Genomic DNA, 106,257 nt, shown 5'->3' with positions numbered 1-106,257 from the left:
GCCAGTCGGTCGCATCGGTAACGTGGGCCACGCGCGACAGGCCGTCGAACTTGATGTTGCCGCGCGCCGTGATCCGCCCCAGCACCTTCTGCGCCTGCTTGCGCAACTGGTCGGTCAGGTCGAACTGGGCCTCGAATTCGGCCACCGCCGCGCGCGCGCGCGCCAGCAGCTCCACCACCTTGGCGTCGCGCTGGGGGTCATGCCCCAGGGCAGCGGCCCCTTCGGGCTCGCGGCGCTTGTCGATCTCGCCGAGACGGTGATGCAGGGCCTCGACCAGCAGCTTGCGGCGCTTGGGGTTGTCCAGCAGGTCATCCTGCAGATAGGGATTGCGGCGCACCACCCAGATATCGCCCAACACCTCGTAGAGCATGCGGGCCGAACGGCCCGTGCGCCGCTCGCCGCGCAGGTCGGACAGCAGTTGCCAGGCATCCTCTCCCAATAGCCGGCCGACGATCTCACGATCGGAGAACGACGTGTAGTTATAGGGAATTTCGCGCAAACGCGCGCCGGGTGCGGGCGGTATCGCCGCAGTCAGGATTTGGCTGGCGAGGGGGGCGTTCATGGAAGCAGCTGGAAGGGGCCCTAAAAAAACATTTTAAGACATTGGCGGGCCCAGGCCGGCGAATACCCCCTGGCGCCCGGGGAATAGCCGTTCAGGAATTCGTCAGTTTGGCTCAAATGACCCAGAGCAGGCCTGCGGTCAGGATGACGTAACGGGCCAGTTTGCCCACCGCCATATAGGCAACACAGGGCCAGAAGGACAGGCGCAGCCAGCCGGCCACGGCGCATAGCGGATCGCCCACGCCCGGCAGCCAGGCCAGCAGCAGCGCGGCCGGGCCGACGCGGTGCAGCCATTGCCGCGCCCGGGCATTCCAGCGCCCGGACATCCGGCGGGCGAAACCGCCCTGCTCTTCCGGGGCGTGCGGATGCTTTTCGCGCCAGCGCTCGAAGGCCCGGTGCGCGCCCAGGCCCATCGCGTAGCTGATCACCCCGCCCAGGGTGTTGCCCAGGGTGGCGACCGCGATCGCCGGCCAGAACATATCAGGCTGCAGCTTGATGAAACCGAAGACCGCCGCCTCCGAGCCCAGCGGCAACAGGGTGGCCGAGAGCACGCAGATCAAGAAGACGGCCGGCAGGCCCACCGCCGGCAATGCCAGGGCGGCCAGCAGCCAATGCACGGAGTCGAGCAGCCATTGTTCCATGCGGCGCAGTGTAGCCCGCCGCGATGGAGGGCCCGGATGGCCGGCCCCCGGATGGCCGGCCCCCCCTGTGGTAATCTGCCCGACGCTACTTTTTATGCACCGGCTGTTCCATGTCCACTGACTATCTGAAACGCATCCTGACCTCCAAGGTCTACGACGTCGCTGTCGAATCCCCGCTCGAACCCGCTCCCCTGGTGTCGCAGCGAATTTCGAACACCGTCCTGCTCAAGCGCGAAGATACCCAGCCGGTGTTCAGCTTCAAGCTGCGCGGCGCCTATAACAAGATGGCCAACCTGCCGCCGGCCGCCCTGGCCCGCGGCGTGATCGCCGCCTCGGCCGGCAACCATGCCCAGGGCGTGGCCCTGGCCGCGCGCCGCCTGGGCTGCCGCGCCGTGATCGTCATGCCGACGACCAGCCCGCAAGTGAAGATCGACGCCGTGCGGCGCCTGGGCGGCGAAGTCGTCCTAGCCGGCGAAAGTTTCACCGATGCCTACCAGCACTCGCAGAAACTCGAGAAAGAACAGAAGCTGACCTTCGTCCATCCGTTTGACGACCCGGATGTCATCGCCGGCCAGGGCACGGTCGGCATGGAGATCCTGCGCCAGCACCCCGGTCCCATCGAAGCCGTGTTCGTGGCCATCGGCGGCGGCGGCCTGGTCGCCGGCGTGGCGGCCTATATCAAACAGCTGCGTCCCGAGATCAAGATCATCGGCGTGCAGACCGAAGACTCCGACGCCATGGTGCGCAGCGTGCGCGCCGGACGCCGCGTCACCCTGAGCGACGTCGGCCTGTTTTCCGACGGCACTGCCGTCAAGCTGGTGGGCGCCGAGACCTTCAAGCTCACCCGCCAGTACGTCGATGATTTCGTGGTGGTCAACACCGACGCCATCAGCGCGGCCATCAAGGACGTCTTCCAGGATACGCGCAGCGTGCTCGAGCCGGCCGGCGCCCTCGCCCTGGCCGGCGCCAAGCAGTATGCGGCCCAGCGCAAGCTCAAGGGCAAGACGCTGATTGCCATCACCAGCGGCGCCAACATGAATTTCGACCGCCTGCGCTTCGTGTCCGAACGCGCCGAGGTGGGCGAAATGCGCGAAGCGGTGTTCGCCGTGAGCATGCCCGAGCAGCGCGGCAGCTTCCGCCGCTTCTGCGAGCTGGTGGGCGACCGCAGCGTCACCGAGTTCAACTACCGGATATCGGATGCCGAGCAAGCCCATGTATTCGTCGGCCTGCAGGTCAGCTCGCCCGCCGAGCCCGACAAGATCGCGGCGCATTTCCGCAAGAGCGGCTTTGCCACCCTGGACCTGACGCACGACGAAATGGCCAAGACCCACCTGCGCCACATGGTGGGCGGGCGTTCTTCGCTGGCCAAGAATGAACTGCTCTACCGCTTTGAGTTTCCCGAGCGCCCGGGCGCGCTCATGCGCTTTCTCAATGCCATGAATCCCGACTGGAACATCAGCCTGTTCCACTACCGCAACCAGGGCGCGGACTATGGCCGCATCCTGATAGGCATCCAGGTGCCGCCCTCGGACAAAAAACAATTCAAGACGTTTATTGCCGAGCTGGGCTACCCGCACTGGAACGAGACCGAAAACCCCGCCTACAAGCTCTTCCTGTAAGCCCCGCGGCCTTGCCGGGATAAAAAAAGGGCCTCCCTGACGGGAGGCCCTGCTTCTTCGCGTCAAAGACGTCCGGCCGCAAACTTGGGGTTCGTGTCACTCACGGTCTACGGAGATAGGCACCGCGAATTCCTTCAACTTGATGCCGGACGCCTGCAACGCTTAGAACCGGTGACGGATACCGACCGCGACCGCCGTATCCTTGGCATCGCGCTGGAAGGCGTAGTTGTCGGCGTACGAAGCGTAGGCGTACAGGTTGGTGCGCTTGCTCAGGTCATAGGTGTAACCCAGGCTGTACACGTTGAACGTGGCGTCGTCGCCCGTCAGGTTGTCGTTGTTCGGGGTGGCGCGCTGCCAGGAACCGAACACGGCATGACGGCCCAGGGGCACGGTCGCACCGATCATGTAGGAATTGGCGCGGAAGCCGTCGGCGCCACGGAAGGAACCGAACTTCTGCATGCCGGTCGGGGTCGTGCCCATATCCTGGCCAACGAACCAGCCGTCGCGGGTCTGGCCGAAAGCGGCAGCCAGCTTGACCACTTCGAAGTCATACGAAGCGCCGATGGCATAAGCCTGGACCGAGTCCGTGTCCTTGCCGCCGGTGATGTTGTTGCTGACGTTCATGCGGTCATAGACCAGCGCCACGTTCAGGGGGCCGTTCAGGTACTGCAGGCCGGTCGTCAGGACGCGGTTGTTGTCGTTGGTCTGGAAGCCCTTGCGACCATCGGTGTCTTGCGTGTCGTCCGCGTTGAAGGCGTAGCCGATGCCAAACTTGAAGCCGCTGAAGCTCGGGGTTTGGTACAGGACCATGTTGTCCAGGCGCATCGTGTTCGCGGAGCTGAACGTCGTACCCAGGTTGGCGGTGTTGTAGCTGATCGAGAAAGGATCGATCGAGCCCAGGAACTTCGACGCCATATTGGTCTGGCGGCCGAATTCCAGACGGCCCCAGCTGTCGCTGTCCAGGCCCACCGTGGCTTGACGGCCGAACAGGCGGCCATTTTGCAGCGAGTTGCCGTTCAGGGGACCGAAACCGGCTTCCAGGTTGAACACGGCGCGCAGGCCGTCACCCAGGTCTTCCACACCGCGCATACCGAAGCGCGAACCGCTGCTCACGCCCTGGACGGCGCCGAAGCGGCTCTGCTTCTCGCCCTTGAATTTCACTTGCTCGTAACCGATACCGGCGTCGATCAAACCATACAGCGTGACCGAGTCAGCCGCTTGCGCCGCGCCAGCGAAACCGGCCAGCAGCGCCACAGCCAATAGCGTCTTTTTCATGATGAGTTCCCATTGCGGAAGGACTTGAAAAGGCTTGCGCGCGCTACGCTCACTGCGTCTACCCCGCTGCTTTCGGCAGCCAGAGGCGGCGCGCACAATGAAAGTTTCAGTCGTGTAACGATCAGGAGTAACCCTTATTTCGGAGAACACCTTTCCATCAATGAAAATATAAAGACCCTAATGTCGTATTTGGACCATATCTGGAATAGCGCTTTCTCGCCCATCTCCCAGGGAAGCCCGGGTGGAAGCGGTCATTTCAGCCCCGGTCCGAGCGCCTCCTTTCCCCCGGCTGGCGGGTAGTCCAATTCGCCGAAAGTTACTTTCCCCTCATCCCTGGCCTGTTGTAATTCCGCCGCAATCTGGGCCCGCGTCTTGCCCGCGGCGGGCGCGGCGGCGGGCGGATAGTCCAATTCACCCTGCGGGATCCGCCCCTGCGCCTGGCGCTCCCGCTCAACGGCGGCCCGCGTCTTGGGGCTGCCCGGGGGCGGGACAGGGGGGTAGTCGAGCTCGCCAAAGCCGATCTGTCCGGCCGCCTTTGCAGCCAGGCGCTCGGCGCGCACCTGCTCGCGCGTTTTGGGCGCGGACGGGCCGGCGCCGGCGGGGGGCGGTGGATTCGTGGCCATAGACATCGTGGCGGGCGCTCGCATGGGAGATGACTGATCGTATTGCCGCCGCCGCCTCCAGGCAACGAAAGCGGAAACGGCGCGCATCCGCAGTATGCTGCGCGGCGTGATCAGTAAAAACCCTTAATTTGAGTATCATCTTTCCACCAATGGGATCAACTCTCCATTCATGGAAAAATCTCTTCCGTTCATAGAACAAAAAAACAGCGGTTCAGCTCGCTGAAAGCACCGCCTGGAAAGCAGATTTCCAATTGCGCAATAATCAGGGCACGTATCATAGGCGCGCCAGCAGACATACCCGGGACGATTGATTTATGGATATCCAGCTCAACGACATCGCCTTGTTCGTCGAAGTCGCCAAGCGCAAGAACTTCAGCCACGCGGCCGAAGCCTTGGGTATCCCCACGTCCACCCTGTCGCGCCGCGTCAGCGAGCTGGAGCGCAGCATCGGCATGAAGCTGCTCAACCGCAGCACGCGCCGCATCGATCTCACCGAGGCCGGCGCGGTGTACTTCGAGCGCTGCCGGCACATCGTGGAGGAGGCCCGCGTAGCCCACGAGCAGCTGCAAGACATGGCCGCCCAGCCCAAGGGCCGGCTGCGCATCTCCATGCCCACCAGCCTGGCGCAGCTCTTCCTGCCCATCGTGATCCGCGATTTCCGCGAACAGTATCCGGACATCGAATGCGATTTCGACCTGAGCATGCGGCCCATCGATCCCATCAGCAACCCTTTCGACCTGGTGCTGCGCTTCGGGCCGCAGCCCGACTCCAGCCTCATCGCCAAGCAGATCGTGCTGATGACGCAGCAGCTCTATGCCTCGCCGCAGTATCTGGAGCAGCACGGCGAGCCGCGCGTGCCTTCAGACCTCGGGCATCACGAATGCCTGCGCCCGGCCATGAACGAAGCTTTCTCCTACTGGGTGCTGCACTCGGGCGAGAAGGTCGAGCGCGTCCAGGTGACCGGCAGGCTGGCCGCCAACAACGTGGGCATGCTGGGCCGCCTGGCCAGCCAAGGCATGGGCATCACTCCGCTGCTGGTGTTCGACGCCATGGAGCGCGCCATTTCGCAAAGCGGGCTGGTGCGGGTGCTGCCGCAATGGAGCCTCACGCCCATGCCCTTGTTCGCCCTGCTGCCCTCGCGGCGCATCCCCGCGAAGACCCGGGCCTTCCTGGATTTCATCCAGCCCCGTCTCACGGACGCCTGAGCGGGGCTAGTCTCCCTGTGAAAACTGGCAGACCGTATAGAGCGGCGTGCCGGTCTCGGCGATATGCTGCGAGCCGCCCAGATAGGGCAGGTCGATGACGGCGGCCGCCTCGACCACGTTGGCGCCCAGGCGCTGCAACAGCTTGATGGCCGCGACCATGGTGCCGCCGGTGGCGATCAAGTCATCGATCAACACCACGCGCTGCCCGGTGCGCACCGCATCGGTGTGCATCTCGACCGTGGCATTGCCATACTCCAGCGAATATTCTTCGGCCACGGTGCGATAAGGCAGCTTGCCTTTTTTGCGCACCGGAACGAAGCCAAGATTCAGCTCATAGGCCAGCACGCTGCCCAGGATGAAGCCGCGCGCGTCCACGCCCGCCACGAGATCCAGGCGCTGGCGCATATAACGGTAGACGAAGAGATCGATGAGGGCGCGAAAGGTGCGCGGATCCTGCAGCACCGGCGTGATGTCGCGAAAGACGACCCCGGGGGCAGGCCAATCGGGGACGCTGCGTATGGTGCGCCGGATGAGTTCGGCGTAATCGGTCTGCATGATGGAAACTCCCCGGTTTGAAGCAAGGCGAACTATAACCGCGCCCGGCCCCCGAAGCCAGGGTGCTCAGCCCAGGCGCCCGCCATCGAGCGCCAGGATGCGGTGCACCGCGCCTTCGGGCAGGCGCGCATGCGTGGCCAGCACCACCGCCCTTTCGCCGCAGGCTTGCGCCAGGTCGGCCAGAAAGGCTTCCTCATTGGGACGATCCAGTCCCGCGGTCGGTTCATCCAGCAGGATGATGCCGGCCTGCGACAGCAGCACCCGGGCCAGGCACAACCGCCTCGCCTGGCCGGCCGACAGGCCGGCGCCGCCCTCGCCCACCCAGGTATCCAGCCCCTGCGGCAAGCCGCGCGCGAACTCCGCCAGGCGGGCCGATTCCAGCGCCCGCCACAGCGCCGCCTCGTCGGCCTCGGGCGCGCCGATCAACAGATTGCTGCGCAGACTGCCCAGGAAGACCGGAGAATCCTGGGACAAGAGCGCGATACGCCGATGGACCTCGGCCTGGGCGGCGTGGCGCAGATCGCAGCCGCCCAGTGTCACGGCGCCGGCCTGCGGGTCCTCCAGCCGCAGCAGCAGATGCAGCAAGGTGGACTTGCCCGCGCCGCTGGACCCGACGATGGCCACGCGCTCGCCCGGCGCCAGGACGAAGTCCACACCGTCGAGCACCGGCAGATCGCGGCCGGGATAGGCAAAGCGCAGGCCCTGCGCCCGCAACTCGCCATCCGCCGGCAGGGGACGGGGCAGTCCGGGATCGCGCAGATCCGGTTCGGCGCGCGTGAGCTCGCCGATGCGCCGCGCCGCGGCGCGCGCCGCCCCCAGCCGCGACACCCCGCGCATGATGGGTCCGGCCACTTCGAATATGCCCAGCGTGGCCAGCAGCAGGCCCGCCAGCAGCGGACCGGAGATCTCCCCCTCGGCCAATGCCGGCAGGCCGAACCAGAGCACAGCCACCACCGCCGCCCCCGCGGCCGCCTGGACCAGCCAGAGGCCGTGGGCGGCCAGCCGCGCCTGGGCACGCCGCGCCTGCTGCATCTGCCGGCAGGCCGCGGCGAAATGCGCGCGCGCCTGGGGTTGCGCATGCAGGGCGGCGATGTCCACGTGGCCCTCGACCGCTTCCAGCACCGCATGCCGCAAGGCGCCCGCGCTGGCCTGGGCCAGGTCTCCGGGCCGGCGCGCCGCCCTGCCCAGCCACCAGGGCACCAGCACACTGGCCACCAGCAAGGCGGCGGCCACGGCCAGCCCCGCGGCGGGCAAGTGGTAGCCCAGCACCAGGCAGAAAATGGCGCCGCCCGCCAGGGCGGTCGCCACCGGCATGATGACAAACAGGAAGACCGTGTCCAGCGCGTCCACATCGCCTGTCAGGCGCGCCACCAGATCGCCGGCGCGATAGCGCGCCAGCTGGCGCGGCGTCAGGCGCACGAGGGCGCGGAACACCGCGGCGCGCAGATCGGACAGCAGGCGCAAGGTGGCGGCATGGCCGACCAGCCGTTCGGCATAGCGCGAGGCGATCCGCACAAAGGACAGCCCCCGCACCAGCGATGAGGGAACGAAAAGGTTGAAGGCCGCCCCCGCGCCCGCCAGCGCCGCGCCGGTCAGGAACCAGCCCGATACGCCCAGCAGGCCCACGCCGGCGGCCACGGTCAGCAAGGCCAGGGCCAGTGCGCCGGCCAGGCCGCCGCGCCGGCGCGCATACAGCGTCTTCAACAAGCCCCACATGGTCAGCAAGACTCCAGATGGCCATGGGCCAGATGCCAGCGGCGCGGCAGGCGCCGCGCGACCTCGGCGGAATGCGTGGCCAGGATCAGGCTGCGCCCTTGCGCGAAGGCCAGGATGTCATCGAGCACCCGGGCCTGCGTACCCTCGTCCAGGTGCGCGGTCGGCTCGTCCAGGAGGATGAGGGCGGGATCGCGCAGGAACAGGCGCGCCAGCGCCAGGCGCTGCGCCTGGCCGCCGGACAGGCCCTGGCCCCGGCCATCCAGCCAGGTGCGCAGGCCTTCGGGCCAGGCCTGGGTGAACGCCAGCACACAGGCGCGGCGCGCCGCTTCGTGGACGGCGGCATCATCGGCATCGGGCCGCGCCAGACGGATGTTGTCGGCCAACGTGCCGGCGTGCAAATAAGGCCGCTGGCCGATGTAGGCCACCCGCTCGCGCAACGCCGCCTCGTCCCAGTCGGCCAGGGGCCGGCCATCCAGCCACAACCCGCCTTCGGCGGCCGGGCCCAGTCGGGCCAGCACCTGCAACAGGCTCGATTTGCCCGCGCCGCTCTCGCCCATCAGCGCGATATGCTCGCCTGGCTTGAGCTCCAGGTCCACGCCGTCGAGCACCGCCCGCGGGCGCCCCGGCAGGACCAGCGTAAGGCGGCGGGCACTCAGGCCGGCCGCCCGGGGCTCGGCCCGCGGGGCCGGCTCCGGCGGCTGGGGCAGCGCCTCCTCGGACAGGTCGCCGAACAGGCTGTGCAGCTGGTGCACGGCCGCGCGCGCGGTGCCCCGGTCGTGATAGTGCGCGGCGAACTGGCGCAGCGGCGCATAGACCTCCGGCGCCATCAGGAGGCAGAAAAAGCCCGCCTGCAGCGTCAGGGGCGTAAAGCGGATGTCGATATAGCCCAGATAGGTCAGGCCGATGTAGACCGCCACGCCGGCCACGCCCAGCGCGGCGAAAAACTCCAGCACGGCGGAAGACAGAAAGGCAATGCGCAGCACTGACAGCGTGCGCCGCCGCAAGGCTTCGCTGGCCTGGACCACGGTCTGGCCCTCGGCTTCGGCGCGGCCGAAAAGCTTGAGGGTGGCCAGCCCGCGCAGGCGGTCGGCAAAAAATCCGGACAAGCGCCCGAAGGCCTGCAAGTGCCGGCGGCTGGCCGCCTCGGCGCCCCAGCCCACCAGGGCCATGAACAGGGGAATCAGCGGCGCGGTCACCAGCAACAGCAGGCCGGACACCACATCGAAGGGCAGCACGATGACCGAAAAGGCGACCGGCAGGATGGCCGCCGCGCCCATGGCCGGCAGATACTTGGCGAAAAAGCCGTCCAGGGCCTCCACCTGTTCGATCATGGCGCTGGCGAGCTCGCCGGAGGCCTGCCCGCGCGACCATTGCGGCCCGCGGGCCAGGAGACGCGCGAACAGGGCTTCGCGCACCTGGCGCTTGATGGATTCGGCCGCGCTGGCGCCGGCGCGCTCGCCCACCCAGCCCAGGCAAGCGCGCAACAGGATCAGCAGCGCAATGAACGCGATGGGCTTGAGCAGCTCGGCGCGCGGCGCCTGGGCCACGATGGCCTCATGCAGCACGTGCGCCAGGAGCCAGGCCTGCGCCACCAGCAGCGCCCCCGAAAGCAGGGGCGCCGCGGCGGCCAGGCCGATGGCCCGGCCCGCGAGCCGGGTTCGTGACATCAGCCAGCGCGATTGCTCGCGCGGCAACTTCAGCAGCACGCCCGAGGGGTCGTGCTCCACACTGGAAGGACCGCTCACTCGTCTGCCGGCTGTCTGAACGGATCGTGGGCATGGCCCTCGCGCAGCTCAAACCACATCGCATTGAGGATGGCGAAGGCGCAGGCCAGGCCCAGGCCGAGAATCCACGAGAAATACCACATGACCGGGCTCCTTGATCAGTAAGAGTTGGGCGTGCCGCCGATCGTTTCGTGCGTGACCTTGCCGCGCATCACGCGATATACCCAGGAGGTGTAGATCGTGACGATAGGCAGGAAGATGATCACGGCGATGACCATGATCCACAGGGTCAGGTGGCTGGACGAGGCGTCCCAGATCGTCAGGCCGGCCTGCGGATTGACCGAAGACGGCATGATGAAGGGAAAGAGCGCAAACCCGACGGTCAGGATGATGCCGGTGATGGCCAGCGAGGACGTGATGAAGGACAGCACGTTGGCGCGCATGGCCAACAGCGCGATGGTCAAGAGCGCGCCGGCCACGCCCAGCACCGGCCCGATCCAGAACAGCGGCCACTTGGCGAAGTTGCCCAGCCAGGCGCCCTGCGCCACCGCCACGGTCTTGAGCATGGGGTTGGACGGGCCGTTGGGATCGACGACGCTGGTGATGACCTGGCCGTCGAGCCTGGCCACCCAGAAGCCGGCCGCCACGAACAGCGCCGCCGTCAGCAGGGCCGTGAGCTGGCCGATGCGGCGGGCGCGCCCGGAAACCGGATCATCGGTGCGCCAGGCCAGCAGCACCGCGCCATGCATGACGAGCATGAGCACGCTGATCACGCCGGCCAGCAAGGCAAAGGGCGTAAAGAGCTGGAAGAAATGCCCTTCCCAGCTGGGACGCAGCGTCACGGCGTCGAAGTTCTGCGGCACGCCGAGGATGACATTGCCCATGGCCACGCCGAACACCAGCGACGCCACCACGCCCGAAAAACACAGCACGTAGTCCCAGTTGTTGCGCCAGCGCGGGCTCTCCATCTTGCTGCGGTACTTGAACGCCACCGGCCGCAGGATGAGCGCCAGCAGCAATAGCAGCATCGCCAGGTAAAAGCCCGAGAACGAGGCCGCATAGAGCACTGGCCAGGCCGCGAAAATGGCGCCGCCCGCGGTAATGAGCCAGACCTGGTTGCCTTCCCAGACCGGCCCCACCACATTGATCGCGATACGGCGCTCGGCGTCCGTCCTGGCCACCACCGGCAGGAGCGCGGCCACGCCCAGATCGAAGCCGTCCATCACGGCAAAGCCGATCAGCAGCGCGCCGAGCAGCACCCACCAGATCACGCGCAGCGTGTCCAGGTCAAAGGGAATCAGGGTTTCCATATGCGTTCTCCGGCTCAGGCGTCGAGGGCGGCGTTGACCGCCCGGCTCGTCGGAATCAGGGGCTTGTCGGACTTGGGACCTGCCTTGATGGCATGCGTCATGACCTTGATGCCAATGATGAGCAGCACCGTATAGAGCACGATGAAGACCGTCAGGCTGATCGCCAGATCCAGCATGGTCAGGCCCGAAGCCGCGTAATAGGTCGGCAGCACGCCTTCGATCACCCAGGGCTGGCGGCCATACTCGGCCACGAACCAGCCGCATTCGATGGCCAGCCAGGGCAGCGGCAGGCTCCAGAAGGCGATCTTGAGCAGGCGCGGATAGGTATCGAGCCGGCCGCGCGTGGACAGCCAGAAGGCCACGGCGAAGAAGATGATGAAGTAAAAGCCCAGCGCCACCATGATGCGGAAGGTCCAGAACAGCGGCGTGACCGAGGGGATGGTGTCCAGCGCCGCCTGGTGGATGTCGGCGTCGGTCACCTTGCTCAGGTCGGGCTGGTAGCGCTTGACCAGCAGGGCATAACCAAGATCCTGCCAAGTGCGGTCGAACGTCATGCGCGCCTCGGTGTCCTTCGGGTTGGCGCGGATGCGCTCCAGCGCCGCGTTGGCCACCATGCCCTCGCGGATGCGCGACTCGGCGCGTCGCACCAGGTCATCGATGCCCAATAGCGGCGTGGTCAGCGAACGGGTGCCGATCAGGCCCATCACATAGGGAATCGAAATCGCGAAATCATTCTTGCGTTCGGCCTGATTCGGCCAGGCGATCAGATTGAAGTCGGCCGGCGCGGGTTCGGTATGCCACATCGCCTCGATGGCCGCGATCTTCATCTTCTGGTGTTCCGTGGTGAGGTAGCCGCTTTCATCGCCCAGCACGACGACCGACAGGGCCGAGGCCAGGCCGAAGCTGGCGGCCACCGCCATGGAACGCTTGGCCAGGTCGATGTGACGGCCGCGCAGCAAATACCAGGCGCTGATGGCCATCACGAACATGGCGCCACAGACGTAGCCGGCGCTGACCGTGTGCACGAACTTGGCCTGCGCCACCGGGTTGAACAGCACCGCGGCGAAGTCGGTCATCTCCATGCGCATGGTGTCGGGATTGAAGATCGCGCCCACGGGGTTCTGCATCCAGCCGTTGGCGATGAGAATCCACAGCGCGGAAAGATTGGTGCCGAAAGCCACCAGCCAGGTGACGATCAGGTGCGACACCTTGGACATGCGGTTCCAGCCGAAGAAGAACAAGCCGACGAAGGTGGCCTCCAGGAAGAAAGCCATCAGGCCTTCCAGGGCCAGCGGCGCCCCGAAGATATCGCCCACGTAGTGGCTGTAGTAGGACCAGTTCATGCCGAACTGGAACTCCATCACCACCCCGGTGGCCACGCCCAGGGCGAAGTTGATGCCGAACAGCGTGCCCCAGAACATGGTCATGCGCTTCCAGATCTGGCGTCCGGTCATCACGTAGACGCTTTCCATGATGGCGATCAGGAAAGACAGCCCGAGCGTGAGCGGGACGAAAAGGAAGTGATAGAGGGCAGTCGCCGCAAATTGAAAACGCGACAAATTGACGACGTCGAGGTCAATCATGAGTACGCTCCCAAACAGGCGAGAGGCCGGTGCAACCGACATGGCCTTCCGGCACGCTCGTGCGCCATGATACGGCCCTTGAATACAACTTCATAGACTTATTCCCGAATGCTCGCGGGCGAGCCCTTGTCCCGGCCGCGCAACTTACCGGCAAAATCCAACACCTTCTGGACCTTGGACCCCAGGCGCATCAGGTTCTGCAGGGTCTCGGCGGGCAGGCGTTGCACCTCATCGAACCAGCCGGTAGACAGCTCGATGAGTTCCAGCATCTCGTGCATGCGCTGTTGCGCGTAGATTTCGCTCTCGTCGGACGGACGCGCCAGCAGCGTGTCCCGCAAGAGCGTCAGGGTGGGGTCGATTTCGCGTTTGCGCTTCTCTTCCATGAGGATGCGGAAGATCTCCCAGACATCCTTGGGCGTCTCGAAGTAGTCGCGCCGGTCGCCGACCTGGTGGATCAGTTTCACCAGGCGCCAGGACTGCAGCTCCTTCAGGCCCATGCTCACGTTGGAGCGCGAGAACCCCAGCGATTCGGCGATGTCGTCGGCGTGCAGGGGCCGCGGCGACAGGAACAACAGGGCGTACATCTGGCCGACGGTGCGATTGACGCCCCAGCGGCTGCCCATTTCGCCGAAATGCAACACGAAACGCTCGATCTGGGGGGAAAGTGCCACGGACAACCTTTGTTACTTCGATTTCAGGAATTTCTGAAATTATCGAAGCGACTGGCACAAAAGGCAAGCCCCGCCGCGCGCCAGTTCACTCGGCCGCCATTGTGGGGCGCGGAGGGGGCAAAAAGACAAACGGCCGGTTTGCTCCTTTGATCTGGAGCAAACCGGCCGTCAATGACGCATGACGCGGGCTACATCAGCCTGCCTTGACCGACACCGCCGCCGATACCCGCCTGGCCTTTTCGCGCGCGGCCTCGGGCGTATCGGCCACCGCCAGGCCCACGCCCATGCGGCGCTTGACGAAGGCCTCGGGCTTGCCGAACAGGCGCACATCGGTGCCCGGCTCGGCCAGCGCCTCGGCCACGCCATGGAACGTAACGCCCCGGCCCTCCAGGCCGCCATAGATGACGCAGCTCGCGCCCGGCTGGCGCAGGGTGGTGTCCACCGGCAGGCCCAGCAGGGCGCGCGCGTGCAGCTCGAATTCGTTCTGGGCCTGGGTGATCATCGTCACCATGCCGGTATCGTGTGGACGCGGGCTGACCTCGGAGAACCAGACTTCGTCGCCCGCGACGAAGAGCTCGACGCCGAAAATCCCCAGGCCGCCCAGGTTGCCGGTCACGCCCAGGGCGATTTCCTGGGCGCGCTCCAGCGCCTTGGCCGACATGGGATGCGGCTGCCAGCTCTCGACATAGTCGCCATCGACCTGCTTGTGGCCGATGGGTTGACAGAAGCGGGTCTCGATCCGGCCGCCGGCCCCGCGCGCGCGCACGGTCAGCAGCGTGATCTCGTAGTCGAAATCGATGAAGCCTTCGACGATGGCCCGTCCGCCGCCCACGCGGCCGCCCTCCTGGGCATAGCGCCAGGCCGCCTCGACGCCGGCCTCGCCGCGGATGACGGACTGGCCCTTGCCGGAAGAGGACATGACGGGCTTGATGACGCAGGGATAGCCGATGGCGCCGATGGCCTCGCGCAGTTCGTCCAGCGTGTCGACGAAACGGTAGGGCGAGGTGGGCAGGCCCAGGGTTTCGGCGGCCAGGCGGCGAATGCCCTCGCGGTTCATGGTCAGGCGGGCGGCGCGGGCGGTGGGCGTGACGCGCGCCACGCCGGCCGCCTCCAGCTCGACCAGCAGATCAGTGGCGATGGCCTCGATCTCGGGCACGATGATGTGCGGGCGCTCCAGGTTGATCACGGCGCGCAGGGCGGCGGGATCCGTCATGGACACCACATGGGCGCGGTGGGCCACCTGGTGGCCGGGCGCATCCGCGTAGCGGTCCACGGCGATGACTTCGGCGCCCAGGCGCTGCAGGGCGATGATGACTTCCTTGCCCAGCTCGCCGGAGCCGAGCAGCATGACACGGGTGGCCGAGGGGGACAGGGGGGTGCCGAGCACCGGGGCGGGAAAGGTGGACATGAAGAGAGCGACCTGGGGCGGGAAAAAGACAGCGGGCGGCCAAGCGCCACCCGGACCGCCAGAATGCCATAGGCCCGCCCCTGGCGGCAAATGCGCCGGCCTCTCGTTTAAAATCCCCCCATGACGAACCATGTCCCCACTTCCGCCGACGCCCTGGCCTCGGCCCGCCGCAGTTTGCAGATCGAAGCCCAGGCCATCCTGGACCTGGCAGCGCGCCTGGACGGCAGTTTCACCCGCGCGGTGGACATGCTGCTGGCCTGCCGGGGCCGCGTGGTCGTCAGCGGCCTGGGCAAGACCGGCCATATCGCGCGCAAGATCGCGGCCACCCTGGCCTCGACCGGCACCCCCGCTTTCTTCATGCATGCCGCCGAGGCGGCCCACGGCGACCTGGGCATGCTGACCGGCCAGGACGTGCTGGTGGCCCTCTCCTATTCCGGCTCGGGCCAGGAACTGCTCACCATCCTGCCGGTGGCGCGCCGCCTGGGCGCCGGCGTCATCGCCATGACCGGCAACCCGGCCTCCGAGTTGGCCCAGCTGGCCGATGTGCACCTGGACGCCAGCGTGGCCCAGGAAGCCTGCCCGCTGAATCTCGCGCCCACCGCCAGCACGACGGCCTCGCTGGCCTTGGGCGATGCCCTGGCCGTGGCCTGTCTGGAGGCCCGGGGTTTCGGGCCGGACGATTTCGCCCGCTCCCATCCGGGCGGCGCGCTGGGCCGCCGCCTGCTCACCCACGTGCGCGACGTGATGCGCCAGGGGCCGGCGCTGCCCACCGTGACCGGCGCCGACCCGCTGTCCCGCGCCCTCGAAGAAATGTCCGCCAAGGGCATGGGCATGACCGTCGTGGTGGACGACAAATTCCATCCGGTCGGCATCTTCACCGACGGCGACCTGCGCCGCCTGATCGAACGCAAAGGCGACTTGCGCGGCCTGACGGTGGCCGAAGGCATGACGCGCAATCCCCGCAACATCGACCCCGATGCGCTGGCCGCCGAAGCCGCGCGCATCATGGACGAAAAACGCCTGAGCCAGATGCTGGTCATCGACGATGACGGCGTGCTGATCGGCGCCCTCCACATGCACGATTTGATGGCTGCGAAAGTAGTATGACGATGCCTTCCCGACTGCCCCATCCCGCCGACGCCCTGGTGCTCGCCCGCATCCCGGCCCCGGTCCGCGAACGTGCCATGGCGGTGCGCCTCATGGTGTTCGACGTCGACGGCGTCCTGACCGACGGCAGCCTCTACTTCGGCGAGCACGGCGAGATGTTCAAGCGCTTCAATGCCCTGGACGGCCATGGCCTGCGCCTGCTCATGGAAGGCGGCTTCAAGGTGGCCCTCATGACCGGCCGCTCCGGCCCCGTGGTCGCCCGCCGGGCGGCCGAACTGGGGATTTCCGAGGTCCTGCAGGGCGTGCGCGACAAAGGCGCCGCCCTGGCTGAACTTGCCCAGCGCCAGGGTGTCCAACTGGACCAGACCGGGTATATGGGTGACGACATCATCGACCTGCCCGCCATGCAGCGCGCCGGTTTCGCGGCCAGCGTGAGCAATGCCCCCGGCTATGTCGCGCAGGCCGCCCACTGGGTCTCCACGCAGCCCGGCGGCAGCGGCGCGGTGCGCGAATGCTGCGACCTGCTCCTGGCCGCCCAGGGCCGCCTGGGCGCCTTCCTGACCTCGCCCACGGTGCTGACGGGCCCCGGCGCCATTCAATAAACCCATGAAAGACCGTTTCCCCGCGCTGATCGCCCTGTTCCTGCTGGCCTGCCTGGTGGTGGGGACCTGGTGGGCGGCCGATTACGCGCAGCGGGCCATTCCGATCGATCCGCCGCGCCGCATCACCCACGAAAAAGACGCCTGGTCGCGCAATTTCGTGATGCTGCGCACCGATCCGCAGGGCAAACCCATCAACCGCATGGAAGGCGTCTATGGCGAGCATTTCCCCGATGACGACTCCTACCATGTGACGTCCCCCCGCGCCATCGGCCAGCGCGCCGACAATCCGATCACCGTCGGCGTGTCCAAGACGGCCATCATGGAACAGGGCGGCAAGCGCGTCGTCATGAACGGCGATGCCCATGTGCACCGCAATCCCGACGCCAACAATGACGCCCTGGACGTGCGCAGCCAGCAGCTCATCCTCCTGCCCGACGAAGACCTGGTCTTCACCGACCTGCCGGCGCAGGTCATCAAGGGTAATTCGCGCATGAACGGCACCGGAATGCGTTACAACAACAAGACGCGGCAGCTGGAGGTGCATTCCTCGACCGACGTCGAGATCGCTGGCGGCGAAGGCCGCAAGCAGCCCCCCGCGCCCGCCAACACCCATCAGAACAAGCCATGACCCACACTTCCTTCGCGCACCGCCTGATCGGCTCTCTGCTGCTGGCCGCGGCCCTGTGTGCCCCCGTGCTGGCCCAGCAGGCCGCGCAAGGCGGCAAGCCCGAAGAGCCCAGCACGCTCATCCTCTCGGACTCGCTGCACTACGACGACATCAAGCGCCAGAGCGTGTTCACCGGCAACGTCGCCCTCACCCGCGGCCTGATGACCCTGAACGCCGACAAGCTCGAAGTCCACGAGGACGCGCAGGGCAACCAGTACGGCACGGCGACGGCCAACAAGGGCAAGCTGGTGCGCATCCGCCAGGAGCGCCCCGAGAACTTCGAGGTGATCGAGGGCGAGGGCCTGCGCGCCGAGTACGACGGCACCAAGAGCCAGTTCGACCTGATCGGCCAGGCCGTGGTCACCCGCTTTATCTGCGGCAAGCCGTTTGACACCATCCGCGGCGACCGCGTGCGCTACAACGAAAAGACCGGCACCTACCAGGCCGAAGGCGGTCCCAACTCCTCCGCGCCGGGCGGGCGCGTGCGCTCCTTCTCGCCGCCGCGCGCCAAGGCCGATGCCGCCATCGCCGAATGCCGCGCGAGCAAGAAGGCCCCTGCTCCCGCGAAGAAGTAAGGCCGCCCTGGCCCTTGTTGCACACAGGACTCCGCTTCCGATCCATGACGCCCTCTATCCCCTCCACCAGCACGCTGTCCTCTCTGCAACAGGGCAATCTGCGCGCCACCGGGCTGCGCAAGACGTATAACGGCCGCGCGGTCGTCCAGGACGTCTCCCTGTCCGTCGAAAGCGGCGAAGTCGTGGGCCTGCTCGGCCCCAACGGCGCGGGCAAGACGACCAGCTTCTACATGATCGTAGGCCTGGTGCCCGCCGACGCCGGCCGCATCGAGATCGACGGCAGCGAAATCACCTCCATGCCCATCCACAAGCGCGCCCGCATGGGGCTGTCCTACCTGCCCCAGGACGCCTCGGTGTTCCGTCGCCTGACCGTCGAGCAGAACATCCGCGCCGTGCTGGAGCTGCAGGTCGACGAACAGGGCAAGACGCTGTCGGCCGCCAAGATCAAGGACAGCCTCGAGTCCCTGCTCGAAGAGCTCCAGATCGGCCATATCCGCAGCAACACCGCCATCTCGCTGTCCGGCGGCGAACGCCGCCGGGTGGAAATCGCGCGCGCCCTGGCCACCAATCCGCGCTTCATCCTGCTGGACGAGCCTTTCGCCGGCGTGGATCCCATCGCCGTGATCGAAATCCAGCGCATCGTGCGCTTCCTGAAAAGCCGCGGCATCGGCGTGCTGATCACCGATCACAATGTGCGCGAAACCCTCGGGATCTGCGACCGCGCCTACATCATCAGCGAAGGCAAGGTGCTCACCGATGGCCATCCCGACGAAATCGTCGGCGATCCGGCCGTGCGCCGCGTCTACCTGGGCGAACACTTCCGCATGTAAGCGCCTTCCGCCCCGCCCGCCCCCCGTTGCCCTGGCGCAACGGGTTTTTTTTGCCCGGCCGGCAACACCGTTTCGGGGTCGTTGTCACCCCCGGGAAGATCCCTAGCCGGGGGTCATGAAACCCCGCGTTTTTATGCGCTAGGTCAACTTGAATTCGGGTGGGGAGTCTATACACTAGTACTCAAGAGCTCGCGTTTTTTCACGACGCTTTTTCGAGAAGGAGGATGCGTAACGTTACACATCGCGCACTAGGCGCACTTGTTTATCCCATCTCTTTTTCTGGAAGGAGAGCGCACTATGAACCTGAGCATTAGCGGTCGTCGCCTCGATGTCACCCCGGCCATCCGGGAATATGTCATGAACAAACTGGCGCGAGTGTTGCGGCACTTCGATCATGTGATCGATACCCAGGTCATGCTCTCAGTGGAGCCCCTGCGGCATAAAGCCGAAATCACGATGCATCTGCGCGGCAAGGATATTCATTGCGAAGCCGTGGATGAAAACCTGTACGCGGCGATCGACCTGCTTGTCGACAAGCTGGATCGCCAGGTCATCAAGCACAAGGATAAGGTCCAAAGCCACGCCAGCGAGTCCGTGAAGCGACAAAGCGCCGCCCTGAATGCGTCGCAACCCTAGTCCCGCGCCTCACAAGCACTCAAGCCATGCTTGATTCCACCCTGACCTGATACAGGTCGCATCGGATCCGGTGTCCCCCAAGAGCTTCTTGACGGGACATCGGTACCAAAAATCCCGTCCCCAATACTTCACCCGGTCTGCGGCAGGCTTCCCAGCCACGTCCACACGGACTATGCTTGCCTGCCACGGTGCAAATTGCCAGGCTTTTTTGCACTGCGTCATAAAACTCTATAATGATCCGCATGAATCACTTGTCGCGCATTCTGCCCGCCGGCAATGTCGTGCTCGATATGCTTGCCACCAGCAAGAAGCGGGCATTCGAACAGGCCGGTCTTCTATTCGAGAATCACAATGGCTTGGCTCGATCCGTCGTGTTCGACAGCCTGTTCGCGCGCGAACGGCTGGGGTCGACGGCGCTGGGGCAAGGCGTGGCCGTGCCGCACGGCCGGGTCAAGGGCCTGGAGCAGGCCGTTGCCGCCTTTGTCCGCCTGGCGCAGCCCATCCCTTTTGACGCTCCCGATGGCCAGCCCGTGTCCATGCTGCTCTGCCTGCTGGTCCCGGAGACCGCCACGCAGCAGCACCTGGACATCCTGGCCGAACTGGCCCAGCTGATGTCCAACAAGGCGCTGCGCGAGGCCCTGGCCACCGAAACAGACCCCGCCATCGTGCATCGCATGCTGACCACGGGCCAACTCTGACGCAGGACCGCCATGCTAACGGTGCAGGAACTGGTCGACGACAACGCCGACAAAATCCCCTTCAACTGGATAGCCGGACATGGCGCGGCCGACCGCGCCATCCCCGATGACGGCATGGCGGCAGCCGACCTGGTCGGCCACCTCAATCTCATCCACCCCTCGCGCATCCAGGTGTTCGGCCAGGAAGAGCTCGCGTACTACACGCGCTTCGACCTGCGCCGCCGCATGCACCACATGGATGAGCTGCTGATCGGCGGCGTGCCCGCCATCCTGCTGGCCGACGGCCTGTCCGCCCCGCAGGATCTCATCGACCAGTGCGACCAGCACCAGGTGCCCCTGCTGTCCACGCCCGTGGCCGCGGCGCAATTGATCGACCTGCTGCGCATCTATCTGGGCAAGAAGCTCGCTCCCACCACCACCGTGCACGGCGTTTTCCTCGACGTGCTCGGGCTGGGCGTGCTGATCACCGGCGAATCGGGCTTGGGCAAGAGCGAACTGGCGCTGGAACTGATCTCGCGCGGCCATGGCCTGGTGGCCGATGACGCGGTGGAGTTCTCGCGCACCGCGCCCAATATGATCGAGGGCCATTGTCCGCAGCTGCTGCAGAACCTGCTGGAAGTCCGCGGCCTGGGCCTGCTGGACATCCGCACCATCTTTGGCGAGACCTCGGTGCGCCGCAAGATGCGCCTGAAGCTGATCGTGCATCTGGTGCGCGCCACCGCCCAGGACAAATTCGAGCGCCTGCCCCTGCAGGACATCACCCAGGACATGCTGGGCCTGCCCGTGCGCAAGGTCATGCTGCAGGTGGCGGCCGGCCGCAACCTGGCCGTGCTGGTCGAGGCCGCCGTGCGCAATACCATTCTCAAGCTGCGCGGCATCGACACCCTGGGCGAATTCATGGAGCGCCAGGCGATGGCGATCCTGCAAAGCAGCAAATAAACGCCGCGCCCCGGTCAGGGGCGCGCGTTCTGGCGGGCGCGCTTGACCTCCAGCGAACTCACCGCGCCCGCGTCATTGCCCCAACTGCTGCGGATATACGTCACGACCGCCGCGATGTCGTTGTCATCCAGGAAAGGACCGAAAGGCGGCATGCCATGCGGCCGGGGATTGGCCGCCGTGGCCGGGGCGAAACCGCCATCGAGCACCATGTGTATCGTGTTCAGCGGCGAGGTCGCGGTGACCGAAGGATTCATGGCCAGCGGCGGCCAGGCCGGGCCGCTGCCCCGGCCGTTGTCCTGGTGGCAGGCCGCGCAATGCTGGCCGTACAGACGTTCGCCGATGCGCATGACGCTGGCGGTCGGCGCGCGTTTGCTGTCAGGCAGGGCCACCGCCGGCGGCAGGGCTTTCAGATAGACGCCGATGGCCTGCGCATCGTCGGCGCTCAGGTGCTGGGTGCTGCCCAGCACCACCTCCGCCATCGGCCCGGTGGCCACCGAAGGGGTGGCCATGCCGTGGCGCAGCAGACTGGCGATGTCTTCGGCGCGCCAGGTGCCCAGCCCGCGCAGGGCGTCACTGTTCAAGGGCGGCGCATACCACTGGATGACGGGAATCACACCGCCGGGAAGGCGCCCGCCATCCTGGGTCGCGCCCAGCGAATTGCGCGGCGCATGGCAGGCCGCGCAATGCCCTGGGCCCTGCACCAGGTAGCGCCCGCGATTCCATTGCGTCGACTGGGTCGGGTCCGGCTGGTAGGCGCCAGCGCGGAAATAGAGCGCGCGCCAGGCGGCCAGCAGCACGCGCTGGTCATAAGGCCAATCCAGCGCGGGCGGACGGCTGGCCTGCCTGACTGGCGGCACGGTGCGCAAATAGGCATAGAGGGCGTCGACATCTTCGCGCGGCATGCGCGTGTACTCGGTGTACGGAAACGCCGGATACAGCAGCCGGCCGCCCGGCGCCTTGCCCTCATGCAGCGCGCGCCAGAAATCCTCCGCACTCCAGCCGCCTATCCCGGTTTCGGCGTCGGGCGTGATGTTGGGACCGTAGATCGTGCCGAAAGGCGTGGGAACCGGCGTGCCGCCGGCATAGCGCTGGCCGCCGCGGGCGGTATGACAGGCCGCGCAATTGCCGACCTGCGCCAGGTAGCGGCCGCGCTCGACCCGCGTCGCGGCATCGAGACGCGAGGCCTCGGGCACGGGCTCCTCGAGCGTGCCCAGCCAATACACCAGGCCGGCCGCGGCCGCCAGCAGTGCGGCGAGCGCCAGGGCGATGAGCGTCATCCACTTTTTCATCGGACCGCCCCTTCCTGGCTGCCGCAGGCCACCGGCAGCGGCTGGCCCGCCCCGGGCGCATAGTCCCCGGGCACCGGCTGCGCCGACAGCCAATACGACAAGGCGCCCACGTCTTGCGGGGTGAGCTTGTGGGCCACCGACGCCATGCAATCGGGCGCCGCGGCCCGGCGCAGCCCGTTCTGCCAGCTGCCGATTTGCGCCACGATGTAATCACGCGGCAGGCCCAGCAAGCCGGGGATCGCCGGCAGCATGCCGCCCAGGCCCTGGCCATGGCAGCTCACGCAGGCGGGCAGGCCACGCGCCGGGTCGCCCTCGAAGACCAGGGCGCGGCCGCGGGCCTGCTGGCCCGCCCCGCCCTCGGCGGGCGGGGCGGCTGGATAAGGCACATGCTGATCCGAGAAATAGGCCGCGATCTCGCGCAGATAACCGTCAGGCAGCCCTGTGAGCAGGTGCGTCATGGGCGGGTATTGCCGCCGCCCATCGCGGAAATGCAGCAATTGCTGGTACAGATAGCTTTCGGGCTTGCCCGCCAGGCGCGGGTAATAGCCATCGGGGCCGGCCCGGCCCTGCTCGCCATGACAGGCCGTACAGGCCGCCACGCGCGCGGCCATGGTACCGGGTTCCAGGCGCGCCTGCTGGGCGGCTGCCGCCAGGGGCCAGGCCAGCAGGCAAAGTGCCAGACATCTTCCTGCAATATCGCTGAGAGAATTGGGAACTAACATCTCGTTATCGTTCTCGGCGCCCGGGGCGCGGTTCAAAGAGATAGACCCAGGTGACGCTCCCACGCAACCGTGCGGCACCATGACACGGGCCTTACCGGCCCATCGCCGGCAAAACCATGCCACAATCATAGCCATGTTAAGAGTCGTCCTCATCACTGGCATTTCCGGCTCCGGAAAGTCAGTCGCGCTACGCATGCTCGAAGACGCGGGTTTTACCTGCGTGGACAACCTCCCCCTGCGTTTCCTGACGGAGTTCGTCGCCGCGTCGCGCGACGACGGCATGGAGCGCGTCGCGGTGGCCATCGACGTGCGCTCGCCCGGCGAGCTGGCCGAACTGCCCAATGTCATCACGGCGCTGCGCGCCATGGGCACGGAGCTGTCGGTCGTCTTCCTGGATGCCAACACGGACACTCTGGCGCAACGCTATTCGGAATCGCGCCGCCGCCATCCGCTGACCGACCGGGTCTCGCGCGGCGGCAAGCCGGCCTCGCTCACCGACTGCATCGCCATGGAGCGCGAGCTGCTCGCGCCGCTGCGCGACCAGGAACACGTGATCGACACCTCGGACCTGACGCCGGGGCAATTGCGCGCCTGGATACGCGATCTCATCAAGGCCGACCGTCCGCCCCTGGTGCTGACCTTCGAATCCTTCGCCTACAAGCGCGGCGTGCCCAGCGACGCCGATCTGGTCTTCGACGTGCGCTGCCTGCCCAATCCCTATTACGACCGCAACCTGCGTCCCCTGACCGGCCGCGACCAGCCCGTGGCCGAATGGCTGGCCGGTTTCGACATCGTGCATCGCATGATCGATGACATCGACGGTTTCATCCGCCGCTGGCTGCCGCAGTACACGCTGGACACGCGCAACTATCTCACCGTCGCCGTGGGCTGCACGGGCGGACAGCACCGTTCGGTCTACGTGGTCGAGGAACTGGCGCGCCGCTTCAGCGATCACGACCCGCTGCTGGTGCGCCACCGCACCCAGCTGCCCGACGAGTCCGCATGAGGTCGCCGCTCGCCCTCCTGGCTATGCTGGTGCTGGCCGTGGCGCTGGCCGGCTGCGGCAGCACGGGCAAACGCGGCGGCGGCTACTACAAGGACGACGGCCCGGGCGCCAACCCGCCGTCCAACCTGGACAGCATCCCGGACGCCGTGCCGCGCCTGGAACCCCTGGCCAGCGGCGCCAACCGGCCCTATGTGGTCTTCGGCAAGCGCTATGTGCCCGACACCAGCGAGCGGCCCTTCCGCCAGGAGGGCATCGCATCCTGGTACGGCAAGAAATTCCACGGCAACTCGACCTCGATCGGCGAACCCTACGACATGTACAGCATGACGGCGGCGCACCCGACCATGCCCGTGCCCAGCTACGCCCGCGTGACCAGCAAACTCAACGGGCGGACGGTCATCGTGCGCGTCAACGACCGCGGCCCCTTCCACAGCGACCGCATCATGGACCTGTCGTATGTGGCGGCCTATAAGCTGGGCATCATCGGCCCGGGCAGCGGCGCGGTGGTGGTCGAACGCATCCTGCCCAGCGAAATCCGCACCATGTTGGCCGGGGCCGCGCCCCCGCCGGCGGGCCCGGAGCCCATCGCCCTGACCGATCTGCCCGCCGCCGCGCCGGTGGCCTTGCCGTTGCCCGAACCGGCGCCCAAGCCCCCGGCCACGGCGCTGCGCGGCACGGGGATCTATCTGCAACTGGGCGCCTTCAGCCAGCCGGGCAACGCGCAAAGCCTGGTGAGCCGGATCAACGGCCTGATGGCGGGCGAACCGGCGGCCATCGTCGAACAAGCCAACAACCTGTATCGCGTGCGCATGGGGCCCTATGCCTCGCGCGAAGCTGCCATGGATGCCGTGCAGCGCGTCTCCGACCGCACCGGCATCCTGCCCAGCCTGGCGTCGCAATAGACCGCCGCCTACCAGGGCAGGTCCATCTGCCCGTCACAGACCCGGCGCGCCCGCGCCGTATGGCCCGGATAGCGGTGGCCTTCGTGCGACAGCAGCGCATGCTTGCGCTGCAGGCCGCCGCCAAAGCCGGTCAGCGCGGTGTCGTAGCCGATGACGCGATGGCAGGGGATGATGATGGAAATCGGATTGCGTCCCACGGCCTGCGCCAGGGCCCGCACGGCGCGCGGCCGGCCGATGCGCTGCGCCAGCTGGCCGTAGCTCACCGTCACCCCGAAAGGCAGGGCCAGCAGGCCGTCCCAGACCGCGCGCTGGAACGCCGTGCCGCGCGGCGCCAGCGGCAGATCGAAGGCGCGGCGCTGGCCGTCGAACCATTGCCGCAGCTGCTCCCGGGCCAGGTGCAGCACGCCGAGTTCGGCCTCGCCGGGCTGCGCGCGCGCAGGCAGCCCCAGGTCCTCCTGGTCCAGGAACCATGCACCGCACAGGAAAGGCCCGCTGGCCAACAGGCGCAGGCCACCCAGCGGGGTCTCGATGTCCAGCGCCGCGCTGTCGTCCATGATGCGGCTCATGCGCCTGCCTTGCGGGCCAGGGCGCGCTGGTAAAGGGCATCGCGCGGCTGGCCGGTGGCTTTGGCGGCGATCCGGGCCGCATCGCGCACCGAGACGCTTTCCAGCAGGGCGTCGAGCAGACGGTCAAGCGCCGGATCGGCCGGGCCGGCATCCGGGCTGGGCGCGGCGGCATGCAGGATCAACACGAATTCGCCCTGCTCGCGGTGGGCATCTCCCGCCAGCCAGGCGGCGGCCTCGGCCAGCGGAAAGGTCACGATTTCCTCGAAGCGCTTGGTGAGCTCGCGCGCCACGGTCAGCCGCCGTCCGGGCCCGCAGACCTGCAGCAGATCGGCCAGCGTGGCCGCCAGGCGGTGGGGCGACTCGAACATCAGGACCGGCGCGGGCAGCGCGCCCCAGTCGGCCAGCCAGCGCTGGCGCGCCGCCGCCTTGGGTGGCGCGAAACCGGCAAAGGCGAAGGCGGGATTCTCGTCCGTGGTCACGCCACTGCCCATCAAGGCAGCGATGACGGCGCTGGGCCCGGGGATGGGCACCACCAGATGGCCGGCCTCGCGCACCGCGCGCACCACCCGCGCGCCCGGATCGCTGACCGCCGGGGCGCCGGCGTCGGAGACCAAGGCCACGCGCTGACCCTGGGCCAGGCGCTGGCAGATGGCCTCGGCCGCCTGCGCCTCATTGTGGCGGTGCGCGGCCATCAAGGGCGTGGCGATCCCCCAGGCATCGAGCAGCGTGCGGCTGGCGCGGGTGTCCTCGGCGGCGATGACGTCGGCGCGCGCCAGGGCCTGCCAGGCGCGCAGCCCCAGGTCGCCCAGGTTGCCGATGGGCGTGGCCACGACATAGAGCGCCCCCTCGGGCCAATGCTGCGCGGCCACCCGCTCGGCGACCCGGCGCCAGGCGTCGCCGGCAACAGAGGATGTGACTTCTTGATTCATAAGGGAAACCGCGGCGGTGAAAACCCTGCCAGTGTAGCCCCATGCGCCTTGCCGACCTGCTGCCGCGCCTGTGCCGGCCCTCCGTCCGTCCCGACCCGCGCCACCTCCGCGGGCGGCGCGCCGAGGGCGCGGCGCTGCGCCTGTTGCGCGGCCATGGGCTGCGCCTGGTGGCGCGCAACGTGCGCAACCGCCATGGCGAACTGGACCTGGTCATGCAGGACGGGCCGCTGCTGGTCGTGGTCGAGGTCCGCTGGCGTGGCAGCATGGCCTGCGGCGGCGCGGCGGCCAGCATCGGCGCGGCCAAGCAGGCGCGGCTGGCCCGCGCGGCCGCCCTGTGGCAGATACAGGCGGGCCTGGCCGGGCGGCCCCTGCGCTTTGACGTGCTGGCCTTCGAAGCCGGCCGGCCCCGGTGGCTGCGCGACGCCTTCCAGCCCGACATTCAGTCACAGCCGTTACGCTGCCGGCGCCGCCGGGGCTGATCGGCTGGCGCGGCCCCGTGAGATAATCCGCGCCATGGATATGACCTCTCGCATGACGTCGCACTTCCGCGATGCGATGGCGCTGTGCGAACAAAGCATGCACGCCCTGTCCGAGCCGCTGTCGGCCGCGGTGGAACTGCTGTTCGCGGCATTGGCCAACAATGGCCGGATTCTGGCATGCGGCAACGGCGGCTCGGCCGCCGATGCCCAGCACTTCATCGCCGAACTGGTGGGGCGCTTCGAGCGCGACCGCCTGCCGCTGGCCGGCATCGCCCTGAATACCGACACCTCCATCCTCACGGCGGTGGGCAATGACTACGGTTTTGACGAGATCTTCGAGCGCCAGGTCAGTGCCCTGGGCCAGCCCGGCGACGTCCTGGTGGCGATCTCCACCAGCGGCAATTCCCCCAATGTCGTGCGCGCCATGCAGGCCGCGCACGACCGCGAGATGCACGTCATCGCCCTGACTGGCAAGGGTGGCGGCGTCATCGGGGAACTCATCACGCCGCATGACGTCCATCTATGTGTTCCGCACGACCGCACCATGCGCATCCAGGAAATACACATCCTGTTGCTGCATGCCCTGTGCGACGGTATCGATGCCCTATTGCTTGGAGACACCGAATGATGATGCCCAAAGCGCGACGCGCGGCCCGTCCCCTGATCCTGGCAACGGCCCTGGCCGCCACCGCCGCCTCGCTGTCGGCCTGCGTGCCGCTGGTGGTCGGCGGGGCCGCCGCCGGCACCGCCGTGGTGGCCACCGACAGGCGCAGCTCGGGCACCCAGCTCGATGACCAGAACATCACCTTCCGGGTGGAAAGCCAGATCAGCCAGAAGCTGGGCAGCAATGCCCGCGTCAATGCCATGGTGTACAACGGCCAGGTGCTGCTCACCGGCGACGTCCCCACCGAAGCCGACCGGGCCCAGGCCACGGCCATCGCCCAGGGCGTGGACAAGGTCAAGAATGTCAGCAACCAGCTGACCGTCGGCCCGGCCGCGGCTTTCTCGACGCGCTCCAACGACACCTGGCTGACCTCCAAGGTCCGCACGGCCCTGGTCAATGCCCAGTATGTGCCCTCGCGCACCATCTCGGTCACGACCGACAAGGGCGTGGTCTACCTCATGGGCATGGTCACGCAATCGGAAGGCGACTACGCCGCCAACGCGGCCTCCGGTGTCGGCGGCATCACAAAAGTGGTAAAACTGTTCGACATCATCAGCCGCGAAGAAGCGGTCCGGCTGTCCGGCAACAACAACGGCAAGGCCGCGCCCATCGAGTCGGGCGCCTCCACCACGACCCAGGGCGCCGCCCCGGGCGGCACCGGCGGCGGCGGCTCGGACGGCGGCATCGAACTCATGCCCATCAAATGAAAAAGCTCGCTCTCGCCCTGGCCGTGGCAATCATCGCCGGCATCGGCGCGTGGTTCGTCTGGCGCCCGGCGCCGGCCGCGCCCCAGGTGGTCTTCACCCTGCTCGACGGCAAGCAGGTCTCCATGCAGGATCTCAAGGGCAAGGTGGTGCTGGTCAAGTTCTGGGCCACCAGCTGCGTGACCTGCATCAAGCAGATGCCGGACACGATCTCGGCCTATAACAGCTATGCGCCCAAGGGCTATGAGGCCATCGGGGTGGCCATGCAGTACGACCCGCCCAACTACGTGCTCAATTACGCCCAGACCCGCAAGCTGCCCTTCCCGGTGGCGCTGGACAGCAAGGGCGACATCGCGCGGGCCTTCGGCGATGTTCGGCTGACGCCCACGGCCTTCCTCATTGACAAAGAGGGACGCATCATCAAGCGTTACCTGGGTGAGTACGACGTGGCGGAGTTCCATGCCACGGTCGAAAAAGCGCTGGCCGCCGGCTGACGCCAGCCTGGGCAGAAACAAAAGAGCCTTCCCGCAGGAAGGCTCTTTGCATTCCGGGGCAGGCCTCAGAAGGCGGGCACGACGGCGCCCTTGTACTTCTCGACAATGAACTTGCGCACGGCGTCGCTGTGCAGGGCCTGCACCAGCTTCTTGACGGCCGGGGCGTCCTTGTTGTCCTCGCGCGTGACCACGATATTGGCGTAAGGGGAGTCGGAGCCTTCGATGAACAGGGCGTCCTTGGTCGGCACCAGGCCGGCTTCCAGGGCGTAATTGGTGTTGATCAGGGCCAGGTCCACGTCGTCCAGCGAGCGCGGCAGCATGGCGGCCTCCAGTTCGCGGAACTTGAGCTTCTTGGGGTTTTCGACCACATCGACCGGAGTGGCCAGGATGTTGGACGGGTCTTTCAGCTTGATCAGGCCTTGTTTTTGCAGCAGCACCAGCGCGCGGCCGCTATTGGACGGATCGTTCGGAATCGCCACCGAGGCGCCGGTCTTCAGCTCGTCGAGCTTTTTGATCTTCTTGGAATACGCGCCGAAGGGCTCGACATGCACCAGGGCCACGGGCACCAGGCTGGTCTTGCGGTCCTTGTTGAAGCTGTCCAGATAGGGCTTGTGCTGGAAGAAATTGGCGTCGAGCTGCTTGTCGGCCACCTGCAGATTGGGCTGGACATAGTCGCTGAACACCTTGATGTCCAGTTCCACGCCTTCTTTGGCCAGCACGGGCTTGACGACCTCCAGGATCTCGGCGTGCGGGACCTGGGTGGCGGCGATCGTCAGTTTCTCGGCCTGGGCCTGGGTCGCGCCCAGGGCCAGGGCGGAGAGCAGCAGCGCCGAGCGCAGGAGCTTGAATGTCATCGAATTGCCTCTGATATCGTTGATTCTAGGGGGCCGGACCGGGCAAAAGCCGCCCGGCCGTTGCAAAAACGCCCCCAATTTACTGCAAACCCGCCCGTTTGTCGGCCATATGGACATGGCGCCGACGCATATGCCAACGGTCTTGACTACAATTCGGACTGTGCTTGCCGCCATGCCGCCACCCGCCATGGGCGCAGGCACTTTTTTCCATCTTTTTTTCTTAGGTTCATAACTGTTGCCATGACCGACGCCCCTGACCCTGCCGCCGTAATGTCTCCCGCTGTCAAAGCCGCCGTTCTCTCCGAAGCCTTGCCCTATATCCGACGATTCCATGGCAAGACCATCGTGGTGAAATACGGCGGCAATGCCATGACGGAAGAACGATTGCAGCGCAGCTTCGCCCACGACGTGGTGCTCCTGAAGCTGGTCGGCCTGAATCCGGTGGTCGTGCATGGCGGCGGTCCGCAGATCGACGACGCGCTGCGCCGCATCGGCAAGCAGGGCACCTTCGTGCAGGGCATGCGCGTGACCGACGCCGAGACCATGGAAGTGGTCGAGTGGGTGCTGGGCGGCCAGGTGCAGCAGGACATCGTCATGATGATCAACGAGGTCGGCGGCAAGGCCGTGGGCCTGACGGGCAAGGATGGCATGCTGATCCAGGCCCGCAAGAAGCTCATGAGCAACAAGGAAAATCCCGCCCAGCCGCTGGACATCGGCTTCGTGGGCGACATCACGCGCGTGGAGCCGGCCGTGGTCAAGGCGCTGCAGGATGACCAGTTCATCCCTGTCATTTCGCCCATCGGCTATGGCGAGGACGGCACGGCCTACAACATCAATGCCGACGTCGTGGCCGGCAAGATGGCCGAGGTGCTGGGCGCCGAAAAGCTGCTGATGATGACCAACACCCCGGGCGTGCTCGACAAGAGCGGCAATCTGCTGCGCAGCCTGTCGGCCCAGACCATCGACGAGCTGTTCGAGGACGGCACCATCTCGGGCGGCATGCTGCCGAAGATCTCCTCGGCCCTGGATGCCGCCAAGAATGGCGTGAATTCGGTCCACATCGTCGACGGGCGCGTCCCCCACTGCCTGCTGCTGGAGATCCTCACCGACCAGGGTGTGGGCACCATGATCAGCTCGCACTGATGCTGGCGCGCCGCCAGTTGTCGCGGCCGGCGGCGCGCGTGCGCCGCTCGCGCCGCGAGCCGTGCGACGACGGCCTGCTGTGGCTGTTCGACCTGGACAACACCCTGCACGACACGTCGCACGCCATCTTTCCGCAGATCGACGCGGGCATGACGCGCGCCGTGTCGGAGCTGCTGGAGGTGGACGCGGACACGGCCAATGGTTTCCGCACCGCCTACTGGAAGCGCTACGGCGCCACGGTGATCGGCATGGTGCGCCACCACGGCGTGGATCCGCATCGTTTTCTGCACCGCAGCCATGACTTCGATGTCCGGCCGCTGGTGCGCGCCGAGAAAGGCCTGGCGCACAAGCTCAAGCGGCTGCCCGGCCGCAAGGTGCTGCTCACCAACGCGCCGCTGCACTATGCGCGCGCGGTGCTGCGCCATTTGGGCATCCTGCGGCAGTTCGACGCGCTCTGGGGCATAGAGCAGATGCGCTTGCACGGCGAGTTCCGGCCCAAGCCCTCCTCGGCGCTGCTGCGCTATGTGCTCGCCCGCGAGGGCGTGCCCGCCCGGCGCGCGGTGCTGGTCGAGGACACGCTGGACAACTTGCGCGGCGCCCGGCGCGCCGGCGTGCGCACGGTGCACGTCTACCACCCCGGCACGCCTTTTGCCCGCGCCCACCGGCACCGTCCTGGTTACGTCGACTTGCGGGTAAACTGCGTCACTGACTTGCTGTTGCGCCGCCGCCCGCTGCGGGGCTGACAGTCAACCTGCCCCGACCACGGCTCCGTCATGGCGACCAAACCCGGCGAACGAAAGACCCAGATTCTGCAAACGCTGGCTGAGATGCTGGAGCAGCCCCACGCTGCCCGCATCACCACGGCCGCGCTGGCCGCGCGCCTGCAGGTCTCCGAGGCGGCGCTCTATCGCCACTTCGCGAGCAAGGCGCAGATGTTCGAAGGGCTGATCGAATTCATCGAGACGACCCTCTTTACGCTCATCAACCAAATCGCGGCCGCCGAGCCCCAGGCGCTGCCGCAAACCCGCAAGACCGTCTCGATGCTGCTGGCCTTCGCCGAGCGCAACCGCGGCATCACCCGCGTGCTGACGGGCGACGCGCTGGTGACCGAAGACAATCGCCTGCAAGAGCGCATCAACCACATCAACGACCGCATCGAGGCAACCCTGAAACAATGCCTGCGCAACGCGGTCAGCGAGGGCAGCCTGCCCGCCCAGGCCAATGTCGCCGCCCATGCCAGCCTGCTGACCCATCTGGTCATGGGGCGCTGGCTGCGCTATGCGCAAAGCGGCTGGCGCGTGGCGCCCACCGTCCATCTCGAAGAACACCTGCGGCTGGCGCTGCCCTGACGCCGGCGCCCGCCGGTTAACCGCGCAGCATAATCGGCCCCCCCTCTGCCCACAAGGCCAAAACCGTGCTAGCTTGATCGCCATCAATGCGGGTTTTCCTCTAGTTGTTACGCTTGTTTCGTCGCAGTTTTGACTCAGAAACGGAGATGGATATGACCGCGCAAGCCGCTGTCCCTGCCCAGCAAGCCCCCAAAAAGAAAATCCCGATAGGCCTGGTCGCCGGTATCATCGCCCTGGTCGCCGTCCTGCTCCTGCCCACGCCCGCCGACCTGCCCATCGCCGGCCATCGCATGCTGGCCATCCTCGCCTTCGCGGTGGTGGTCTGGGTCACCGAAGCGGTGTCCTATGAAGCCAGCGCCATCATGGTCACCACCCTGATGGCCTTCCTGCTGGGCACGGCCCCTTCCGTCAAGAATCCCGACGTGCTCATCGGCACCTCGGCGGCCATCACCATGGCCTTGCAGGGCTTCTCCAACTCCGCTCTGGCGCTGGTGGCCGGCGCCCTGTTCATCGCGGCGGCCATGACCTTCACCGGCCTGGACCGACGCATCGCCCTGGTCACGCTGTCCAAGATCGGCACCAGCACGCGCCGCATCCTGGTGGGCGCCATCGCGGTCACCATCGTGCTCAGCCTGGTGGTGCCCAGCGCCACCGCGCGCAGCGCGGCCGTGGTGCCCATCATGATGGGCGTGATCGCCGCCTTCGGCGTGGACAAGCGCTCCAACATCGCCGCCGGCATCATGATCATCGTGGCCCAGGCCACCAGCATCTGGAACGTCGGCATCCAGACCGCCGCCGCGCAGAACCTGCTGACCGTCGGTTTCATGGAAAAAATGCTGGGCCAGCGCGTGAGCTGGGCCGAATGGCTGATCGCCGGCACACCGTGGTCCATCATCATGTCGGCGGTGCTGATCTTCATCGTGCTGAAGATGCTGCCGCCCGAAAGCGACGAAATCGCCGGCGGCAAGGAAGCCGTGGAGCGCGAGCTGCGCGAGCTCGGCCCCATGAGCGCGCCGCAGAAGCGCCTGCTGGCGGTGTCCATCCTGCTGCTGCTGTTCTGGTCCACCGAAAAACTGCTGCACAACTTCGACACCACCTCGACCACCTACTTCGGCCTGGTGCTGCTCATGCTGCCGCGCTTTGGCGTCATGACCTGGAAAGACGTCCAATCACGCATCCCCTGGGGCACGGTCATCGTCTTCGGCGTGGGCATCAGCCTGGGCTCGGCCCTGCTGTCGACCCAGGCCGGCCAGTGGCTGGGCAACCAGGTGGTCACCCACACCGGCCTGGATCATGTCAGCCCGCTGATGATCTTCGCCATCCTGTCGGCCTTTCTCATACTCATCCACCTGGGTTTCGCCAGCGCCACCGCGCTGACTTCGGCCATGCTGCCCATCCTGATCTCGGTGCTGCAGACATTGCCAGGCGACTTCAACCGCCTGGGCATGACCATGCTGCTGGGTTTCGTGGTCAGCTATGGCTTCATCCTGCCCATCAACGCGCCGCAGAACATGGTCTGCCTGGGTACGGAGACCTTCACCGCCAAACAGTTCGCCAAGGTGGGCATCATCATCACCATCATCGGCTTCGGCCTGATGTTGCTGATGGGCATGACCTATTGGCGCTGGCTGGGCATCCTGTAAGGAGCCAGGGATGAAAATCGCGATTGCCGATGCCATTGCCTACGGCGAAAACCTGCTCAGCGCCCAGGATGTGCCGCGGGACATCGCCCGCGACGTGGCCGAACACCTGGCCGAATCCGACCGGGTAGGCTATACCAGCCACGGCCTGTCCATCCTGCCCAACTATGCCCGCGTGCTGAAAGGCGGCTTTGTGCGCGCCGACGGCCGGCTGCAGCTGCTGACCGACAACGGCAGCTTCCTGGCCTTCGACGGCGACAACGGCTTCGGCCAGCATGTGGGCAAGATGGCGGTGCAAGCCGCCATCGCGCGCGCCCATGAACTGGGCTCCTGCATCCTCACCCTGCGCCGCAGCCATCACCTGGGCCGCATGGGCCACTACGGCGAAATGGCCGCCAACGCCGGCCTGATCCTGCTGGCCTTCACCAATGTGATCAACCGCGCCCCGACGGTGGCGCCCTTCGGCGGCGCGCGCGCCTGCCTGACGACCAATCCGCTGTGCTTTGCCGGCCCCCTGCCCGGCGGCAGGCCGCCCCTGATCGTGGACATGGCCACCAGCGCTATCGCCGTCAACAAGGCGCGGGTGCTGGCGGCCAAGGGCGAACAGGCGCCCGCGGGCTCGCTGATCGACGCCGCGGGCAACCCGACCACCGATCCCAATGCCCTGTTCACCGACCCGCCCGGCGCGCTGCTGCCCTTTGGCGGCCACAAAGGCTACGCCATGGGCCTGGTGGCCGAGCTGCTGGCCGGCGTGCTCTCCGGCGGCGGCACCATACAGCCGGACAACCCGCGCCAGGGCGTGGCCACCAACAATATGTTCGCGGTGCTGCTCGATCCGCAGGTGGACTTCAATGCCAGCTGGCGCACCCATGAAGTCGACGCCTTCATCGAGTACCTGCACGCCTGCCCGCCGCAGCCAGGCGTGGACCGGGTGCAATACCCCGGCGAGTACGAGGCGGCCAACCGCGAACTCAACCGCGATGCCATCAGTTTCGCCCCGGCCATCTGGGCCAGCCTGAAGCAGCTGGGCGACGAATTGGGCGTGCCCGCTCCCGCGCCGCGGGCTTGAGGCGGCACCCCGGGCCGCGGCGAAAGCCCGTAAAGCTCAGGCCTTCAGGGGCTTGGAGCGGCTGATGCTCATCATGATGCCGAAGGCCACGCCCATGGTCAGCAGGGCCGTGCCGCCGTAACTCATGAAGGGCAGGGGCACGCCCACCACGGGCAGGATGCCCGTGACCATGCCGACATTCACGAACACATAGATGAACATCATCATGGTCATGGAACCGGCCAGCAGGCGGCCGAACTGGCTGGCGCAGCGCGTCGCGATCGCCAGCCCCCGCGCGATGAGCAGGCTATAGAGCACCAGCAGCGCCACGCCCCCGTACAGGCCGAATTCCTCGGCGTAGACGGCGAAGATGAAGTCCGTGGTGCGTTCGGGGATGAAGTCCAGGTGGGTCTGCGTCCCCTGCATATAGCCCTTGCCATAGAGTCCGCCGGACCCCACCGCGATCATGGACTGGATGGTATGAAAGCCCTTGCCCAGGGGGTCGGAGCTGGGGTTGAGCAGGGTGCACACCCGGTGCTTCTGGTAGTCATGCAGCACCACCCAGTCGACGTCCGGCTCGCAGAGCTGGTCTTCGTAGTACACCAAGGTGCCGATGCCGATCACGCCGATCAGCACGGCCGGCACCAGCAGCTTGAAGGACAGGCCGGCAAAATAGATCACGAAAAAGCCCGCGCCGAACACCAGCAGGGCCGTGCCCAGGTCGGGCTGCAGCACGATGAGGCCGAAGGGCGCGGCCAGCATGAGCGCGGCCACCAAAAAGTCGCGGATACGGACCTGCCCCTCATGGCGCTGGAAGTACCAGGCCAGCATCATGGGCACGGCGATCTTCATCATCTCGGAGGGCTGGATGCGCGTGAAACCCAGGTTCAGCCAGCGCGTGGCGCCCTTGCTGGTTTCGCCGGCGAACTCCACGCCCAGCAGCAGCACGATGCCCACCGCATAAAAGGGCAAGGCCAGTTTCATGAGGGTCTGTGGCGGCACCAGCGCCATGATCCACATGGCGAAGAAGGCGATGACGAAGTTGCGCGACTGCTCGGCGAAACGCCAGTCGGTGCTGCCGACCGCCGAATGCATGACCGTCAGGCCCAGCGCGGCGAACAGCACCAGCACCAGCAGCAAGGGCCAATCAAAGGCGGTGAACACGCGCAGCAGGATGAGGCCCAGGCGCTTCATTGGGAGGTCTCCTCGGCGGCGAGCCGCTGCGGCCGCACGATCTTGTCCTGGCGCTGGGGGCCCAGCCAGTAATCGAAGACTTCGCGCGCCACCGGCGCGGCCGCGCTGGCGCCCCAGCCGGCGTTCTCGACGATAAGGGCCACGGCGATGCGCGGATGATCCACCGGCGCGAAGCCCATGAACAGCGCGTGGTCGCGCAGGCGCTCATCCAGGGCCGAAGCCCGGTATTGCCCGCCGCGCAGGCTGAAGACCTGGGCCGTGCCGGTCTTGCCCGCGGCCTGGTAGGGCGCGCCGGCAAAGGGACGCCGCGCCGTGCCCGAGCGGATCACATCGGCCATGGCGCCCTTGATCACGTCAAGGTTGGCCTGCTTGAGGGGGATGCGGTAGTCAGGGGTGGAAGGCGTGGCGGCCAGCTCGCCGGAGCGCGAATCGCGCACGGCGTGCACCAGGTGCGGCCGGCGGTACAGGCCGTTGTTGGCCAGCGTCGAGGTGGCCTGCGCCAGCTGCAGCAAGGTAAAGGCGTTATAGCCCTGCCCCACGGCCACGGAGATGGTTTCCCCCGCGTACCAGCGCTGGCGCTCGCGGTCTTTGTAGGCGCGGCGCTTCCACTCGGTGGAAGGCAGCACGCCCGCGCGCTCGCCCTCCAGGTCGATGCCGGTGATCTGGCCGAAGCCGAACTGCTTGGAAAAATCGTGCAGCGCGTTCACGCCGATTTCCGGGCCCAGCGAATAGAAATACGTATCCGAGGACACGACGATGGCCTTGTGCATGTCCGTCATGCCGAAGACCGCGCCGGCGGCGTTGCGGAATTTCTGTCCCCCGAACTCGTAATAGCCGGGGTCGGGCATGCGATCCGTGGCGCGGCGCTTGCCCAGCTCCAGCGCGGCCAGCCCCACGAAAGGCTTGTAGGTCGAGCCGATGGGATAGGTGCCGGAGAGGGGCCGGTTGATCAGCGGATGGTCGGGCGACTCGTTCAGGCGGCGCCAGTTCTCGACATCGATGCCGTCGACGAAGAGATTGGGATCGAACGACGGCTGCGAGACGAAGGCCAGCACTTCGCCGGTGTCCGGGTCCAGTGCCACCAGGGCGCCGCGGCGGCCCGCGAAGGCTTTTTCGGCGATGCGCTGCAAATCCAGGTCGATGGACAGCATGATGTCCGAGCCCGGCACGGGATCGATGCGCCGCAAGGTGCGCACCGGGCGCCCGCCCGCGGTGACTTCGACTTCTTCCAGCCCCGTGCGGCCATGCAGGGCCTGCTCCCAGGTTTTCTCGATGCCCTTCTTGCCGATGACGTCGGTGCCGCGGTAATTGCCCAGCTGGCCGCTTTTTTCGAGTTCGTCCAGGTCGTTCTCGGCGATGCGGCCGATATAGCCCACGACGTGGGCGGCCACTTCGCCCTGGGGATATTCGCGCACCCAGCGCGCGCGCAGCTCCACGCCCGGAAACTCGAAGGCATGGGCCGAAAACCAGGCCGCCTCGGTTTCGTTGAGATTGTTGCGCAGCACCAGATTGGCGTAGCGGCTGGACTCGGCCACCCGGCGCTTGAAGCGCCGCTGGTCGGCCGGGCTAATGTAGACCACCGGGGTCAGGCGCTCGAACAGTTCATCGATGGAGCCGGCGCGGGCCGGCACGACTTCCAGCGTGTACGTGCGGTAGTTGCGCGCCAGCACGACGCCGTTGCGGTCCAGCACCTCGCCGCGCCGCGGCGGGATGGGCTGCACCGCGATGCGGTTGCGGTCGGCGCGCTCGGAAAAGCCTTCGTAGCGGTCGACCTGCAGAAACCAGAAACGCCCGACCAGCACGCCGAAGCACAGCAGCGCAAAAAGACCGCCCACCCAGGCGCGCAGGCGGAAGCGCTGCTTCTGCTGCTGGCTGGTCTTTTTGAACTCGAACATGGGCGCCCCGCTCAGTTGGCGGACGACTCGCCGTCATCGTAGCGGCGTTGCGGCAATTGCAGCACCCAGCCGAAGATGGGCCACAGCGCCGTGGTCAGCAGCACGCCTATGGCCCAGTCCCAGCCGGCCCAGCGGCCGGCCAGCCAGGCCATGATGATCTGGGCCAGCAGCTGCGGCACGAAAAACACCGGCAGCATGTGCATGGCCTGGCTCCAGAGATCGAAGCGTTGCAGGCGGCGATGCAGGGCGAGCGCCCCATAGGCGATAAGCGTGTAGGACAGGGCATGGCCGCCCAGCAGGCCGGCGTCATGGACGTCCAGCAGCAGGCCGAAGGCAAAGGCCGTGAACATGCCCACCCGGCGCGGCTCGTAGGCGCTCCAGAAGGCGATGACCAGGGCCAGGATGTCGGGCGAGGCCGGCCATTGCCGCCAGGGCAGCAGCGACAGCAGCCACACCAGCAGCAAGGTGCCCCACACGAAAGCGCCGTGCGCCGGATGGGCCAGGCGTTCGGGCTGGACATTGCTGGGCGTGCCCAACGTGCGCGGCGCGCGCTGGGCGGCGTTATTCCGGGGCGCCAACATCGGCCTCCTCGCGGTTGGCTTCGGCGCGCGCGACATCGACCTGCAGGACCAGGAAGTGGCGATAGCGTTCAGGATGGGCCAGCGGCTCGCACAGGGCGCGCGCGAAGCCGGAGGCGGTGTCGCGCTCGACCGAGGTCACCTTGGCCACGGGCAGGCCGGCCGGGAACAGGCCGCCCACGCCCGAGGTCACGATGGTGTCGCCCGGCTTGATGTCGGCATTGGCCGCCAGGTAGCGCACCTCGATGACGCCGGGCGAATTGCCGCCGAAGGCGATCAGGCGCAGCCCGTTGCGCAGCACCTGCACCGGAATCGAGATGCGCTCGTCGGTCACCATGGCGGCTTCGGCCGTCATGGGCGTGACGCGCACGATCTGGCCGACCACGCCGCCCTCGTCGATGACCGGCATGCCCGGCGCGATGCCGGCCTTGCTGCCTTTGTTGAAGACCAGCCGCTGGTGAAAGGCATTGGGCGGCTCGTAGAGGACCTCGACCACCGTGGCCGGCTGGCCGACCGTGTCGGTGACGCCCAGCAGGCGGCGCAGCTGGGCGTTTTCGGCCGCCAGCTGCACCGCGTGCGTGGCGACCTGGGACAGTTCGATGCGCTGGCGCTGCAGGGCTTCGTTTTCGCTGCGGATGAGATTGGCGGCGTTGACCCATTCGTCGACCTGCTGCACGAGGTCGCGCGGCGCCATCACGGCCCGCTGGAAAGGATAGAGCGCCACCGACACGGCGCGGCGCACCGGTTCAAGGATGCGCAATTGGGAATCGACGACAATCAGCGCCAGGGCCAGCGCGACCAGTACGGCCAGCCGCACCTCGGCCGGCGGGCCGCGTCTGAACAGCGGTGGAGTGCCTTGTCGTTGCATGAATCTCAGCCCGGGCCGGTCGGCCCGTTGGCATGAGGCCGGCCCGGATCGCGCGAAGGCGACCCGCAGACCGGCCGGTCTCGCTTAGTCGTTGATGAAAATCGCGCCGAGCTTTTCAAGGTGTTCCAGCGCCTCGCCGCAGCCACGCACCACGCAGGTCAGGGGATCGTCGGCGACCACCACCGGCAGGCCGGTTTCTTCTTGCAGCAGGCGGTCCAGGTCGCGCAGCAGGGCGCCGCCGCCGGTCAGGGCGATACCCTTGTCGGTGATGTCCGCGCCGAGCTCGGGCGGGGTCTGTTCGAGGGCGATCTTGACGGCGGAGACGATCTGGTTGAGCGGATCGGTCAGCGACTCCAGGATCTCGTTGGACGAGACCGTGAAGCTGCGCGGCACGCCTTCGGCCAGGTTGCGGCCCTTGACCTCGATCTCGCGGACCTCGGAGCCCGGGAAGGCCGAGCCGATTTCCTTCTTGATGAGCTCGGCGGTGGGCTCGCCGATCAGCATGCCGTAGTTGCGGCGGATGTAATTGACGATGGCTTCGTCGAATTTGTCGCCGCCGACGCGCACCGAACCCTTGTACACCATGCCGCCCAGCGAGATGACGGCCACCTCGGTGGTGCCGCCGCCGATGTCGACCACCATCGAGCCGCTGGCGTCGGAGACGGCCAGGCCGGCGCCGATGGCCGCGGCCATCGGTTCTTCGATCAGGTAGACGTGGGAGGCGCCCGCGCCCAGGGCCGATTCGCGGATCGCCCGGCGCTCGACCTGGGTGGAGCCGCAGGGCACGCAGACGATGATGCGGGGGCTGGGCGCCAGCATGTTGCGCGGGTGCACCATGCGGATGAACTGCTTGAGCATCTGCTCGGTGACGGTGAAGTCGGCGATGACGCCGTCCTTCATGGGGCGGATGGCCTCGATGTTGCCGGGCACGCGGCCCAGCATCTGCTTGGCTTCGTGGCCGACGGCCTGGATGACTTTCTTGCCATTGGGGCCGCCTTCGTGACGAATGGCGACCACCGACGGTTCGTCCAGCACGATGCCCTTGCCCCGGACATAGATCAGCGTGTTGGCGGTACCGAGGTCGATCGCCATATCGCTGGAAAAATAACTGCGGAGGAATCCGAACATGGGAGCTCAGCTAGATTCAGGAATTAGGGTCAAGCCGCGACCTCAGGGGCGACGGGCTACGCCACCGTGGCCCCTGACCGCAGCGATTAAACCGTGAATCATAACTTATAATTTCCTTGGAAATAGCGTACAAATCGCAGCTATTCAAGCTTTGTAACGGGTTCAACCTGTGCATACTGCCAGGTTTCCTTCACCCGCTACGCTCCCCGTTTTTTGACCTTTCCCCCCATGGCGCTGAACGAACAAGACGTGGCCCGGATTGCCCGCCTGGCCCGAATCGAACTGACCCCCGAGCAGCGCGCCCGGGCGCAGGATGAGCTCAACGGCATCCTGCACCTGATCGAGCGCCTGCAATCGGTCGATACCCAGGGCGTGGAACCGCTGGCCCACCCGCTCTCGGCGCACGAGGACGTCGTCCTGCGCCTGCGCCAGGACGCGGTGACCGAAATCGCTTCGGACGAACGGCGCACCGAGCTGCTGGCCAATGCCCCCGAGCAAAGCGCCGGCCTGTTCCTGGTTCCCAAGGTCATCGAGTAAGCCATGAGCCTATCCCACACTGAATTCGGCGATATCGCCGGCCTGCGCGCCGCCCTGGCCGAACGCCGCGTGAGCGCGGTCGAACTGGCCGAAAGCAGCTTGGCGGCGGCGGCCGCCGCCGCCGGGCTGAACGCCTTCCTGCACATCGATCCCGAGCTGACGCTGGCCCAGGCGCGGGCCGCCGATGCCGCCCTGGCCGCCGGCACCGCCGGCCCCCTGGCCGGTATCCCCATCGCCCACAAGGACGCCTTCGTGACCCGCGGCTGGCGCAGCACGGCCGGCAGCAAGATGCTCGACGGCTATGTCAGCCCCTTCGACGCCACCGTGGTCGAGCGCCTGCAGGCCGCCGGCGCCGTCTCGCTGGGCAAGCTGAACTGCGACGAGTTCGCCATGGGTTCGGGCAATGAAAACTCCGCCTATGGCCCGGCCCGCAACCCCTGGGACCCGGCCGCCGTGCCCGGCGGCTCCTCGGGCGGCTCGGCCGTGGCCGTGGCCGCCCGCCTGGTGGCCGCGGCCACCGGCACCGATACCGGCGGCTCGGTGCGCCAGCCCGCCGCCCTGTGCGGCGTGAGCGGCATCAAGCCCACCTACGGCACGGTTTCGCGCTACGGCATCATCGCCTTCGGCTCCAGCCTGGACCAGGCCGGCCCGCTGGCTCCCAGCAGCCGCGACCTGCTCGAACTGCTCGATGTCATGAGCGGCTTCGACCCGCGCGACGCCACCAGCCTGGAGTTCTGCGACGGCGTCCAGAACGCGCCGGGCCGCATCCGCGCCGCCTTCGACGCGGCCCAGCAGGGCTGCCAGGCCGGCGGCAGCCAGCCCCTGAAGGGCTTGCGCATCGGCGTGCCGGCCGAGTTCTTCGGCCCCGGCCTGGCCCCGGACGTGGCCGCCGCCGTCGAAGCCGCGCTCAAGCAGTTCGAGGCGCTGGGCGCCGAGCGCGTGGCGATTTCGCTGCCGCGCACCGAGCTGTCCATCCCCGCCTACTACGTCATCGCCCCGGCCGAGGCCTCCAGCAACCTGGCCCGCTTCGACGGCGTGCGCTACGGCCACCGAGCCGCGCAGTACGGCGACCTGAACGAGATGATCAGCCGCTCGCGCGCCGAGGGCTTCGGCGACGAGGTCAAGCGCCGCATCCTGATCGGCACCTATGTGCTGTCGCACGGCTATTACGACGCCTATTACCTGCAGGCCCAGCGCCTGCGCCGCCTGATCGCCCAGGACTTCCAGCGCGCCTTCGCGGGCCAGTGCGATGTCATCATGGGGCCGGTGACGCCGGGCGTGGCCAAGAACATCGGCGACAACCGCGACGACCCGACCGCCGACTGGCTGGCCGACATCTACACGCTGGGCGTGAGCCTGGCGGGCCTGCCCGCCATGTCGGTGCCCTGCGGTTTCGGCGGCGCCGGCCGCCCGGTGGGCCTGCAGATCATCGGCAACTACTTCGACGAAGGCCGCTTGCTGGCCATCGCCGACCGCTACCAACAAGTGACCGACTGGCATCAACGCACGCCGGCAACGCAGGACGCCTGACCATGGAATGGGAAATCGTCATCGGGCTGGAAACCCACGTCCAGCTTTCCACCGAATCCAAGATCTTCTCGGGCAGCAGCACGCGCTTCGGCGCCGCGCCCAATACCCAGGCGAACGTGGTGGACCTGGCGCTGCCGGGCAGCCTGCCGGTCATGAACCGCGGCGCGGCCGAGCGCGCCATCCTGTTCGGCCTGGCCATCGGCGCCAAGGTGGCCCCGCGTTCGGTCTTTGCCCGCAAGAACTACTTCTATCCCGACCTGCCCAAGGGCTACCAGATCAGCCAGTATGAGCTGCCCGTGGTGCAGGGCGGCACGCTGTCCTTCTTCGTGGGCGAAGAAGAAAAAACCATCAATCTGACCCGCGCCCACCTGGAAGAGGACGCCGGCAAGTCGCTGCACGACGAATTCAGCCTGGCCAACGGCGCGCCGGCCAGCGGCATCGACCTGAACCGCGCCGGCACGCCCCTGCTGGAAATCGTCACCGAGCCCGAGATGCGCTCGGCCGCCGAGGCCGTGGCCTACGCCCGCGCCCTGCACAGCCTGGTGGTCTGGCTGGGCATCTGCGACGGCAACATGCAGGAAGGCTCCTTCCGCTGCGACGCCAACGTGTCGGTGCGCCCGCGCGGCCAGGCCGAATTCGGCACCCGGGCCGAAATCAAGAACGTCAACTCCTTCCGCTTCCTGGAGCGCGCCATCCAGTACGAGGCGCGCCGCCAGATCGAGCTGATCGAGGACGGCGGCACCGTCGTGCAGGAAACCCGCCTGTACGACGCCGAGCGCGACGAAACCCGCAGCATGCGCAGCAAGGAAGACGCGCACGATTACCGCTATTTCCCGGACCCGGACCTGCCCACCCTGGTGATCGGCCAGGACTGGGTGGACGCCGTGCGCGCCAAGATGCCCGAGCTGCCCAGCGCCATGCGCGCCCGCTTCGTGGCCGACTATGGCCTGCCGGCCTATGACGCGGCCCAGCTCACCGTCAGCCGCGGCCTGGCCGCCTACTTCGAAGACGTGGCCCGCGCCCTGCCGTCCGGCCAGGCCAAGCTGGCCGCCAACTGGATCATGGGCGAGCTCGCCGCCACGCTGAACCGCGAAGAGAAAGACATCGCGCAGACGCCGGTGCAGGCCGCCCAGCTCGCTGCCCTGATCAACCGCATCATCGACGGCACGATCTCCAACAAGATCGCCCGCGATGTCTTCGCGGCCATGTGGGCGGGCGAGAACGGCGCGGACCCCGACGCCATCATCGAGGCCCGCGGCCTGAAGCAGATCAGCGACACCGGCGCCATCGGCGCCATGATCGACGAGGTGCTGGCCGCCCATCCGGCCATCGTGGCCGAATACCGCGCGGGCAAGGAGAAAGCCTTCAACTCCCTGGTCGGCCAGATCATGAAAGCCGCCCGCGGCAAGGCCAACCCGCAGCAGGTCAACGAACTGCTCAAGGCCAAACTGTCGGCCTGAGCGGCCCCGCACGAAAAAGCGGCCCTCCGTGGAGGGCCGCTTTTCTTATGCCGCGCCGGGATCAAACGCCGTATTTCTGGCGGTAGGCCAGCACCGATTCGCGATTCGCCGCGAATTGCGCGTCGTCTTCGAGCAATTTGAGGATGTCGGCCAGCGAGGCGATGCTGACCACTGGAATACCATAGGTCCGGGCGACGTCCTGCACGGCGGAATGCGGCGACAGGGCGTCGTCCGGGCCGGCGCGCTCCATGCGGTCCATCGCGATCAGCACGGCGGCCGGCTCGGCGCCGGCCGCGCGGATGATCTCCACCGACTCGCGCACCGACGTGCCCGCCGTGATCACGTCGTCGATGATGACGACCTTGCCGGCCAGCGGCGCGCCGACCAGGGTGCCGCCCTCGCCGTGATCCTTGGCTTCCTTGCGGTTGTAGGCAAAGGGGATGTCGCGCCCGCCCGCCTGGGGATGCGAGGCCAGCGCCACCGCGGTGGCCGTGGACAGCGGGATGCCCTTGTAGGCGGGGCCGAACAGCATGTCGAATTCCACGCCCGAGTCCAGCAGGGCCTGGGCATAGAACGTCGCCAGCTTGCCCACGGAGCGCCCGCTGTTGAACAGGCCGGCGTTAAAGAAATAGGGGCTGATTCTGCCGGACTTGACCTTGAAGCTGCCGAAACGCAGCACACCCTCGTCAAGGGCGAAGCGGACGAAATCAGTGGCGGTGGTGGAGGACATGCGGGGGATTTCCGGATCAGGATTGGCAAACCCCGCCATTATCCGCGATTTACAGCGAGTACTCGTAGTCGATCGTCAGCGGCGCGTGGTCGCTGAAGCGGGCATCCTTGTAGATGGCCGCCCGGCGCGCCGTATCGGCCAAGCCGTTGCTGGCGATGTGGTAATCGATACGCCAGCCCACGTTCTTGGCCCAGGCCTGGCCGCGGTTGCTCCACCAGGTATAGCCCTCGCCGGTGGCGTCCGGCGCCAGGCGGCGGTAGACATCGACCCATTTCAGCTCGTCGAGCACGCGGGTGAGCCAGGCCCGCTCTTCGGGCAGAAAACCGCTGTTCTTGAGATTGCCCTTCCAGTTCTTGAGGTCGGCTTCCTTGTGGGCGATGTTCCAGTCGCCGCAGATGACGACCTCGCGGCCGCAGCCGATCAACGCGGCCAGGTGGCGGTAGAAATGCTCCATGAAGTAATACTTGGCCGTCTGCCGGTGGTCACCGCTGGAGCCCGAGGGCAGATAGACCGACACCACGGACAGCTTGGGATAGACCAGTTCGATATAGCGGCCTTCGGCGTCGATCTCGGGCACGCCCAGGCCGATCACCACCGACTCCGGCTTGTGCGGGGTATAGATGCCCACACCGCTATAGCCTTTTTTCTCGGCGTAATGGAAATAGCCCTGGTAGGCGCCCGGCGCCTTCATGGCCGGGGCGATGTCCGCTTCCTGGGCCTTGAGCTCCTGGACGCAGATGAAATCGGCGTCCTGCTGGCTCATCCAATCGAAAAAACCCTTGGTGTTGGCGGACCGGATGCCATTCAGGTTGGCGGAAATGACTCGCAGCATAGAGATTCCAGAAGCAGGTGGCGGCGCAAAGTAGCCATGGGCCTCAACTATAACGAGATCACCCGGATTCGAGGCCGCGACGCCACAAAATAAAAGGGGACATATATGTGGGCGAAATTTTTTTGACCCGCCCCGGGGGCCCGGCAAAAACGGGGAGCGTTTTCGGGTGCCGCGAGGTCCACACAGATGGAAACCGCCTTATATTATTGGGGACGCATAATAAAAGCCGTTGATTTTATTCAAAATAAGACAGCATCCACGAGAAACGCCCAGCGCTGAAATGCGCGGTTTCAGGCCGCTTCCCCTTTTATCAGTCCCCATTAAATAACGGAAATTGCCGGCAGGTTCATGGCCGCCGGCCCCCCTGCCGCAGTGCGGAAAACCTTCCTACAATCCGCGCACCAAATCAGTGCCTTTTGGCGACAACGCACCGTTTCGGATCAAACGTTGCACCGATTTGATCCATCAGGCACCGCTATGCAGCATTACCGGAGACCTCCTTTCCATGCAGTCATTGACCGATTTCCTGGGCCGCGTCGCGAGCCGCGACCCCCATCAACCCGAATTCATGCAGGCCGTCCAGGAGGTCATGGGCAGCCTGTGGCCTTTCATCGAGAAAAACCCGCACTACGGCCAACAGGCCCTGCTGGAGCGCCTGGTCGAGCCCGAGCGCGTGATCCAGTTCCGCGTGTGCTGGACCGATGACCAAGGCCGCGCCCAGGTCAATCGCGCCTTCCGCATCCAGCACAGCTCGGCCATCGGCCCCTTCAAGGGCGGCATGCGCTTTCATCCCAGCGTGAACCTGTCGGTCCTGAAATTCCTGGCGTTCGAGCAGACGCTGAAGAACGCCCTGACCACGCTGCCTATGGGCGGCGGCAAGGGCGGCTCGGACTTCGATCCCAAGGGCAAGTCCGAGGGCGAGGTGATGCGCTTCTGCCAGGCGCTCATGATCGAGCTCTATCGCCACCTGGGCCCGGACACCGACGTGCCGGCCGGCGATATCGGCGTGGGCGGCCGCGAGGTCGGGTATATGGCCGGCATGATGAAAAAGCTGTCGAACTCGGCCGCCGCCGTGTTCACCGGCAAGGGCCTGACCTTCGGCGGCAGCCTGATCCGCCCCGAGGCCACCGGCTACGGCACGGTCTACTTCGCCGAACAGATGCTGCGCCGCGTGAGCATGTCGTTCGACGGCCTGCGCGTGTCCGTGTCGGGCTCCGGCAATGTCGCCCAGTACGCCGTCGAAAAGGCCATGGCCATGGGCGCGCGCGTGCTGACCGTTTCCGACTCGGGCGGCACGGTGCTGGACGAAGCCGGTTTCACCCCGGAAAAACTGCAAGCCCTCATGCATGTCAAGAATGTGCAGCGCGGCCGTGTCGAAGACTACGCCCAGCAGCTGGGCCTGCGCTTCCTGCCGGGCGCCCGCCCGTGGCAGGTGCCGGTCGACGTGGCCCTGCCCTGCGCCACCCAGAATGAACTGGACGAAAACGACGCCCGCACCCTGATCGCCAACGGCGTGAAATGCGTGGCCGAAGGCGCCAACATGCCCGCCACCCTGGCGGCCGCCCAGGCCTTCATCGACGCCCATGTGCTCTACGCGCCGGGCAAGGCCAGCAATGCCGGCGGCGTGGCCGTCTCGGGCCTGGAGATGAGCCAGAACTCGGCCCGCCTGTCCTGGACGCGCGAAGAGGTGGACCAGCGCCTGCAGGCCATCATGTGCGACATCCACGAGAATTGCGTGCGCCACGGCCACGGCGAGTCGGGCTATGTCAACTACCTGGACGGCGCCAACATCGCCGGCTTCGTCAAGGTTGCCGACGCGATGCTGCAGCAAGGCCTGTATTGATTGCACGCCCGGCATCATGAAAAACGCTCCCGTCGGGAGCGTTTTTCTTTGCGCCGTCCTGGCGCCGCCCGCGGAGGGCCACGCTCAGTGCCAATCGCCCCGATAGACGAACTTGGGCATTTGCCAATTGAAGCGCAGCGCCAGCAGGCGCAAGGCCAGGCCGGCGGCCAGCGCCACGGGCACGGCCAGGCCGCTGGCGCCGGTATAGTGCTCCAGCGCCATATACAGCCCGCCCGTCACCAGCGAGACGCTGGCGTAGAGCTCGCTGCGAAACAGCAAGGGGATGTCGTTGCACAGCACATCGCGCAGCACCCCGCCCGCGCAGCCTGTGATCACGCCGCTGATGATGATCACCGACAAGGACAGGTCCATCTGCTGGGCCACCTTGCAGCCGATGATGGTGAAGGCCACCAGGCCCAGCGCATCCAGCAGCAGGAAGACTTTGCGCAGATGGCGCAGCATGGGCGCGCCCAGCGCCGTCAGCAGGGCCGCGCCGGCGGTCATGCCGAGGTATTCCGGATGGGCCACCCAGGTCAGGGGGTAATGGCCCAGCAGCACATCGCGCATCGAGCCCCCGCCCAGCGCGGTCACGCAGGCGATGACGCATACGCCCACCCAGTCCATATCGCGCCGGCCGGCGGCCAGGGCCGCGGTCATGGCCTCGGCCACGATGGCGATGAGATAGAGCGAATGCAGCAGCAGGGTGGAGGTTTCGGTCGGCATGCCGTAAACGGGGTCGATGCAAACAGGACATTGTAGGACGGCGCCGTTGACGCGGGTCAATGCCCTCGGGCAGGATAGGCGGGACAATCATCGCATCCCTCGCACACCCGTGCGCTCCCCGGCCGCCCAAGGCGGCCGTTTCCAGGAGAAGACGCATGACCGACCCCGCCGGCCCCATCCTGCTCGCCACGGACCTGAGCGCGCGCAGCGACCGCGCGCTGGACCGCGCCATCATGCTGGCCCGCCAGCAGCACTCCCGCCTGGTCGCCCTGCACGTAATGGAGCCGCCCAACGCCACCGCCCTGACCACGCCAGCCTGGCGGCGCCTGACGCCGGACCACAAGGCGCTGGCCGAGCGCCGGCTGGCCGACGACCTGGCCGAGGCGGGCGTGCCGGCCGAAGCCGTCGTCACCCATGGCCATCCGCTGGAGGTCATCCTGGACACGGTCGCCCACTTCGGCTGCTCGCTCATCGTGACCGGCGTGGCGCGCGAGACGACCCTGGGGCGGCTCTTGCTGGGCACCACGGTCGAGCGCCTGGCGCGCCAGGCCGTCGAACCCGTGCTGGTGGTCAAGGCGCGGCCGCGCAAGCCCTACCAGGACGTGGTGATCGCCACCGACTTCTCGGAAGGCTCCCGGCAGGCGCTGACCGCCGCGCTGAAAGTGGCCGGCGACGCCCGCATCACGCTGTTCCATGCCTATTCCGTGCCGCCCCAAAAGGACGGCCTGCCGCAGGACGCCGTGGTGCGCAGCTTCTATAACGATGCCTTGCAGAAAGCCCAGGCCTTCCTGGCCGAGACGCCCGAGTTGGCCGGCAGGACGCCGCCGGACATCGTGCTCGAGCCCGGGCAACCGGAAAACCTGCTGTCGGAGTTCGTCTTCAACCGCCGCTGCGACCTGGTGGTGACGGGCACCCATGGCCTGACTGGCATCCTGCGCACGGCCATCGGCAGCGTAGCCGAAAAACTGCTGGAGGCGCTGCCCTGCGACGTACTCATCGTGCGCCAGGCCAAGGCAGCGGAATAAGGCGGGCGGCGAGCCCGCCTTTTCATCAGAAGATGTGGCGGATGCCCACCGCGGCACCCACCTGGGAGCTGCGGCCGGCGATGTCCACCGACGAGGCGTCGTAGACCTTGTTGTAGTCCACCGTGCCATACACCTGGGTGCGCTTGGACAGCGCATACTCCGCCACGCCCACCAGGGCCATGCGCTTGCCCTTGTCGCCATCGGCCTGGATGTTCTTCGCGACATCGTAGTAGGCCGCGCCGGTCAGGGCCCAGCGGGCCGTGGCCTGCCAGGTGGCGCCCAGGAAGTAACCGTTGTCCTTGCGGTCCAGGCCGGTCGTGGGAACATCATTGCCGACCACGGCATTGACCCAGCCCGTCTCGTCGCGGCCATTGAAATAGCCGGCGAACAGCTTGACGGTCTCGAACTTGTAGCTGGCGTTCAGGTTCCAGACCTGCTGGCGATAGTCGGAATTGCTGTCCGAATAGGTCTTCTGGTAGCCGCCGCCGATCGAGAAGGGGCCGGTGGTATAGGCCAGCGTGGTGCCGATCTGGCGGCCCAGGCGATGGTCCTCGAAGTCGCTGCCGAACGCATAGGAAACGATGAAATCGAAGCCGCCCAGTTTCGCGTTGCGATAGCGCACCGAATCCGAGCTGCGCGCCCGCGACATGGCCACCGGCAGCCAGGAGTTCTCGGCATAGTTGCCCACGGTCAGCGGATCGTAGGAATCGGCCAGGATAGTGAACAGCGGCGTATCCTGGCGGCCCAGCGAGATCGCGCCCCACTGCCCGCCGTCCAGGCCCACATAGGCGTGGCGGTTGAACAGCCTGCCGCTATCGGACTGCTGGCCGTTCTGCATATTGAAGCCGCTTTCCAGGCGGAAGAAAGCGCTCATGCCATTGCCCAGGTCCTCGACGCCGCGCAGCCCCCAGCGGCTGTTCGAGATGGCGCCGTTCTCCATGGAGACGCGGCTGGAATCGACGTTGGTCGCACCGTTGCTGGTGCTCAGGTAGCGCACGCTGACATCGGCAATGCCGTAGAGCGTGACACTGGTTTCGGCATGGATGGCCGGCGCGATGCACAGGCCAGCGAACGCGATGGCGTATCGCTTCATGGAGGTCTCCTCGTGGCGGGCGGGATAGGCCCTGTATTGTTTTCGCCCATCCCCTCGGACGGGCAGCGCGGATAGCGCAGGCCCAACCTTATCACTCCCCCCCGTGGCGTGCAGTCCTCAGACCCTTGAACCTTCCCGCTCCAGGGCCTCGATGTCGCCTTTGCGCAACCACAGCAGCACCAGCCCGGGCAAAGCGATGAAGACCGTCACCATGAAGAAGCCGGGCCAGCCCATATAGGCCACCAGCACCGGCGTGAGCGGTCCGGCCAGATAGGTGCGCCCCACGGCCGACAAGGCCGACAGCAAGGCGAACTGGGTGGCCGAGAAAGCCTGGTTGCACATGGCCATCAGCAAAGCCACGAAGGCCGCCGTGCCCAGGCCGCCGCACAGATTTTCTATGCCCACCGCGACGGCCATGAGGCCGAGGCTCTTGGGCGCGACCGCGATGACCCAATAGCCCAGGTTGGAGACGGCCTGCAGCACGCCAAAGGCCATCAGCGAGCGATACAGGCCCCAGCGGCCCATGATGGCGCCGCCGGCCAGGGCGCCGACGATGGTCGCGGCCAGCCCGAGCACCTTGTTGACGGTGCCCACCTCGGTGGGCGTGAAGCCCGCGCCGCGGATGAGAAAGGTGGTCGACAAGGCGCCCGCGAAGGCATCGCCCAGCTTGTAGAGCACGATGAGGGCCAGCAAGGTCAAGGCGCCGCGGCGGCTGAAGAACTCGCGGAAAGGCTCGACCACGGCGCGCCCCAGGCTGCGCGGCGCGGCGCTGGGCCGCTCGGGCTCGGGGGCCCAGAGCGTGCCCAGCACGCCGGCCAGCATGAGAAAGCCCATGAGGACGTAAGTCGGACCCCAGCCCAGCCAGTGATCGGCCAGCACCAGCGCCAGGCCGCCCGAGACCAGCATGGCCAGGCGATACCCCAGCACTTTCACGGCCGCCCCGGCGCCGCGCTCGTTCTTGTGCAGCACATCGGTGGAATAGGCGTCGAAGGCGATGTCTTGCGAAGCGGACAGAAAGGCCACCAGCACCGCCAGCAGGGCCAGCGGCAGCAGCGATTGCCCAGGCGACAGCAGGCCCATGGCCATGATGGACGCGGCCAGCAGCAGCTGGGTCACCAGCATCCAGCTGCGGCGGCGGCCGAGAAAGGGCGGCGCATAGCGGTCGATGAGCGGCGCCCAGAGGAACTTGAGGGTGTAGGCGCTGCCCACCAGTGTCAGAAAGCCGATTTCCTGCAGGGAAACGCCTTCCACGGTGGCCCAGGCCTGCAGGGTGCCGCTGGTCAGGGCCAGGGGCAGGCCGCTCGCAAACCCCAGCACCAGCAAGGGCGCCACGCGACGGCTCAAGTAAATCCGGTAGCTATCGGAGGCGATGATGAATCTCCAGGGCTGCGGCCCGCGCGGGGACCGGTTTCAAGGCAAGGTGGGATATTAGAGCCTATGCCTCGAATCGGTACACCGCCAGCGTGCTGCGCCAGCCTGGCAGGACCTTGACCTCGCGATCGTCGTTGAAGGTGGCGCGCTCCAGGATGCGCACGCCGACATCGCGCGCCAGATCCTCGAAGTCCCTCAGGGTGCAGAGGTGGATATTGGGCGTGTTGTACCACTGGTAGGGCATCTGTCCGGTGACCGGCATGCGGCCGCGCAGGATGGACCAGCCGTGGGGCCAATATCCGAAGTTCGGAAAGGAAACGATACCGAAGCGCGAGACCCGCGCCATCTCGCGCAGGATGTGTTCGGTGTGATGCATGGACTGCAGCGTCTGCGACAACACCACCGTATCGAACTGCTTGTCGTCGAACAGCGCCAGGCCGTCTTCGAGGTTCTGCTGGATGACCTCGACGCCGCGCCGCACACAGGCGATGACACGCTCGTCGTCGATCTCCACGCCCGCGCCGCGCACCTGGCGGTGATCGCGCAGATAGGCCAGCAAGGCGCCATCGCCGCAACCCAGGTCCAGCACGCGCGAGCCGGGCGCGATCCAGCTGGCGATGCGTTCGAGGTCGGGGCGCAGCGCGGCCGGCGCGGCGGTATTGGTGGCGGGGCTCATGCCAGGCATTCCTCGGCGGGTTGCTGGGACCTCAGCCCCAGGCTGCGTGCGATGCGTTCGTAATAGCCCCGGACCACGGCGTGGTAGCGGGCGTCTTCGAGCAAAAAGGCGTCATGGCCGTGCGGCGCATCGATTTCGGCGTAGGTCACCGGGCTGCCGTTCTTCAGCAGGCCTCGGACCAGCTCGCGCGAACGCTCGGGCGGGAAACGCCAATCGGTGGTGAAGGACACCAGCAGGAAGTCGGCCGTGGCCGGCGACAGGGCGCGCGCCAGGTCTCCCCCGGTATCGCGCGCCGGATCGAAATAATCGAGCGCACGGGTGATCAGCAAATAGGTGTTGGCGTCGAAATAGCGCGAGAACTTCTCGCCCTGGTAGCGCAAATAGGACTCCACCTCGAATTCGACGTCATAGCCATAGCGGTAGGCGCCGTTTTCGGCGGGCTCGCGCTGCGTGCGGCCGAATTTCTCGGCCATGTCGTCATCGGACAGATAGGTGATGTGCCCGATCATGCGCGCGACCGCCAAGCCCCGGCGCGGCACGGTGTTGTGGGCGTAGTAGTTGCCGCCGTGGAAATCCGGATCGGTGATGATGGCGCGGCGCGCCACCTCGTTGAAGCCGATATTCTGCGCCGACAGGCGAGGCGTGCTGGCGATGACCACGCAATGCGCCACCCGCTCGGGCAGGGTCAGGGACCAGCTCAGGGCCTGCATGCCGCCCAGCGAGCCGCCCATGACGGCGGCAAAGCGCTGGATGCCGAAATGATCGGCCACGCGCGCCTGCGCGCGCACCCAGTCTTCGACGGTCAATACCGGAAAGGCCGCCCCCCAGGGCTGGCCCGTGGCCGGGTTGAGGCTGGCCGGGCCGGTCGAGCCGAAGCAGGAGCCCAGGTTGTTGATGCCGATGACAAAGAAAATATTGGTGTCCACGGGCTTGCCCGGGCCCACCATGTTGTCCCACCAGCCGATATCCTTGGGATTATCGGACGCCACCCCGGCGACATGGTGCGAGGCGTTCAGGGCGTGGCAGATGAGCACCGCATTGCTGCGCTCGGCATTCAGGGTGCCGTAGGTTTCCACCGCCAGCTCGTAGGCCTGCAGCGACTGGCCGCTTGCCAGCGGCAAGGGCTCATCGAAGCGCAAGAAGACAGGAGAGACGACCCCGACGGAATTCGGGGTTTCGGGCGACGCGGCATTGGCCGCGGAAATAGCAGGGCTGGTCATGCAGACAGACCTCTTTAGCTGGATTTATAAGAGGCGCCCGCAAGCGGATCAGGCAAATCGGCGCCGACAATGTGCCGCACATTCTAGCACCGCGCGGCCGGCTGCCAAATTTGCCGCCGCGCACCGCCGGACCGTGGCAGGATACCGGGTGTGGCGGCGCCGGGCGTGCCGCCCCCTTTTTTCGGAACGCGCATCATGGCCCATGTCTATCTCGATGAATTGCAGTTGCTGGCGGCCGCCTCGCTGGTGGCCGCCGGCGCCACGCCCGCCATGGCCCAGGCCACGGCGCACGCCCTGGTCTACGCCGACAGCCAGGGGCTGTCCTCGCACGGGGTCTCGCGGGTGCCGGCCTACGCGGGCCATCTGCGCGCCGGACGCGCCATCGGCAGCGCCGTCCCCCGGCTGGCGCGCGACAAGGGCGCCACCGCGCTGATTGACGCCGGCTCCGGCCTGGCCTATCCGGCCTGCGCCATGGCCGTGGCCGAAGGTCTCAAGCGGGCAGGAGAATACGGCGTCGCCTTTGTCGGGGTAGGCAACAGCCACCACTTCGGCGCGGCCGCCTACCACCTGGAGCCCGTGGCCGAGGCCGGCCTGGTCGGCCTGGCGCTGAGCAATTCCCCCGCGGCCATGCCCGCCTGGGGCGGCAAGCGTCCCTTGTTCGGCACCAACCCCATCGCGGCCGTCTTCCCGCGGCGGCGCGGCGGCCCCCTGCTCATGGACCTGTCGCTGTCGGAAGTCGCGCGCGGCAAGCTCATGATCGCCGCGCGCGACGGCCAGCCCATTCCGCAAGGCTGGGCGCTGGATGCCGATGGCCAGCCCACCACCGACCCCAAGGCGGGGCTGGCGGGCAGCATGCTGCCCGCTGGCGGCGTCAAGGGCGCCATGCTGGCCATGATGGTCGAATTGCTGGTGGTGGCGCTGACCGGCTCGCAGTTCGGCTTCGAGACCGAGTCCTTCTTTGGCAACGAGGGCGGCCGCGCCCGGCTGGGCCAAGCCTTTCTGCTCATCGACCCGCAGGCGCTGGCCGGCCGCGACAGCTACCTGGAGCGCGTCGAAACCCTCATCGAAACCATGCTGGCCGATGACGGCGTGCGCCTGCCCGGCCAGCGCCGCCGCGCCCTGCGGGCGGAGGCGCTGCAGCACGGCGTGGACATCCCCGATGCGCTGTTGGCCGAGCTGCGCGGCATGTGCGGGGCGGACGAGCCGCCCGGCGCGCCGCTCAGTGGCGCGTGAACCAGAGCAGGGCCGGCGCGATGAGCAAAAAAAGCACGGTGGACACCAGCACCGCGCCGGCCGCGGTATCGCCCATGTCGGTATAGCGCCGTGCGTACATATAGCTGACCACGGCGCAGGGCATGGCCATCTGCAGCACCAGCGAGCCTGCCAGCGGGCTGCCCAGCCCCAGGACCCAGACCACGGCCAGCCCGGACAGCAGCCCCGCCACCAGGCGCATTGCGCCCAGGCCGGCGCCCACGCGCAAGCCGCCCGACGGAATCAGCGCCAGCGCATGGCCCAGGCTGAGCAGCATGAGCGGCACGGTCACCGCCCCCAGCATGCGCGCCGTCTCGATGATCCAGGCGGGCACGGGCACGCCACTGTAGCGCCAGGCCACGGCGATCAGCGAGGCCAGCAGCACCGGGCTGCGCCAGCCGCCGCGGGTGGCCGCGCCGGGCAGGATGCGCACGCCGATGGTGTGCATCACGAAAGAGTTGATCGCAAAGAAAGCCACCGCGGCCGACAGGCCCACATCGCCGAAAGCCAGCTGCGACACCGGCAGGCCCAGGTTGCCCGCATTGGGCATGAAGGCGGTGGGCAGCAGCTTGCGCACCGGCAGGCCGGCGAGCCTGAGCAGCGCGGCGCAGGCCAAGGCGCAGACCAGCAAGGCCAGCAGCGAGGCCAGGGCGATATCGCCCAGTGCGCGGTCATCGAGCTGCGTGGTCACGAAGGTGTGGAACACCAGGGCCGGCGTGGTGACCGAGGTGACCAGCATGGTGACAAAGGTGCCGCCGAAGGGATAGTCGCGCTTGCCCCAGAACACGCCGATGCCCACGCAGGCCAGAAGCGGCATCAGCATCACGACGGCGGAAAAATAAAACTGCGCGACGGCAAACATGGCGAAGCGATTCTCTCAGGCAATCCGGCGGCGGAGGATTCCGCAGCCGGTCTCAGGGCCGCAAGCGCGCGGAGCGCACGAACTCGCGCGCGTGCTCCGGCGATAGGGAGCGGCGGCTGCCCGTGGCCACGACTTCGATCAGCATGCGGGAAGTCACCCATATCCGCGCCAGCAGCCAGGCATCGCGCTGGCCGGGCGGGGCATGCACTTCGATCTCCGTGCCGTCATCCGGCGCCTGGGCCGGCGGCTCGGCGCCGAAATTGGCATACAGCGAGCGCCGCAGCGCGTCGCCCAGCTCGCGGGCGGCGGGCTTGCCCTGCAGGTCTTCGGGCAAAGGCGCATAGCCCACGGCAAACACCGCCCCCTCGACCTGGGCCGAGGTCAGCGAAAAGCGCAGCTCGCGCCCGGCCAGGACGAGATCGCGGCTGTCGGTCTGCACCCGGGCCGGGAAAGCCGCCCGCACCTGGCCCTCGGCGGCGTCCAGCTCGCGCCAGTCGTAGCGGGGGGAACACGCGGCCAAAAGACCGGCCAGGCCAACCAGGAGGAGTTTCTTGAGCATGCAATGAAAGCGCGCTGAAATGGCGAAACGCGGCTGCCCGCCGGCAGACCGCTCCTGCAAGGAAGTTCGGAATTGTCGCCGATTTTGCTCGACCCTGCCTTGGCCGGCGACGGCACGCCCCTGGCGCGCTACCGCTGGCCCACCCCCTGCCCCCGGCCCGGGGCGGCCGCCTATATCCTGCACGGGCTGGGCGAACATGCCGGGCGCCATGACCGCCTGGCGCGATGGCTGGCCGCCCGCGGCTGGCAGGTCGCCGCCCACGACCACCGGGGCCACGGACGCTCGGGCGGCCCGCCGGCCGCCCTGCGCCAGCGCGACGACCTGGTCCACGATGCCGCCGGCCAGATCCGCGCCTATGCCGCGGAAACCGGCCATGCCCCGCTGATCGTCGGCCACAGCCTGGGCGCGCTCGTGGCGCTGCGGGTCGCGCTGGACGAGGCCGCGCCCCTGGCCGGGCTGGTGCTGTCCAGCCCGCCCCTGATGCTGCGCATGCCGGGCTGGATCCTGCCGCCGCTGCGGCAGCTGGCCCAACGCTGGCCCGACGCCGCCGTGCCCTACCCACTGGCGCCCGCCCGGGTCTCCCATGACAAGGCCGTGGTGCGCGCCTTCCGCCAGGATCCGCTGGCTCGCCGCTGCATTACGGGGCGGCTGGCCAGTTTCATCGACGCCTCGCTGGCCCGGGTCATGGCCGCCGCGCCGCGCCTGGCCCACCCCACGCTGCTGCTGGTGGCCGGCGATGACCGCGTGGTGGCGCCGGCGGGCAGCCGGGTATTCGCCCAGCGCGCGCCGGCCGGACTGCTGACGCTGCGCTGGTACCCGCGCGCCTGGCATGAGGTGTTCAACGAATGTCCCGAATATGCCGATCCGGTCTATGCTGACCTCGGTGATTGGCTCGACGGCCATCCGATTTCCCTAGAGCGCACGGGGCCAAATTCTGCGCCCCGGGCGGTCTGAACGTAAAATCTCCGCTCGATAATCCCAAATTCATCGCCGTGACAGCACATTCCAACCCGCGCCTTGCCCTGGTCCAGGCCCATCTCGATCTGTTGGCGCAAACCTTGCGCGGCGTCGAAAAAGAAGGCTTGCGTGTGGACGCCCAGGGCGCGCTGGCGCTCACGCCCCACCCCAGCGGCCTGGGTTCGGCGCTCACCAACGAACAGGTCACCACCGATTACTCCGAGGCCCTGCTCGAGCTGATCACGGGCACCCACACCAGCGTGGACTCGCTGCTGGCCGAGCTGCGCGACACGCACCGTTTCGTCTACAGCGTGCTGGATGGCGAGTTCATCTGGAACCAGTCCATGCCGGCGCGCCTGCCACCCGAGGCCGAGATTCCCATCGCCTGGTACGGCAAGTCCAACACGGCCATGCTCAAGCATGTCTATCGGCGCGGCCTGGCCGAACGCTACGGCAAGACCATGCAATGCATCGCGGGCGTGCACTACAACTTCTCGCTGCCCGATGCGCTATGGCCGCTGATCGAGCCGGGCGCGGCCTCGCTGCAGGAAAGCCGCTCGCGCGGCTATATCGCCCTGATCCGCAACTTCACGCGCTACTCGTGGCTGCTGATGTATCTGTTCGGCGCCGCACCGGCCCTGTCGCGCGCCTTCATGGGCGAACGCGAGCATCCCCTGCTCTCGCTGGACGCCGATACGCTGTATCTGCCCCACGCCACCAGCCTGCGCATGAGCGACCTGGGCTACCAGAACAAGGCGCAATCCCAGCTCAAGCTCTGCTACAACGACCTGAGCACCTTCCTGGGCCGGCTGTACGAGGCCGTCACCCAGCCCTGGCCTGCCTACCAGGCCCTCGGCACGCACCGCGGCGGCGAGTGGATACAGCTCAACACCAACGTGCTGCAGATCGAAAACGAGTACTACTCCAGCATCCGTCCCAAACGCGCCACCGGCCGGGGCGAGCGCCCCATCACGGCGCTGGCCGAGCGCGGCGTGCAGTACGTCGAAGTCCGCTGCCTGGATATCGACCCGCAGGAGCCCACCGGCCTGTCGGCCGACACGGCGCGCTTTGTCGATGCTTTCCTCTTGTTCTGTGCCGTCTCTGACAGCCCTTTCTTTGCCCAGAACGGCTACTGCCAGCGCAGCGCCGACAACTTCGCCACCGTGGTCAAAGAAGGCCGCAAGCCGGGCCTGGTCCTGGATCGCGACGGCCAGGCCGTCGGCCTGGCGCAGTGGGGCGAGGAATTGCTCGACCAGATCGTGCAATACGCCTCGCTCTATGACCAGGCGCTGGGCGGCCAAGCCTATGCCGCGGCCGTCGAACGCCAGCGCGCCAAGCTGCGCGATGCCGATCTCACGCCCTCGGCGCGCCTGTTGGCCGAGCTGCGCGAAAGCGGGCTGTCGTTCCAGGACTATACGCTGGCCCAGAGCCAGCGCCACGCCCAGGCCCTGCGCGAGACCGCCCTGCCGGCCGAGCAGGCGCGCGCCTATGCCGAGGCGGCCCAAGCCTCCCTGGCGCGGCAGCGGCAGATCGAGCAATCCGATACGATAGACTTCGACACCTATGTGGCGCGCTATCACGCCGCCCTGAAAAATCCGCTGCCTGCCCGCGACGCCACGTGACGCGCCCCCAGGCGGCCGCCATCGCAGGAGACCATGCATGCGCCGCCTGATATTCCTCACCCTGGCCGCCCTGGCCACGGGCCTGGGCGCCGCCCAGGCCCAGCAGCCCGCCGTGCGCGCCGTCGAACACGTCGACCTGGACCGCTACGCCGGCCGCTGGTACGAGATCGCCCACCTGCCGATGTTCTTCCAGCGCAATTGCGTGGGCGACACCACGGCCGAATACACCCGCAACACGGACGGCACGGTGGGCGTGACCAACCGCTGCCGCGACAAGAACGGCGGCATCGACGCGGCCACGGGCACCGCCACGGTGGTCGAAGGCAGCGGCAACGCCAAGCTGGAAGTCTCTTTCTTCAAGCCCTTCAAGGGCGATTACTGGATCATCGGGCTGGACCCGGAATATCGCTGGGCCGTGGTGGGCGCGCCCAGCCGCAAAACGCTGTGGATCCTGGCCCGCGCGCCCAAGCTCGAGCCGCAGGCGCTGGAGCAGGCCCTGGCCATCGCCAGGTCCCAGGGATATGACCTGAGCGAACTGAAATACACCGAACAGCGCTAGGCATGCCGATGCGCGGCCCGCCCGGCCGCCAACGGCGAGGCGGGCGCGATGGGCCCGGCCTGGCGTCGGCGGCAATCGCCGAGGGCATACGCCGCCGGTACGGGACCCTGCGCTATTGCCGCGTGTTTATAATTCCGACGCGGCAAAAAACAATATCAATGCAGAGGCACGGGACACCGTGCCCGTCAGGACGGGGTGCTGATGGCAAATTTGATCTTGATCTTGCTTGGCGTGTCTTACCTGCAACGGCGTGCGCGGACGATACTGATCCTGGGCTGGGCCTTCCTGGTCTGCGGCATCGCGATATTCATCGACGCCCTCGACGACGCGCTCTATTTCCCCATCAATTTCTTCGCACTGCTTTTCGTGGTCGACGGCATCGCCACGCTGGTGATCGCGCAATCCGGCGTCGGCGGCCAGCGGGTTCTCCGTTACGCCAAAGGCTCGTTCACGCTCTTGGCCGGGATATTGATCCTGGCGGGCCATCATCATGGGCATTTCCTGCTCTCCATGATTTTCGGGCTGCTGTTCCTCGTGGACGGCCTGCTGCAATGCATCGCCTCCTACGTCGTGCGCTACCCGCGCTGGCGTTATGTCTTTGCCGCCGGCCTGGCCGAAATCGCCCTGGCGATCTTCTTCTTCCAGCCTTATCCGACGCACTATGTCGGCACCGTGCCGTACTGCCTTGGCCTGTTCTTGATCTTCTCCGGCCTGAAACTCCTGTCCCTGGGACGCCGGGTGAAAAACCTGGACGGCAATCCGGGGCTGGTCACCAACCCGCACCCTGAATTCATGCCCAGCAGCGAGGAAAAGGCCCGGCCAAAGCTGTTCGACGGCCCGCCGGCGGAGTCCGAGCGCGCGCTGACCGTCCACGTCTGGACACCCACGGGTTCAGCCAAGAACGATACGGTCCGCTACCCCGTGATAGACCGCTACATCGCCGCCGTGGACGTCAACGGCGTGGTGTCGACGGGGCACGCGGCCCTGGAGTCGCCGGAGGGCATCTACGTCAGCCTCTATCCCGCCCAGGAGATCGACCACTCGCCGGAACAATTCGGCACGCTGCTGCGCGCCACCGCGGACAACGATGTGGCGGGCGTCTTCCAGCCGGACTACCCGACCGAATCGAAAGCCTGGTGCCCCTCGACGGTGCAAGTGCGCATCCGCAATTACGACGCCGCGAAACTGGCCGCATTCTGGGCCGAGTACAGCAAGACCACCACCTACAACCTCACCCACCGCAACTGCTCCAGCTCCGTCTCGGCGGCCTTGGAAGCCGCCCTGGACGGGGTGGTCGGGCGGCTGCACGGCCCCTCGGCCGGCTGGGGCGTCATGCTGCGCCTCGTGCTGACGCCGGAGCTCTGGGTGGCATCGCAGATCCGCAAGCGCGCCGAGACCATGGCCTGGACGCCGGGCCTCACGCTGGACTATGCGCGCGCCCTCAGCATGCTCGCGGATCCCCGGCCCTTCGCCTGGTGGCGCATGGCGCAGGAAGCCATACGCCAGATCGCCGCCCTGCGGGCCAACTGGCGCAGCCAGGACCGCGCAGCGACCGAACGCGGCGCCTGAGCGCGGGCCGGCCCGCGCCATCCAGCCCAACTGGCATCATGGCCCTCGTCCTCGGTCTTGTGTTTCTGCTGGCGGGCGCCTGGGGCTGCCTGGCGCTCTGGTTCCGCCCGCCCTTCGAAGGCCGCGCCAGGCCGCTGGCACCGGCGGCCTGGGCCGTGTTCGCGCTGCTCGCCGTGGCGTCGATCGGGCGCTTTCCGGCGCTTGCCTGGGCCTTTGGCCTGGCCATCGCGGCCCTGCTGTCATGGTGGCTGTTCTGGGTGCGCCCCTCTCATGCGCGGCAATGGATGCCCGAAGTCGAAAGGCAGACCCATGGCGAGATCCACGGCCCCGTCGTGACCCTGCACAACGTGCGCGATTTCGCCTGGCGGTCGGCCACGGACTTTGAGGCGCGCTGGCTGTCCCGCAGCCACAATCTGGACGAACTGCAATCCGTCGATGTGGCGCTCTCGTACTGGGGCCGCAAGGCCATCGCGCACACCATGGTCTGCTTCGGTTTCCGCAATGGCGATTACACCGTCTTTTCCATCGAGATCCGGCGCAAGGTCGGAGACAGATTCTCGGAACTGGGAGGATTCTTTCGGCACTATGAACTCGCCGTCCTCGCCTCGACCGAGGAAGACAGCCTCAAGGTGCGGACCAATATCCGCGGCGAGGACGCCTATCTTTTCCGCGTGAAGATCCCGCAAAAAGACGCCGCGGCGCTTTTTCTTGCCTATGTCGACACCGCGAACAGCCTGCGCCGCCGGCCGCGTTTCTACAACACGCTCACGGCGAACTGCACGACCCTGGTCTATCAGCTGGTGGACCGCGTGATCCCGGGCATGCCCTTTGACTACCGCATCCTGCTGTCGGGCTATCTGCCGGAGTATCTGCACGCCCTCGGCGCCCTGGAAGGCAGCGCCAGCATCGAAGACCGGCGGCGGGCGGGGCGTTTCACGGATCGGGCGCGCGCCGTGGGCGAGGCCGAGGATTTCTCAAGCAAGATCCGCGAAGGGCTGCCTGGCAGCGCGCCAGGCCTTTGAAGTGATTGTGGCGCGCCCGACAGGAATCGAACCTGTATCAAGAGCTTCGGAAACTCTCATTCTATCCATTGAACTACGGGCACAGCGCGGCACTATTGTACCCATTTTTGCGGTCCCTGTTCGGGGCTTACCCGAATTCGGATTTCGTCCCCGATTGCCGTTATATAATCCAGCGTTTATTGCAGGTCGGGGAGTTTGTTCTTGCCCCGGCCTTCCTCGTAGTTGCGTTGAGTTGTCGTGTCAGTCTGATTCCGCCACCTGGCGTTCCGATTAGCAGGATTAGGATATGAGCAACGAGCAGGATCACATCGAAGAACATTCATCTCCCATCAAGACGCCCCGTCAGTTGATCGTCACGGTCGTGCTGGCCTTCGTCGTCCCCATCCTCATCATCATCCTGCTGGTCAACATGGTCGTCTCGAACACCAAGGTTGGCGCAGGCTCCGATACTCTCTCGGAAGAAGCCATCAACAAGCGCATCGCGCCCGTGGCCGGTTTCCAGCTGGTCGACGCCAATGCGCCGCGCGTCTACAAGACGGGCGACCAGGTCTTTGCCGCGGTCTGTACGGCCTGTCATACCGCCGGCGTGGCCGGCGCGCCCAAGGTGGGCGACAACGCGGCCTGGGCGCCTTTCATACAGGCCGGCTTTGACGCCATGCTCAATGTGGCGCTGCACGGCAAGGGCGGCATGCCGGCCAAGGGCGGCAATCCGGCCCTGAGCGACTTCGAAGTCGCGCGCGCCGTGGTCTACATGGCCAACAAGTCGGGCGGCAACCTGCCCGAGCCGGCCGAACCCAAGGAAGAAAAGAAAGCAGAAGCCGCCGCGCCTGCTGCCGCCGCCCCCGCCGCGGCTCCCGCGGCTCCGGCCACGCCGCCGCCTGCGGCGGCCGCGCCGGCCGCTCCCGCGCCGGCACAAGCAGCCGCGACCAATCCAGCCGGCGAGAAGCTCTACAAGAGCACCTGCTTCGCCTGCCACGGCACGGGTGTGGCCAATGCGCCCAAGTTCGGCGACAAGGCCGCCTGGGCCCCTTATGTGGCCACCGGCATCGACACCATGGTCAAGGTGGCCCTCACCGGCAAGGGCGCGATGCCGCCCAAGGGCGGCGCGGCCAATGCCTCGGAAGAAGATATCCGCGCCGCGGTCGAATACATGGTCAACGCGGCCAAATAGCGCCGTCCGGCTCCACCGGCCGGCGGCGTGAGTGACACCCAAAAAATATCGGCCCCTGGGGGCCGATATTTTTTTGCCTGGTGCTGGCGCCGATCAGGCTTGCGCCAGGGGCAGGCCGAGCTGCACGCGGCGCTGCAGCCACAGGCTGGGACGGTAGCGCGGGTCGCCGGTGACGCGCTCCATATTGCGCAAGATCTCCAGGATGCGCGCCGCGCCCAGCGCGTCGCCCATGGCCAGCGGGCCCTTGGGATAACCCAGGCCGAGGTTCACGGCCTGGTCGATGTCGCCGGGCGTGGCGATATGCTGCTGGGCGATGTCGCAGGCGATGTTGACGATGGTCGCCACCACGCGCTGAGCGATGAAGCCGGGCGAATCCTCGATGACGCTGACGGCCACGCCGTCCTTGGCGAACAAAGCGTGGGCAGCGTCGCGCCAGCGCGCCGTGGTCGCCGGCGACGTCATCACGGTGCGGCGGCGGCTGGCGGCGAAGTCATGCAGCACATCCAGGCCCACCGTGCGCGTGCCGTCCAGGCCCTGGCCAGCCACGCAGCTGGACACATCCTCGCCCAGGGGCGTGACGACCAGCAGCGCGTCGGCCGGCGCGGCGTCGGCCTGCACCACCTCGGCGCCCAGCTGCCGCAGCAAGGCCTGGGCACGCGCCTGGCCGTCGGCGTGCGCCGCGCTGACCCAGACGCGCAGGCCCTGCGGCAGGGCCGGCACGGCGGGTTCGGCCGGCACTTGTTTCTGGCCATCCTGGTAGACGTAGAACCCTTCGCCGGCCTTGCGGCCCAGCAGGCCGCCTGCCAGGCGCACCGTCGTGATGGGCGAGGGGCGGAAGCGCGGCTCGTCGAAGAACTGGCCGTAGATGGACTCCATCACCGGATGCGACACATCCAGGCCGGTCAGGTCCATCAGCTCGAAGGGCCCCATGCGAAAGCCCGCCTGCTCGCGCATGATGGCGTCGATCTGGTCGAACGGCGCCACCGCTTCCTGGGCCGCGCGCAGGCCCTCGGTGTTCATGCCGCGGCCGGCGTGATTGACGATGAAGCCCGGCATATCCTTGGCGCGCACGGGCGTGTGGCCCATGCGGCGCGCCAGGGCGGCCAGGGCATCGCCGACGGCCGGCGCGCTGCGCAGGCCGTCGATAACCTCGACCACCTTCATGAGCGGCACCGGATTGAAAAAGTGGAAACCCGCCACGCGCCCAGGCCGTTGGCAGGCCGCCGCGATCGCGGTGATGGACAGCGAAGACGTGTTGGAGGCCAGGATGCAGTCCGGCCCCACGATGGATTCCAGCTGCGAGAACAGGTCGCGCTTGACGTCCAGGCGCTCGACGATGGCTTCGACCACGAGCTGGCAGTCCGCCAGATCGGCCAGGGCCTGGGCGGGCTGGATATGATCCAGGGCCGCCTTGACGGCTTCGGCGCTCATCTTGCCCTTCTGGGCCAGTTTGTCCCAGGTCTGGGCCAGGGCGTCACGGGCGGCGGCCACGGCGGCGGCATTGTTGTCATACAGGCGGACCTTGATGCCCGCCTGGGCCGCGATCTGCGCGATGCCCCGTCCCATGGCCCCGGCGCCAACCACGCCAAGGATCTGAATATCAGCCATCTGTCTCTCCTGCTTTCTTGATCGTCGTTAGTCCGCCGCGCCTTGGGCCAGCGCCTGGATTTCTTCATCGGACAGGCCCAGGCGTTCGCTCAGGATCTGCCGGGTGTGCTCGCCCAGCATGGGCGCCGGACGGCGGTACTCCACCGGGGTGTCCGAGAGCTTGAGCGGACTGGCGGCGATGGGCACCGAGCCGGCCAGGGCGTGCGGCAGCTCGCGCTTCATGCCGCGCGCCAGCACCTGCGGGTCTTCGTAGACCTGGTCCAGCGTATTGATGGGGCCGGCGGGCACGCCGGCGGCCTCCAGTTCGGCCAGCCAGGTGTCGCGCGCGCCGGTGGCCATGCGCTCGGCCAGCAGCGGCACCAGCGCGTCGCGGTTGCGCACGCGCTGCGGATTGGTGGCGTAGCGCGGATCATCGGCCAGTTCGGGCAGGCCGACCACGCGGCAATAGTTGCGGAACTGCCCGTCGTTGCCCACGGCCACGATGAGATGGCCGTCGGCGGCGGCGAAGACCTGGTAGGGCACCAGGTTCTGGTGGGCATTGCCCGCGCGCTGAGGCGCCTTGCCCGAGGTCATGAAATTGAGGTTCTGGTTGGCCAGCATGGCCACCTGGCAGTCCAGCAGGGCCATGTCGATATGCTGGCCCAGGCCGCTGCGCTCGCGCTCGATGATGGCGGCCAGGATGCCGACGGTGGAGTACATGCCGGTCATCAGGTCGGCCACGGCCACGCCGGCCTTCTGCGGACCGCCGCCGGGCAGGTCGTCGCGCTCGCCGGTGATGCTCATCAGCCCGCCCATGCCCTGGATCATGAAGTCATAGCCCGGACGGCTGGCGTAGGGTCCGGTCTGGCCGAAGCCGGTGATGGAGCAATAGATGATGCGCGGATTGATGGCCTTCAGGCTCTCGTAGTCCAGCCCGTACTTGCGCAGGCCGCCCACCTTGAAGTTCTCCACCACGATGTCGCACTGCTTGGCCAGCTCGCGCACGAGCTCGGCGCCGCGCGGGCTGGCGATGTCCAGCGCCACCGAGAACTTATTGCGGTTGGCCGACAGGTAGTAGGCCGCCTCGCTGGTATTTTCGCCGGCGGCGTTCTTCAGGTAGGGAGGGCCCCAGGCGCGCGTGTCGTCGCCCGCGCCGGGGCGCTCGATCTTGATCACTTCGGCGCCGAGATCGGCCAGGTTCTGGGTGCACCAGGGACCGGCAAGCACGCGGGTGAGATCCAGCACACGGATGCCGGCCAGGGGAGCGGTACGTTGCGACATGGTTTTGCTTGAAGTAAGACGTCGGGAAGCTGGCATATTAGCCCCAGCCGCCCGGGGTTGTTTTCCGTTTTGTGCACGATCTTGTGCGGCGCGCGCACAAGATCGCCGCCTCAGGCATAGGCCTTGAGCGTCTCGCGCGCGATGACCAGCTGCTGGATCTGGGTCGTGCCCTCGAAAATGCGGAACAGGCGCACGTCGCGGTAAAAGCGCTCGACCGCGTACTCGGCCATATAGCCGGCGCCGCCGTGGATCTGCACCGCGCGGTCGGCCACCCGGCCGACCATTTCGGTGGAGAACATCTTGGCGCAAGCCGCCTCCATGGTGGTGTTCTCGCCCCGGTCGCGCTTGGCGGCCGCATCCAGCACCATGCAGCGCGCCGCGTACAGCTCGGCCTGGCTGTCGGCCAGCATGGCCTGCACCAGCTGGAACTCGGCGATGGGCTTGCCGAATTGCTGGCGCTCCAGCGCATAGCGGGCGGCATCGCGCACCAGCCGCTCGGCGATGCCGACGCACAGCGCGGCGATATGCAGCCGGCCCTTGTCCAGCACGCGCATGGCGGTGCGGAAACCCGTGCCCTCCTGCTCGCCCAGCAGGGTGCTGGCCGGCACGCGGCAATTGTCGAAGACCACGTCGCAGGTCAGCGCGCCGGCCTGGCCCATTTTCTTGTCGGGCTTGCCCAGCGTCAGGCCGGGCGTGCCGGCCTCGACCAGGAAGCAGGAGATGGAATCGGCGCGGCGCTCGGGCGCGGTGCGCGCCATGACGGAGAACAAGCCGGCGATGGGCGCGTTGGTGATGAAGCGCTTGGTGCCGTTCAGGATGTAATGATCGCCGTCGCGCGTGGCCGTGGTGCGCAAGGCCATGGCGTCGGAGCCCGCGTCGGGTTCGGTGAGGGCGAAAGCGCCGATCAGTTCGCCGCTGGCCAGGCGGGGCAGGTAGGCGGCGCGCTGCGCCTCCGATCCCGCCAGCACGATGGCTTGCGAACCGATCCCGATATTGGTGCCCGCCAGCGAGCGGAAAGCCGGCGAGGTCTGGCCCAGCTCGAACACCACCTTGACCTCTTCTTCCATGGTCAGGCCCAGGCCGCCATGCTCGGGCGCGATCGACAGCCCGAACAGGCCCAGCTCGCGCATTTCGGTCACGATGTCATCGGGAATCTGGCCGGTGTGCGCAAGCGCTTCCTCGGCCGGCACCAGGCGCTCGGTCACGAAGCGGCGCACGGCGTCCAGCAACAGGGTCAGGGTTTCTTGGTCCAGTGCCATGGGGTTTACCTCGGTTCGTTCTCAGGGCGGCAAAGGCCGCCGGTAATCAAGTCAAAATAATCTTGCGCGATGGCGCGGGCGGTCTGCCCCTGGCCGGGCTTGTACCAGCGCACCATCCAGTTGAGCAGGGACAACACGGCACGCCCGGTGGCGGCGACCTCGCGCGCGCGGAATACGCCCTCATCCACCCCTTCGGACAGGATGGCGCGCAGCAAGGCCTCGTAGCGGTCGCGCAGCCGCGCGGCGTCGGCCTGCTCGGGCAGGGCCATGCCCGAATATCCGATCAGCATGGTGACGAACTGGTCGTGGTGCGCCTCGAAGTAATCCGCATGCGCCAGCATGAAAGCGCGCAGCCGCGCATAGGCGCCGGTCTCGCTATCGCAGGCGCGGGTCACCGCGGCCAGCAGGCCGCCGAGCACCTCCAGAATGATGGCGTCGTAGATGTCCTGCTTGGTGGGGTAATAGTGATAAATGGCCGCCTTGGACACGCCGATGGACGTCGCCAGGTCGGCGATCGAACTGCCTTCATAGCCGCTCTGGGCAAACAGGGCGGCGGCGGCCTCGAGGATGCGCTCGCGCGGGGCGGCCAGGGTCGGCGGACGGCCGGCGCGGCGGGCCGGGGGGGCAGAAACAGGCATGGCGAAAGACAGGCGGGACGTGTTTACTGGAGAACCTGCATTGACAGCGATTTACCGCATGCCGTTAAATGGATTCAATTAATTACCGGACGACCGGTAGGTAATTATAGACACGGCTTTCGCAACGCTCAATATCATCGGAAACCCTCATGAACGCCCGAGACACCGCCGCGCCCCATCCCGTGGTCGCCGATCTGTATGGCCAGATGCATTTGCCCGTCATCTGCTCGCCCATGTTCATCGTGTCCAACCCCGGCCTGGTGCTGGCGCAATGCACCAGCGGCGTGATGGGCGCGTTTCCGGCGCTGAACGCGCGCCCCCAGAGCCTGCTGGCGGACTGGCTGGCCGAAGTCGAGGCCGGCCTGGCCGCCTACCGCCAGGCCCATCCGCAAGCCCGCGTCGCGCCCTATGCGGTCAACCAGATCATCCACCAATCCAACGACCGCTTGGAACAGGACCTGTCTGAGTGCGCTCGGCACCGCGTGCCCTACATCATTACCAGCCTGCGCGCGCCAGGCGACCTGGTGGCCGGCATCCACGCCTGGGGCGGCAAGGTTTTTCATGACGTCACCACCATCCGCCATGCCGAGAAGGCCCTGGAGGCCGGCGTCGACGGCCTCATCCTGGTGGCCGCGGGCGCCGGCGGCCACGCCGGCACGCTCAGCCCCTTCGCACTGCTGGCCGAGGTGCGGCGCTTCTATGACGGCCCCATCGTCCTGTCCGGGGCCATCGCCAGCGGCGCGGGCGTCCTGGCCGCGCTGGCCATGGGCGCGGACTTCGCCTATATGGGCACGCGCTTTATCGCCAGCCGCGAAGCCAATGCCAGCGAAGCCTATAAACAGGCCCTGGTGCAGGCCAGCGCCGGCGACATTCTCTATACGCCCTTCTTCACCGGCATCCCCGGCAACTACCTGAAGGCCAGCATCATCAACGCCGGCCTGGACCCGGCCAATCTGCCCGCGCCGCAGGCCGAGGCCTCCAACTTCGGCACCACGCGCGCCAAGCCCTGGAAGGACATTTGGGGCGCCGGCCAGGGCGTGGGCAGCATCGCGGACGTGCGGCCCGCCGCCGACATCGTGGCCCAGCTGCGCGGCGAGTTCGAGGCGGCGCGGGCGCGCCTGGCCGCCAGGGCCTTCGCATGAGCGGCCCGGTGCTGGCTAGCCGCGACGGCGGCATCCTCACGCTGACCCTGAATCGCCCCGAGCGCCGCAATGCGCTGGACGCGGCCAGCTATTTCGCCTTGGCCGAGGCCTTGCGCGCCGCGCATGACGACCTGGAAGTGGGCGCCGTGGTGCTGACCGGCGCGGGCGGCCATTTCACGGCCGGCAATGATTTGCGCGATTTCCAGGCCGGACGGCCGGCCGGCGACAGCCCCGGCCTGCAGTTCCTGCGCGCCCTGGTGGATTGCGATGCGCCGGTGGTCGCCGCCGTCGAGGGCCATGCCATCGGCATCGGCGTGACGCTGCTACAGCATTGCGACTTCGTCTATGCCGGCCGCGACGCCGCGCTGCGCCTGCCTTTCCTGGCGCTGGGCCTGTGTCCGGAGGGCGGCTCCAGCCAGGTGCTGGCCCGGATGGCCGGCGCCCGGCGCGCCGCCGAGTGGCTGCTGCTGGGCGAGGCCTTCGGCGCCGACGCGGCGCGCGAGGCCGGGCTGGTCAGCCAGGTCACCGAACCCGGACAGGCTTTGGCCCATGCCCAGGCCACGGCCGCCCGCCTGGCGGCCCAGCCGCGGCAAGCCCTGCGGGTATCCAAGGCGCTCATGCGCGGACCGCAGCGTCCCGCGCTGCACGCCACCCTGGACCGGGAAGCCGAGCAGTTCGGCCAGCGGCTGGCCAGCGCTGAAGCCCAGGCCGCCTTCGCCCGTTTCTTCGCGCCCCGGGAGGCCTGAATCAAAAGGGCGAATCGGGCTTGAAATCGGGCGCCCGGCGTTCACGCAGCGACTGTATGCCTTCGCGCACGTCGGGCCCGGCAAAGCCCATGAACTCCAGGGCCAGCGACGTATCGAAACTCGGCCCGGCCTGGCGCAGCCAGTTGTTCAGGGCGTACTTGGTCCAGCGGATGGCGGTCTGCGACCCCCGCGCCAGACGCAGGGCGACCTCGAAGGCGCGCTCGATCAGCTGCGGCTCATCCACGCACAGCGACACCAGGCCGATGCGCTCGGCCTCCTCGCCGCTGACCGTCTCGCAAAGCAACAGGTAGTACTTGGCCTTGGCCATGCCGCACAACAGCGGCCAGACAATGGCGGCGTGGTCGCCCGCGGCCACGCCCAGGCGGGTATGGCCATCGATGATGCGGGCGTCGCGCGCGGCGATGGAGACATCGGCCAGCAGGCCCGCCACCAACCCGGCGCCCACGGCCGCCCCATGCATGGCCGAAACCACGGGCTTGTTGCAATTGATGATGTTGTAGACCAGGTCGCGCGCCTCGCGCCAGACGCGCGCGCGGACCTCGAAGTCATCGGCCATCTGCTGCACCAGGTCCAGATCGCCGCCGCCGGAAAAGCCCTTGCCCTCGCCGCGAATGAGCACCACCCGGGTCTCGGGATCGGTGTCGATGTCGCGCCAGATATCGGCCAGCTCGCGATGCAGCCGGTGGTCGGCGGTCGAAAGCTTGCCGCTGGCGTCCTTGGCGCCCATGATCAGCTCCAGCACGCCCTCGGGGTGGCGGCGCAGCTTGAGGGATTGATAGCCTGCGTAGTGGGCGAGCGTTGCGTCGGTGCTCATCATCGTCTCCGGTTGGCGCGGCGATGCGCGCGGTTTTTGGGCACTATAGTGGAAAGCCGTCTTCCAGGAACCGCCATGCCCGCCTCGCCCCCCGACCTCATCGACCGCAGCCAGTTTCCCGCCTTGTTCTCGCCCCGGCCGGTCGACAGCAACAAGGGCAGCTTCGGCAGCCTGGGCGTGCTGGGCGGCGGCCCGGGCATGACGGGCGCGGCCTTGCTGGCCGCGCGCGCCGCGCTCAAGCTGGGCGCCGGCAAGGTGCTGGTGGGGCTGGCCCAGGATCCCTGTCCGCTGGCCTGCGACCCGCAGCAGCCTGAACTCATGGTGCGCGAGGCGCACGATCTGCTCTCCAGCGGCCCCGCCCTGACGGCCTGGACGGCCGGCTGCGGCATCGGCACCTCGGCGCTGGCGGCCAATGCGCTGTCCGAACTCTTCCAGCGGCGGCGCAACGCGCCGCTGGTGCTGGATGCCGATGGCCTGAACCTGCTGGCCAGCGGCGGCATCCGGCCCAGCTGGGGGCAGGGCAGCGTGGTGCTCACGCCGCACCCGGCCGAAGCCGCCCGCCTGCTGGGCCGTAGCACCGCCCAGGTGCAGGACGACCGCCCCGCCGCCGCGCGCGAGCTGGCGCGGCGCTACGGCGCCTGGGTCGTGCTCAAGGGCGCGGGCAGCCTGGTCTGCGCCCCGGACGGCACTTGCCGGCGCAACCCCACCGGCAACCCCGGCCTGGCCAGCGCCGGCACGGGCGACGTCCTGGCCGGCATGCTGGGCTCGCTGCTGGCCCAGGCGCTGCCGCCCGAGCAGGCGGTCGCCGCCGCCGTCTGGCTGCATGGCGCGGCAGCCGACGCGCTGGTCGCCCAGGGCATCGGCCCCATCGGCCTGACCGCGGGCGAACTGGCCGACGCCGCCCGGGCCGTCCGCAACGGGCGTCTCGCAAGCCCCTGATTCGCAGGGCATTTCGGCCCAGACAGGTTTATTTACAACATACCTAGGGTTTCCCCTAGGTTTTTGTTGCATTGCACCTAGGGTTATCCCTATAATGGTTTTCACCTAGTCAAGAAATGACGATTGGAGCAAACCATGAGCGACCTGACCCTGAATCAAAACGCCCGCATGACCGATTCGCTGGAGCGTGATCTGCTGCGCGGCGCTATGGAAGATCAATCCGCCCTGCACCCCGTTGCCGCCATCAAGCGCGTGGCCGCCGGCCTCGGCCGCGGCGTCGCCGGCTTCTTCGCCTTCGTGGACGAAGTCAACGAATCCATGAACCGCGCCCGCGCCCAAAGCGCCAACTACACCGGTTCGCAGTGGTAAGCGCGTGAAGCGGCACGGCGCCCGAACGGGCCGTGCCGTCCCCTGACGGCGCCGGCCTCCCCCTCCCTCTCCTCCGGCGCTGTCGGCGTCGCGCCCGGCCTGCAAGGCGGGCGCGATGCTTTTCTTCCCATCCCTCCGCTCAACATACCGGGACCCGCCTCGCGGGCCGGGGCGCGGCCGTTCCTGACAGCGACGGCCCCGCCCTCGCCGCAAACCCTCTGACGCAGCGCAATAAATCCCCGCCCGGGCCCGGCGCGGGTAGGACCGAACGTTGACAATGCCGGTAGCGACTATCAATAATCGCGGCCTTATATACCCGGAGTTGTCCAACATGAAGTCTCGCCTCCTCGCGACCGCCCTGACGGCGGGCCTGCTGGCCGCCCCTGGCGGCGCCGCACTGGCCCAGACGCTGAAAATCGCCCTGTCGTCGGAACCGACCTCGGCCGACCCCCACTATCACAAGCAAACGCAGAATGACGCTTTCTCGGCTCATGTCTACGATTCGCTGGTGGGCCGCGATGCGAACATGAAGCTCAAGCCCGCGCTGGCCACGTCCTGGAAGAACCTGGACGACCTGACCTGGGAATTCAAGCTGCGCGACGACGTCAAGTTCTCCAACGGCAAGCCCTTCACCTCCGAGGACGTGCTGTTCACCATCTGCCGTACGCTGAACAACGAGACCAATATCTCGCAGTCGTACATGGACATGACCAAGCGCATCGCCGACGTGCAGACGCCGGATGCGCACACCGTGATCATCAAGACCGCCGAGCCGCTGCCCCTGCTGCCGGCCGAACTGGCGCGCGGCCTGCCCATCATCTGGAACGGCATCGTCGAGCACGGCAAGCTCAGCTTCGATCCCAAGGCGGGCTGCGGCGTGACCGGCAAGTGGCCCACCGTGGCGGATTTCAACAATGGCAAGGACGCCATCGGCACCGGCCCCTATTTGTTGAAGTCCTATGTCAAGGGCACGGGCATCGAGCTGACGCGCAATGACAATTACTGGGGCGAAAAGCCGGCCTGGAAGGAAGTGAAGTTCGTGCCGGTGCCCAATGCCGGCCCGCGCCTGACCGGCCTGCTCTCGGGCGACTTCGATGTCATCGAGAACCCCGCGGCGCGCGACCTGCAGCGCATCAAGAACAACCCGCAGTACGGCTATGTCGCCACCCCGTCCACGCGGCTGGTCTTCTTCCAGCCGGACGTGGGCCGCAGCACCAGCCCCTTCGTCAAGGCGGCAGACGGCAAGAACCCGCTGCAGGACCTGCGCGTGCGCCGCGCCATCTCCATGGCCATCGACCGCAAGACCATCGTGGCCCGCATCATGGACGGCCTGGCCACCCCGGCCTACCAATACATGCCCGACGGCATGTTCGGCGGCCTGCCCAACGCCCCCGAGATCAAGTACGACCCCGAGGGCGCCAAGAAACTGCTCGCCGAAGCCGGCTATCCCAATGGCTTCGAGATGACCATCTCGACCACCAACGACCGCTACGTCAATGACGGCCAGATCGCGCAGGCCGTGGCCCAGTATCTGTCGCGCGTGGGCATCAAGGCCAATGTCGATGCCATGACGGCCTCGATCTACTTCCCCAAGCGCGCCAAGCGCGAGTTCAGCTTCTCGATCGGCGGCTGGCCCTCTGAAGTCGGCGAAGCCTCGGGCCTGTTCCAGCTGTGGGTCGCCTCGCTGGATTCGCCCAAGAGCCTGGGCACCAGCAATTACGGCGGTTTCTCCAACGCCGATTTCGACAAGGTTTATCTGCAGGCCATCGTGACGGTCGATCCGGCCAAGCGCGAGAAGCTGCTGCAGCAATCCACGCAGATCGCCCTGGATAACGTGCCGCTCATCCCGCTGCACTTCGAAAGCAGCATCTGGGCCTTCCGCAAGGGCCTGGTCTACGAAGGCCGCCGGGACCAGTACACGCTGGCCATGTCGGTCAAGCCGGCCGACAAGAAGTAGACTGCCATGACCCGGGTACGGTATCCCCGCCAGGGACCCTGACCCGCCCGAGGGCGTCGCCGCAGGCGGCGCCCTTGTTCCTTTCTGGAAGGACAGATTTGTAACCCCTATACAATCTGCCCCGCGTTCCGGAGTTGCCATGTCCCTGCTTCCTACTAGACCCTTCGATTTAGCTCGTCCTCGGCTGGACGACGAGCGCGTCGGCAACACCGGCACGCCAGGTGTCTGGCACTTTGATTCGGGGCTGCCGGGCAGGCGGGTCCTGCTCACCGCCCTGATCCACGGCAATGAGCTGTGCGGCGCCTGGGCCTTGAAGACGCTGCTGGCCAGCGGCCTGGCGCCGCGGCGCGGCAGCCTCACCCTGGCCTTCTGCAATCTGGCGGCCTTCGACCGTTTCGATCCGGCCGACCATGCCCGCTCGCGTTTCGTGGACGAAGACATGAACCGCGTCTGGAGCGCCGACAAGCTGGCCGAGGGCGACAGCCAGGAGCGCCGCCGCGCGCGCGAGCTGCTGCCCTGGGTGGAGCGGGCCGACTGGCTGCTGGACTTCCATTCCATGAGCAATGCCGACGAGCCGCTGCAACTGAGCGGCCTGGCGCCGCGCAATATCGCGCTGGCCCGCGCGCTGGGCAATCCCGCTTATATCGTGTCCGATGCGGGGCACGCGGCCGGCGTGCGGCTGCGCGACTACGGCCGCTTCGCCCCCGACGGCGATCCGCAGACCCGCTCGCTGCTCATCGAATGCGGTTTCCATGGCGCGACGGCCAGCGCCGCCGTGGCCCTGGACATCATGGCGCGCTTCCTGCTGGCCTCCGAGATCGTGGAGGCGGCGGATGTGCCGGCCAAATGGCTGCGGCCGGCCGCCGGCGCGCCGCAAGCCCTGCGCGTGACCGACGCGGTCGCCGCGCGCAGCACCGACTTCCGTTTCGCGCAGGCCTGGAAAGGCCTGGAGAAACTGCCCCAGGCCGGCACCGTGATCGGCTGGTCCGAAGGCGAACCGGTGACCACGCCCTATGACAACTGCGTGCTCATCATGCCCTCGCTGGCCAATCTGCGGCCCGGGGTGACTGTTGTACGGCTGGCCCGGCCGCTGACCTGAAACCGGGCATGCGATCGCCCCACCCGGGCGCATCTTTTCATTGAGACCACCAAGGAAATCGAAACGTGGCCTTGTTTATCCTTCGCAGGCTGATCCAGAGCCTGTTTGTCCTGCTGGCGGTATCGCTGGTCGTCTTCCTGGCGGTCTACGCCGTGGGCGACCCGATCGAACTGCTGGTCAGCCCCGAAGCCAGCATGGAAGCGCGCCAGGCAATGATCACGCGCCTGGGCCTGGACCTGCCGGTCTGGCAACAGTATGCGCACTTCCTGTGGCGCGCCCTGCACGGCGACCTCGGCAACTCCTTCGTGCACGGCATTCCCGCCATCGAGCTCATCGTCCAGCGCATTCCCGCCACCTTCGAGCTGGTGCTGGTGGCCATCACGCTGACCTGTGTGATCGGCATCCCGCTGGGCCTGGTGGCGGGCCTGTACCGCGACGAGCCGCTGGGCCGCGGCATCATGGCCACCTCGGTGCTGGGCTTTTCCCTGCCCAACTTCTGGCAGGGCATGATGCTCATCCTGCTATTCTCGGTCTGGCTGGGCTGGCTGCCGGCCTCCGGGCGCGGCCCCACGGTCAATGTGCTGGGCGTGCCTTTCTCCATCTTCACGGCCGAAGGCTGGTCGCATGTGATCATGCCCGCCATCAACCTGGGCCTGGCCAATATCGCCCTGGTGCTGCGCCTGACGGCCAGCGGCGTGGTCGAGGCCCGGTCGCAGGAGTATGTGAAATTCGCGCGGGCCAAGGGCATCAAGCCCGGCCGCATCGTGCGCCGCCATATCCTGCGCAACATCCTGATCCCCGTGGTGACGGTGATCGGCATGGAGTTCGGCCACCTGATCGCCTACTCCACCATCACCGAGACCGTGTTCGCCTGGCCGGGCATGGGCAAGCTGCTGATCGACAGCGTCTACCAGCTGGACCGCCCCGTCGTGGTGGCCTATGTGATGCTGGTCACGCTGATCTTCGTCATCATCAACCTCATCGTCGACATCCTGTACGCCGCGCTCGATCCGCGCGTGCAGCTGGTCGCTCCCGCTCAATAGGTCCGCCATGGCAACATCCTCCAGCAATGGCCGCACGCGCACGGTTGCGCCCCTGGCCGACACGCCGCGCCGCGCCCAGATCCTGAAAAAGCTGCGCAGCCGCCCGACCCTGCGCGGCTCGGCGCTCGCACTGTTCATCCTCATCGCCATCGTGCTGCTGGCGCCTTTCTTCGCGCCGCAGAATCCCTACGACCTGGCCAGCCTCAACCTGCTGGACGGCCGCCTGCCGCCGCGCTCGCCCATGATGGACGGGGGTTTTTACTGGCTGGGCACCGATGACCAGGGGCGCGACATGCTCAGCGCCATCCTGTATGGCCTGCGCATCAGCCTCTTCGTGGGCCTGACCGCCGTCGTGCTGGCCACGGCCATCGGCAGCCTGGTGGGCCTGGTGGCCGCCTATGCCGGCGGCATCGTGGACGCCGTCCTGATGCGGGTGGTCGATTTCATCCTGGGCTTTCCGACCATCCTGGTGGCCCTGGTGCTTCTGGCCATGATGGGCCGCGGCGTGGACAAGGTGATCCTGGCGCTGGTGATCGTGCAATGGGCGCACTATGCACGCATCATGCGCGGCCGCGCACTCCAGGAGCGGCGCAAGGAATACGTGGAAGCCGCCGCCAACCTGGGCTTCCCGGCCTGGCGCATCATGCTGTTCCACCTGCTGCCCAACTGCCTGGGGCCGGTGATGGTGTTCGCCACCATCCAGATCGCCAACGCCATCGTGCTGGAAGCCACGCTGTCCTTCCTGGGCGTGGGCGTGCCGGTGACCGAACCTTCGCTGGGCCTGCTGATCGCCAACGGTTTCCAGTACCTGCTCTCGGGCGACTACTGGATCAGCCTCTTCCCGGGCCTGGCCCTGCTGATCCTCATCCTCACCATCAATATCGTGGGCGACCGCCTGCGCGAAAGCCTGGATCCGCGACGAGCATGAACGATACCCTTCTCGAAGTGCGCGGACTGCGCACCGCTTTTCATACCGAGGCCGGCGCCTGGCCGGCCGTCGACGGCGTGGACCTCACCGTCAAGCGCGGCGAGATCGTCGGCCTGGTGGGCGAGTCGGGTTCCGGCAAATCGGTCACCGGCTTCTCCCTGCTGGGGCTGATCGACCCGCCCGGCGAAGTCGTCGAGGGCGAGATCCGCTTCAAGGGCACGGACCTGCGCAAGCTGGGCGAAGAGCAGATGCGCCAGCTGCGCGGCAACCGCATCGCCATGATCTTCCAGGATCCGCTCATGACGCTGAACCCGGTGCTCAAGGTCGGCGAGCAGATGCTGGAGGCCATCCTCACGCACGAGAATGTGCCCCGGCAACAGGCGCTGGAGCGCTGCCGCGAAGCGCTGGCCATGGTGGGCATCCCCTCGCCCGAAAAGCGTCTGAACGCCTATCCGCACGAATTCTCCGGCGGCATGCGCCAGCGCGTGGCCATCGCCATCGCCATGCTCAACCGGCCCGACCTCATCATCTGTGACGAGCCGACCACGGCGCTGGATGTGACCATCCAGGGCCAGATCCTTTACCGCATGCAGGAGATCTGCCGCGAACACCAGACCGCGCTCATCTGGATCACGCACGACCTGGGCGTCGTGGCCGAACTGGCCGACAAGGTGGCCGTCATGTACGCCGGCCGCATCGTCGAGGCCGGCCCGGTCAATGATGTGCTGGACTCGCCGCGCCATCCCTACACGCGCGGCCTGCTGGACTCCATGCCGGCGCAGTCCCAGCCGGGCAGCCGCCTGCACCAGATCAATGGCATGGCGCCCAGCCTGTCGGCACGCCCGTCGGGCTGTGCCTTCCGGCCGCGCTGCCCGAATGTGATCCCCCGCTGCACCGAGCAGCCTCCCGCCGCCACCCATGAAGGGCCGCGCAGCTTCCGCTGCTATGTGCCGATTGCCCGCGAGGCCGCATGACCCAAGCCGACACTCCCGTTATCGAACTGCGCGACGTCCACAAGCGCTTTGAGAGCCGTCCCGATATCGCGCAGCGCATCCTCTCCCTGGCCGGCCGGCCCATGGACCGGCGCACCGTGCACGCCGTCAATGGCGTGTCGCTGTCGGTGGCGCGCGGCGAAGTCGTGGGCCTGGTGGGCGAATCCGGCTGCGGCAAGTCCACGCTGGGCCGCGTGGTGGCCGGCCTGCACCGCCAGAGTTCGGGCGAGCTCTATTACCAAGGACGCGATGTCGGCGGCCTGCAGGGCGCCGACAAGCTGGCGTATACGCTGGGCGTGCAGATGATCTTCCAGGATCCGCAAGCCTCGCTCAACCCGCGCCAGCGCTTGCGCCAGATCCTGGGCGAGGCGCTGAAGGTCCATCGGCTCGCGCCCGCCGCGGAAATCCCCGCGCGCGTGGACCGCGCCCTGGCCGAAGTGGGCCTGGACCGCGAGTATCGCGACCGCTTCCCGCATCAGATTTCCGGCGGGCAACGCCAGCGCATCGGCATCGCGCGAGCCTTGCTGGTCGCGCCCAAGTTCCTGGTCTGCGACGAGCCCGTGGCCGCGCTGGACGTCTCCATCCAGGCGCAGGTCATCAATCTCTTCATGGACCTGCGCGAACAGCATGGCTTCACTTATCTGTTCATCAGCCATGACCTGGGCGTGGTGCGGCATATCTCCGACCGGGTGGCCATCATGTACCTGGGCAAGATCGTCGAACAGGCCAAGGCCTCGGAGATCTTCGCCCGTCCCAACCACCCCTATACCCAGGCCCTCATGGCCGAGGTGCCCGATGTGGAGCGGCGCGGGCGCAAATTCACGCCCATCCGCGGCGAGATTCCCTCGCCGCTGAACCCGCCCTCCGGCTGTACCTTCCATCCGCGCTGCCCGCATGCGATGCCGCGCTGCAAGGAAGAAGCCCCCGTGCTCAAGACCATCGCGCCGGGCCATGTCTCGGCCTGCCATCTCAACGACAACGCCGCCTGATCATGAAACCCTCCGAACTGAGCAACGCCGAACGCATGGCCATCGAACTGGGCCATGCCGGACGCAACTGCTTTCCCTATATCGACGACGACCGCAACGCCGACCGTCCGTTCACGCTGAACACCTACCGGCCCTATGGCTACACGCCTCAAGACCCGGTGGTCATCGTCCAGCATGGCGTGCTGCGCAACGGCGACGACTATCGCGATTTCTGGATCCCCGCGGCCGACAAGCATCGCCTGCTCATCATCGCGCCGACTTTTTCCAACGAGATCTGGCCCGGCGTCGAGAGCTACAACAACGGCCGCGTCTTCACCGCCGCGGGCAACCCGCGCCACATCGACGGCTGGACCTATGCCCTGGTGGGCCGCGTACTCAAGGACCTCGCCGCCTCCGAGATCTCGGCCTGCAAGCCGGTCTACCTGTTCGGCCATTCGGCGGGCGGCCAGTTCGTGCATCGCCTCATGAGCAGCCAGCCCTCGGAAGCCTATGCGGGTGTCATCGCCGGCAACCCCGGCTGGTATACCCTGCCCACGCTGGACCTGCGCTATCCCGAAGGCATGGGCGGCGTCGGCCTGACGGAGCAGCACCTGGCACGCCTCCTGGCCTATCCCATGATCATCCTGGCCGGCGACCAGGACACCGCCACCGACGATCCCAGCCTGCCCAGCCAGCCCGAGGCCTTGCGCCAGGGGCCGCACCGCTATGCGCGCGCCCAGCATTACTTCGAGGCCGGCCGCAAGGAAGCCGAACGCCGGGGCCTGCCTTTCGGCTGGCGCTTGCAGACCGTGCCCGGAATCGGCCATGATGGACGCGCCATGTCCGCCGTGGCCGCGCATCTCTGGTTCGACGGCGGCATGCCCGACGCCGCGACGCTGGCCGCCCTGGCCGGCAACCACACCGCCTGAACGACACCATGACCACGCTTCCCGATACCCAAGCACTCGTCGCCGAAATCCAGACCTGGGTGCAATGCGAATCGCCTTCGCACTATGTCGAAGGCATCACCGCCATGGCCCAGCTGGCCGCCGAACGCGCCCGCGCCCTCGGCATGCGCGTCGAACTCACGCCGCTGGGCGCCGACGTCGGCCCCATGGTCTACGCCACCACCCGCGCGCCGGGCGATACCCGCCCCGGCATCCTCATCATCGGCCACATCGACACCGTGCATCCCGTCGGCACGCTGGGCGAGAATCCCTGCCGCATCGAGGACGACCGGCTCTACGGCCCAGGCAGCTACGATATGAAGGCCGGCATCGTGCTGGCGCTGGCGGGCCTGACCGGCCTGACCGCGCCCGGCGCCACCCGCCTGCCTATCGACTTCCTGATGGTGCCCGACGAAGAAACCGGCAGCCACGCCTCGCGCGAACACATCGAACACCTGGCCAAGCAGGCCAAGTACGGCCTGGTCTGTGAACCGGCACGCCCCAATGGCGGCAAATGCGTGACCGCCCGCAAGGGCACCGGCATGCTGCGCCTGGGCGTCAAGGGCCGCCCGGCCCACGCCGGCATGGCGCACGAGAAAGGCCGCAGCGCCATCCGCGAAATGGCGCACCAGGTCCTGGCGCTCGAAAACATGACCGACTACGCGCGCGGCGTGACCGTCAGCGTCGGCACCATCGCCGGCGGCACCGTCACCAACACGGTGCCGGCGCATTGCCGCTGCGTGGTGGACTTCCGCGTGCCTGACATGGGCGCGGCCGAAGACGTGCTGCGCCGCATGCGGCAGCTGTGCGCGGTCGGCCCGGATGTCGAACTGGACATCGATGTCGAACTGAACCGCCCGCCCATGGTCAAGACGCCCGAATCGGCCGCGCTGCTCGAACTGGCCCAGGGCTACGCCAGCCAGGCCGGCTTCCCGCTCGAAGACGCCCCCATGACCGGCGGCGGCAGCGACGCCAACTTCACCTCCGCGCTGGGCGTGCCCACGCTCGATGGCCTGGGCGCCGACGGCGACGGCGCCCACACCCTGCACGAGTACATCCAGATCTCCACGCTCGACATGCGCGCCAGGTTCTGGCATTTGCTGCTGCGGGACCTGGCGTAGGCGCGCCTTCGACGGGTGTTTGACACCGGGGCTTTCGGCGCCCGCCAGCCGCGGCATCGGAGGAGTTATTTGTTCAACAACGCCTTCAGCATGCCCAGCCGCTGTTTGGGGCTCATGGCGGCGGTGGCGGGGTCTTCGGTGATGCCGGGCTGGGCCAGGCCCATTTCCTCGATGAAGCGCGAGGGTTCGCAGACGCGGTCTTCGCGCGCCCGGCGGCGCTTGCGGCACCAGCTCAGGTGCAGGCTGCGCTGGGCGCGCGTGATCCCCACGTACATCAGGCGGCGCTCTTCCTGGATGCGGGTGGCCAGGTTGTTGGCCGCGTTGTCCGGGTCGGTGTCTTCCTCGTCCCGGCCCACGTGCGGCAGCAGGCCTTCCTCGACCCCGACCAGGTAGACGTGGGGGTATTCCAGTCCCTTGGACGCATGCAGGGTGGATAGCTTGACCGCATCGGGCTCCTCATCCTCGCCGCGCTCCAGCATGGTGACCAGCGCCACATGCTGCACCAGCTCGAACAATGTCATGCCGTCTTCGTCGGCCTTGCGCTTGAGCCAGGAGACCAGCTCCATCACGTTCTGCCAGCGCGTCTGGGCCGGGCGCTCTTCCAGCGTATCGAAGAGATAGCGCTCATACTGGATGGCCGAAAGCAGGTCATCGAGCAAGGGGCCGGCCGCTTCGGCCGCGCGCGTGGTCGCGCCATCGGCGCCGCGCCCGGCGCGCCACTGGATGCGGCGGATGAACTCGCCGAAGGTGCGCAGCGGTTCAAGCTGGCGCGGCTGCAGCAGGGCCTCCAGCCCTTCCTCGGCCGAGGCCTCCAGCAGCGAGATGGCGCGCTGGGCCGCATATTGGCCCAGGGTCTGCAAGGTGGCCTGGCCGATGCCGCGCTTGGGCGTGGTGGCCGCGCGGATAAAGGCCGGATCGTCTTCGTCGTTGGCGATCAGGCGCAGATAGGCCAGGATGTCGCGCACCTCGGCCTTGTCAAAAAAACTCTGCCCGCCCGAGATGGTGTACGGGATCTTCAGATTGCGCAGCGCCTGCTCCAGCACGCGCGACTGATGGTTGCTGCGGTAAAGCACGGCGAAGTCTTTCCATTGCGCCTGGCGCTCGAAGCGCGAGGCCGAGATCTTCATGGCCACCGATTCGGCCTCATGCTCGTCGCCGTCCATGGGACTGACCGTGATGGGCTCGCCCGCCCCCAGGTCCGACCACAGCTTCTTCTCGAACAGCTTGGGATTGCGCTCGATCACGTTGTTGGCCGCGGCCAGGATGCGCTGCACCGAACGGTAATTCTGCTCCAGCTTGATGAGCTTGAGATTGGGATAGTCGGTAGTGAGCTTGGCCAGGTTTTCGATGGTCGCGCCGCGCCAGGCATAGATGGCCTGGTCGTCGTCGCCCACCGCGGTAAACAGCGAACGCATGCCGGTCAGCAGCTGCACCAGACGGTACTGGCAGACATTGGTGTCCTGATACTCGTCGACCAGCAGATAGCGCACGCGGTTCTGCCAGCGGGTGCGCACTTCCTCGTTGTTCTCCAGCAGCTTGGCCGGGATGCGGATCAGGTCGTCGAAATCGACCGCCTGGTAAGCGGCCAGCGTCGCCGCATAACTGCGATACACGGCCACGGCCTCCACCTCGCCCGGGGTGACCGCCACCTTGGCCGCATCGTCCGGCTCCAGGAGACCGTTCTTCCAGAGCGAAATAATGGACTGCACTTCGCGCAGCCGCCCGCGGTCGGTGGTCGCCAGCAGGTCCTGGATGATGGCCATCGCGTCATCGGCGTCCAGGATGGAGAACTGCGGCTTCAGGCCGGCATGCGCGGCCTCCTCGCGCAACAGGCGTACGCCCAGGGCATGGAAGGTGCTGATGGTCAGCCCCTTGGCCAGCTGCCGGTCGACCAGGGTCTTGACCCGTTCGGCCATTTCGCGCGCCGCCTTGTTGGTGAACGTCAGCGCCACGATATTGCGCCCCATATAGCCGCACTCGCGCAGCAGATAAGCGATCTTCTGCGTGATGACGCGCGTCTTGCCGCTGCCGGCGCCGGCCAGCACCAGGCAGGGGCCGTCCAGATAAAGCACCGCCTCTTTCTGGGAGGGGTTCAGGCCGTGGCCTATGGGGGTGTCTGTGGACATGGGTCTAAACGTGAGGGTCGGGGCGGCCGTCAGATCTCCAGCGGATCGACCTCCAGCTGCCAGCGCACCCTGGCCTGGGCGGCCAGGGGCGCGATCGCGTCCATCCAATGCGGCAGGAAAGCCTGCAGCGCCGGCCGGCTGGCGCTTTCGACCAACAGCTGGGCCCGCTCCACATTGGCGACGCGCACGATGCGCAACGGCACGGGATCGTAGAGTGTAATCGCCTCGCTCAGGACCGCGCCGGCCTGCCTGGCGGCTTGCAGGAAATCCAGCGCCTGGGCCACTTCGCGCGCCTCGGCGGTCAGCAGGGCCTGGTAGGCAAAGGGCGGCAGGCCCGTCACTTCGCGCTCTTCGAGCGAATGGCGGGCAAAGCCGGCGTAGTCATGCCGGATCAGCGCCTGGTAGACCGGCTGCTCCGGATAGCCCGTCTGGATCAGCACCTCGCCGCCGCCCACATGGCGGCCGGCGCGGCCGGCCACCTGCATCAGCTGGGCGAACAGGCGCTCCGGCGCGCGGAAATCCTGGGCGAACAACATGGAGTCCGCGTTGAGCACGCCCACCAGCCCCAGCCGTGAAAAATCATGGCCCTTGGCCACCATCTGCGTGCCCACCAGGATATCGACCTCGCCGGCATGGACGGAAGCGAACAAGGCCTGCGCGCTGCCCTTGCGGCGGGTGCTGTCGGCATCGATGCGGGCGATGCGCGCCTGGGGAAACATCTCGGCCAGGTGTTCCTCGATGCGCTGCGTGCCGCGGCCCATGGGCTGTAGATCCTGGTCGCCGCACTCCGGGCAGGCGCGCGGCACCGGCCCCTGGTAGCCGCAATGATGGCAGTGCAGGCGATAGCCGCCCGCCGCGCCCGCGCGGTGCAGCACCGTGAACGCCGAACAACGCGGGCAGTGGGTCACCCAAGCGCAGGAGGCGCAATGCAGCACCGGCGCATAGCCGCGCCGGTTCAGGAAGACCAGCGCCTGCTCGCCACGCGCCAGGCGCTCGGTGATGGCATCGATCAGTTGCGGCGACAGCCCATGCTTGAGCGGCAGGCGACGGGTGTCCACCAGACGCATGCGGGGCAGCTCGGCCGCGCGGGCGCGGTTGGCCAGCGTCAGGCGCAGATAGTGGCCACGCTGGGCATGGTGCCAGCTCTCCAGCGAAGGGGTGGCCGAGCCCAGCACCACCGGGATCCCGCGGTCATGGCCGCGCCATACGGCCAGGTCGCGGGCCGAGTAGCGCAGCCCCTCCTGTTGCTTATAAGAGGCGTCGTGCTCCTCGTCGACCACGATGAGGCCGAGATCGGGCATGGGCGCGAAGATGGCCATGCGCGTGCCCAGCAGCATCCGCGCCTGGCCGCGCTGCACGCGGGCCCAGGCCTGCAGGCGCTCGCCGTCAGACAGCCCGCTGTGCAGCACGGCCACGCCATCCGGCCCGACCAGCCCCTCCAGCCGCGCGCGCAGCGCCGCCTCCAGCTGCGGCGTCAGATTGATTTCAGGCACCAGCAGCAAGACCTGCCGCCCGGCCGCCAAGGCGGCCTGCGCGGCATGCAGATACACCTCGGTCTTGCCGCTGCCGGTCACGCCATGGAGCAATACGGTCTTGAAGCCCGCGATGCCGGCGATCGCCGCCACGGCTGCCGCCTGCTCTTCATTGAGAGCGGGCGCGGTATCGGGCGAGACGGGAGCCGGCACGGCGCGGCGCGGCTTGCGCGCGTCCAGGCGCGCCACCGGGCCCGCGCCCGAGCGCTTGCCCTGGTAGGCCGCAGGCTTGCGCAAAGGCGGCGGCAACACGGGGAGCATCACTTCGCCCAGCGGGCGCTGATAATAATCGGCCGCGAATTGCGCCAAACGCATCCAATCCGCCGGGAAAGGCGGCAGATCTTCGAGCAATTGCTCGACGTCACGCACCTGCGCCGGATCGATGGCGGGCGCCGCGGGCAGGGCCAGCACGACGCCGACCAGCTTACGCCGCCCGAAAGGCACGATGACGCGGCTGCCGGGCACCACCGCCTGCGGCGCCATCTGCGCCGGCAGGCGGTAATCGAACGGCCCGTGCAGCGGCACATCCAGGGCAACCCGGACCCATACCGGCTCATGCATGGCCGAGCGCTTCCGGCAGTGCCCCGGCGCGGGCCGCGGCGGCGCGGCGGTGGCTCGGCGGGGAGGTCAAACGTCGTTCCAACTTAAAGTGGTTTCTGGAAGATGATGCTAAGCGCAATAGACGCCGGGAAGATTGCGGAGAAAATCCCCAGCCTGTGGATAACTTTGGGGAAAAAGGCGAAACAATCTTGCCATGCGGTCCTGCCACACCTCCGGCATACTTGGCAAGCCACCCCAGAACAATAAAATTATTATTTGAATTCATAGGCTTATTTGAATTTTACACTGCCGTGACGAGAAATTTGGGGTTTTCCCCAGCGCTGTCATTGCTGTGCACAACTCAAGCCGGAGGCGGGCCGAATACGCCCTTCGCGACGCTAGCGGTCACTCACTTTGCATGCAGGGCGCGGCTGTATTGATGCACTTCGTCGACCAGTTCGCTGACGGCTTCGGGCGGCGTGAACTGCGAAATCCCGTGCCCCAGATTGAACACATGCCCGCCCCGGCCGACCGGGCCGAAACTGTCCAGCGTGCGCCGCGCCTCGGCGCGGATCGCCTCGGCCGAACCGAATAGCGTCATGGGATCCAGATTGCCCTGCAAGGCCACCCGGTCGCCCACGCGGGCGCGGGCCTGGCCCAGGTTGACCGTCCAGTCCAGGCCCACGGCATCGCAGCCACTGGCGGCGATGTCCTCCAGCCACATGCCCCCGCCCTTAGTGAAGGCGATCACCGGCACCCGGCGCCCATCGCGTTCGCGCTGCAGGCCGGCGATGACCTTGCGCGTGTAGGCCAACGAAAATGCCTGGTAGAGGCCATCGGCCAGCACCCCGCCCCAGCTGTCGAAGAGCATCACGGCCTGCGCGCCCGCATCGATCTGGGCATTGAGATAGCGCGTGGTGGCCTCGGCATTGACGTCCAGGATGCGGTGCAGCAGATCCGGGCGCGAATACATCAGGGTCTTGATCTGGCGGTAATCATCGCTGCCCTTGCCCTCGACCATATAACAGGCGATGGTCCAGGGGCTGCCGGCAAAGCCGATCAGGGGGACGCGGCCGTCAAGCTCGCGGCGGATGCTGCTCACGGCGTCGAACACATAACGCAGCCGCTCCATGTCGGGCACCACCAGGCGGGCGACATCGGCTTCGTCGCGGACGGGCCGGGCAAAACGCGGGCCCTCGCCGGCGGCGAAATCCAATCCCAGGCCCATAGCGTCGGGCACGGTCAGGATGTCCGAAAACAGGATGGCCGCGTCCAGCGGATAGCGGGCCAGCGGCTGCAGGGTCACCTCGGTGGCGTAATCGGTGTTCTGGGCCAGTCCCATGAAAGAGCCGGCCCGGGCCCGCGTGGCGCGGTACTCGGGCAGATAGCGTCCCGCTTGGCGCATCAGCCAGATCGGCGTATAGGGCACAGGTTCGCGCAGCAGCGCGCGCAGGAACACATCGTTCTTCAGGGCAACGGACACGGCTTTCCTCGGATGATGGCCAGCCCATGATTCTACCGCCCCCTGGCGCCGGCGCCCGCTTCGCCTGGGCGCGAAGTGCCGAGACGGTGTATCCGGCGAGGGCGAACGGCCTGCTCATCCGGTGCCGCTGCATTCCGGCCCGAGGTATGGAGGTTGGTCAGCCATGCCCAGGGGCGTGCATCCGGCCGGGCGCTTGGAGCGAACTCGGGCATGGCGGCCGCCCCGGTCCCGGCTCGGATGAATCCTGCACGCCACCTATTGAGGCTTCGCCTAGGCCATGCGCGGCCGCTGCTCCCTGGCTTGCTCGCGATAGGGCGCCGCCTGGATGCGATGCTTGCGCATCAGGGCCCAGAAAGCGCGGCGGTGCTTGGCCGCCGCCCGGGCCGCCTGGGTGACATTGCCCTCGTGGCGCGCCAGGCTGCAATGCAGATAGGTGCGCTCGAAATGCCCGACGACTCGGGCCTTGGCCGCCCCGAAGGGAGCGTCCAGCAGCGCGGCATCCACCATGCCGGGCGAATCGGCCGGCTCATTGAGGGTGGTGGCGTCCTCGTAGTGGCCCTGGCGCACATCGTAGACCCAGGCCTCTTCGGGCGCCGGGACGGGGGGTTGGGCGCGTGCCCGCCTGCGCGCGGCCAGGGCGATGCGCAGCCGCAATTCGTCCACCGAGTCCGGCCGCAGAAAATCATCCAGCCCCAGCGGCAGCAGATCGCGCAGGGCGACGGCGCCGACATCGCGGGCCAGGACCAGCACGGGCGTCTGCAGCTGATGCCGGGCGCCGGCCAGGGCGGTCCTCACCCAGGACAGGGTGGAGGACTCCACGGGCAGCAGGCAGGCATCGAAGCGGCGCAGCGCCAGGCAAGAGGACGCCAGCCAGGACGGGTCGCCCGCGGGCTCCTGGGCAAACAGCCGGGGATGGCCGTTGCGCAGGCCCTGTCGCTCCATGCGGCGCATCCAGTCATGCAACCATGCGCCATGCCCCGGTACCCGCACCAGGGCGCAATCGTAGGTCTCGCGCATTGCAACTCCTCTCTTGTTCAAGGAGGAAAAAGGCTACGCGACTTGACCCGAGCCGGACCAGACGCGGACTCCGCATTGCGGCAACTGCGCGAGACAAGATCGAAGCACCGGGCCGAAAAAAAACAGCGACCCGAAGGTCGCTGTTTTCTTGCAGTCCGCGCGGCGCTCAGTGCGAATTGCGGCCTTGGCGCAGGCGGCGGGCCGCGGCGGCCTGGGCCGCCAACATGGCCAGCTCGGCCTCGACCACGGCGATATCCTCGCGGTCCTTGGCGTTGCGCAGGGCCTCCTCGGCCTTTTCGCGCGCGGCCAGGGCACGGGCCTCGTCCAGGTCGGCGGCACGGATGGCCGTATCGGCCAGCACGGTCACGCTGCCGGGCTGCACTTCCAGAATGCCCCCGGCGACGAAGATGTTTTCCTCGCCTTCGTCGGCACGGACGATCTTGACCGTCCCGGGGCGGATGCGCGAAATGAGCGGGGTGTGGCCGGGCAGAATGCCCAGCTCACCCGACTCGCCAGGCAGGACCACGAACTTCGCCTCGCCGGTGAAGATCGCTTCCTCTGCGCTGACCACATCAACATGCAGGGTTGCCATAATGGATCCTTATTGCAGTTTCTTGGCCTTCTCGAAGGCTTCGTCAATCGTGCCGACCATGTAGAAGGCCTGCTCGGGCAGCGCATCGCACTCACCGCTGACGATCATCTTGAAGCCACGGATGGTTTCGGCCAGCGGCACGTACTTGCCCGGCGAACCCGTGAACACTTCGGCCACGTGGAAAGGCTGCGACAGGAAGCGCTGGATCTTACGCGCGCGGGCCACGGCCTGCTTGTCTTCCGGCGACAGTTCGTCCATGCCCAGAATCGCGATGATGTCGCGCAGTTCCTTGTAGCGCTGCAGGGTCTGCTGCACGCCACGGGCCACCTGGTAGTGTTCTTCGCCCACGACTTGCGGGTCGAGCTGGCGGCTGGACGAATCCAGCGGATCCACGGCCGGGTAGATACCCAGGGCGGCGATGTCACGCGACAGCACCACGGTCGAGTCCAAGTGCTGGAAGGTCGTGGCGGGCGACGGGTCGGTCAAGTCATCGGCAGGCACGTACACGGCCTGGATGGAGGTGATCGAGCCGGTCTTGGTCGAGGTGATGCGCTCTTGCAGGACGCCCATTTCCTCGGCCAGCGTGGGCTGGTAACCCACCGCCGACGGCATACGGCCCAGCAGGGCGGACACTTCGGTACCGGCCAGGGTGTAGCGGTAGATGTTGTCCACGAAGAACAGGATGTCGCGGCCTTCGTCGCGGAACTTCTCGGCCATGGTCAGGCCGGTCAGCGCCACGCGCAGACGGTTGCCCGGGGGCTCGTTCATCTGGCCGAACACCATGGCGACCTTGTCCAGAACGTTCGACTCTTCCATTTCGTGGTAGAAGTCGTTGCCTTCGCGGGTACGCTCGCCCACGCCGGCGAACACCGACAAGCCGCTGTGCTGCTTGGCGATGTTGTTGATCAGTTCCATCATGTTGACGGTCTTGCCCACGCCGGCGCCGCCGAACAGGCCGACCTTGCCGCCCTTGGCGAACGGGCACACCAGGTCAATAACCTTGATGCCGGTCTCGAGCAGCTCGACCGAGGGCGACAGTTCGTCGAACTTCGGGGCATGCTGGTGGATGGCGCGCTTCTCGTCGGCCTGGATGGGGCCGGCTTCGTCGATGGGACGGCCCAGCACGTCCATGATGCGGCCCAGGGTGCCGTGGCCCACGGGCACCGAGATCGGGGCGCCGGTGCGGTTGACGGGCATGCCACGGCGCAGGCCGTCGCTGGAGCCCAGGGCGATCGTGCGGACCACGCCGTCGCCGAGCTGTTGCTGCACTTCGAAGGTCAGGCCCTTCTCGGCGAACGAGGAACCCTCGTCGGCCAGGGTGAGCGCTTCGTAGATCTTGGGCATTTCGTCGCGGGGGAACTGAATGTCCACCACGGCGCCGATGCACTGAACGATGGTTCCGTTGCTCATGTCGATTCCTTGATATTTTGACGGGATACTGCCCGGCTTACACCGCGGCAGCGCCCCCTACGATTTCCGAAATTTCCTTGGTGATCGCGGCTTGGCGGGTCTTGTTGTAGACCAGCTGCAGTTCACCGATGACCTTCTTCGCGTTGTCCGACGCCGCCTTCATGGCGACCATACGAGCGGACTGTTCCGAGGCCATATTCTCGGCCACGGCCTGGTACAGAAGGCCTTCGACGTAGCGTTGCAGCAAATCGTCGATCACGCTCTTGGCGTCCGGTTCGTAGATATAGTCCCAGCTGTAGTCAGATTTGACCTCAGCCGTGCCCTCCAGATGCTCCACGCCCGACTGGAAGGGATCATCCAAACCAGAGGCCAAGGGCAAGAGGCGCAAGAACACCGGCTCCTGCTTCATCGTATTGACGAAGCGGGTGGTCGCCACGTAGAGCGCATCGATGCGGCCTTCGAGGTAGTCGTCCAGCTGCACCTTGATGGCGCCCAGCAGGCGGTCCAGGTCGGGCTTGTCGCCCAGCTGGGTTTCCTGCGACACCAGCTTGGCGCCGATACGGGTCAGCAGGCTCAGGCCCTTGTTCCCGAAAGCGGTCGACTGCACCTTGATGTTCTGCGCTTCGAAGTCCTTCAGGCGCGACAGAGCAAGACGGCTGATATTGGTGTTCAGGCCACCGCACAAACCCTTGTCCGTGGTGACCAGCACCACGCCCACCGCCTTGATCTCGCGTTCCTGGAGATAGGGGTGGTTGTACTCGGGGTTGGCCTGCATCAGATGCGCGGCGATCTCGCGCACCTTGTTGGCATACGGACGGCCGGCGCGCATCCGATCCTGCGCCTTGCGCATCTTGGATGCGGCGACCATTTCCATCGCCTTGGTGATCTTGCGCGTGTTCTGCACGCTCTTGATCTTGGTTCGGATTTCCTTGATTCCGGGCATTGCGCTTTCCTGTTGAGACGGCTGGCGGGTCCGGCCCCTGGCCTCGCCCGCCCTACCGTAGGATGGGCGTCAACCCATCACTACGCCAGAACTTGCCTTAAAAAGCACCGTGCTTCTTGAAATCCTGGAGCGCCGCGGCCAATTCGGCTTCGTCGTCCTTGGACAGTTCCTTGGTGTCCTCGATGCGCTGGATCAGGGCGGCATGCTTGGCCTTGAGGTGGTCCTTGAAGGACTTCTCGAAGGACAGCACCTGGGCCACGTCCACGTCATCCAGGTAACCGTTATTCACGGTGTACAGCGACACGGCCAGCTCCCACACCTGCAGCGGCTGGTATTGCGGCTGCTTGAGCAGTTCGACCACGCGCTTGCCGCGCTCGAGCTGGCGACGGGTGGCGTCGTCCAGGTCGGAGGCGAACTGCGCGAAGGCGGCCAGTTCACGGTACTGCGCCAGGTCGGTACGGATACCGCCCGACAGCTTCTTGATGACCTTGGTCTGGGCAGCGCCACCCACGCGCGACACCGAGATACCGGCGTTGATGGCGGGGCGGACACCGGCGTTGAACAGGTCGGTTTCCAGGAAGATCTGGCCGTCGGTGATCGAGATCACGTTGGTCGGAACGAAGGCGGAAACGTCGCCGGCCTGGGTTTCGATGATCGGCAGCGCGGTCAGCGAGCCGGTCTTGCCCTTGACGGCGCCGTTGGTGAACTTCTCGACGTACTCTTCGTTGACGCGAGCGGCACGCTCCAGCAGGCGCGAGTGCAGGTAGAACACGTCGCCCGGGTAGGCTTCGCGGCCCGGCGGACGGCGCAGCAGCAGCGAGACCTGGCGGTAGGCCCAGGCTTGCTTGGTCAGATCGTCATAGATGATCAGGGCATCTTCGCCGCGATCACGGAAGTATTCGCCCATCGTGCAACCGGCGTAGGCGGCCAGGTATTGCATGGCGGCCGAGTCGGAGGCCGAAGCGGCCACGACGATGGTGTACTCCATCGCGCCATGCTCTTCGAGCTTGCGCACGACGTTGTTGATGGTCGATGCCTTCTGGCCGATGGCGACGTACACGCAGGTGACGCCCTTGCCCTTCTGGCTGATGATGGTATCGACGGCAACGGCGGTCTTGCCGGTCTGGCGGTCGCCGATGATCAGCTCGCGCTGGCCACGGCCGATCGGGACCATCGAGTCGATGGCCTTGATACCGGTTTGCAGCGGCTGCGACACCGAGCGGCGGGCGATAACGCCAGGCGCCACTTTTTCGATGATGTCGGTTTCTTTGGTGTTGATGGGGCCCTTGCCGTCGATGGGCATGCCCAGCGTGTTGACCACGCGGCCCTTGAGCTCGGGGCCGACGGGCACTTCGAGAATGCGGCCGGTGGTCTTGACCTGGTCGCCTTCGGACACGCCGGTGTAGTCGCCCAGAATCACGGCGCCGACCGAGTCGCGCTCGAGGTTCAGCGCCAGACCGAAAACATTGTTGGGAAATTCGAGCATTTCGCCCTGCATCACGTCGGACAGACCGTGGATGCGGGTAATACCGTCGGTCACGGACACGACGGTACCTTGGGTACGAACATCAGTCGAAGCGCCCAGGCCCTCGATGCGGCTCTTGAGCAGTTCGCTGATCTCGGAGGGATTGAGTTGCATATTGACTCCTGGAATCCTGTTAGTCTCGCGTGCCTTGTCAGGCGGCCAGCGTATCGCGCAAGCGGGCCAGTTGGGCTTTCACGGAAGTATCGAGCACCTGGTCTCCGACGGCCACGCGCACGCCGCCGATCAGGGACTGGTCGACGGTGACATGCGGCTTGAGCTTGAGACCGAATTTGACTTCGAGCGCGGCGATGAGCTCGTTGACCTGAGCGTCACTCATTTCAAACGCGCTGGTGATTTCCGCCTGCGCCGTGCCCTCGTGACGATTTTTCAAATCGACAAATTGCGTGGCGATGATGGGCAGCAGCAACAGCCGGTCGTTCTGCACCAGCAGGTCGATGAAATTGCGCGCGGCTTGCGGCAGCGGCGATTTGATCAGGCTGGTGAACACCTGGCCGCGCTGGGCGTCGTCCAGGCGCGGATCGGTCATCGCCTCGCGCACATCGGGGTTGGCGGCAACCTGGGCCAGTTCACCGACGAGGTCGGCCCATGCGGCCAGGCCAGCCTTGTCGTCGCACGCAGCGCCGAACAAGGCTTCGGCGTAGGGGCGGGCAACAGTGGAAAGTTCAGCCATGACGTTCCCGGATTAAAGCTGCGCCTTGAGCTGGTTGAGCAGCTCGGCATGGGCGCGGGCGTCCACCTCGCGCTTGAGGATCTGTTCGGCACCCTTGACGGCCAGCGCGGCGACTTCGTCGCGCAGGGCATCACGGGCACGCTGAACTTCCTGGGCGGCGTCCTGGGCGGCCTGGGCCACGATGCGCGCACGCTCGGCTTCGGCTTCGCGGCGGGCTTGGTCGATCAGGCCGGCAGCTTGCTTCTCAGCGTCGACAATGCGAGCGTGGGTTTCAGATTTGGCAGAAGCCTCGATCAGACTGACGCGCGCTTGGGCCTGGGCCAGGTCGGCTTTCCCTTTCTCGGCGGCGGCAAGGCCGTCGGCGATTTTTTGGCGGCGCTCATCGATCGCCTTCGTCAGGGGCGGCCACACGAATTTCATCGTGAACCAGCCCAGAACGAAGAACACGAGCATCTGGAAGAAGATCGTCGCGTTCAGATTCACGGTCGTTCCTTTAACACCTTGCGGCTCCGGCTACCCGACGCGGGGCGGCACGGAGCTCTCGATACTTGCCGGGCGCACCACGCCCAGCTGCGGGCCCGCCTCGCGCCGGCGGGCATGGCCTTTAGCCGACGAACGGGTTGGCGAAGGCGAACAGCATGGCGATACCCACGCCGATCAGGAAGGCCGCGTCGATCAGACCGGCCAGCAGGAACATCTTGGTTTGCAGCGCGTTCATCAGTTCGGGCTGACGAGCCGAAGCTTCCAGGTACTTGCCGCCCATCAGTGCGATACCGATGCAAGCGCCGATAGCGCCCAGACCGATGATGAGACCGCAAGCGAGAGCAACGAAAGCGACGTTGGTCATGACAACTCCTTGGTTAAAAATCTGAAGTCAGAAATGTTGGAAAACGGGTACTACTTGAATGCAAGAAAATCTTGCCATCGGTGCCCGCCACCATGGCGCACACCGAAAATTGGGATCAATGACCTTCGTGAGCCTGACCGATGTACACCAGGGTCAACATCATGAAGATGAATGCCTGCAGCAGCACGATCAGGATGTGGAAGATTGCCCACACCGAACCGGCCAACACATGCCCAATGCCCAAACCGATGCTGGAGGCGTTGAAGCCCGTCCAGGCGCCACCCAGCAGGGCGATCAGCATAAAGACCAGCTCACCGGCAAACATGTTGCCGAACAACCGCATGCCCAGCGAGACCGACTTGGCGGCGTACTCGATGAGGTTGAGCAGCAGGTTGAAGGGCGCCAGCACGACGGCCGCCAGGCCGTGCGCATGGAAGGGCGCGGTGAACAATTCTTTGACGAAGCCGCCCGGGTGCTTGATCTTGATGCCGTAATAGAACATCAGCAGCAGCACGCCCAGCGACATGCCCATCGGCACGTTCAGGTCGGCGGTGGGGAGAATGCGGTGGTAGTACAGCGGGTCGCCGTGATGGGCGCCCAGGCCGGTGGCGCGCCAGATCGAGGGCAGCAGGTCGACCGGCAGCAGGTCCAGCGCGTTCATCAGGATGATCCAGAGGAACACGGTCAGGGCCAGCGGGGCGACGAAGAGGCGGCTCTTGGCGTTGTGCACGATGCCCTTGGCCTGGTCATCGACCATGTCCACGATCATCTCGACAAAGCCCTGGAAGCGGCCCGGCACGCCCGAGGTGGCACGGCGCGCGGCCAGCCACAGGAAAAAGACGACGATCAGACCCATGAGGATGGACCAGAACAACGAGTCATAGTTGATGACGTTGAACTGGGCGATGACGGATTGCTTCTCGCCCAGGTTGTTCAGGTGCACCAGGTGGTGCTGGATGTACTCGGACTGAGGCGACGCGCCACTGGCTGCAGCCATGTGAAATCCTACCCTGTTTGCTGTGCGCCGCCACTTGCGTGACGGCATGCACGATTGTTAATTGCGCTAAGACAGCTTGCGGAACATCAACAGCAGGAGGTAGCCCTTGAGCGTAAGGATCAAGCCCAGCAGCACCGCCGGCCAGACCAGCCAGGCCTGGGTGTAGTGCCAGATCAGCCACAACAGCAAGGCCGTCATGAGCAGCTTGAACATTTCGCCAAGGAAGAAAGTCAACGGATTGGGCCGGACAGACTTGACGACGTTTATCAGCAAGCGCAATGCAAACAATGCATTGGGCAAGAAATACGCCCCCGCTCCCAACAACGCCGACGTCGCCGCCGCCGTCCCCGCAACAACCCCCGCGATTGCTGCCGCTACGAGTCCCATGAGCCCCTGTGCCAAGACAGCCATGAAGAGCTCCCGGCACGCACGCGCATTGATAGCCGCGCGATCAGCATCGGTAAGAACCAAACTCTTCTGCATCAAGCTTCCCCGCCCATAACCGCCCACGATATCGCCACGACATCGCAGCACGGTTCCAGGCCTGCCTCGAGAACATGGACCCGCAACCCGGCACCCCGCCGCCCGCCACACTCCACCCACCGTCGCCGATCGGAATCGGTGATGGCTGGCAAGTGCCTCAGATAAGCCCCCTGGATCGGGGTGGGAACCGGGCCACTGACCGTGGCCTCTCTTGGCGTTTTGCGCCCAATTTGCTATGGCCGCCCGGGCGCAGCTTTTAAGCTACGTGTTACCCCGCAAGCGTCAAACCGCGAAAGTATAGCTTGAAAGCATTTCGGCAGACAAATGGGAAAAGGGCCTCTCAGGGGGATGCCCCGTCCCTTTTCAAGCCCGCGGAAACCGGCCCCCGCGGACGACGGCGGGGGCCGGGGAGGACGGACGCGCCCCGGGGTCAGTCGCGCACGATGGGCGGCGGCGCCCACTGGCCGTCGAGGGCGATGTTGCGCGGCGCATAGAGGCGCAGGTTGACCAGGAAGGTGCCATCGCGCGGCGCCGGCAGCCAGTTGGCCGCGCGCGACTCGCCCGGATAGTCGCGCCGGATATAGATATCCAGCGAGCCATCGCTGTTGTATTTGAGCGGGTCGGTGCTGCGCAGCGTGTAGCGGTTGGCCTGGTTTTCGGCAAAGCCCTGGCGCGCGTCATAGAGATTGATGGACCAGAACCCGTCGACAGGCGGCAGCTGGCCTTTGTCGAAGTGCAGCACATAGTCGCGCCCGCTCTCAAGCGGCCGGCCCTTGTTGTCCGAGCCGGTGACCGGATAGATCACTTCCTCGGGCGGGCTGGCGCCCAGGCCGGCGTAGGCCACGGAGGCGCGGCGCAGATAATCCGTGCCATAGGTGCCTATGCCCGTAAGCACGGTGTTCCAGTTGTTGGCCTGCGTGCTCAGGCGCGACACGCCGTCGGCGATGCGGCGACCGGCCACGGGCTGCGCGTCGATCAGGGCCTGCTGCACCACCGGCTCCAGCTGGCCGAAGACCAGCGGACGGTCGCCGATGCCGATGCGGCGCAGCCGGTCCAGCATGGGATAGTCGTTGCCGTGGGGCGGGTTGTTGCGCACCAGCTCCGAGAACAGCGTGAAGAAGGTCGCCGCATCCATGTTGGCGACTTGCTCGGCCGGCGTGCCCTGGGTGTTCCAGGTGGTGTTGACCGGTCCGCTGGCGGCAAAGCCGTAGCCGCGCCCATATTGGTTCAGCGGCGTGGCCGACAGCCCGGCCTGGAATTGGCTGATGGCCTGGGCATCGCCCTGGCCGCCGGCCTGCACACGCCCGATCAGCCAGCCCATGGCGGTCGGGCTGCGCACCAGGTCCACGCCAGCCGGCAGGCTGCCCTGCCAGCCCGGCCCCACGATGGCGAAGGTCTGCGGCCCTCGTCCATTGGTGCGCGTGCCGCGGGTGGCATAGCTGTCGGTCCACATGTCAAGCAGGTTCAGCATCACGAAGCGGTCGCCGGCGTCCGGCACCTGGATGATGAGCGGCTCGCGCGAGACGTCATACCAGAGGCTGGAGTAAAGCGTATCGGTGCTGGGCCAGGCCACGTCCGCCGTGCGCGCATCGGGCAGGGAGGTGCGGTGGCCGAACTGGTTCATCGGCGCGCGGCCCGCCACGGGCGACTGGACATTGGTGGTCTGACGGCGCGTGACTTCCATCAGCACCATGGGATAGGCGTAGATGTAGGCATCGATCGCCACATCGCGCAGCTCCTGGGCCGACAGGGGCGCCAGGCGCACGCCCGTGGCCGGGGCCGGATAAGGCGTCTCCGACACCAGGCGCATCGTCGGCGTGGGGGAGCGGCCCTGCGCCTGGGAGACGCCCACGGCGGCCATGCCCATCACGCCGGCCACCAGGGCCGCTTGCCAGCGCAGCGCGCGGTTTACAGGTGTTCGCATATGAGGCTCCTTGTTTCTCGTTGGACAATGAGCCGCTTCCGCCGCCCGTGGCGCCGGCCGCGACACAACTTGCCTGTCCAGCATAGGCTTCCGGCCTGCAACAGAGTGCAATGCAAACGTTTCAACGGGAAACCCGCGCCCACGGCGCGCGGCGCCCGCCCGGCCGCCGCCGGCGGCGCTTTCCCATAGGCAAGACGCCCGCGGGCGGAAGCGCGCGGGCGTCTTGGGCGAATCGAAACCAGGAACTACCGACCGTAACCGGCAGGCCGTCAGCGGTGCTTGAAATCGGGCTTGCGCTTTTCGGTGAAGGCGGCCATGCCTTCTTTCTGGTCTTCGGTGGCGAACAGCGAATGGAAGACGCGGCGCTCGAACAGCAGGCCTTCGTTCAGCGAGACCTCGAAGGCGCGGTTGACGCACTCCTTGGCCATCATCACCGAAGGCAGGGACATCGAGGCGATGACCGTGGCGGCCTCCAGGGCCTCGTCGAGCAGCTTGTCGGCCGGCACCACCCGCGACACCAGCCCGCTGCGCTCGGCCTCGTCGGCGTGCATCATGCGGGCGGTGAGCACCAGGTCCATGGCCTTGGACTTGCCGACCGCGCGGGTCAGGCGCTGGGTGCCGCCGGCGCCGGGGATCACGCCCAGCTTGATCTCGGGCTGGCCGAAGCGCGCCGTGTCGGCGGCGATCACGATATCGCACATCATGGCCAGTTCGCAGCCGCCGCCCAGCGCGTAGCCTGCCACCGCCGCGATCACGGGCTTGCGGACGCGCTTGAGCGTCTCCCAGTTGCGAGTGATGTATTCGCTGCCATGGACGTCCATGTACGACCAGTCTTTCATGGCGCCGATGTCGGCGCCGGCGGCAAACGCTTTTTCGCTGCCCGTGATCACGATGGCGCCGATGCCGGCATCCGCCTCGAAGGCCAGCAAGGCGGCGCCGAGCTCGTCCATGAGCTGATCGTTCAGGGCGTTGAGGGCCTTGGGCCGGTTCAGGGTCAGCAAACCGACTCGGCCACGGGTTTCGACCAGTACAAACGACTCGCTCATGGAATGTCTCCTGCGAAGAATAGGGGAAGTAAGATATGCGGATGAACGACGCACCCGTAATTTACCGCCTTGAGCCCTACGACCCGGCCGGTCATCGCTACCGGATAACCCTAACGGTGCCGCGGCCGGATCCCCAAGGCCAGCGCCTGTCGCTTCCGGCCTGGATCCCGGGCAGCTATCTCATCCGCGATTTTTCGCGCCAGATCGAAACCCTGACGGCGCGCGCCGGCGGGCGCGCCGTGCCGGTCGAGAAGACCGACAACCACAGCTGGCAGGCGGCGCCCTGCGAGGGGCCGCTGGTCATCGACTATACGGTCTATGCCTGGGACCTGTCGGTGCGCGGCGCCCACCTGGACGAAAGCCACGGCTTTTTCAATGGCACCAGCGTGTTCCTGCGCGTGCATGGCCACGACACGCAGCCCTGCCTGCTGGAGCTGGCGCCGCCGCCGGGCATCGAAGGCTGGAAGGTCTACACCAGCCTGCGCGAGGCGGGCGCGCGCCGCCATGGCTTCGGCCGCTACCAGGCGCCCGACTACGACGCCTTGATCGACCATCCCGTTGAAATGGGCACGCCGCAAGTGGCCCGCTTCACCGCCCATGGCGCCGAGCACGAGCTGGTGTTCACGGGCGTCGCGCCGCGCCTGGATCTGGAGCGCATCGCGCGCGACGTGCAGAAAATCTGCGAAACGCAGATTGCGTTTTTCGAACCGCGCACACGGCGCGCGCCCTTCCTGGACTGCGCCGACCGCTATGTCTTCATGACCATGGTGACCGGCGACGGCTACGGCGGCCTGGAACACCGCGCCAGCACCGCGCTCATGACCACGCGCAAGGACCTGCCGGTGCTGGGCCAGCAAGGCCAGGGCGAGGGCTACCGCAGCTTCCTGGGATTGGTCAGCCATGAGTATTTCCACACCTGGAATGTCAAGCGCATCAAGCCGGCGGCTTTCGCGCCTTCCTATGCGCTGCAGGAACCCAGCCTGACCCGGCTGCTGTGGATCTTCGAAGGCTTTACCTCCTATTACGACGACCTGCTCCTGCTGCGCGCCGGGGTCATCACCCGTGCCGACTATCTGCGCATGCTGGGCAAGACCATCACCGGCGTGATGCGCAGCCCCGGCCGCCACAAGCAATCGGTGGCCGAAAGCTCGTTCGACGCCTGGACGCGCTATTACAAGCAGGACGAGAACTCGCCCAATGCCCTGGTGAGCTATTACACCAAGGGCTCGCTGGTCGCCCTGGGGCTGGACCTGCTCATCCGCCGCGACAGCCGGGGCCAGCACAGCCTGGACGACGTCATGCGCCTGCTGTGGCAGCGCTATGGCCGGGATTTCTACCGGGGCCGCCCGCAAGGCCTGGGCGAAGACGAGTTTCCGGCCCTGGTGCGCGAGGCCACCGGCGTGGACGCCCGCCGCTTCATCCAGCGCCATGCCTACGGGCGCGCCGACGTGCCCCTGGCCGAGCTGCTGGCGCCGCATGGCATCTCGGTGCAATGGAAGACGGCCAGCCCCATCCCGAGCCTGGATGTGCGCACGCGCAAGCAGGGCGACAGCCTGGTCCTGGCCACTGTCTTCGAAGGCGGCGCCGCGCACCGCGCCGGCCTGTCGGCGGGCGACGTGCTGGTGGCCATCGACGGCCTCAGGGTCGAAGCGCCCGCCGGCCTGGACGTGCTGCTGTCGCAATACCGGCCGGGCGACCGCGTGCTGGTGCATGTGTTCCGCCGCGACGAACTGCGCGCCTACCGCCTGCGCCTGGCCGCGCCCGAAGCGCTGGACTGCGTGCTGGGCGAGGCCGCCTAAAGCGGCCGGCGCTCCCAGCGCCGCTGGATGTCCTTGGCCGCCACCACGCCGTCGGCCATGGCCGTGACCACGCAGGGATGCGCGCGATTGGCCACTTCGCCGATGGCATAGACGTCCGGCAGGCTGGTGCGCGCGGTCGCGGTCTCGGTCTGGATATAGCCGCGCGCATCGCGCGCCAGGTTCAGGCCGTCGGCGAAACCGGCCTGCGGCTCCCAGCCATAGAACACCAGGATGAGATCGTAAGGGCGCCCGTTGACGCTGCGCGCCCGCGGATCGACCTCGTAGGCGCCCACGCTGACGCCTTCGCGGCCGGCGCGCTGCACCCATTGCTGTTGCGCCCGCACGCTGCGCGCATAGAGATGCACCTGGCGCGCGCCGCGGTTACGCACGTAGACAAAGTTCTCGAAGGCATTGTCGCCGCCGCCCAGCACCGCCACGGACAGACCGGTGTAGTCCTGGGCCACGATGGGCGAGCCCGGACCGATCAGCACGCCCGGCCAGCGGGCCTCGGGCGGGTGGCCGGGCAGGCCGCGGGCGCGCACCCCCGAGGCGATGACCAGGCAGCGGCCCTTGAGCGCATCGCCGTCCAGCGCCAATTCGATGCCGCCCTTGCAAGGCCGCACCGAACGCGCCGGGGCGTTCAGGCGCAGCGGCACCTGGGCCAGCGCCAGGCTCTCGGCGATCTGGGCGGCGATTTCCTGGCCGGTCCGGCCGGGCGCGGCCACGATCCAGTCGTCGGCAAAAGGGTTGTCCGCCGTCAGGCCGCCGGCCCGCGCGCCGGCCTCGACCAGCACCGGCGCCAGGCCCAGCCTGGCCAGCCAGACCGCGCAAGAGGCGCCCGCCGGGCCCGCCCCCACTATGACCGCATCGTAGAACTGCTGCATATATCCCTTTTTCCGTGCCAGCGCCCGTCCCCGAATTGTAGTCAGACCGCGCGGGCGGCCCCAGCGACTTACAATTCAGCTTCTCCCCGCCCTGAGTTCATTATGCCTACTCGCCGTATTTTCATTTCGGGCCTCGCCCTGGACGCCCGTATCGGCATCCTCGAACATGAACGCCGCGCCACCCAGCCGCTGCATGTCGATGCCGAGTTCGACATCGACATCACGCGCAATGTGGACGACCACGATATCCACAGCGTGCTGGACTACCGGCGCCTGCGCGAAGCCATCGTCCAGGAGTGCACCCAGGCCCATGTCAACCTGATCGAAACGCTGTCCGAACAGGTGGCCGCGCGCCTGCTGGCCGAATTCGAGGAAGTCCGTGCCCTGCGCCTGCGCATCAGCAAGCCCATGGCCTTCTCGGACTGCAATGCCGTGGGCGTGGAAATCCAGATCAGCCGTTGAACCATGAGCACCGCCGACACCGAATACCGCAGCCCGGCCGAGGAAAAGGCCCGGCACGAAGGCAACAAACTGAGCAAGCGCCTGGCGCGCGAGACGACGCGCGCGCTGTCCGACTACAACATGATCGAGGAAGGCGACCGCGTGATGGTCTGCCTGTCCGGCGGCAAGGATTCCTATGCCATGCTGGACATCCTCATGGCGCTGCAAAAGCGCGCGCCCTTCCGCTTCGAGCTCATCGCCGTCAACCTGGACCAGAAACAGCCGGGTTTCCCGCCGGACATCCTGCCCAACTACCTGACCGCGCTGGGCGTGCCCTTCCATATCGAGACGCAGGACACCTACTCCATCGTCACGCGCGTGGTGCCCGAAGGCAAGACCATGTGCTCGCTCTGCTCGCGCCTGCGCCGGGGGATCCTGTACCGCGTGGCCGACGAACTGGGCGCCACCAAGATCGCGCTGGGCCATCACCGCGACGACATCCTGGGCACGCTGTTCCTGAATCTGTTCTACGGCGGCAAGCTCAAGGGCATGCCGCCCAAGCTGGTCTCCGATGACGGCAGGCATACCGTCATCCGGCCGCTGGCTTATGTCCCCGAGAGCGATCTCATCGCCTATGCCCAGCTCAAGCAGTTTCCCATCATCCCGTGCAACCTCTGCGGCTCGCAGGAAAACCTCAAGCGCAAGGAAGTCACGCGCATGGTGCAGGAATGGGACAGGAAGTTTCCGGGCCGCTCCTGGAATGTCTTCAATGCGCTGTCGCGCGTGGTGCCCTCGCACCTGATGGACCGCGAACTATTCGATTTCGTGGGGCTCAAGCCTACGGGCGTGCCGGATGCCGGCGGCGACATCGCCTTCGACGAGCCGGCCGACGACGAGCAGGCCTGTGGCGCGCCCGTCGAAGAAGACGCGGCCGGCCTGAACGAACAGAAGATCGTTTTCAGCCGCCGGGCATGAGCCCGGGCAGGACGGCGGCATCCCGCTGTCGTCCAAAACACGGCTCGAAACCGGCCCACTCGGGGTAATCGCGCGGCGCGATAGGCATGGAGGCGGCCGGCAACATGAAGGGGATTGCAGAATTCGGGCCCTGGCGGCGATGGGCCGGCCCCCTGCCGCTCAGGCGTTGAGCACCTGGATGGGCTTGCCATCCATCCAGGCTTGCACGGCCTTGACGGCATTACGGTAGAAGGCCTCGAAGTTGGACTGGCTGACATAGCCCAGATGCGGCGTGAGGATGACGTTGTCCAGGTCGCGCACGGCGTCCGTGGGCGGCAGCGGCTCGACCGGATAGACGTCCAGTCCGGCCCCGCCGATGCGGCGCTTTTCCAGCGCATCGCGCAAGGCGGCCTGGTCGACCAGGCCGGCGCGCGAGGTATTGACCAGGTAGGCGGTGGGCTTCATGGACGCCAGGGCGTCGACGTCCACCACATTGCGCGTGCGCTCGCTCAGGATGAGATGGATGCTGATGGCATCGCAGCTGGAGAAGAATTCGGCCTTGTCCAGGCGCTTGACGCCGGCCTGGGCGGCGCGCTCGTCGGTGAGATTGGGGCTCCAGGCGACGACATCCATGCCGAACGCCAGGCCAACCCGCGCCACGGCCTGCCCCAGCTTGCCCAGGCCCAGCACGCCCAGGCGCTTGCCGGCCAGGGGTTCGGGCATGCCTGTCTGCCACATGCCGCGCCGCATCGCGGCGTCTTCCTGGGGCAGATGCTTGAACAAGGCCAGCAGGTGCGCCCAGGCCAGTTCGGCCGTGGCGGTATTGGCGTCGGCGCTGCCGGGCGCGCCGCAGACCGGAATGCCGCGCGCCGCGCAGGCCGCCATGTCGATGGCGTTGTTGCGCAGCCCGGTGGTGACCAGCAGGCGGAGATTGGGCAGGGCGTCGATCAGTTCGGCCGGAAAGGCGGTGCGCTCGCGCATGGCCACGATGACATCGAAAGGCTGCAGCACGCGCGCCCGGTCTTGCGGCAGGGCATCGCGGAACGCGGTGATATCGGCGCCCAGGCCCGACCAATCGGCATAACGCAGGGCGACTTCGTGGTAATCGTCCAGTATGGCAATCTTCATGTGCTGTCTCCCCCGGCGCTTGCCTCAGCGGCTCGCCGCCAGTCGTTGCTGCAGTTGGGCCAAGGGCAGGGCGCCGCTGGCGCGCGTGCCGTTTTCGAAGAAAATCGTCGGCGTGCCGCGCACCATGAGTTGGCGGCCCAGCGCCAGCATGCCGTCGATGGGCGCATCGCACTGGGCGGTGGCGGGACGCTTGCCGTCGAGCATCCAATCATCCCAGGTCTTGCCCGGGTCGGCCGCGCACCAGACATCGCGCACCTTGACCGTCGAGTCCGGCGACAGGATGGGAAAAAGAAAGGTATAGATGGTCACGTCGTCCACATCCTTCAGGGTGTGGCGCAGTTGCTTGCAATAGCCGCAGTTGGGGTCCTCGAAGATGGCAAGCTTGCGCGTGCCCTTGCCCTTGACCTGCTTGATGGCCAGGTCGAGCGGCAGGTCCGCGAACTGCACGGCGCTGAGCTTTTCCTGGTTTTCGCGCGTGACATCGCGGCGCGTGGCGGCGTCGATCAAGGGACCTTCCATCACCCAGGACACGTTCTCGTCGGTGTAGATCATGTCGGCGCCCACCTGGACCTCGAACAGCCCATAGGGCGTGCGGCGCACGGCCGTGATGTCCAGGTCATTGAAGCGCAGCTGGAAGCGTTTCTTGACCGCCTCGGCCGCTGGGTCGGGCGGTTGCGCCTGGGTGGTGGAATAGACCTTGCCGCCCTTGGCGGCGGGCGTGCCCACCTGGCTGGTGGAATAGACCTTGTCGGCCTTGTCCGCGGGCTGGCCGGTCGACACCGATTTGCCCTCCTGGGCAAGCGCGGTGCCGCACAACAGGCCGGCCAGCAGGAAAATGATGCGTGCTTTCATGAAACCACTCCTGGTACCAGAACCCAAGCGGCCGCGCCCTTCAGTTGCGCGAGGCCTCTTCGATGAGCCGGCGCTTGAGAAAAGGCAGGGCATCGACCACGCGCATGCCGGTGTTGCGCAGGAAGGCCGCCGGCGCGTTGTGCGCGGCAAACAGGCGGTGCAGCCCGTCGGTGGCCAGCCGCATGGCCAGCACCGGTTCGGCGCGCGCGCGCTGATAGCGGCGCAGCACGCGGATGTCGCCGGCCTGGCGGTAGGGCTCGCGCGCGGCCACCGCGCGCGCCAGGGCCTCGACATCGCCCAGGCCCAGGTTCAGGCCCTGGCCGGCCAGCGGATGCAGGCGGTGCGCGGCGTCGCCGGCCAGCGCGATGCCGGGCGCCACCATCTGGGAATGTTCGAGCGTGAGCGGAAAGCCGTGCAGCCGGCCGCGTGCGCGCAGGCGGCCGAGACGGCCTTCGCTGGCCAGGAAAAGACGCTTTTCGAGTTCGGCGGCCTGCTCGGGCGCCGGCATGTCCATGAGCGGGCGGGCCAGGTCCTCGCGCATGGACCAGACCATGGAGACCTGGGGACCGTCGCGCGTATCGGGCAGGGGCAGCAGCGCCAGCACGCCGTCGTCGCGGAACCACTGGAAGGCCGTGCCGTGGTGAGGCTGTCCGGCATCCAGGTGCATGACCAGGCCGATGTCGGCGTATGACTTGCTTGCGTGCTTCAGGCCGGCGGCCTCGCGCAGCGGCGATGAGGCGCCGTCGGCGCCCACGAAGAGCTCGGCCGCCAGGCGCTGCCCGCTTTCGGTCTCGACCTCGCCGTCACGCCAGGCGACGGCGCGCTCTTCTATCCAGGGAATGCCGAACATGCGGGTAGCCTGGATGAGGACGCGCTCGATTTCGCCGGACTCGACGATCCAGGCCAGCTCGTTGCGGGCCGCCTGCCAGGCCTTGAGCTCGACCCGGCCGTCGGCGTCGCCGTGGATTTCCATGGCCGTCACGGGCGTCAGCCGGGAGGCGGGCATGGCGTCCCAGATGCCCAGCTCGGCCAGGAAGCGCTGGCTGGCCGGCGAAATGGCATAGACGCGCGGATGATAGACGTCCGGCTCGGCCGGCGGCACATTGGCGCGCGGAGCCAGGACGGCCACGCGCTGCTGCCGCCTGGCCAGCGCCAGCGCGGCCGACAGGCCGACAATGCCGGCGCCGCAGACAAGGATCTGGTGTGTCATCTTGCCGAGGGCTCCCCGGCCTGCTTGGGCCACAGCAGCCACATCTGGCCGCGCTGCTTCATGCGGCCGGCCTGCTGGCCGGCCTCGTCGCCAAAGCCCCAGTAGTAGTCGGCCCGCGCCGCGCCGCGGATGGCCGTGCCCGTGTCCTGGGCGAACACCAGGCGCTGCAAGGGGCGCTCGGAAGCGGGGTAGGTGGTCGCGAGATAGACGGGGGTGCCCAGCGGCACGAAGCTGGCGTCCACGGCGATCGAGCGGCCGGGCGCCAAGGGAATGGCATAGGCGCCCTTGGGGCCTTGCTCGGGATCGGCCACGGCCTCTTCGCGGAAGAACACCACGGCGGGATTGGCGTTGAGCATCTCTTGCACGCGCGCCGGGTTGCGCTGCGCCCAGGCCCGGATGTTCTGCATCGAAGCCTGGTCGGCGCGCAGCTCGCCGCGGTCGATCAGCCAGCGGCCGATGGACACATAGGGCTGGCCATTATGGTCGGCATAGGCCACCCGTATGGTCTTGCCGGCGTCGCGGCCTTCGGTGAGCAGCACGCGGCCCGAGCCCTGGACCTGCAGGAAGAAGTTGTCCACGGGATCGTCCACCCAGGCCACCACGGGCGGCTTGCGGTCGGAGGCTTCGATGCCGGCGCGGGTATCGTAGGGCACGACGCGGCGGCCATCGAGCTTGCCGCGCACGCGCTTGCCGGCCAAGTCGGGATAGACGGCGCCCAGGTCGATGGTGAGCAGGTCGTCGGGCACGCCATACAGCGGCCATTGATGGCGGGCGCTGCGCTCGCGCGCCCCGCGCACCAGGGGCTCGTAATAGCCGGTGACGGTGTTGACGGCCGGACGGCCGTCGGCGCCATTGAGCCGCCAGGGCTGCAGATAGGCCTGCATGAAGCGGCGCACGGCGGCGGCGTCGCCGGCAGCGGGCGCGCGCGCCGGGTCAGCGGCCGCGGCGCAGACGGGCTGCCAGGCGCGCGGCG

At 67.1% G+C, this 106,257-nt stretch carries 104 protein-coding genes, 1 tRNA gene and 1 riboswitch; of the genes, 48 read left to right on the top strand and 57 right to left on the bottom strand.

Translation table 11 applies throughout. The features are described from left to right. Nucleotides 1–562, bottom strand: a 562-nt coding sequence (locus AXA74_RS11715) for a DUF3683 domain-containing protein (RefSeq protein WP_155680864.1), incomplete at its 3' end; no start/stop codon positions are given. 112 nt (nucleotides 563–674) lie between these two features. Continuing rightward, nucleotides 675–1,202, bottom strand: coding sequence for a YqaA family protein (locus AXA74_RS11710; RefSeq protein WP_029580038.1), 528 nt, complete (start codon nucleotides 1,200–1,202; stop codon nucleotides 675–677). A gap of 110 nt (nucleotides 1,203–1,312) precedes the next feature. Here AXA74_RS11710 and ilvA point away from each other — a divergent pair, with 110 nt between their 5' ends. Beyond that, nucleotides 1,313–2,821, top strand: coding sequence for a threonine ammonia-lyase, biosynthetic (ilvA, locus tag AXA74_RS11705; protein ID WP_029580037.1), 1,509 nt, complete (start codon nucleotides 1,313–1,315; stop codon nucleotides 2,819–2,821). A 162-nt stretch (nucleotides 2,822–2,983) separates the two neighbouring features. Here the strand turns inward: ilvA and AXA74_RS11700 are convergent, their stop codons facing one another. Both AXA74_RS11700 and AXA74_RS11695 read right to left on the bottom strand, forming a co-directional pair. Further along, nucleotides 2,984–4,096, bottom strand: a complete 1,113-nt coding sequence (locus tag AXA74_RS11700) for a porin (protein ID WP_029580036.1) — start codon at nucleotides 4,094–4,096, stop codon at nucleotides 2,984–2,986. 251 nt (nucleotides 4,097–4,347) lie between these two features. Next, on the bottom strand, nucleotides 4,348–4,719 hold the full coding sequence (locus AXA74_RS11695) for a DUF4148 domain-containing protein (protein WP_051594007.1): 372 nt from the start codon (nucleotides 4,717–4,719) through the stop codon (nucleotides 4,348–4,350). 314 nt (nucleotides 4,720–5,033) lie between these two features. Between AXA74_RS11695 and AXA74_RS11690 the strand changes: the two genes are divergently transcribed. Beyond that, nucleotides 5,034–5,924, top strand: a complete 891-nt coding sequence (locus AXA74_RS11690; RefSeq protein ID WP_029580034.1) for a LysR family transcriptional regulator — start codon at nucleotides 5,034–5,036, stop codon at nucleotides 5,922–5,924. Nucleotides 5,925–5,930: 6 nt separating this feature from the next. Here the strand turns inward: AXA74_RS11690 and AXA74_RS11685 are convergent, their stop codons facing one another. The 8 genes from AXA74_RS11685 to purT all read right to left on the bottom strand — a co-directional run bounded on the left by AXA74_RS11685 (nucleotide 5,931) and on the right by purT (nucleotide 14,891). Further along, complete coding sequence (locus AXA74_RS11685) at nucleotides 5,931–6,479, bottom strand: adenine phosphoribosyltransferase (RefSeq protein WP_029580033.1); 549 nt, start codon at nucleotides 6,477–6,479, stop codon at nucleotides 5,931–5,933. Between the two features lie 66 nt (nucleotides 6,480–6,545). Further along, the gene (gene cydC / locus AXA74_RS11680) at nucleotides 6,546–8,201 is read right to left on the bottom strand and encodes a thiol reductant ABC exporter subunit CydC (protein ID WP_032958007.1); all 1,656 of its coding nucleotides are present in this window, start codon (nucleotides 8,199–8,201) and stop codon (nucleotides 6,546–6,548) included. After that, nucleotides 8,198–9,940 (bottom strand): thiol reductant ABC exporter subunit CydD, encoded by a 1,743-nt coding sequence (gene cydD / locus AXA74_RS11675; RefSeq protein ID WP_032970193.1) that lies wholly within the window; start codon nucleotides 9,938–9,940, stop codon nucleotides 8,198–8,200. Before cydD ends, cydC begins: the two co-directional genes overlap by 4 nt. Further along, nucleotides 9,937–10,062 carry a cytochrome bd-I oxidase subunit CydX gene (gene cydX, locus AXA74_RS11670; protein ID WP_029580030.1) on the bottom strand — a complete coding sequence of 42 codons (126 nt, stop codon included), beginning with the start codon at nucleotides 10,060–10,062 and terminating at the stop codon, nucleotides 9,937–9,939. The genes cydD and cydX overlap by 4 nt, the downstream gene beginning before the upstream one ends. A gap of 15 nt (nucleotides 10,063–10,077) precedes the next feature. Beyond that, entirely contained in the window at nucleotides 10,078–11,229 is a 1,152-nt protein-coding gene (gene cydB, locus AXA74_RS11665) for a cytochrome d ubiquinol oxidase subunit II (RefSeq protein ID WP_029580029.1), read from the bottom strand. Nucleotides 11,230–11,243: 14 nt separating this feature from the next. Continuing rightward, entirely contained in the window at nucleotides 11,244–12,812 is a 1,569-nt protein-coding gene (locus AXA74_RS11660; protein WP_029580028.1) for a cytochrome ubiquinol oxidase subunit I, read from the bottom strand. Nucleotides 12,813–12,910: 98 nt separating this feature from the next. After that, nucleotides 12,911–13,483 (bottom strand): GbsR/MarR family transcriptional regulator, encoded by a 573-nt coding sequence (locus AXA74_RS11655; protein WP_029580027.1) that lies wholly within the window; start codon nucleotides 13,481–13,483, stop codon nucleotides 12,911–12,913. A gap of 193 nt (nucleotides 13,484–13,676) precedes the next feature. Further along, nucleotides 13,677–14,891 carry a formate-dependent phosphoribosylglycinamide formyltransferase gene (gene purT / locus AXA74_RS11650; RefSeq protein WP_032979631.1) on the bottom strand — a complete coding sequence of 405 codons (1,215 nt, stop codon included), beginning with the start codon at nucleotides 14,889–14,891 and terminating at the stop codon, nucleotides 13,677–13,679. 120 nt (nucleotides 14,892–15,011) lie between these two features. Between purT and AXA74_RS11645 the strand changes: the two genes are divergently transcribed. From AXA74_RS11645 to hprK, 8 genes are all read left to right on the top strand, one after another. Further along, entirely contained in the window at nucleotides 15,012–15,998 is a 987-nt protein-coding gene (locus AXA74_RS11645; protein WP_032957891.1) for a KpsF/GutQ family sugar-phosphate isomerase, read from the top strand. Next, complete coding sequence (locus AXA74_RS11640; RefSeq protein WP_029580024.1) at nucleotides 15,995–16,600, top strand: KdsC family phosphatase; 606 nt, start codon at nucleotides 15,995–15,997, stop codon at nucleotides 16,598–16,600. Before AXA74_RS11645 ends, AXA74_RS11640 begins: the two co-directional genes overlap by 4 nt. A gap of 4 nt (nucleotides 16,601–16,604) precedes the next feature. Further along, nucleotides 16,605–17,228 carry an LPS export ABC transporter periplasmic protein LptC gene (lptC, locus tag AXA74_RS11635; RefSeq protein ID WP_032957892.1) on the top strand — a complete coding sequence of 208 codons (624 nt, stop codon included), beginning with the start codon at nucleotides 16,605–16,607 and terminating at the stop codon, nucleotides 17,226–17,228. Further along, nucleotides 17,225–17,842, top strand: coding sequence for a lipopolysaccharide transport periplasmic protein LptA (gene lptA / locus AXA74_RS11630; protein ID WP_029580022.1), 618 nt, complete (start codon nucleotides 17,225–17,227; stop codon nucleotides 17,840–17,842). Before lptC ends, lptA begins: the two co-directional genes overlap by 4 nt. 44 nt (nucleotides 17,843–17,886) lie before the next feature. Continuing rightward, the gene (gene lptB / locus AXA74_RS11625; protein ID WP_029580021.1) at nucleotides 17,887–18,672 is read left to right on the top strand and encodes an LPS export ABC transporter ATP-binding protein; all 786 of its coding nucleotides are present in this window, start codon (nucleotides 17,887–17,889) and stop codon (nucleotides 18,670–18,672) included. Between the two features lie 297 nt (nucleotides 18,673–18,969). Then, nucleotides 18,970–19,308 carry a ribosome hibernation-promoting factor, HPF/YfiA family gene (hpf, locus tag AXA74_RS11620; protein WP_029580020.1) on the top strand — a complete coding sequence of 113 codons (339 nt, stop codon included), beginning with the start codon at nucleotides 18,970–18,972 and terminating at the stop codon, nucleotides 19,306–19,308. A 242-nt stretch (nucleotides 19,309–19,550) separates the two neighbouring features. Next, on the top strand, nucleotides 19,551–20,006 hold the full coding sequence (locus tag AXA74_RS11615) for a PTS sugar transporter subunit IIA (protein ID WP_029580019.1): 456 nt from the start codon (nucleotides 19,551–19,553) through the stop codon (nucleotides 20,004–20,006). 12 nt (nucleotides 20,007–20,018) lie between these two features. Continuing rightward, the gene (gene hprK / locus AXA74_RS11610) at nucleotides 20,019–20,945 is read left to right on the top strand and encodes an HPr(Ser) kinase/phosphatase (protein WP_029580018.1); all 927 of its coding nucleotides are present in this window, start codon (nucleotides 20,019–20,021) and stop codon (nucleotides 20,943–20,945) included. A gap of 14 nt (nucleotides 20,946–20,959) precedes the next feature. Here hprK and AXA74_RS11605 read toward each other — a convergent pair whose 3' ends face one another. Further along, nucleotides 20,960–22,234, bottom strand: a complete 1,275-nt coding sequence (locus tag AXA74_RS11605) for a c-type cytochrome (RefSeq protein ID WP_032979630.1) — start codon at nucleotides 22,232–22,234, stop codon at nucleotides 20,960–20,962. Then, a complete protein-coding gene (locus AXA74_RS11600) occupies nucleotides 22,231–22,956 on the bottom strand; it encodes a c-type cytochrome (protein ID WP_370736559.1) in 726 nt (241 codons plus the stop codon). The genes AXA74_RS11605 and AXA74_RS11600 overlap by 4 nt, the downstream gene beginning before the upstream one ends. A 133-nt stretch (nucleotides 22,957–23,089) precedes the next feature. Here AXA74_RS11600 and rapZ point away from each other — a divergent pair, with 133 nt between their 5' ends. Together rapZ and AXA74_RS11590 are read left to right on the top strand one after the other, a co-directional pair. Then, complete coding sequence (gene rapZ, locus AXA74_RS11595) at nucleotides 23,090–23,962, top strand: RNase adapter RapZ (protein WP_029580015.1); 873 nt, start codon at nucleotides 23,090–23,092, stop codon at nucleotides 23,960–23,962. After that, nucleotides 23,959–24,864 (top strand): septal ring lytic transglycosylase RlpA family protein, encoded by a 906-nt coding sequence (locus AXA74_RS11590; protein ID WP_032979629.1) that lies wholly within the window; start codon nucleotides 23,959–23,961, stop codon nucleotides 24,862–24,864. The genes rapZ and AXA74_RS11590 overlap by 4 nt, the downstream gene beginning before the upstream one ends. Nucleotides 24,865–24,872: 8 nt before the next feature. Here the strand turns inward: AXA74_RS11590 and AXA74_RS11585 are convergent, their stop codons facing one another. Beyond that, nucleotides 24,873–25,430, bottom strand: coding sequence for a methylated-DNA--[protein]-cysteine S-methyltransferase (locus tag AXA74_RS11585; protein ID WP_032957901.1), 558 nt, complete (start codon nucleotides 25,428–25,430; stop codon nucleotides 24,873–24,875). Then, nucleotides 25,427–26,359 (bottom strand): 16S rRNA (cytidine(1402)-2'-O)-methyltransferase, encoded by a 933-nt coding sequence (gene rsmI, locus AXA74_RS11580; RefSeq protein WP_029580012.1) that lies wholly within the window; start codon nucleotides 26,357–26,359, stop codon nucleotides 25,427–25,429. The genes AXA74_RS11585 and rsmI overlap by 4 nt, the downstream gene beginning before the upstream one ends. A gap of 41 nt (nucleotides 26,360–26,400) precedes the next feature. On the opposite strand from rsmI, the gene AXA74_RS11575 reads away from it, so the two are divergent. From AXA74_RS11575 to AXA74_RS11560, 4 genes are read left to right on the top strand one after another with little or no spacing between them, the layout of a single operon-like run. Continuing rightward, a complete protein-coding gene (locus AXA74_RS11575) occupies nucleotides 26,401–26,838 on the top strand; it encodes a YraN family protein (RefSeq protein WP_032959509.1) in 438 nt (145 codons plus the stop codon). A gap of 34 nt (nucleotides 26,839–26,872) precedes the next feature. Next, nucleotides 26,873–27,466 carry a phosphoheptose isomerase gene (locus AXA74_RS11570; RefSeq protein ID WP_032957904.1) on the top strand — a complete coding sequence of 198 codons (594 nt, stop codon included), beginning with the start codon at nucleotides 26,873–26,875 and terminating at the stop codon, nucleotides 27,464–27,466. Beyond that, complete coding sequence (locus tag AXA74_RS11565) at nucleotides 27,466–28,209, top strand: BON domain-containing protein (RefSeq protein ID WP_032979641.1); 744 nt, start codon at nucleotides 27,466–27,468, stop codon at nucleotides 28,207–28,209. The genes AXA74_RS11570 and AXA74_RS11565 overlap by 1 nt, the downstream gene beginning before the upstream one ends. After that, nucleotides 28,206–28,700, top strand: a complete 495-nt coding sequence (locus AXA74_RS11560; RefSeq protein WP_032957908.1) for a peroxiredoxin family protein — start codon at nucleotides 28,206–28,208, stop codon at nucleotides 28,698–28,700. Before AXA74_RS11565 ends, AXA74_RS11560 begins: the two co-directional genes overlap by 4 nt. Before the next feature lie 65 nt (nucleotides 28,701–28,765). Here the strand turns inward: AXA74_RS11560 and AXA74_RS11555 are convergent, their stop codons facing one another. Continuing rightward, a complete protein-coding gene (locus AXA74_RS11555; protein WP_029580008.1) occupies nucleotides 28,766–29,554 on the bottom strand; it encodes a MetQ/NlpA family ABC transporter substrate-binding protein in 789 nt (262 codons plus the stop codon). Between the two features lie 240 nt (nucleotides 29,555–29,794). Here AXA74_RS11555 and argB point away from each other — a divergent pair, with 240 nt between their 5' ends. The 5 genes from argB to AXA74_RS11530 all read left to right on the top strand — a co-directional run bounded on the left by argB (nucleotide 29,795) and on the right by AXA74_RS11530 (nucleotide 34,755). Further along, nucleotides 29,795–30,697: an acetylglutamate kinase gene (gene argB / locus AXA74_RS11550; RefSeq protein ID WP_029580007.1), complete on the top strand. Its 903-nt coding sequence runs from the start codon at nucleotides 29,795–29,797 to the stop codon at nucleotides 30,695–30,697. Next, entirely contained in the window at nucleotides 30,697–31,440 is a 744-nt protein-coding gene (locus tag AXA74_RS11545; RefSeq protein ID WP_029580006.1) for a pyrimidine 5'-nucleotidase, read from the top strand. Before argB ends, AXA74_RS11545 begins: the two co-directional genes overlap by 1 nt. A gap of 30 nt (nucleotides 31,441–31,470) precedes the next feature. Then, complete coding sequence (gene slmA / locus AXA74_RS11540; RefSeq protein WP_029580005.1) at nucleotides 31,471–32,046, top strand: nucleoid occlusion factor SlmA; 576 nt, start codon at nucleotides 31,471–31,473, stop codon at nucleotides 32,044–32,046. Nucleotides 32,047–32,198: 152 nt separating this feature from the next. Then, on the top strand, nucleotides 32,199–33,689 hold the full coding sequence (locus tag AXA74_RS11535; RefSeq protein WP_029580004.1) for a DASS family sodium-coupled anion symporter: 1,491 nt from the start codon (nucleotides 32,199–32,201) through the stop codon (nucleotides 33,687–33,689). 10 nt (nucleotides 33,690–33,699) lie between these two features. After that, nucleotides 33,700–34,755: an Ldh family oxidoreductase gene (locus AXA74_RS11530; protein WP_032979628.1), complete on the top strand. Its 1,056-nt coding sequence runs from the start codon at nucleotides 33,700–33,702 to the stop codon at nucleotides 34,753–34,755. Between the two features lie 36 nt (nucleotides 34,756–34,791). Here AXA74_RS11530 and rodA read toward each other — a convergent pair whose 3' ends face one another. The 5 genes from rodA to AXA74_RS11505 form a co-directional block, all read right to left on the bottom strand. Further along, the gene (gene rodA / locus AXA74_RS11525; protein ID WP_029580002.1) at nucleotides 34,792–35,928 is read right to left on the bottom strand and encodes a rod shape-determining protein RodA; all 1,137 of its coding nucleotides are present in this window, start codon (nucleotides 35,926–35,928) and stop codon (nucleotides 34,792–34,794) included. Continuing rightward, nucleotides 35,925–37,823: a penicillin-binding protein 2 gene (mrdA, locus tag AXA74_RS11520; RefSeq protein WP_029580001.1), complete on the bottom strand. Its 1,899-nt coding sequence runs from the start codon at nucleotides 37,821–37,823 to the stop codon at nucleotides 35,925–35,927. The genes rodA and mrdA overlap by 4 nt, the downstream gene beginning before the upstream one ends. Before the next feature lie 11 nt (nucleotides 37,824–37,834). After that, entirely contained in the window at nucleotides 37,835–38,404 is a 570-nt protein-coding gene (mreD, locus tag AXA74_RS11515) for a rod shape-determining protein MreD (protein ID WP_095075163.1), read from the bottom strand. Further along, nucleotides 38,385–39,269, bottom strand: a complete 885-nt coding sequence (mreC, locus tag AXA74_RS11510; protein ID WP_029579999.1) for a rod shape-determining protein MreC — start codon at nucleotides 39,267–39,269, stop codon at nucleotides 38,385–38,387. Before mreC ends, mreD begins: the two co-directional genes overlap by 20 nt. Before the next feature lie 84 nt (nucleotides 39,270–39,353). Next, entirely contained in the window at nucleotides 39,354–40,397 is a 1,044-nt protein-coding gene (locus AXA74_RS11505; RefSeq protein WP_025515253.1) for a rod shape-determining protein, read from the bottom strand. 228 nt (nucleotides 40,398–40,625) lie between these two features. Between AXA74_RS11505 and gatC the strand changes: the two genes are divergently transcribed. From gatC to gatB, 3 genes are read left to right on the top strand one after another with little or no spacing between them, the layout of a single operon-like run. Continuing rightward, nucleotides 40,626–40,934 carry an Asp-tRNA(Asn)/Glu-tRNA(Gln) amidotransferase subunit GatC gene (gatC, locus tag AXA74_RS11500; RefSeq protein WP_029579998.1) on the top strand — a complete coding sequence of 103 codons (309 nt, stop codon included), beginning with the start codon at nucleotides 40,626–40,628 and terminating at the stop codon, nucleotides 40,932–40,934. 3 nt (nucleotides 40,935–40,937) lie between these two features. Further along, nucleotides 40,938–42,464: an Asp-tRNA(Asn)/Glu-tRNA(Gln) amidotransferase subunit GatA gene (gatA, locus tag AXA74_RS11495; RefSeq protein ID WP_029579997.1), complete on the top strand. Its 1,527-nt coding sequence runs from the start codon at nucleotides 40,938–40,940 to the stop codon at nucleotides 42,462–42,464. A gap of 2 nt (nucleotides 42,465–42,466) precedes the next feature. After that, nucleotides 42,467–43,924, top strand: a complete 1,458-nt coding sequence (gene gatB / locus AXA74_RS11490; RefSeq protein WP_029579996.1) for an Asp-tRNA(Asn)/Glu-tRNA(Gln) amidotransferase subunit GatB — start codon at nucleotides 42,467–42,469, stop codon at nucleotides 43,922–43,924. Nucleotides 43,925–43,985: 61 nt separating this feature from the next. Here the strand turns inward: gatB and pyrE are convergent, their stop codons facing one another. Both pyrE and AXA74_RS11480 read right to left on the bottom strand, forming a co-directional pair. Further along, entirely contained in the window at nucleotides 43,986–44,693 is a 708-nt protein-coding gene (gene pyrE / locus AXA74_RS11485; RefSeq protein WP_095075162.1) for an orotate phosphoribosyltransferase, read from the bottom strand. Between the two features lie 10 nt (nucleotides 44,694–44,703). Next, nucleotides 44,704–45,486 carry an exodeoxyribonuclease III gene (locus tag AXA74_RS11480; RefSeq protein ID WP_032979627.1) on the bottom strand — a complete coding sequence of 261 codons (783 nt, stop codon included), beginning with the start codon at nucleotides 45,484–45,486 and terminating at the stop codon, nucleotides 44,704–44,706. A gap of 505 nt (nucleotides 45,487–45,991) precedes the next feature. On the opposite strand from AXA74_RS11480, the gene gdhA reads away from it, so the two are divergent. Next, the gene (gene gdhA / locus AXA74_RS11475) at nucleotides 45,992–47,329 is read left to right on the top strand and encodes an NADP-specific glutamate dehydrogenase (protein WP_029577560.1); all 1,338 of its coding nucleotides are present in this window, start codon (nucleotides 45,992–45,994) and stop codon (nucleotides 47,327–47,329) included. 84 nt (nucleotides 47,330–47,413) lie between these two features. Here gdhA and AXA74_RS11470 read toward each other — a convergent pair whose 3' ends face one another. Then, nucleotides 47,414–48,052 carry a trimeric intracellular cation channel family protein gene (locus AXA74_RS11470; protein ID WP_029577561.1) on the bottom strand — a complete coding sequence of 213 codons (639 nt, stop codon included), beginning with the start codon at nucleotides 48,050–48,052 and terminating at the stop codon, nucleotides 47,414–47,416. Nucleotides 48,053–48,207: 155 nt separating this feature from the next. On the opposite strand from AXA74_RS11470, the gene AXA74_RS11465 reads away from it, so the two are divergent. Continuing rightward, on the top strand, nucleotides 48,208–49,077 hold the full coding sequence (locus AXA74_RS11465; protein WP_029577562.1) for a universal stress protein: 870 nt from the start codon (nucleotides 48,208–48,210) through the stop codon (nucleotides 49,075–49,077). 25 nt (nucleotides 49,078–49,102) lie between these two features. On the opposite strand, the gene AXA74_RS11460 is transcribed toward AXA74_RS11465, so the two are convergent. From AXA74_RS11460 to metX, 4 genes are all read right to left on the bottom strand, one after another. Next, the gene (locus tag AXA74_RS11460) at nucleotides 49,103–50,170 is read right to left on the bottom strand and encodes a porin (RefSeq protein ID WP_032957917.1); all 1,068 of its coding nucleotides are present in this window, start codon (nucleotides 50,168–50,170) and stop codon (nucleotides 49,103–49,105) included. A gap of 117 nt (nucleotides 50,171–50,287) precedes the next feature. Beyond that, nucleotides 50,288–51,544 carry a muropeptide transporter gene (locus AXA74_RS11455; protein WP_032979626.1) on the bottom strand — a complete coding sequence of 419 codons (1,257 nt, stop codon included), beginning with the start codon at nucleotides 51,542–51,544 and terminating at the stop codon, nucleotides 50,288–50,290. Nucleotides 51,545–51,605: 61 nt separating this feature from the next. Further along, a complete protein-coding gene (gene metW / locus AXA74_RS11450) occupies nucleotides 51,606–52,217 on the bottom strand; it encodes a methionine biosynthesis protein MetW (RefSeq protein WP_029577565.1) in 612 nt (203 codons plus the stop codon). After that, nucleotides 52,214–53,437, bottom strand: a complete 1,224-nt coding sequence (gene metX / locus AXA74_RS11445) for a homoserine O-succinyltransferase MetX (protein ID WP_029577566.1) — start codon at nucleotides 53,435–53,437, stop codon at nucleotides 52,214–52,216. The genes metW and metX overlap by 4 nt, the downstream gene beginning before the upstream one ends. Continuing rightward, a riboswitch (SAM riboswitch) is annotated at nucleotides 53,431–53,511 on the bottom strand. It overlaps the preceding gene by 7 nt. A gap of 121 nt (nucleotides 53,512–53,632) precedes the next feature. On the opposite strand from metX, the gene AXA74_RS11440 reads away from it, so the two are divergent. Beyond that, entirely contained in the window at nucleotides 53,633–54,670 is a 1,038-nt protein-coding gene (locus tag AXA74_RS11440; protein WP_048940577.1) for an Ldh family oxidoreductase, read from the top strand. Here the strand turns inward: AXA74_RS11440 and AXA74_RS11435 are convergent. Then, complete coding sequence (locus AXA74_RS11435; protein WP_029577568.1) at nucleotides 54,657–55,550, bottom strand: AEC family transporter; 894 nt, start codon at nucleotides 55,548–55,550, stop codon at nucleotides 54,657–54,659. The genes AXA74_RS11440 and AXA74_RS11435 overlap by 14 nt on opposite strands. Before the next feature lie 52 nt (nucleotides 55,551–55,602). Continuing rightward, complete coding sequence (locus tag AXA74_RS11430; protein WP_048940379.1) at nucleotides 55,603–56,109, bottom strand: hypothetical protein; 507 nt, start codon at nucleotides 56,107–56,109, stop codon at nucleotides 55,603–55,605. Nucleotides 56,110–56,181: 72 nt separating this feature from the next. Between AXA74_RS11430 and AXA74_RS11425 the strand changes: the two genes are divergently transcribed. The 5 genes from AXA74_RS11425 (at nucleotide 56,182) to AXA74_RS11405 (ending at nucleotide 61,838) form a co-directional block, all read left to right on the top strand. Next, nucleotides 56,182–57,063: an alpha/beta hydrolase gene (locus AXA74_RS11425; protein WP_223850467.1), complete on the top strand. Its 882-nt coding sequence runs from the start codon at nucleotides 56,182–56,184 to the stop codon at nucleotides 57,061–57,063. Between the two features lie 38 nt (nucleotides 57,064–57,101). Continuing rightward, the gene (gshA, locus tag AXA74_RS11420) at nucleotides 57,102–58,688 is read left to right on the top strand and encodes a glutamate--cysteine ligase (RefSeq protein ID WP_032957920.1); all 1,587 of its coding nucleotides are present in this window, start codon (nucleotides 57,102–57,104) and stop codon (nucleotides 58,686–58,688) included. A 37-nt stretch (nucleotides 58,689–58,725) separates the two neighbouring features. Beyond that, nucleotides 58,726–59,247 carry a lipocalin family protein gene (locus AXA74_RS11415; protein ID WP_029577572.1) on the top strand — a complete coding sequence of 174 codons (522 nt, stop codon included), beginning with the start codon at nucleotides 58,726–58,728 and terminating at the stop codon, nucleotides 59,245–59,247. Nucleotides 59,248–59,448: 201 nt separating this feature from the next. After that, entirely contained in the window at nucleotides 59,449–60,816 is a 1,368-nt protein-coding gene (locus AXA74_RS11410; RefSeq protein ID WP_032979625.1) for an HdeD family acid-resistance protein, read from the top strand. 38 nt (nucleotides 60,817–60,854) lie between these two features. Then, on the top strand, nucleotides 60,855–61,838 hold the full coding sequence (locus AXA74_RS11405; protein ID WP_048940380.1) for an Lnb N-terminal periplasmic domain-containing protein: 984 nt from the start codon (nucleotides 60,855–60,857) through the stop codon (nucleotides 61,836–61,838). An 8-nt stretch (nucleotides 61,839–61,846) separates the two neighbouring features. Here the strand turns inward: AXA74_RS11405 and AXA74_RS11400 are convergent. Continuing rightward, a tRNA-Arg gene (locus AXA74_RS11400) sits at nucleotides 61,847–61,921 on the bottom strand. A 203-nt stretch (nucleotides 61,922–62,124) separates the two neighbouring features. Here AXA74_RS11400 and AXA74_RS11395 point away from each other — a divergent pair. Further along, a complete protein-coding gene (locus tag AXA74_RS11395) occupies nucleotides 62,125–63,009 on the top strand; it encodes a c-type cytochrome (RefSeq protein WP_029577575.1) in 885 nt (294 codons plus the stop codon). A gap of 93 nt (nucleotides 63,010–63,102) precedes the next feature. Here the strand turns inward: AXA74_RS11395 and AXA74_RS11390 are convergent, their stop codons facing one another. From AXA74_RS11390 to AXA74_RS11375, 4 genes are all read right to left on the bottom strand, one after another. Continuing rightward, the gene (locus AXA74_RS11390) at nucleotides 63,103–64,617 is read right to left on the bottom strand and encodes a 3-hydroxyacyl-CoA dehydrogenase (protein ID WP_029577576.1); all 1,515 of its coding nucleotides are present in this window, start codon (nucleotides 64,615–64,617) and stop codon (nucleotides 63,103–63,105) included. A gap of 27 nt (nucleotides 64,618–64,644) precedes the next feature. Further along, nucleotides 64,645–65,877 carry a CaiB/BaiF CoA transferase family protein gene (locus AXA74_RS11385; RefSeq protein WP_029577577.1) on the bottom strand — a complete coding sequence of 411 codons (1,233 nt, stop codon included), beginning with the start codon at nucleotides 65,875–65,877 and terminating at the stop codon, nucleotides 64,645–64,647. Nucleotides 65,878–65,987: 110 nt separating this feature from the next. Continuing rightward, nucleotides 65,988–67,136, bottom strand: a complete 1,149-nt coding sequence (locus AXA74_RS11380) for an acyl-CoA dehydrogenase family protein (RefSeq protein ID WP_029577578.1) — start codon at nucleotides 67,134–67,136, stop codon at nucleotides 65,988–65,990. 5 nt (nucleotides 67,137–67,141) lie between these two features. After that, nucleotides 67,142–67,774, bottom strand: a complete 633-nt coding sequence (locus AXA74_RS11375) for a TetR/AcrR family transcriptional regulator (protein WP_029577579.1) — start codon at nucleotides 67,772–67,774, stop codon at nucleotides 67,142–67,144. A 149-nt stretch (nucleotides 67,775–67,923) separates the two neighbouring features. Between AXA74_RS11375 and AXA74_RS11370 the strand changes: the two genes are divergently transcribed. Next, a complete protein-coding gene (locus AXA74_RS11370) occupies nucleotides 67,924–68,916 on the top strand; it encodes an NAD(P)H-dependent flavin oxidoreductase (protein ID WP_032957931.1) in 993 nt (330 codons plus the stop codon). Further along, the gene (locus AXA74_RS11365; RefSeq protein ID WP_032957933.1) at nucleotides 68,913–69,662 is read left to right on the top strand and encodes an enoyl-CoA hydratase-related protein; all 750 of its coding nucleotides are present in this window, start codon (nucleotides 68,913–68,915) and stop codon (nucleotides 69,660–69,662) included. The genes AXA74_RS11370 and AXA74_RS11365 overlap by 4 nt, the downstream gene beginning before the upstream one ends. A 1-nt stretch (nucleotide 69,663) precedes the next feature. Here the strand turns inward: AXA74_RS11365 and AXA74_RS11360 are convergent, their stop codons facing one another. Then, nucleotides 69,664–70,497 carry an enoyl-CoA hydratase/isomerase family protein gene (locus tag AXA74_RS11360; protein WP_032957942.1) on the bottom strand — a complete coding sequence of 278 codons (834 nt, stop codon included), beginning with the start codon at nucleotides 70,495–70,497 and terminating at the stop codon, nucleotides 69,664–69,666. Nucleotides 70,498–70,572: 75 nt separating this feature from the next. On the opposite strand from AXA74_RS11360, the gene AXA74_RS11355 reads away from it, so the two are divergent. The 10 genes from AXA74_RS11355 (at nucleotide 70,573) to AXA74_RS11310 (ending at nucleotide 80,860) form a co-directional block, all read left to right on the top strand. Further along, on the top strand, nucleotides 70,573–71,436 hold the full coding sequence (locus tag AXA74_RS11355; RefSeq protein WP_032971643.1) for an NAD(P)H-hydrate dehydratase: 864 nt from the start codon (nucleotides 70,573–70,575) through the stop codon (nucleotides 71,434–71,436). A 135-nt stretch (nucleotides 71,437–71,571) separates the two neighbouring features. Further along, nucleotides 71,572–71,805 (top strand): hypothetical protein, encoded by a 234-nt coding sequence (locus AXA74_RS11350; RefSeq protein WP_029577583.1) that lies wholly within the window; start codon nucleotides 71,572–71,574, stop codon nucleotides 71,803–71,805. A 331-nt stretch (nucleotides 71,806–72,136) separates the two neighbouring features. Next, nucleotides 72,137–73,762, top strand: a complete 1,626-nt coding sequence (locus AXA74_RS11345) for an ABC transporter substrate-binding protein (protein ID WP_029577584.1) — start codon at nucleotides 72,137–72,139, stop codon at nucleotides 73,760–73,762. A gap of 139 nt (nucleotides 73,763–73,901) precedes the next feature. Further along, a complete protein-coding gene (locus AXA74_RS11340) occupies nucleotides 73,902–74,861 on the top strand; it encodes a M14 family metallopeptidase (RefSeq protein WP_029577585.1) in 960 nt (319 codons plus the stop codon). Nucleotides 74,862–74,926: 65 nt separating this feature from the next. Continuing rightward, nucleotides 74,927–75,904: an ABC transporter permease gene (locus AXA74_RS11335; protein WP_032957952.1), complete on the top strand. Its 978-nt coding sequence runs from the start codon at nucleotides 74,927–74,929 to the stop codon at nucleotides 75,902–75,904. A gap of 7 nt (nucleotides 75,905–75,911) precedes the next feature. Beyond that, on the top strand, nucleotides 75,912–76,832 hold the full coding sequence (locus AXA74_RS11330; RefSeq protein WP_029577587.1) for an ABC transporter permease: 921 nt from the start codon (nucleotides 75,912–75,914) through the stop codon (nucleotides 76,830–76,832). Beyond that, nucleotides 76,829–77,806 carry an ABC transporter ATP-binding protein gene (locus AXA74_RS11325; RefSeq protein ID WP_029577588.1) on the top strand — a complete coding sequence of 326 codons (978 nt, stop codon included), beginning with the start codon at nucleotides 76,829–76,831 and terminating at the stop codon, nucleotides 77,804–77,806. Before AXA74_RS11330 ends, AXA74_RS11325 begins: the two co-directional genes overlap by 4 nt. Beyond that, entirely contained in the window at nucleotides 77,803–78,813 is a 1,011-nt protein-coding gene (locus tag AXA74_RS11320; protein ID WP_029577589.1) for an ABC transporter ATP-binding protein, read from the top strand. The genes AXA74_RS11325 and AXA74_RS11320 overlap by 4 nt, the downstream gene beginning before the upstream one ends. A 2-nt stretch (nucleotides 78,814–78,815) precedes the next feature. Beyond that, nucleotides 78,816–79,721 carry a hydrolase gene (locus AXA74_RS11315; protein WP_032979624.1) on the top strand — a complete coding sequence of 302 codons (906 nt, stop codon included), beginning with the start codon at nucleotides 78,816–78,818 and terminating at the stop codon, nucleotides 79,719–79,721. An 8-nt stretch (nucleotides 79,722–79,729) separates the two neighbouring features. Beyond that, nucleotides 79,730–80,860: a M20 family metallopeptidase gene (locus tag AXA74_RS11310; RefSeq protein ID WP_029577591.1), complete on the top strand. Its 1,131-nt coding sequence runs from the start codon at nucleotides 79,730–79,732 to the stop codon at nucleotides 80,858–80,860. Nucleotides 80,861–80,925: 65 nt separating this feature from the next. On the opposite strand, the gene AXA74_RS11305 is transcribed toward AXA74_RS11310, so the two are convergent. From AXA74_RS11305 to AXA74_RS11235, 15 genes are all read right to left on the bottom strand, one after another. Further along, on the bottom strand, nucleotides 80,926–82,986 hold the full coding sequence (locus AXA74_RS11305; RefSeq protein WP_032957956.1) for a UvrD-helicase domain-containing protein: 2,061 nt from the start codon (nucleotides 82,984–82,986) through the stop codon (nucleotides 80,926–80,928). A 29-nt stretch (nucleotides 82,987–83,015) separates the two neighbouring features. Beyond that, complete coding sequence (locus AXA74_RS11300) at nucleotides 83,016–85,079, bottom strand: primosomal protein N' (protein ID WP_032979623.1); 2,064 nt, start codon at nucleotides 85,077–85,079, stop codon at nucleotides 83,016–83,018. A 388-nt stretch (nucleotides 85,080–85,467) separates the two neighbouring features. Further along, nucleotides 85,468–86,541, bottom strand: a complete 1,074-nt coding sequence (gene hemE, locus AXA74_RS11295; protein ID WP_032979622.1) for a uroporphyrinogen decarboxylase — start codon at nucleotides 86,539–86,541, stop codon at nucleotides 85,468–85,470. A gap of 270 nt (nucleotides 86,542–86,811) precedes the next feature. After that, entirely contained in the window at nucleotides 86,812–87,558 is a 747-nt protein-coding gene (locus tag AXA74_RS24480) for a hypothetical protein (RefSeq protein WP_032979621.1), read from the bottom strand. Between the two features lie 166 nt (nucleotides 87,559–87,724). Beyond that, nucleotides 87,725–88,150: a F0F1 ATP synthase subunit epsilon gene (locus AXA74_RS11285; RefSeq protein WP_029577596.1), complete on the bottom strand. Its 426-nt coding sequence runs from the start codon at nucleotides 88,148–88,150 to the stop codon at nucleotides 87,725–87,727. Between the two features lie 9 nt (nucleotides 88,151–88,159). Continuing rightward, nucleotides 88,160–89,560 (bottom strand): F0F1 ATP synthase subunit beta, encoded by a 1,401-nt coding sequence (gene atpD / locus AXA74_RS11280; RefSeq protein WP_029577597.1) that lies wholly within the window; start codon nucleotides 89,558–89,560, stop codon nucleotides 88,160–88,162. A 37-nt stretch (nucleotides 89,561–89,597) separates the two neighbouring features. Next, complete coding sequence (atpG, locus tag AXA74_RS11275; RefSeq protein WP_029577598.1) at nucleotides 89,598–90,503, bottom strand: F0F1 ATP synthase subunit gamma; 906 nt, start codon at nucleotides 90,501–90,503, stop codon at nucleotides 89,598–89,600. 97 nt (nucleotides 90,504–90,600) lie between these two features. Next, the gene (gene atpA / locus AXA74_RS11270) at nucleotides 90,601–92,142 is read right to left on the bottom strand and encodes a F0F1 ATP synthase subunit alpha (RefSeq protein WP_029577599.1); all 1,542 of its coding nucleotides are present in this window, start codon (nucleotides 92,140–92,142) and stop codon (nucleotides 90,601–90,603) included. Nucleotides 92,143–92,179: 37 nt separating this feature from the next. Next, nucleotides 92,180–92,719, bottom strand: a complete 540-nt coding sequence (locus tag AXA74_RS11265) for a F0F1 ATP synthase subunit delta (RefSeq protein ID WP_029577600.1) — start codon at nucleotides 92,717–92,719, stop codon at nucleotides 92,180–92,182. A 12-nt stretch (nucleotides 92,720–92,731) separates the two neighbouring features. After that, a complete protein-coding gene (locus tag AXA74_RS11260; protein ID WP_029577601.1) occupies nucleotides 92,732–93,202 on the bottom strand; it encodes a F0F1 ATP synthase subunit B in 471 nt (156 codons plus the stop codon). Nucleotides 93,203–93,323: 121 nt separating this feature from the next. Beyond that, nucleotides 93,324–93,566: a F0F1 ATP synthase subunit C gene (atpE, locus tag AXA74_RS11255; RefSeq protein WP_003815363.1), complete on the bottom strand. Its 243-nt coding sequence runs from the start codon at nucleotides 93,564–93,566 to the stop codon at nucleotides 93,324–93,326. A gap of 115 nt (nucleotides 93,567–93,681) precedes the next feature. Further along, nucleotides 93,682–94,563 (bottom strand): F0F1 ATP synthase subunit A, encoded by an 882-nt coding sequence (gene atpB / locus AXA74_RS11250; RefSeq protein ID WP_029577602.1) that lies wholly within the window; start codon nucleotides 94,561–94,563, stop codon nucleotides 93,682–93,684. 66 nt (nucleotides 94,564–94,629) lie between these two features. Then, nucleotides 94,630–95,046, bottom strand: coding sequence for an ATP synthase subunit I (locus tag AXA74_RS11245; RefSeq protein ID WP_029577603.1), 417 nt, complete (start codon nucleotides 95,044–95,046; stop codon nucleotides 94,630–94,632). A 430-nt stretch (nucleotides 95,047–95,476) separates the two neighbouring features. After that, entirely contained in the window at nucleotides 95,477–96,970 is a 1,494-nt protein-coding gene (locus tag AXA74_RS11240; protein ID WP_029577604.1) for a DUF1254 domain-containing protein, read from the bottom strand. A 269-nt stretch (nucleotides 96,971–97,239) separates the two neighbouring features. After that, nucleotides 97,240–98,016, bottom strand: a complete 777-nt coding sequence (locus tag AXA74_RS11235) for an enoyl-CoA hydratase (protein ID WP_029577605.1) — start codon at nucleotides 98,014–98,016, stop codon at nucleotides 97,240–97,242. A gap of 35 nt (nucleotides 98,017–98,051) precedes the next feature. On the opposite strand from AXA74_RS11235, the gene AXA74_RS11230 reads away from it, so the two are divergent. After that, entirely contained in the window at nucleotides 98,052–99,815 is a 1,764-nt protein-coding gene (locus tag AXA74_RS11230; protein WP_126623635.1) for a M61 family metallopeptidase, read from the top strand. On the opposite strand, the gene AXA74_RS11225 is transcribed toward AXA74_RS11230, so the two are convergent. After that, nucleotides 99,812–100,699, bottom strand: a complete 888-nt coding sequence (locus tag AXA74_RS11225) for an NAD(P)/FAD-dependent oxidoreductase (protein WP_029577607.1) — start codon at nucleotides 100,697–100,699, stop codon at nucleotides 99,812–99,814. The genes AXA74_RS11230 and AXA74_RS11225 overlap by 4 nt on opposite strands. A gap of 102 nt (nucleotides 100,700–100,801) precedes the next feature. Between AXA74_RS11225 and folB the strand changes: the two genes are divergently transcribed. After that, nucleotides 100,802–101,161, top strand: a complete 360-nt coding sequence (gene folB / locus AXA74_RS11220; RefSeq protein ID WP_029577608.1) for a dihydroneopterin aldolase — start codon at nucleotides 100,802–100,804, stop codon at nucleotides 101,159–101,161. Nucleotides 101,162–101,164: 3 nt separating this feature from the next. Beyond that, a complete protein-coding gene (ttcA, locus tag AXA74_RS11215) occupies nucleotides 101,165–102,115 on the top strand; it encodes a tRNA 2-thiocytidine(32) synthetase TtcA (protein ID WP_029577609.1) in 951 nt (316 codons plus the stop codon). 159 nt (nucleotides 102,116–102,274) lie between these two features. On the opposite strand, the gene AXA74_RS11210 is transcribed toward ttcA, so the two are convergent. The 4 genes from AXA74_RS11210 to mltA all read right to left on the bottom strand — a co-directional run. Next, a complete protein-coding gene (locus AXA74_RS11210) occupies nucleotides 102,275–103,222 on the bottom strand; it encodes a D-2-hydroxyacid dehydrogenase family protein (protein ID WP_029577610.1) in 948 nt (315 codons plus the stop codon). Nucleotides 103,223–103,246: 24 nt separating this feature from the next. Next, the gene (locus AXA74_RS11205; RefSeq protein ID WP_032957966.1) at nucleotides 103,247–104,074 is read right to left on the bottom strand and encodes a DsbC family protein; all 828 of its coding nucleotides are present in this window, start codon (nucleotides 104,072–104,074) and stop codon (nucleotides 103,247–103,249) included. Between the two features lie 40 nt (nucleotides 104,075–104,114). Beyond that, nucleotides 104,115–105,284: a UbiH/UbiF family hydroxylase gene (locus AXA74_RS11200; RefSeq protein ID WP_029577612.1), complete on the bottom strand. Its 1,170-nt coding sequence runs from the start codon at nucleotides 105,282–105,284 to the stop codon at nucleotides 104,115–104,117. Beyond that, on the bottom strand, nucleotides 105,281–106,257 hold a 977-nt coding region (gene mltA / locus AXA74_RS11195; protein WP_060833158.1), incomplete at its 5' end, for a murein transglycosylase A. The genes AXA74_RS11200 and mltA, both read right to left, overlap by 4 nt.

The sequence above is a fragment of the Bordetella hinzii LMG 13501 genome, assembly GCF_001548475.1.
GTDB lineage: Bacteria > Pseudomonadota > Gammaproteobacteria > Burkholderiales > Burkholderiaceae_B > Bordetella > Bordetella hinzii.
Note: the sequence above shows the minus strand (reverse complement) of the source record. Positions and strands in the feature narration are given on the sequence as shown.

What these genes read in the sequence shown, in the direction of transcription:
- AXA74_RS11710 (WP_029580038.1), bottom strand. Translation starts at nt 1,202, where the DNA reads ATGGAACAATGGCTGCTCGACTCCGTGCATTGGCTGCTGGCCGCCCTG.
- ilvA (WP_029580037.1), top strand. Translation starts at nt 1,313, where the DNA reads ATGTCCACTGACTATCTGAAACGCATCCTGACCTCCAAGGTCTACGAC.
- AXA74_RS11700 (WP_029580036.1), bottom strand. Translation starts at nt 4,096, where the DNA reads ATGAAAAAGACGCTATTGGCTGTGGCGCTGCTGGCCGGTTTCGCTGGC.
- AXA74_RS11695 (WP_051594007.1), bottom strand. Translation starts at nt 4,719, where the DNA reads ATGGCCACGAATCCACCGCCCCCCGCCGGCGCCGGCCCGTCCGCGCCC.
- AXA74_RS11690 (WP_029580034.1), top strand. Translation starts at nt 5,034, where the DNA reads ATGGATATCCAGCTCAACGACATCGCCTTGTTCGTCGAAGTCGCCAAG.
- AXA74_RS11685 (WP_029580033.1), bottom strand. Translation starts at nt 6,479, where the DNA reads ATGCAGACCGATTACGCCGAACTCATCCGGCGCACCATACGCAGCGTC.
- cydX (WP_029580030.1), bottom strand. Translation starts at nt 10,062, where the DNA reads ATGTGGTATTTCTCGTGGATTCTCGGCCTGGGCCTGGCCTGCGCCTTC.
- cydB (WP_029580029.1), bottom strand. Translation starts at nt 11,229, where the DNA reads ATGGAAACCCTGATTCCCTTTGACCTGGACACGCTGCGCGTGATCTGG.
- AXA74_RS11660 (WP_029580028.1), bottom strand. Translation starts at nt 12,812, where the DNA reads ATGATTGACCTCGACGTCGTCAATTTGTCGCGTTTTCAATTTGCGGCG.
- purT (WP_032979631.1), bottom strand. Translation starts at nt 14,891, where the DNA reads ATGTCCACCTTTCCCGCCCCGGTGCTCGGCACCCCCCTGTCCCCCTCG.
- AXA74_RS11645 (WP_032957891.1), top strand. Translation starts at nt 15,012, where the DNA reads ATGACGAACCATGTCCCCACTTCCGCCGACGCCCTGGCCTCGGCCCGC.
- AXA74_RS11640 (WP_029580024.1), top strand. Translation starts at nt 15,995, where the DNA reads ATGACGATGCCTTCCCGACTGCCCCATCCCGCCGACGCCCTGGTGCTC.
- lptC (WP_032957892.1), top strand. Translation starts at nt 16,605, where the DNA reads ATGAAAGACCGTTTCCCCGCGCTGATCGCCCTGTTCCTGCTGGCCTGC.
- lptA (WP_029580022.1), top strand. Translation starts at nt 17,225, where the DNA reads ATGACCCACACTTCCTTCGCGCACCGCCTGATCGGCTCTCTGCTGCTG.
- lptB (WP_029580021.1), top strand. Translation starts at nt 17,887, where the DNA reads ATGACGCCCTCTATCCCCTCCACCAGCACGCTGTCCTCTCTGCAACAG.
- hpf (WP_029580020.1), top strand. Translation starts at nt 18,970, where the DNA reads ATGAACCTGAGCATTAGCGGTCGTCGCCTCGATGTCACCCCGGCCATC.
- AXA74_RS11615 (WP_029580019.1), top strand. Translation starts at nt 19,551, where the DNA reads ATGAATCACTTGTCGCGCATTCTGCCCGCCGGCAATGTCGTGCTCGAT.
- hprK (WP_029580018.1), top strand. Translation starts at nt 20,019, where the DNA reads ATGCTAACGGTGCAGGAACTGGTCGACGACAACGCCGACAAAATCCCC.
- AXA74_RS11605 (WP_032979630.1), bottom strand. Translation starts at nt 22,234, where the DNA reads ATGAAAAAGTGGATGACGCTCATCGCCCTGGCGCTCGCCGCACTGCTG.
- AXA74_RS11600 (WP_370736559.1), bottom strand. Translation starts at nt 22,956, where the DNA reads ATGTTAGTTCCCAATTCTCTCAGCGATATTGCAGGAAGATGTCTGGCA.
- rapZ (WP_029580015.1), top strand. Translation starts at nt 23,090, where the DNA reads ATGTTAAGAGTCGTCCTCATCACTGGCATTTCCGGCTCCGGAAAGTCA.
- AXA74_RS11590 (WP_032979629.1), top strand. Translation starts at nt 23,959, where the DNA reads ATGAGGTCGCCGCTCGCCCTCCTGGCTATGCTGGTGCTGGCCGTGGCG.
- AXA74_RS11585 (WP_032957901.1), bottom strand. Translation starts at nt 25,430, where the DNA reads ATGAGCCGCATCATGGACGACAGCGCGGCGCTGGACATCGAGACCCCG.
- rsmI (WP_029580012.1), bottom strand. Translation starts at nt 26,359, where the DNA reads ATGAATCAAGAAGTCACATCCTCTGTTGCCGGCGACGCCTGGCGCCGG.
- AXA74_RS11575 (WP_032959509.1), top strand. Translation starts at nt 26,401, where the DNA reads ATGCGCCTTGCCGACCTGCTGCCGCGCCTGTGCCGGCCCTCCGTCCGT.
- AXA74_RS11570 (WP_032957904.1), top strand. Translation starts at nt 26,873, where the DNA reads ATGGATATGACCTCTCGCATGACGTCGCACTTCCGCGATGCGATGGCG.
- AXA74_RS11565 (WP_032979641.1), top strand. Translation starts at nt 27,466, where the DNA reads ATGATGCCCAAAGCGCGACGCGCGGCCCGTCCCCTGATCCTGGCAACG.
- AXA74_RS11560 (WP_032957908.1), top strand. Translation starts at nt 28,206, where the DNA reads ATGAAAAAGCTCGCTCTCGCCCTGGCCGTGGCAATCATCGCCGGCATC.
- AXA74_RS11555 (WP_029580008.1), bottom strand. Translation starts at nt 29,554, where the DNA reads ATGACATTCAAGCTCCTGCGCTCGGCGCTGCTGCTCTCCGCCCTGGCC.
- argB (WP_029580007.1), top strand. Translation starts at nt 29,795, where the DNA reads ATGACCGACGCCCCTGACCCTGCCGCCGTAATGTCTCCCGCTGTCAAA.
- AXA74_RS11545 (WP_029580006.1), top strand. Translation starts at nt 30,697, where the DNA reads ATGCTGGCGCGCCGCCAGTTGTCGCGGCCGGCGGCGCGCGTGCGCCGC.
- slmA (WP_029580005.1), top strand. Translation starts at nt 31,471, where the DNA reads ATGGCGACCAAACCCGGCGAACGAAAGACCCAGATTCTGCAAACGCTG.
- AXA74_RS11535 (WP_029580004.1), top strand. Translation starts at nt 32,199, where the DNA reads ATGACCGCGCAAGCCGCTGTCCCTGCCCAGCAAGCCCCCAAAAAGAAA.
- AXA74_RS11530 (WP_032979628.1), top strand. Translation starts at nt 33,700, where the DNA reads ATGAAAATCGCGATTGCCGATGCCATTGCCTACGGCGAAAACCTGCTC.
- rodA (WP_029580002.1), bottom strand. Translation starts at nt 35,928, where the DNA reads ATGAAGCGCCTGGGCCTCATCCTGCTGCGCGTGTTCACCGCCTTTGAT.
- mrdA (WP_029580001.1), bottom strand. Translation starts at nt 37,823, where the DNA reads ATGTTCGAGTTCAAAAAGACCAGCCAGCAGCAGAAGCAGCGCTTCCGC.
- mreD (WP_095075163.1), bottom strand. Translation starts at nt 38,404, where the DNA reads ATGTTGGCGCCCCGGAATAACGCCGCCCAGCGCGCGCCGCGCACGTTG.
- mreC (WP_029579999.1), bottom strand. Translation starts at nt 39,269, where the DNA reads ATGCAACGACAAGGCACTCCACCGCTGTTCAGACGCGGCCCGCCGGCC.
- AXA74_RS11505 (WP_025515253.1), bottom strand. Translation starts at nt 40,397, where the DNA reads ATGTTCGGATTCCTCCGCAGTTATTTTTCCAGCGATATGGCGATCGAC.
- gatC (WP_029579998.1), top strand. Translation starts at nt 40,626, where the DNA reads ATGGCGCTGAACGAACAAGACGTGGCCCGGATTGCCCGCCTGGCCCGA.
- gatA (WP_029579997.1), top strand. Translation starts at nt 40,938, where the DNA reads ATGAGCCTATCCCACACTGAATTCGGCGATATCGCCGGCCTGCGCGCC.
- gatB (WP_029579996.1), top strand. Translation starts at nt 42,467, where the DNA reads ATGGAATGGGAAATCGTCATCGGGCTGGAAACCCACGTCCAGCTTTCC.
- pyrE (WP_095075162.1), bottom strand. Translation starts at nt 44,693, where the DNA reads ATGGCGGGGTTTGCCAATCCTGATCCGGAAATCCCCCGCATGTCCTCC.
- AXA74_RS11480 (WP_032979627.1), bottom strand. Translation starts at nt 45,486, where the DNA reads ATGCTGCGAGTCATTTCCGCCAACCTGAATGGCATCCGGTCCGCCAAC.
- gdhA (WP_029577560.1), top strand. Translation starts at nt 45,992, where the DNA reads ATGCAGTCATTGACCGATTTCCTGGGCCGCGTCGCGAGCCGCGACCCC.
- AXA74_RS11470 (WP_029577561.1), bottom strand. Translation starts at nt 48,052, where the DNA reads ATGCCGACCGAAACCTCCACCCTGCTGCTGCATTCGCTCTATCTCATC.
- AXA74_RS11465 (WP_029577562.1), top strand. Translation starts at nt 48,208, where the DNA reads ATGACCGACCCCGCCGGCCCCATCCTGCTCGCCACGGACCTGAGCGCG.
- AXA74_RS11460 (WP_032957917.1), bottom strand. Translation starts at nt 50,170, where the DNA reads ATGAAGCGATACGCCATCGCGTTCGCTGGCCTGTGCATCGCGCCGGCC.
- metW (WP_029577565.1), bottom strand. Translation starts at nt 52,217, where the DNA reads ATGAGCCCCGCCACCAATACCGCCGCGCCGGCCGCGCTGCGCCCCGAC.
- metX (WP_029577566.1), bottom strand. Translation starts at nt 53,437, where the DNA reads ATGACCAGCCCTGCTATTTCCGCGGCCAATGCCGCGTCGCCCGAAACC.
- AXA74_RS11440 (WP_048940577.1), top strand. Translation starts at nt 53,633, where the DNA reads ATGGCCCATGTCTATCTCGATGAATTGCAGTTGCTGGCGGCCGCCTCG.
- AXA74_RS11435 (WP_029577568.1), bottom strand. Translation starts at nt 55,550, where the DNA reads ATGTTTGCCGTCGCGCAGTTTTATTTTTCCGCCGTCGTGATGCTGATG.
- AXA74_RS11430 (WP_048940379.1), bottom strand. Translation starts at nt 56,109, where the DNA reads ATGCTCAAGAAACTCCTCCTGGTTGGCCTGGCCGGTCTTTTGGCCGCG.
- AXA74_RS11415 (WP_029577572.1), top strand. Translation starts at nt 58,726, where the DNA reads ATGCGCCGCCTGATATTCCTCACCCTGGCCGCCCTGGCCACGGGCCTG.
- AXA74_RS11410 (WP_032979625.1), top strand. Translation starts at nt 59,449, where the DNA reads ATGGCAAATTTGATCTTGATCTTGCTTGGCGTGTCTTACCTGCAACGG.
- AXA74_RS11405 (WP_048940380.1), top strand. Translation starts at nt 60,855, where the DNA reads ATGGCCCTCGTCCTCGGTCTTGTGTTTCTGCTGGCGGGCGCCTGGGGC.
- AXA74_RS11395 (WP_029577575.1), top strand. Translation starts at nt 62,125, where the DNA reads ATGAGCAACGAGCAGGATCACATCGAAGAACATTCATCTCCCATCAAG.
- AXA74_RS11390 (WP_029577576.1), bottom strand. Translation starts at nt 64,617, where the DNA reads ATGGCTGATATTCAGATCCTTGGCGTGGTTGGCGCCGGGGCCATGGGA.
- AXA74_RS11385 (WP_029577577.1), bottom strand. Translation starts at nt 65,877, where the DNA reads ATGTCGCAACGTACCGCTCCCCTGGCCGGCATCCGTGTGCTGGATCTC.
- AXA74_RS11380 (WP_029577578.1), bottom strand. Translation starts at nt 67,136, where the DNA reads ATGGCACTGGACCAAGAAACCCTGACCCTGTTGCTGGACGCCGTGCGC.
- AXA74_RS11375 (WP_029577579.1), bottom strand. Translation starts at nt 67,774, where the DNA reads ATGCCTGTTTCTGCCCCCCCGGCCCGCCGCGCCGGCCGTCCGCCGACC.
- AXA74_RS11370 (WP_032957931.1), top strand. Translation starts at nt 67,924, where the DNA reads ATGAACGCCCGAGACACCGCCGCGCCCCATCCCGTGGTCGCCGATCTG.
- AXA74_RS11365 (WP_032957933.1), top strand. Translation starts at nt 68,913, where the DNA reads ATGAGCGGCCCGGTGCTGGCTAGCCGCGACGGCGGCATCCTCACGCTG.
- AXA74_RS11360 (WP_032957942.1), bottom strand. Translation starts at nt 70,497, where the DNA reads ATGAGCACCGACGCAACGCTCGCCCACTACGCAGGCTATCAATCCCTC.
- AXA74_RS11355 (WP_032971643.1), top strand. Translation starts at nt 70,573, where the DNA reads ATGCCCGCCTCGCCCCCCGACCTCATCGACCGCAGCCAGTTTCCCGCC.
- AXA74_RS11350 (WP_029577583.1), top strand. Translation starts at nt 71,572, where the DNA reads ATGAGCGACCTGACCCTGAATCAAAACGCCCGCATGACCGATTCGCTG.
- AXA74_RS11345 (WP_029577584.1), top strand. Translation starts at nt 72,137, where the DNA reads ATGAAGTCTCGCCTCCTCGCGACCGCCCTGACGGCGGGCCTGCTGGCC.
- AXA74_RS11340 (WP_029577585.1), top strand. Translation starts at nt 73,902, where the DNA reads ATGTCCCTGCTTCCTACTAGACCCTTCGATTTAGCTCGTCCTCGGCTG.
- AXA74_RS11330 (WP_029577587.1), top strand. Translation starts at nt 75,912, where the DNA reads ATGGCAACATCCTCCAGCAATGGCCGCACGCGCACGGTTGCGCCCCTG.
- AXA74_RS11325 (WP_029577588.1), top strand. Translation starts at nt 76,829, where the DNA reads ATGAACGATACCCTTCTCGAAGTGCGCGGACTGCGCACCGCTTTTCAT.
- AXA74_RS11320 (WP_029577589.1), top strand. Translation starts at nt 77,803, where the DNA reads ATGACCCAAGCCGACACTCCCGTTATCGAACTGCGCGACGTCCACAAG.
- AXA74_RS11315 (WP_032979624.1), top strand. Translation starts at nt 78,816, where the DNA reads ATGAAACCCTCCGAACTGAGCAACGCCGAACGCATGGCCATCGAACTG.
- AXA74_RS11310 (WP_029577591.1), top strand. Translation starts at nt 79,730, where the DNA reads ATGACCACGCTTCCCGATACCCAAGCACTCGTCGCCGAAATCCAGACC.
- AXA74_RS11305 (WP_032957956.1), bottom strand. Translation starts at nt 82,986, where the DNA reads ATGTCCACAGACACCCCCATAGGCCACGGCCTGAACCCCTCCCAGAAA.
- AXA74_RS11300 (WP_032979623.1), bottom strand. Translation starts at nt 85,079, where the DNA reads ATGCATGAGCCGGTATGGGTCCGGGTTGCCCTGGATGTGCCGCTGCAC.
- AXA74_RS24480 (WP_032979621.1), bottom strand. Translation starts at nt 87,558, where the DNA reads ATGCGCGAGACCTACGATTGCGCCCTGGTGCGGGTACCGGGGCATGGC.
- AXA74_RS11285 (WP_029577596.1), bottom strand. Translation starts at nt 88,150, where the DNA reads ATGGCAACCCTGCATGTTGATGTGGTCAGCGCAGAGGAAGCGATCTTC.
- atpD (WP_029577597.1), bottom strand. Translation starts at nt 89,560, where the DNA reads ATGAGCAACGGAACCATCGTTCAGTGCATCGGCGCCGTGGTGGACATT.
- atpG (WP_029577598.1), bottom strand. Translation starts at nt 90,503, where the DNA reads ATGCCCGGAATCAAGGAAATCCGAACCAAGATCAAGAGCGTGCAGAAC.
- atpA (WP_029577599.1), bottom strand. Translation starts at nt 92,142, where the DNA reads ATGCAACTCAATCCCTCCGAGATCAGCGAACTGCTCAAGAGCCGCATC.
- AXA74_RS11265 (WP_029577600.1), bottom strand. Translation starts at nt 92,719, where the DNA reads ATGGCTGAACTTTCCACTGTTGCCCGCCCCTACGCCGAAGCCTTGTTC.
- atpE (WP_003815363.1), bottom strand. Translation starts at nt 93,566, where the DNA reads ATGACCAACGTCGCTTTCGTTGCTCTCGCTTGCGGTCTCATCATCGGT.
- atpB (WP_029577602.1), bottom strand. Translation starts at nt 94,563, where the DNA reads ATGGCTGCAGCCAGTGGCGCGTCGCCTCAGTCCGAGTACATCCAGCAC.
- AXA74_RS11245 (WP_029577603.1), bottom strand. Translation starts at nt 95,046, where the DNA reads ATGCAGAAGAGTTTGGTTCTTACCGATGCTGATCGCGCGGCTATCAAT.
- AXA74_RS11240 (WP_029577604.1), bottom strand. Translation starts at nt 96,970, where the DNA reads ATGCGAACACCTGTAAACCGCGCGCTGCGCTGGCAAGCGGCCCTGGTG.
- AXA74_RS11235 (WP_029577605.1), bottom strand. Translation starts at nt 98,016, where the DNA reads ATGAGCGAGTCGTTTGTACTGGTCGAAACCCGTGGCCGAGTCGGTTTG.
- AXA74_RS11230 (WP_126623635.1), top strand. Translation starts at nt 98,052, where the DNA reads ATGCGGATGAACGACGCACCCGTAATTTACCGCCTTGAGCCCTACGAC.
- AXA74_RS11225 (WP_029577607.1), bottom strand. Translation starts at nt 100,699, where the DNA reads ATGCAGCAGTTCTACGATGCGGTCATAGTGGGGGCGGGCCCGGCGGGC.
- folB (WP_029577608.1), top strand. Translation starts at nt 100,802, where the DNA reads ATGCCTACTCGCCGTATTTTCATTTCGGGCCTCGCCCTGGACGCCCGT.
- ttcA (WP_029577609.1), top strand. Translation starts at nt 101,165, where the DNA reads ATGAGCACCGCCGACACCGAATACCGCAGCCCGGCCGAGGAAAAGGCC.
- AXA74_RS11210 (WP_029577610.1), bottom strand. Translation starts at nt 103,222, where the DNA reads ATGAAGATTGCCATACTGGACGATTACCACGAAGTCGCCCTGCGTTAT.
- AXA74_RS11205 (WP_032957966.1), bottom strand. Translation starts at nt 104,074, where the DNA reads ATGAAAGCACGCATCATTTTCCTGCTGGCCGGCCTGTTGTGCGGCACC.
- AXA74_RS11200 (WP_029577612.1), bottom strand. Translation starts at nt 105,284, where the DNA reads ATGACACACCAGATCCTTGTCTGCGGCGCCGGCATTGTCGGCCTGTCG.